Source organism: Streptomyces sp. NPDC102490 (assembly GCF_044765285.1).
GTDB lineage: Bacteria > Actinomycetota > Actinomycetes > Streptomycetales > Streptomycetaceae > Streptomyces.
In genome coordinates this window covers 57,093-170,387 of sequence record NZ_JBIWJU010000005.1, presented here as the reverse complement: position 1 = coordinate 170,387, position 113,295 = coordinate 57,093, and the positions used below count along the sequence as shown (strand labels likewise).

The window sequence follows — 113,295 nt, the reverse complement described above, 5'->3', positions numbered from 1 at the left end:
ACCCGGGCGGCCCGCATCGAGAAGTTCGTCGCCATGCTGGCCGAGGGCAAGAAGCTGTACTGAGCCCCGGGAACAGCCCGACCCACCCGCTGCAGAGGGCCTCACCGCTCACCAGCGAGGTCAGTCAGTTCCTGCCGTCACGCGGGCGCGGATGGCCTCGGTGATGGTCCGCACCGCACGGTCAACGTCTCGCACCGTGGTTTCCGGGGTGAGCTGTTCGGACTCGTAGAGGAACGCCGTGGAGCCGCGTCGGCTGCCGCAGTAGTCGACGATGCCGTGCTCGATCTGCGTACGCAGTGCGCTCTCGTACCCGTGGCGTTCGTACGCACCGGAGTCGGCGCCGGCGAGGAAGAGAAGATGGGTGGTGAGGCCCTGCAATTTCGGTTGCAGGCCCGAAGCGGGGGAGTGTTCGAAGGCCCAGCCGTTGACGAAGACACGGTCGATCCACCCCTTCAGCAGGGCGGGCATCGACCACCAGTACACGGGGAAGACCAGCACGAGATCGGTGGCGCGCTCAAGACGACGGTGCTCGGCCACCACGTCGGCCGGGTAGTCGCCGCCGCCGTGGTATGCCCGACGATCGGCTGGAGTGAACCGGGGGTCGAATCCCTCCGCGGCCAGGTCGGCGATCTCGACCGAACCGGGCTGAAGCGCTGCCTCAAGCCTTCCCAGCACGTAGTGCGTCAGGGACCGGGGGTCGGGGTTGGCGGCGACGAGCAGGGTATGCATCGATGGCTCCAGTGATGTGAACCTGGCCCCAGCCGGCGGGGCGGAACCAGTCGAACGGGGTCGGGCTGAAACGAGGACACGAGTGGTGTCGTCGTTCATGTCAGTGAGTCAACGGCATGCGTCCGGACGATTCCATGGGTGATGAGCCAGATCACCTGGGTGATCGTCTGGATCGTTTAGTCTTGACGCGTGGATGCTTTCGGTGACCTACTGCGCGGAGTGCGGGCTCAGGGCTCGTTGTTCGGCAGTTCGGCCCTGACCCCGCCTTGGTCGCTGCACTTCGTGGACGGCGCTCCGCTGACCTTGTGCACCGTCCTCCGCGGAGGCGGCTGGATCATGCCGGAGCACCGCCCTCCCGAGCGTCTGGGCGTCGGTGAGACGGTGATCGTGCGGGGTCCCGCACCGTTTCTCTTCGTCGACGAGGTGGGCACCCGGGCCGAACCCGTCGCGTGCGGCGCGTTCTGCTCGACTCCCGAGCAGGGCGGTACCCGGCACCGGCTCGGCTGGCACGACGCCGGTACCGGCGCGGAGGACACGACGACCCTGGTCGTCGGCGCCTATCCGGTGCGCGGCGAGATCAGTCGCAGGCTGCTGGACGCGCTGCCCGTCGTCCTGCGGGTGGGCTCCGGCGACGGACCCGACCCCGTGTGGGACCACCTCGCCGCCGAGGTCGCCGCCGATACGCCGGGCCAGCAGGTCGTCCTCGACCGGCTGCTGGACTGGATGCTGGTGTGCGCGCTGCGCGAGTACTTCGACCGGCCCGGCGGTACTGCGCCGGGCTGGTACTCCGCCGGGCGTGACCCGGTGGTGGGCGGCGCGCTGCGCCTGCTGCACGGGGAACCGGCGGCGCCGTGGACGGTGGCCTCGCTGGCCGGCCGGACCGGGGTGTCGCGGGCCACGCTGGCGAAGCGGTTCACCGAACTGGTCGGCGAACCGCCGCTGACCTACCTCACCCACTGGCGCATGACGCTCGCGGCGGACCTGCTGACCGAGCGCGAGACGATGACTGTCGCGGAGATCGCCCGCACGGTGGGCTACTCCGACGCGTTCGCGTTCAGCGCGGCGTTCAAACGGACCCGCGGCATCAGCCCCAGCGCGTATCGGCGCACCGCCACGACCCCACTCCCGCAGCCGGCCGGCATGGCCCGTGAAAGCCCCCAGGCTCCTCCCGTTGGACCGGCAAAGCGGCGACCGGAAAGGACACACGCCTGACCGGCTCCCCCGGTCCGCGCACGGCGCGGAGAGAGGCGGTCGCAGGCCCCCGAGCGATCATTCGTTGGCAGGCGGCCTGGATACCGGCCCTGTAGCCGGGTCCGACCGCCCTCACCGCTCACCCCTCACCGCTCCCCCGCGAGGTCGAGATCCCCCTTGCTCGTCCCGCCCACGCCCTCGGCGATCCGCGGACGCCGCCAGGGATGCGCGATCGGCGCCGACACCGCCCGCCACCACGGCTCGACCGGCAGCTTCCCGGCCGGCTCGAACGGCTCCCCCGGCCGCGGGAACGCCACCGCCTGGCCGGCCTCCTCGGCCGCGTCCCTCGTCCACTCCCCCGGCTCCGCCCACGCGTGCGGCGCCAGGTTGAAGGTCCCCCAGTGGATCGGCAGCAGGGTGCCGTGGGGCGTGCCGCCCTGGAGGTCGAGGTGGGCGCGGACGCCTTCCTCGGGGGTCATGTGGATGTCCGGCCAGAACTCCGCGTACGCCCCGAGCTGGATCATCGTGGCGTCGAACGGGCCGTGCGCGGCGCCGATGTCGCGGAAGCCGTCGAAGTAACCGGTGTCCCCGCTGTGGTAGACGCGGTGCTCGTCACCGGCGACGACCCAGGACGCCCACAGGGCGTGCTGGGTGTTGCGCAGCCCGCGTCCGCAGAAGTGCCGGGCCGGGGTGGCGGTGAGGGTGAGGCCGCCGACGCGCGTCGACTCGTGCCAGTCCAGCTCGCGCAGCCGGTCGGGGGAGACACCCCAGTGTTCGAGGTGGCCGCCGACGCCGAGCGGCACGGCGAACAGGGTGTCCGTGCCGGCCAGCGCCTTGATCGTCGGCATGTCCAGGTGGTCGTAGTGGTCGTGGGAGATGACGACGACGTCGACCGGGCCGAGGGCGGCGAGCGGCAGCGGCACCGGGTGCAGGCGCTTGGGGCCGGCGAAGGGGAACGGGGAGCAGCGCTCGCCCCACACCGGGTCGAAGAGCACGCGCTGCCCGTCGATCTCGGCGAGCACGCTGGAGTGGCCCATCCAGGTCAGCCGGAGTCCGGTGGCCGGGGGCCGGGCGAGGTCGGCCAGGGTGGTGGCGTGCACCGGAACCGGCCCCCGCGGGGACCGGCGCAGCCGCGCCTCCTTGTCGAAGTAGATCTTGGCGAATTCGGCGGCCGAGCCGGAGGGCCGGGTCCGGGCGGTGCCCCCGGGATTCTGGAAGACCCCGTCGCGGAAGTGCGGCGATCTGCGGATGCGCGCCATGCGCTCACCGCTCGGGTCCACGCCGAAGGCCGCGGGCCGCGGCACGCTGAGCCCGGGACTCGGGGAACGGAAAGCGGCCACGGTACCTCCAGGTGGAGTGGTTCAGGCTCTCATTATGGTCGTCTCGTCCTACGTCACCTCGAACGAGGGATGTCACATCCGTGTTCCCCCGGTCCGCCGCGACCGGGAAGGACGTCCCCGCACGTCCGGACGCCTGTATAGGGTGACGTGCGTGGGGAGAGTCCGGTTGAGCGTGGCGGAGCGGCGCGAGGAGCTGCTGGGCGCCGCCATCGAGCAGATATCGGCGCGGGGCGTGGCGGCGTTGCGGATCGCCGACGTGGCCGCGGCGCTCGGCGTCAGCAACGCCCTGGTGCTCTATCACTTCTCCACGAAGGAGCGCCTGGTCGCCGCCGCGTTCGCCCATGCCGCCGAGGACGATCTCGCCCATCTGCGGGGGCTGCTCGCGCGTCGTGCGTCGGCGCTGCGCCGCCTGCGGGCGGCCGTGCGGTGGTACGCGCCGACCGGTCCGGCCAAGGGCTGGCGGCTGTGGATCGAGGGCTGGGCGGCGGCGCCGCGCGAGCCCGCGCTGCGGGAGGTCACCCGCGAGCTGGACCGCCAGTGGAAGGCGGCGATCGCCGAGGTCATCGCCGAGGGCGTGGTCGCCGGTGAGTTCTCCTGCCCCGAGCCGGACGCCGCGGCCCTGCGGCTGACGGCGTTGCTGGACGGGCTGGCGGTGCAGCTCACGTCGTACACGGGCACGGTGTCGCGGGCCCGGGCGCAGGAGTGGGTGGACGAGGCGCTGGCCCGCGAACTGGGCCTGGAGCGCTCGGCCCTGGCACCCGCGCGGCGTTAGACGCCAGGGTGTCGCACGGGTGCCGGCCGCCGCCCGCCCCCGCCTCAGGCCACTGAGGCGATCCGCGTCTTGATGTCGTGCGGCGACAGGGTGCCCTTGGCCGTGACGTGGTCGCCCGACGACTCGCCGCGCAGCCGGCGCCCGATCCACGGCACCAGGTACTCGCGCGCCCAGTGCACGTCGTCGCGCCGCACGTCCAGCGTGCCGCGCGGCGGCAGGGGCGGCCAGGGCTGGTCCGGGTCGGCCGGGACGGGCAGGCCGAGGGCCTGCCCCGCGCGCAGCGCCACGCGGGTGTGGCCCTCCGGCGACAGGTGCAGCCGGTCGGCGTCCCACGCCCTGCGGTCCTGGACGCTCCTGAGCGACCACAGGTCGAGCACCGGGCAGCCGTAGCGGTCGGCGATGGCGCGGACGTGCCCGTTGTACGTGGCGATCTTGCCCCGCAGGTGCTTGAGGACGGGCACCCCCCGGGTGTCGAACCCGGTGGTCACCAGGACGGTGCCGGCCGCGGCGGTCAGCGCGGCCACCGCCAGTTCGAACCGCTCGGCGACCTCGTCGGGGTCGGTGCCGGGCCGGATGATGTCGTTGCCGCCGGCCGCGAACGAGACCAGGTCCGGGGCGAGCCGCACGACCCGCGGGACCTGTTCCGCCACGATCTGGTCGAGGAGCCTGCCGCGCACGGCGAGGTTCGTGTACGTGAAGTCGCCCTCGGGGCGCCGGTCCGCGAGCAGGACGGCGAGCCGGTCGGCCCAGCCGACGAACGCCCCGTCGGGGCCGGTGTCGCCGACGCCCTCGGTGAAGCTGTCCCCCACCGCCACGTACGACCCGATCACTGCTCTGCTGTCACTCTTCGAATCGTCTGCCACATCGGCCCATGATTCACCTTGGAATGTGACCTACGCGACCGTAGGAAGGGGTTGACGGTCGGTGAGAAAGGCCACGCCTAAAGTGTTCGTCAATTCCGGAATACGCCGAAGGCCGGACCCGGGGATCGGGGTCCGGCCTTCGGGGCGCGGGGGTTGCGCGGAACCGGTCGTCAGACGGAGACGCCGTGCGAGCGCAGGAACGCGATCGGGTCGATGTCCGAGCCGTAGTCCGGGGTGGTGCGGATCTCGAAGTGCAGGTGCGGGCCGGTCACGTTGCCGGTGGCACCCGAGAGGCCGACCTGCTGACCCGCCGTCACCGACTGACCGGCGGAGACGGAGAGCGAGGAGAGGTGGGCGTACTGGGCGTAGTGGCCGTCGGCGAGCTGGATGACGACCTGGTTGCCGTACGCGCCGCCCCAGCCGGCGGAGACGACGGTGCCGGCGCCGACGGCCTTCAGCGAGGTGCCGGTCGGGACGACGAAGTCGGTGCCGGTGTGGTAGCCGCTGGACCACATGCTGCCGGACTGGTGGTACGGGGTACCGACGGTGCCGCCCTCGACGGGGGAGGTGTAACCGCTGGTGGTGGCCGCGGACCGGGTGCCGGTGGTCGAGGAGTCCGAGGCGGAGGCCTTCTCGGCGTCCGTCGACTTCTGGGCCGGCTTCTCGGCGGCGGGCTTCTCGGCGGACTTCTGCGCCGGCTTCTGCGACGGCGCGGAGGACGGCGCCGCGGACTGGGCCGCCTTGCCGCCGATCGAGAGCTTCAGACCGGGGTGGATCAGCGACGGGTCGGAACCGACGGCCTCGCGGTTGTCCGCGTAGAGCTTCTTCCAGCCGCCGTCGACGTGCTGCTCGTCGGCGATCTTCGAAAGGTAGTCACCGCTCTTCACGGTGTACGTCCGGGAATCCGCGTTCTTCTCGGCGCCGCTCGCGGCGGCCTTCTTCGCGGACGTCGGAACGGACTGCACGGCCTGCTCGGAAACCGAGTGCGCGGGGGCGGCGTTGGCGGCGGCGGCACCCATCAGCGGGAGCGCGAGCGCGGCGCCACCGGTTCCGGCGACGGCGATGGTGCGGGTCAGGCGCATGGCCCTGGTACGGCGGTGCTTACCCTTCGCGGGCATGTCGAATTCCTCTCCGGCGCCTGCGAGGTGAGCTGTCGGGTGCGGGCTGGAGATGCCCGGCCGCGTCGGAACGCGGCTTTACCCCAAGCCGTTCCGGGAACCGGAACAGGCAGTTCTACCTGTGGGTCCCCCGCTCCTGCCGTGTACGGGTGGTCGATGAGTGCGGGCTCCGGTCGGCGGCAGGATTAGGCGTCCGTCCGGATCGGTGGTGAACGTAAGGGACCAAGACGCACAGGGACAAGCGAGGGTTTCCCGCGAACCGCGTTCCGATTGATCCTTTACGGGAATTACCGGTGACCCTGCGTCGATTTCCGTGGCATCGCTTTCCTTGAATACCCTTGAAACGCAGTCGAATTACGTGGACATGACGGGCCACGCACGGTCACGGATATGACGCTGCTCACGCGCCCCCGATTCACCCTCCGCCATTTCAGGCCCAGTTGTTATCAAGGGGCTAATTCGGACAGAAGGCTCTTATCCCCCCGCAATATCCCTCGGGGCACGATTTCGCGCACAGGGAATGCCGTATCGTCGGGTCGTGCCCGCCGGCGAGCAGCGGCGGCGGGGTGGAGTGGGAGGAGCCCCCGTGACACAGCAGGTCCCGTCGACCGAACCCGAGCTGACCGGTGTGCGCAACTTCCGGGACGTGGGCGGGCTGCCGACCGTGGACGGGCGGCGGGTGCGTCAGGGGGTGCTGTTCCGCAGCGGTCACCTGGCCCACGCCACCGGTGAGGACGCCGCGTTCCTGGCCTCGCTGGGCCTGCACACGATCTTCGACTTCCGCAACGCGGCCGACCAGAAGCTCGAGGGCCCGGACGTCGACCTGCCCGGCGTGCGCAATGTGAACCTGCCGCTGAGCGATCCGGCCGACGGCGCCGAGTTCTGGACCATGATCCGTGACGGAGACCTCGACCAGCTGCGCGAGATCCTCGCCGACGGCAAGGCCGCCGACCGGATGATCGGCTCCTACCGCTCGATCGTCACGGAGCGCACGGCGGAGCACTCCCGGGTCCTGCACGCGCTCGCCGAGGACAGCGTCCCCGCGCTGATGCACTGCGCGGCCGGAAAGGACCGTGCGGGTCTGTCCGTCGCGATCACCCTGCTCGCCCTGGGCGTCGAGCGCGAGGCCGTCGTCGAGGACTACCTGAAGTCGAACGCCGCGCACCGCCGCTACAAGGTGCGCCGCAGCGGCTCCTCGGCCTCGGCCTACTCCCCCGAGGTCATGGAGCTGCTCAGCCCCCTGTTCGACGCGCGCGCCGAGTACCTGGCGGCGGCCTTCGAGACCATCGAGGAGACGTGGGGCGGCGTCGACGCGTACCTGGAGAAGGGGCTGCGGCTCACGCCCGGGACCCGGGAGCGGCTGCGCGGGCGGATGCTGGACTGAGCCGGGGCGCCCGCTCGCGGACGGCGCTACTTGGCGCCCACCTCGAACAGCAGGTAGAGGAAGCCGCCGAAGACGTGCCCCAGGGCGATGTAGACGAGCAGGCGCACCCACAGGGCGCGCGGGAACTTCTCCTGCATGGTGCTCATGGCGTCTCTCCAGGGTTCGGGCCGAGGCACAGCGCGGCGGCCGGGCTCTGCAACAGGGTGTGGACGAAGAGCAGCTCGACCCCGTCGGGGTCCTGCGCGGCGATCCGGTGCGGGGTCATCGAGTCGAAGTGGGCGCTGTCCCCCACGGTGAGCCGGTGCTCGGTGTCCGCGAGGCGCAGCCGCAACCGGCCCCTGAGGACGTGGAGCCACTCCTCGCCCGGGTGCACGCGCACGACGTCGCCCTGGGAGCCGTACGGCACCTGGACGCGCAGGGCGTGCATGCCGCGGCCCGGCGCTCCGGCCCGGTAGTACGTCCAGCCGCCCGCGCTGGTGGGTTCCATGTCGGCGGCGCGCACGACGGCGTCCCGGTCGGCGGCCGTCTCCCCCAGCAGCTCGGCGACGGTCGTACCGTAGACGCGGGCGAGGGAGAGCAGCATCGGCAGCGAGGGCTGGCGCTGCCCGGTCTCCAGGCGGGACAGGTGGGCGGGCGAGAGGGCGGCGGCACGGGCCGCGGCCTCCAGGGTGAGGGCGGCCCGCCGCCGCAGCTCGCGCAGCCGGGGTGCGACGGCGGCGACCGACCCTTCGACGGGGCCGGTCTCGGAGGGACTCATCCCTCCATTCAGCCCGAGCCTTGCCCGCAAGGCAAATTTCTTGCCCGAGAGGCAAAAGACGCCCTCAGCGGTTGGCCACCGCCTGCTTGACCAGGGTCTTCCCGAAGTCCCACATCAGGCCACCGCCGTGGTGCGCGTCCTCCATCACCTCCGTGAAGGCGTCGACGAACCGGTCGGCGTCGGCGGTGTCGACGATCAGCGGCGGGATCAGCTTGATCACCTCCAGGTGGTCGCCGGACACCTGGGTCAGGATCCGGTGCCGCTGCAACAGCGGCACCACCACCATCTGCGCGAACAGTCCCTTCCGCGCGGCCTGGAGCATCGTCCAGCGGCTGCGCAGCTTCAGGGATGTGGGCCGGCCGAACTCGATGCCGATCATCAGTCCGCGGCCCCGGACGTCGGCGAGCAGTTCGTAGCGGTCCACCAGCTCCGCCAGCCGGGACTTCAGGTGCTCCCCCACCGCGGCGGCGTTGGCGACGATCTCCTCGTTCTCCATCACCGACAGCACCGCGAGCCCGGCGGCCATGGCCTGCGCGTTGGACCCGAAGCTCGCCGAGTGGACCTGCACGCGGTCCATCGAGGAGTACACCTTCTGGAAGATCCAGTCCTTGCCCAGGGTGGCCCCCACCGGCACGTATCCGCCGGACAGCGCCTTGGCGACGCAGACCAGGTCGGGTTCGACGCCGTCCTCGTGCTGGTAGGCGTAGAACGTGCCGGTCCGGCCGAGGCCCGTCTGCACCTCGTCGGCGATCAGCAGCGCCTTGTGCCGGTGCAGCATTTCCTGCGCGGCGAGCAGGTAGCCGGGCGGGGCCTCGTGCACGCCCTTGCCCTGGATCGGCTCCACGATCAGGGCGGCCACGTCGCCCTTCCGCAGTTCGCGCGCCAGGGCGTCCAGGTCGCCGAGCGGGACGGCGGTGTCGGGCAGCAGGGGTGCGAAGCCCTTGCGGAAGCCGTCCTCGCCGTTGACGGAGAGCGAGCCGGCGGTCAGTCCGTGGAAGGCGTGCGTGCAGTACAGGATGCGCTGCCTGCCGGTCGCGTAGCGGGCGAACTTCAGGGCGGTCTCGACGGCCTCGGTGCCGCTGTTGCCGAAGAAGACGCGGTCCAGGTGGGGGCTGTAGGAGAGCAGCTTCTCGGCCAGCAGTCCGGGCAGCGGCGGGCAGTCGAAGCGGGTCAGGTCGGCGAGCGAGGCGTCGAGGACGTCGTGCAGCGCCTTGCGGACGACGGGGTGGTGCCGGCCCAGGCCCATGACCGCGAACCCGGCGAGCATGTCCAGGTAGTCGTTGCCGTCCGCGTCCCAGAAGTGCGCGCCCTCGGCCCGCTCGTAGACCTTGTCGAAGCCGATGGTGTGCAGCATGCGCGGCAGCTGGTGGTTGAGGTGCCTGGCGTGCAGCTCGTACCGCTCGGCTCCGCGCTCGGCCAAGAGCGCGGCGAGGTCGAACTCCTTGGTCATTCAGTTCTCTCCTTGCGCTGGCATGACGATCCGTCCGTCGCCGGACTCTTCCACCGCCGGCCCGCCCGCCCCTTCGGCGAGGGCCAGACTCGCGGCGATCCGGCCGGCGACGTCGACCGGGGTGAGGCCGAGGTCCGCGAGCAGCTCGGCGCGCTTGGCGTGCGCGAGGAACTGCTCGGGGATGCCGAAGCGGCGCACGGGGACGTCGACTTCGGCGTCGCCGAGCGCCAGCGCCACCGCGGAACCGACCCCGGCGGCGCGGCTGTTGTCCTCGACGACGGCCACCAGCCGGTGCCGGGCCGCGAGCGGCGCGAGCGCCGGGTCGACGGGTTTGACCCAGCGCGGGTCGACGACGGTGCAGCCGATGCCGCGGGCCTCCAGGAGGTCGGCGGCCCCGAGGCAGACGGGCGCCATCACGCCCACGGCGACGAGCAGCACCTCGGGCCGGTCCGCGGCGTGCAGGACGTCCAGGCCGCCGATGCGGTCGACGGCGGGTACGGCGGGGCCGGCGGACTCCTTCGGGAAGCGCACCAGCGTCGGCGCGTCGTCCACGGCGACCGCCTCGCGCAGCTGGGCGCGCAGCTGGTCGGCGTCGCGCGGTGCGGCGATGCGCAGCCCGGGGACGACCTGGAGGACGGACATGTCCCACATGCCGTTGTGCGAGGCGCCGTCGACACCGGTGACGCCGGCCCGGTCCAGGACGAAGGTGACGCCGCACTTGTGCAGGGCCACGTCCATCAGGAGCTGGTCGAAGGCGCGGTTGAGGAAGGTCGCGTAGACGGCGACGACCGGGTGCAGTCCGCCGGTGGCGAGACCGGCGGCGGACACGGCGGCGTGCTGCTCGGCGATGCCGACGTCCCAGACCCGGTCGGGGAAGCGCGCGGCGAACGGCGCCAGGCCGACCGGGTGCAGCATGGCCGCGGTGATCGCGACCACGTCCTCGCGCTCCTCGCCGATCCGGACGATCTCCTCACCGAACACGGAGGTCCAGGAAGGACCGCCCGCCGGGCCGAGCGGCTCGCAGGTGAGCGGGTCCATCACGCCGACGGTGTGGAAGTGGTCCTCCTCGTCGCGCAGGGCGGGTTCGTAGCCGCGGCCCTTCTCGGTGAGGCAGTGCACCAGGACCGGGCCGTGGAAGCGTTTGGCGCGGCGCAGCGCCGACTCGACGGCGCCGATGTCGTGCCCGTCGATCGGGCCGAGGTACTTCAGCCCGAGGTCCTCGAAGAGGCCCTGCGGCGCGAAGGCGTCCTTGAAGCCCTTCTTGGCGCCGTGCAGGGCCTCGTAGACGGTGTTGCCGACCACGGGGGTGCGCTGGAGCACGTCCTTGCCCCAGGCCAGGGCCCGCTCGTAGCCGTCGGTGGTGCGCAGGGTCGCCAGGTGGTTGGCGAGGCCGCCGATGGTCGGCGCGTACGAGCGCTCGTTGTCGTTGACGACGATGATCAGCGGCCGGTCCCTGGCCGCCGCGATGTTGTTCAGCGCCTCCCAGGCCATGCCGCCGGTGAGCGCGCCGTCCCCGATCACGGCGACGACGTGGCTGCGCTCCCCCCGCACCTGGCGGGCCTTGGCGAGGCCGTCGGCCCAGCCGAGGACGGTGGAGGCGTGACTGTTCTCGATGACGTCGTGCTCGGACTCCTCGCGCGAGGGGTAGCCGGACAGGCCGCCCTTGCTCCGCAGCTTGGAGAAGTCCTGACGCCCGGTCAGGAGTTTGTGGACGTAGCTCTGGTGGCCGGTGTCCCACAGGATGCGGTCGTCCGGCGACTCGAAGACCCGGTGCAGGGCGACGGTGAGCTCCACCACGCCGAGGTTGGGTCCGAGGTGACCGCCGGTGCGGGCGACCGCGTGCACCAGGAAGTCACGTATCTCGCCGGACAGTTGACCGAGTTCCGCCTCGGACAGCGCCTTCAGGTCGCGTGGTCCCCGGATGTTCTCCAGAATCGTCACGCTCGGGCCCCCTTCGGTCCGCGTTTCAGCTCACGGTGACGGCCGGCTCCCCCGACGCGCCGTCCTTCTCCATCTGCTCGGCGATCCTCATCGCCTCCTCGATGAGGGTCTCCACGATCTTGGACTCGGGGACGGTCTTGACGACCTCGCCCTTGACGAAGATCTGGCCCTTGCCGTTGCCGGAGGCGACGCCGAGGTCGGCCTCCCGGGCCTCGCCGGGGCCGTTGACGACACAGCCCATGACGGCCACGCGCAGCGGCACCTCCATGCCCTCCAGACCGGCGGTGACCTCCTCGGCCAGCTTGTACACGTCGACCTGGGCCCGGCCGCAGGACGGGCAGGAGACGATCTCCAGCCGGCGTTCCCTCAGTCCGAGCGACTGGAGGATCTGGATGCCGACCTTGACCTCCTCGACCGGCGGGGCGCTCAGCGACACCCGGATGGTGTCCCCGATGCCCTGGGAGAGCAGCGCGCCGAAGGCGACCGCCGACTTGATGGTGCCCTGGAACGCGGGCCCCGCCTCCGTCACCCCCAGGTGGAGGGGGTAGTCGCACTGGGCGGCGAGTTGCCGGTACGCCTCGACCATCACGACCGGGTCGTTGTGCTTGACCGAGATCTTGAGGTCCCGGAAGTCGTGCTCCTCGAAGAGCGACGCCTCCCACAGCGCGGACTCCGCCAGCGCCTCGGGCGTCGCCCTGCCGTACTTCTGGAGCAGCCGCCGGTCCAGCGAGCCCGCGTTCACGCCGATGCGGATCGGCGTGCCGTGGTCGCGGGCCGCCTTGGCGATCTCCTTGACCTGGTCGTCGAACTTCTTGATGTTGCCCGGGTTCACCCGGACCGCCGCGCAGCCGGCCTCGATCGCGGCGAACACGTACTTGGGCTGGAAGTGGATGTCCGCGATGACCGGGATCTGCGACTTCCTCGCGATCACGGGCAGGGCGTCGGCGTCGTCCTGCGTGGGGCAGGCCACGCGCACGATCTGGCAGCCGGCGGCCGTCAGTTCGGCGATCTGCTGGAGCGTCGCCCCGATGTCGGACGTGCGGGTGGTCGTCATCGACTGCACCGACACCGGGGCGCCGCCCCCGACCGCCACCGGCCCGACCTGGATCCGCCGCGACACGCGCCGCTCGGCGATCGGCCGGACCGGTACCCCGGGGAGCCCCAAGGGGATGGCGGTCATGACGTCACTCCCGGTTCGAGGAGACGGTCTCGCGCATGGCGCGCAGGGACTCCTTGAGCGAGCCCATGGTGGCCAGGACGGCGGTCGGCTCGTACCCGCAGTGCGCCATGCAGTTGTCGCAGCGCGGGTCCTTGCCCCGGCCGTACTTGTCCCAGTCGGTGTCCTCAATCAGCTCCCGGTACGTCGGGACGTAGCCGTCGCTCATCAGGTAGCAGGGGCGCTGCCAGCCGAAGAGCGAGTAGTTCGGGATCGCCCAGGCGGTGCACGGGAAGTCGACCTTGCCCTCGAGGAAGTCGAGGAACAGCGGGGAGTGGTTGAGCCGCCAGCGGGCGCGGTTGCCGCCCGAGAACGCCTTCCGGAACAGCTCGCGGGTCTGCTCCACGCCCAGGAAGTGCTCCTGGTCGGGCGCCTTCTCGTAGGCGTAGGCGGGCGAGATCATCATCTCGTCGACCTTGAGGTCGTCGTTGAGGAAGTTGAGCACCTCGACGATGGTCTGCGGGGTGTCGGTGTTGAAGAAGGTCGAGTTGGTGGTCACCCGGAAGCCGCGCCGCTTGGCCTCCTTGATGGCCTCCACGGCCTCGTCGAACACGCCTTCCTTGGCCACGGACTCGTCGTGCCGCTCGCGCAGCCCGTCGATGTGCACGGCGAAGGCGAAGTACGGCGAGGGCGTGAACTTCTCCATCTTCTTGCGCATGAGCAGCGCGTTGGTGCAGAGGAAGACGTACTTCCGCTTGGCCACCAACTGCCGCACGATCTCGTCGATCTGGGGATGCATCAGGGGCTCGCCGCCGGCGATGGAGACCATCGGCGCACCCGATTCGAGCACCGCTCCCACGGCCTGCGCGACGGGCATGCGCTGCTTGAGCACCCCGGCCGGGTGCTGGATCTTCCCGCACCCCTCACACTTCAGGTTGCAGGCGAAGAGCGGCTCCAGCTCCACGATGAGCGGGAACTTGTCCCGTCGGCGAATCTTCTGTTCGGCCAGGTATGTAGCGACCTTGATGGACTGGCGCAGGGGCATGGCCATCTGGGCTCACCTCCGGGGGAGCAACAAAGAACGGTGCCATTCGAAAAATGCGGGAAGAACGGATCGGAGAACACGGAAAGCCGATATTCCACCGCGTACGGTGCCGATCCGGACGAGTTCGTGTTCTGGAGCGTCCACGACCACCCGGACGGCCGCAACCGGGCGTGGGCCCGTGCGGACGGCGCTCAGCAGCGTGGCCGCGGACTCCATGTCCACGGCGATCGCGCCGGTCGCGAGCAGGTCGGCGCGTTCGGGACCGCGGACGACGTGGTCCGAGCCGGTGAGCGGCCCGGTGTGGACGGTGCGTCCGGGGACGGCTCGCGCGAGTTCCTTGACGAGCCGGTCGGACGCGACGCAGGTGACGGTGGAGCGGGGGTCCCGGGTCTCCTCGGCGACGACCAGGTCGCCGGGGTGCATGCCGGGGGCCAGTCCCGCGCAGAAGCCGGTGGCCAGTACGGCGGCCGACTCGAGCGCCGGGTCGGTGAGGACCCGGGTGACCGAGCGTTCGGCCGCCTTGGGGCCCATGCCGGTGCGCAGGACGGTGACCGGCCCGCCGGCGCCGGCGCGGTCGCCGGTGCGCAGGGCGAGGTGTTCGATGCCGAGCGCGCAGGCGATCAGCAGCGGGGACGGGCCGGTCTGCGGGGTCATCAGCTGCCCTTCACCTCGGCCGTGGCGGGCTCGGTGGGTGCCTCGGCCGCGCGGGGCTTCTTGGCGAAGGGCTCCCCGTGGACGTACCGGCCCAGCGCGGTGAGCGGGAAGACCTGGCGGTAGAGGTGGTAGTTGATGGAGAAGTCCCACGGGAAGCCGGTGCCCGTGAAGTAGGGCTCGTCCCAGGAACCGTCCTCCCGCTGGGTGGCCGCCAGCCACTCGATGCCGCGCTCCACGGCCCTGGACTCCCGCTCCCCCGCCGCCAGCAGGGCCATCAGCGCCCAGCCGGTCTGCGAGGCGGTCGAGGCGCCCCGGCCGCTCCACTCCCGGACGTAGCGGTAGGAGCGCAGATCCTCGCCCCAGCCGCCGTCCTCGTTCTGGACGGACTCCAGCCAGCGCACCGCGCGCCGGATGGCCGGGTGCGAGGTGGGCAGCCCGGCGGCGGTCAGGGCGGGGATCACGGACCCGGTGCCGTAGACGTAGTTGACGCCCCAGCGGCCGAACCACGAGCCGTCCGCCTCCTGCGCGTCCAGGAGCCACTGGATGCCGCGGCGGGTGCGCGGGTCGTGGGCGAGGCCCTCGACGGCGAGCATCTCGACGACGTGCGCGGTGACGTCCGCGGACGGCGGGTCGATGACCTCGCCGAAGTCGCAGAAGGGGAGCCGGTTGGGGAAGGCGCTGGTGTTGTCGACGTCGAAGGCGCCCCAGGCGCCGTTCTTGGACTGCATGCCGAGGTTCCAGCGCACCCCGCGCCCGATGGCCTGCTCCACCCGCTCCGGGTCGTGGTGCTTGACCCGGCGCAGGGCGAGGACCACCTCGGCGGTGTCGTCGATGTCGGGGTAGTTGTCGTTGTGGAACTCGAACGCCCAGCCGCCGGGCGGGAGTCCGGGGCGCTTCACCGACCAGTCGCCGGGGCGCACGATCTGCTCGCCCAGCATCCAGTCGGCAGCCTTGACCAGCTGCGGGTGGTCCTCGGGCACGCCCGCGTCGGCCAGCGCGATGGTGGCCAGGCAGGTGTCCCAGACCGGCGACTGGCAGGCCTCGATCATCCGGGCCCCGTCCTCGCGCCACACGGCGAAACGGTCCAGCGACTCGAGTCCCGCGCGCATCACGGGGTGTTCGAGGTCGTAGCCGAGCAGGTAGAGCGCGATCACCGAGTAGACCGCCGGGGGCTGGATGCCGCCCCAGCAGCCGTCGTTCTCCTGCCGCTCGATGATCCACCGGGCGGCGCTGTTCATCGCGGCCCGGCGCAGGCGGCGCGGGGCGACCTTGCGGTAGGCGTGCAGGGCCTTGTCGATGCGCTGGAAGGCGCCGTCCCAGCTGGCCACCGGTGCCAGCGGGCGGGTGGGGTTGGGGCGGGCCGGGTCGGTGTGCAGTTCGTCCAGCGGGAAGGGCGCGGGACGCACCGGCCGCTTCGCGGAGACGATGGTGAGCGGCACGATGGTCTGCCGGGCCCAGCAGCCGAAGTCGTAGATGTTGAGCGGGACCCAGGTGGGGAAGTAGATGAGCTCCGGCGGGAGTTCGGGCAGGTCGTCCCACTTCCACCAGCCGAACAGGGCGAGCCAGATCCGGGTGAAGACGCGGGCGGAGGCGATGCCGCCGCGGGACCTGATCCACTCGGCGGCCCGCGCCATGTGGGGCGCGTCGGGCGCGTCGCCCGCCAGGCGGAGGGCGACGTAGGCCTCGACGGTGGTGGACAGTTCGCCGGGGCCGCCGTAGAAGGTGGCCCAGGTGCCGTCCTCGCGCTGCTCGCCGCGGATGAACAGGGCGGCGGCGCGGGTGGTCTCCTCGTCCTGGATGCCGAGGAACTGACGCAGGAGCAGGTCCTCGGCGTCCATCGTGACGTTCGTCTCGAGGTCGCCCTTCCACCAGCCCTGGGCGTCCTGCCGGGAGAGCAGGAAGTCGGCGGCTCGCCGGGTGGCGCGTGCGGCGGCTTCCGGTACCCCGGCCGCCGCGGCGGGGATCGTGATGTCGGTGTCGCTGGCCGAGGCTGCCAGGGGCCTCAGGGAGGCCCCGGTGCTTCCGTCGGTCGTCGCTGTCATGGCTTCCCCTTCGTGCAGTGTGCGTGGTGCGTCTGCTGGGTCCGCCGTCGGCCGGTGCTCGTGTCTCCACGGCACCGGCCGGCGACTACGCGAGGGCTATTCGACCGATAATGATCATCTCTTTCGTACGACGACGAAGTCCGCGAGTGCCGTGAACCGGTCCCGCACCCGGTCGGGCATGTCGACGGCGTCGAGGGCTTCGATGGCGATGGTGTGCTGGCGACGCGCCTCGTCGGCGGTCCACTCCCGCCCGCCCGCTTCCTCGATGAGGGCGGCACGGGCCGCGAACTCCTCCTCCGAGAAGTTCGCGAAGTCACTGGCCTTGGCGTCGGCGGCGAGGATCTCGCCGAGCCGCTCGGAGGCGGGCCCCCCGGCGGCGAGGGCGGCGACGACCGGCAGCGACTTCTTGCGCTGGCGCAGGTCGCTCCAGGTCTGCTTGCCGGTGGCGTCCGGGTCGCCCCAGATGCCCAGCAGGTCGTCGACGGCCTGGAAGGCGAGGCCGAGGTGGTAGCCGTACCTCTCGAGGGTGTCGGCGGTGCGCTCGTCGGCGCCGCCGAGCACCGCGCCGATGGAGCTGGCGGAGGCGAGCAGGGCGCCGGTCTTGTTGCCCTCCATCTCCAGGCACTCCTCGACGCTGACGCGGTCGCGGTGCTCGTAGGAGATGTCCTGGGCCTGACCGTCGATCAGGGCCCGGCTGGCACTGGTGAGGCGGCGGGTGGCGCGGCCGGCCTCGACGGTGCCCAGTTCCAGCAGCACCTCGTTGGCCAGCGCGAACAGGGCGTCGCCGACCAGGATGGCCTGGGCGGGGCCGTGCACCTTCCAGACGGTGTCGCGGTGGCGGCGCTGCTCGTCGCCGTCCATCAGGTCGTCGTGCAGGAGGGAGAAGTTGTGCACCAGTTCCACGGCCACCGCGCCGGGCACGCCGACCTCGGGCGCGGCGCCGGTCACCTCGGCGGAGAGCACGGCGAGCGCGGGGCGGACGGCCTTGCCGCCGTCACCGTGCGCGGGGTTGCCCTGGGCGTCGATCCAGCCGAAGTGGTAGGCGGCGACGGTGTCCATGGGAGGGGCCAGTCGGTCGACCGCCGCCCGCAGGACCGGCGTGGCCAGGGTCCGGCCGCGCTCCAGCAGCGCGGTCACGTCCACCGTGGTCCGTCGATCGGCCTTCGGGGCCGGGGGCACAGTGGGCACAGTCTTTCCTCCAGTTGCGGTGCCGGGAGTGCGGGAGTCGGTCCCGCGTGGATCGGCTCTCACGCCGCCTCCTCGAAGAAACCGGGGAGGAGGCCGCGGGACCGGCCCGGGGCGCCGAGCGCGGCGGCCGCCGCTCCGACACCGCTGCGAACCGCACTCTCCATGGTCGCGGGCCACCCGGTGGCGGTCCACGCGCCGGCCAGGTAGAGGCCGGGTGCCTTGGTGCGGGCGCCGGGCCTCAGGCGGCCGACGCCGGGGGCGGGGGCGAACGTCGCGGTGCGCTCCCTGGTCACGAAGAAGTCCTTCACCTCGGCACCCCGGGTGCGGGGCAGCAGCCGCTCCAGTTCCGGCAGGTACCGCTCGCGCAGCGCGGCCACGGGTTCGTCGATCTCGTGCTGCGCCGTCGACTGGGACAGCGCCAGGTACTGCCCCTCCTTCAGTCCGGAGGCCTCGGTACGGTCGAACACCCACTGCACCGGGGTGCCGAGGGCCGTGAGGAACGGTGCGGCGAGCACCTTGCGGTCGTAGACCACGTGGATGTTGAGGATCGGCGCGGTGCCGATCCGCAGAAGATTCTCCGGGGCGTCCAGCGCGCCGTCCGGCAGCAGGTCGTACGCCTCGCGCTGGGGTACGGCGAGGACGACGGCGTCCGCTTCGAGCGTCTCGTCGGGAACCTGAACGCTCCAGCCGCCGTTCTCGTTTACGGAGACGGAGGTGACGCGTGTACGGACCTCGGTACGGACGCCCGCGGAGTCGAGAGCCTTGCGGGCCAGCCGGTCGTGCAGTTCGCCCAGCGGGACGCGGGCCCATCCGATGTCGGCCGCTCCCGGGTCGGACAGCAGACCGGTCTTGAACACCATCGCGGCGAGCCCCAGCGAGGCGTCGCCCGCGACCGCGTTGAGGGTGGCGACCCCGACCAGGTCCCACAGGGCCTCGATGGCGCGCGCCGACTGACCGTGCGCGGTCAGCCAGCTGCCGAAGTCCTGGGTGTCCAGGGTCGGATCGGCGAGGTCGAGCCCCTTCAGCGCGAGCGCGGCGCGCCCCACCGAGGCGCGTTCGGCGAGGGAGAGGTGCGGGTAGGACGCCAGGCTGCGCCCCAGATGCAGGGGTACGGGCAGCGCGTCGCGCCGCAGTCTGCCGAGCCGGCTGCCCTCGGGCCGCGCCAGGTCGACCACGGGCACGTCGAGACGGTCCTGCACCGGTGCGAGCGCCGCTCCGCCGATCCGGTCGAGGAACCACCGGTAGGCGGTGCAGCAGCGCAGGTACACGTGCTGGCCGTTGTCGACCGTGAGGTCGCCGCGCTGGAAAGAGAAGGCGAGCCCGCCGAGGCGCGGGCGTCCTTCGAACAGGGTGACGCGCGCGCCGGCGTCGGCGAGTGCGAGCGCGGTGGTGACCCCCGCGAGTCCGCCGCCGACCACGACGGCGTGTCCGCCGGGGCCGAGGGCCGAGACGTCGGCGAGCACTCCGCCCTCGCGCGTGCCGTTGCCCTGCGTCATGGTGCGCCCTTCCCTGTCCGGTCGCCGTGGTGTTTGAACGGCGTACGGCCGACCGTCTCAGTCAGGGACGCCGACCGCCACCGGAGGGTTGCCCGCCGTTGTCCGCCGGTGGTTCCGTGCGGGTCCTGGGCGTCCAGTGTGCCCGGTGTGTCCATCAGGCGCGCCTCCTGACGGTCCGCCGGGTGACGTGCCGGGTGTCGAGGCCGGACAGACCGCGCACGGCGACGTACGCCTTCTCGCGTCCCGGCAGGGAGACCCGGCCGCGCAGCACGGCCTCGGGGTCGCGCTCGATGCGGTCCAGGAGGCGGCGGTAGATGCCGGCCATCGCGGCCACGCAGGCGCCGCTGCGCCGGTCGAGCATGGGCAGCAGCCGGTAGCCCTCGGCGAAAAGGGCGCGGGCCCGACGCACTTCGAAGTGCACGAGGCCCGCGAAGTCGGAGCCCTCCGGTGGTGTCGGCCCGTCGAAGCCGGCCGAGCAGCCGAACTTGGCGAGGTCGTCGGCGGGCAGGTAGGTGCGCCCGCCCTCGGCGTCCTCCCGGACGTCGCGCAGGATGTTGGTGAGCTGGAGCGCGAGACCGAGCGTGTCGGCGTACTCGGGCGCGCGCTCGGCGCCGCGCGCCCCCGGTTCGGTGCCGAAGACGCCGAGCGAGAGGCGTCCGATGGCGCCCGCCACGCAGCGGCAGTAGACCTTCAGGTCGTCCCAGGTCTCGTAGGTCTCGCCCCGCAGGTCCATCTGGACGCCGTCGATCAGCTCGTCGAGGCCGCCGAGCGGGATCGGGAACTGCCGGGCCGCGTGCGCGAGGGCGACGGCGACCGGGTCGGTGTCGTCCTCGTCGACCGCACCGTCCTGGATCCGGGCGAGCACGACCCGGGTCTCGTCCAGCCGGGCGACCTTGACGTCGTCCGCCAGCACCCCGTCGCCGATGTCGTCGACCCGGCGCGAGAACGCGTACAGCGCGGACATCGCCCGCCGCTTGGGCGTGGGCAGCAGCCGGATGCCGTAGGCGAAGTTGCGTGCCTGCCGGCCGGTGACGGCCTCGCAGTAGCTGTAGGCGGCGAGCACCGGTGCCGACGCGTTCGCTGACGACTCCACGGACCCGATCACCCCTCTCCTCGCAGGACCACGCCCGCCTCGCGCAGCAAGCGGACCTTGCCTGACGTGGGCGGGCCGGGAAGTACGTCGTGATCCGCCGCGGCGATCGCGCCGAGCGCCGCCCTTCCCCCCGCCACGAAGCCCGCCAGGAGCAGCCGCAGCCTGCCCTGGACGCTACCCACCAGGGGGGCTCCTTCATTCAGCAGGTCGCGGGCGCGCCCGGCCTCGTAGGCGATCAGGGCGCGCACGGACGCGTTGGCGGTGGGCGCGGCGAGGTCCGTCTCCTGGACGTGGAAACGTTTCATGTCCTCGGCCGGCAGGTAGATGCGGTCCCGGCCCAGGTCCTCGGCCACGTCCTGGAGGTGCTCGACGATCTGCAAGGCGGTGCAGATCTCGTCGGAGCGGCGGACCCGTTCGGGCGTCGAGGTGTCGGTGACGGCCAGGACGAGACGGCCGACCGGGTTGGCGGACAGCTCGCAGTAGGCGAGCAGGTCGTCGTAGGTCTCGTACCGTGCGACCAGCTGGTCCTGCCGGTTGGCGGCGATCAGGCCGAGGAAGGGCTCGGGGGTCAGCCCGCGGCGGCGCACGGTGGGCAGCAGTCGGCGCAGCAGCGGGTGCCGGGGCGGGCCGTCGGAGCCGCCGAAGACCCTGCGCAGGTCGGCCTCGAAGGCGTCCAGCATCAGCAGGCGGTCGTCGGCGCGGTCCTCGGGGACGCCGAGGAGGCGGGCGTCCGCTCCGCCCGGGGCGAGGTCGCCGTCGCCGATGTCGTCGACGAGGCGGGCGAAGCCGTAGACCGCCATCAGGTCGGTGCGCCAGGCGCGGGGCAGGAAGAAGGGGGCGACGGGGAAGTTCTCGTCGGCGGCCTTGGCGAGGGTGCCGCGCTCCGGGTCGACGGCGTGCGCCGTGTCGGTGGCCGTCATCGCGGGCTGCCCTGGGCGGGGACGGCGCACGCTTCGCGGAGCTGGGGAGTTTCCGTAGCCATTGCCGTCACATCTCCCGTTCTACACTGCCGACCCAATACACACTATTTCGGACACGCCGCCCTGCCACCCGCGCGGCAGGCCCGCTCGAGGGTGTCGGGCATTATCGCCCCATGTGCCGCGTTTCGGGACCGGTACAGCTTACGTTGTACAACTCACGGGCGTCCGTCGGGGTGCACGGCGCATCACAACAACACACCGATTGACTTCAAGATTCCTGAGAACCGCAGGAGTTGACGGTTCCTTTGCAGACGCGGGGCCTCGCCGGAACAGTTCCGGCGAGGCCCCGGCGTGCCGGACTACTTGCCCGTGAACTTCTCGTACTCCTTGAGCACCTCGTCGGTCGGGCCGTCCATGCGCAGCTCGCCGCGCTCCAGCCACAGGACCCGGTTGCAGGTGTCGCGGATGGACTTGTTGTTGTGGCTGACCAGGAAGACGGTGCCGGCCTCCTTCTTCAGTTCCCGGATGCGCTCCTCGGAACGGGTCTGGAACTTGCGGTCGCCGGTGGCGAGGGCCTCGTCGATCATCAGGACGTCGTGGTCCTTGGCGGCGGCGATGGAGAAGCGCAGCCGGGCGGCCATGCCGGAGGAGTAGGTGCGCATCGGCAGGGTGATGAAGTCGCCCTTCTCGTTGATGCCGGAGAAGTCGACGATGTCCTGGTAGCGCTCCTTGATCTCCTCACGGGTCATGCCCATGGCCAGTCCGCCGAGGATGACGTTCCGCTCGCCGGTCAGGTCGTTCATCAGGGCGGCGTTCACCCCGAGCAGGGAGGGCTGGCCGTCGGTGTAGACCTTGCCGCGCTCGGCGGGCAGCAGGCCGGCGATGGCCCGCAGCAGCGTCGACTTGCCGGAGCCGTTGGAGCCGATCAGGCCGATGGCCTCGCCCCGGTAGGCGGTGAAGGAGACACCGCGCACGGCGTGCACCTTGCGCACGCCCCGCTCCTCGCCCCGCTTGATCATGCGGCTCAGGGCGGCCGTCGCGCTGCCCTTGCCGGTCCTGGCGCCGTTGACGCGGTAGACGATGTGCAGCTCGTCCGCGATGACCGTCGGCACCCGCTGGTCCTGCTGCTGCTCAGCCACGGCCGTACCTCTCCTCCGCCTTCCAGAAGTACACGAAGCCGCCCACGGCGAGGACCACGGCCCAGCCGAGCGCGACCGCCCACACGTGCGGCGGCAGGTTCTCCGAGCCGTACCCGTCGATCAGCGCGAAGCGGATCAGGTCCATGTAGACGGCGGCCGGGTTCCACTGGAGCACGTCCGCGAGCCAGGCCGGCTTGTCCTCCAGCATGATCGGGATGGAGAACATGACGCCCGACGCGTACATCCAGGTCCGCATGATGAACGGCATCAGCTGGGCCAGGTCCGGCGTCTTGGCCCCCATGCGGGCCACGATGAGCGCCAGGCCCATGTTGAACAGGAACTGGAGGACGAGCGCCGGCACGACCAGCAGCCAGGACAGCGAGGGGTAGCTGCCGAAGCCGATGACCACCGCGAACAGCACGATCATCGAGGCCAGCAGCTGCTGGAGCTGCTGGAGCGCGAAGGAGATGGGCAGCGAGGCGCGCGGGAAGTGCAGCGCCCGCACCAGTCCGAGGTTGCCGGAGATGGCGCGCACGCCCGCCATCGCGGAGGACTGGGTGAAGGTGAAGACGAACACCCCCGTCACCAGGAACGGGATGTACACCTCCTTGGGCATGCCCTTGCCCGCGTTGAGGATCAGGCCGAAGATCGCGAAGTAGACGAACGCGTTCAGCAGCGGGGTGGCCACCTGCCACAGCTGGCCGAGCTTGGCCTGGCTGTACTGGGCGGTCAGCTTCGCCTGGGAGAAGGCGAGGATGAAGTGCCGCCGGCCCCAGAGCTGACGGACGTACTCCAGGAGGGAAGGTCGGGCGCCGCTCACGGACAGCCCGTACTTGGCGGCGAGCCGGGCCGGTGTGAGGCCCTCGTCGGGCGACACGGGCTTGGTCATGGCGACCGTGCCGTCGTGTGTTGTCTCACTCACTGGTGGAAACTCTCGTCTTCGAAAATGCTCGGCCGCGCGGGCCAGGCATGGACCTGGTGGCCCCGGTCGGGGCCGGAACGCTCTCGGTTACGAGCTTGTCAGATCACCGGGGGGCGGCCCAGCCGGGTCAGGCGCCACACCGTACGCCACCGCATGGGCCGGCGGGGACCGCACGGGGTGGCCCAGCCCTCGCGGAAGCCGCCGAACCACGCCTTCAGCGCAGGTCGCGACGGCCGCCGCAGCAGGGTGAGCAGCATCCAGACGCCGAGGTAGACCGGGACCAGGAGCGCGGGGAGGTTGCGGCGGGCGAGCCAGACCCGGTTGCGGGCGACCATGCGGTGGTAGACCGCGTGCCGGGACGGCGCGGTGGTGGGGTGGTTCAGCACCATGTCGGACCGGTAGTCGATCATCCAGCCCGCGTCGAGGGCCCGCCAGGCCAGGTCGGTCTCCTCGTGGGCGTAGAAGAACGCGTCCGGCAGCCCGCCGACCTGGGTGAGGACGCGGGTGCGCACCGCGTTGGCACCGCCGAGGAAGGTGGTGACCCGGGAGGAGCGCATGGGGTCGGCGGCGCGCAGCCGCGGGACGTGCCGGCGCTGGGTCTCGCCGGTCTCCGGGTCGGCGATGCGGAAGCTGATGATGCCCAGCTCGTCGTCGGCGGCGAACGCCCGGCGGCACAGCTCGGCGGTGTCGGTGCGGGCGAGCAGGCCGTCGTCGTCGAGGAAGAGCAGGATGTCGACGTCGCTGCCCCCCGGTCCGAAGGCCTCGATGCCGACGTTGCGGCCGCCGGGGATGCCCAGGTTCTCGGGCAGCTCGACGGTGCGCACGCCGTCGGGCACCTCCGGGACGGGCGAGCCGTTGCCGACCACGACCACCTCGACCGGGTCGCCGTCCTGCTTCGCGACCGAGTCGAGCAGGGCCCGCAGCTCCTCGGGGCGGTTGCCCATCGTGATGACGACGGCGCCGACCTTCATGGGCGCGCTCACTTCAGCCTGCTGGAGGCGAGGACGGACACCAGGTGCAGCAGGGTCTGCACCAGCGCGATGCCGGCGAGTACGGCGGTGCCGAGGCGGGTGAAGAACAGGTCGCCGCGCGCCTGGTCTACGACGGCGAGGACCAGGATCAGCAGGGACGCCTCGATGCCGAGGATCAGCCGGTGGAACTTGAGCGCCCCGGCGGCCCGGCGGGCCAGCGCCATGCCGGAGGAGCGGATCTCGGCGGCGGCCTCCTTGACCGGGGGCATCCCGTTCTGGTGCCGGGCGACGCCCACCAGGTCGGTCTCGGCCTTGATCAGGATCGCGCCGAGGGCGGCCAGGGTGCCCAGGAAGGCCCACAGCCAGTCGATGCGGCCGGTGCCGAAGAGGTCGGCGGCGCGCAGGCCGAGGCCGACCAGGACGGCGGCGTCGGTCAGGTAGGCGCCGACCCGGTCCAGGTAGACGCCGCCGAGCGAGTACTGCTTGCGCCAGCGGGCGATCTCGCCGTCGACGCAGTCCAGCAGCAGGTACAGCTGGACCGCGACCACGCCGAGCACGGCGCCCCAGATGCCCGGCACCAGCAGCGCCGGGGCCGCGAGCACGCCGCAGACGGTCATCAGGTACGTGAGCTGGTTGGGCGTGATCCTGGTGTTCACCAGGTAGCGGTCGATCCGCAGCGAGACCTCGCGCATGTAGAGGCGTCCCGCCCAGTGCTCACCGCTGCGCCGGTCCTTGACCCCCGCGGGATGGACGACCGGGCGTAGTTCAGCTACCGATGGCCTTGACATAGTCGGCGTACAGGTCCTTGATCTGGTCGGTTTTCAGGTCGAGGTGCTCGAGGATCGTGTAACGGCCGGGCCGCGTCTGGGGGGCGAACTCCACGGCCCGGAAGAACTCCTCGGGCGTGAACCCGATCTCCTCGGGCAGCACCGGCAGCCCGTGCCGCCGCAGGACCCCGGCCATGTGCGCGGACTCCTCGTGGGCCCCGCGCAGGTACATCGCGAAGGCCGCGCCCAGGCCGCACTGCTCGCCATGGGCGGCGGCGCGCTCGGGGAAGAGCAGGTCGAAGGCGTGGTTGATCTCGTGGCAGGCGCCCGAGGACGGCCGCGAGTCGCCGGAGACCGACATGGCGATGCCGCTGAGCACCAGCGCCTCGGCCAGCACCTGGAGGAACTCGTTGTCGCCGATGCCGCCGGGGTGCCGCAGCACGGCCTCGCCGGCCTGGCGGGCCATCGCGGCGGCCAGGCCGTCGATCCGCTCGCCCTTGATCCGGTTGGCCAGCTCCCAGTCCGCGATCGCGGAGACGTTGGAGACGGCGTCGCCGATGCCGGCGCGCACGAAGCGGGCCGGGGCCGCGCGGATGACGTCCAGGTCGATGACGACGGCGATGGGGTTGGGCACACCGTAGGAGCCGCGGCCCGCGTCGTTGTCGAGGGTGGCGACCGGGGAGCACAGGCCGTCGTGCGCGAGGTTGGTCGGCACGGCGACCAGCGGGAGGCCGACGCGCGCCGCCGCGAACTTGGCGCAGTCGATGATCTTGCCGCCGCCGAGGCCGACGACCGCGTCGTAGTGGCCGGCCTTCATGGCGCCGGCGAGCTTGATCGCGTCGTCCAGGGTGCCGCCGCCGACCTCGTACCAGTCGGCGCCGGGCAGGGACGGGGCGACGCGGTCGCGCAGCCGGGCGCCGGAACCGCCGCTGACGGCGACGGCGAGCTTGCCCGAGTGGGAGATGCGCTCGTCGGCGAGCACACCCCCCAGGTCGTCGAGGGCACCCGCGCGGATGTCCACGACGACCGGCGACGGGATGAGCCTCGTCAGTACTGGCACGCGATCTCCCTGCCCTTGGCGAGGTCGTCGTGGTTGTCGATCTCGACCCACTTGACGTCGCCGATCGGCGCCACGTCGACCTTGAAGCCGCGGTTGACCAGCTCCTGGTAGCCGTCCTCGTAGTACAGCTGCGGGTCGCGCTCGAAGGTGGCCTTCAGCGCGTCGGCCAGGTCGGCGGCGGCCTCGCCCTCGATGAGGGTGACGCCGATGTACTCGCCGGTCGCCTCGGCGGGATCCATCAGCTTGGTGATGCGCTGGACGCCCTTGTCGGGGTCGACGACGACCTTCATCTCCTCCTCGGCGAGGTTCTTCACCGTGTCGAGGGCGAGGATGATCTTCTTGCCGTCGCCGCGGGCGGCGAGCAGGGTCTTCTCGACGGAGACCGGGTGCACGGTGTCGCCGTTGGCGAGGATCACGCCGTCCTTGAGGGCGTCACGGCCGCACCACAGGGAGTAGGCGTTGTTCCACTCCTCGGCCTTGTCGTTGTCGATCAGGGTGAGCTTGACGCCGTACTTCCGCTCCAGCTCCTCCTTGCGGTCGTACACGGCCTCCTTGCGGTAGCCGACGATGATCCCGACCTCGGTCAGGCCGACCTCGGCGAAGTTCGCCAGGGTCAGGTCGAGCACCGTGATGCTGTCCTCCGCCCCCTCGGGGCCGACCGGCACCAGTGCCTTGGGCAGGGTGTCGGTGTAGGGACGCAGACGCCGGCCGGCGCCGGCCGCCAGCACGAGGCCGATCATGCGGGTTCTCCTTCGTCGTGTACGGCGGGTGCGCCGACCTTGTGGGCGGCGACCCAGAAGCGGATGCTCTCGACGAGCACCACGAGTGCCACGGCCACGGCGAGGACCGTGAGCGCGACCTTGAACTGTGTGGCGGTGAGCAGCACGGCAAGCACGCAGATCACCAGCGTGCGGCCCTCGTGCCCCCCGATCGTCCGCACCAGCCACTTCGGCGGCGCACCCGCGTCGCCGCGGATGCGGTAGACCGTGTCGTAGTGATGGTAGGCGACCGCGGCCACCAGCCCGAAAGCCGCCGGAAGGGCCCCGTTCACGTCCGCTTTCGCGGCCAGGACCAGGACGGTGAGGTACTCGGCGGCCCGGAAGAAGGGCGGGACCAGCCAGTCGAGGGCGCCCTTGAGGGGGCGGGCGACGGCGAGCGCCGAGGTCAGCACGTAGAGGATCGCGGCGACGAGCGGCCAGGGGCCGCCGAAGCCGGTGAGCGCGGCCGTCGCGACGACGGCGGCGCCGCCGAGGAGGGCGACGGCGGGGGCGGTGAAGCCGGGCAGCCGGCGGGCGGCGGTGCGCAGGCCCCTGGCGGCGGCCTCGGCGAGCGGTCCCGAGTCGGCGAGGTCGGCCAGTGCCGTCGCCGCCCGGTCGGTGCGCACGGCCTTGCGGGTCAGCGAGCGCAGGACGCGGCCGGCGGTGGTGTAGGTCGCGGAGAACGCGCAGCCGATCAGCAGCGCGTAGAAGGTGATCCGGGGCGTGGTGAGCGCGGTCAGCACGGCGATCATGGCCCAGCGTTCGCCGATCGGCAGCACGATCATGCGGCGCGCCCAGACCGTCCAGCCGACGCTGTCGAGCTTGTCGGAGAGGGCGGCGGTGGGGCTCGTGTTGGCCGAGGCGTCGTGATTGGCCTCGTTGAAGGAGAAGTCGACGACGTGGCGGCAGGTCTGGAGGACCATCGCGCCCAGCGCGAGGGCCCATACGTCGTCGCCGCCGCGGGCGGCTCCGAGGGCGAGGCCCGCGTAGTAGGCGTACTCCTTGGCCCGGTCGAAGGTGGCGTCGAGCCAGGCGCCGAGCGTGGAGTACTGGAGGGAGTAGCGGGCCAGCTGTCCGTCGGTGCAGTCGAGGACGAAGGAGGCGATGAGCAGCACACCGGCGGCGACGAAGCCGGCGCGGGTGCCGGTGGCGGCGCAGCCCGCCGCTATGAGCGCGGTGATCAGCGAAGCGGTGGTGACCTGGTTGGGCGTCAGCCCGCGCCGCGCGCACCAGCGGGCGATGTAGCGGGAGTACGGGCTGATGAGGAAGGTGGTGACGAAGCCGTCGCGGGCCTTGACCGCCGACTTCAGGCGTACGGCCTCGTCGTCGACGGCGGCGACGGCCTGCCGTGCCTCGTTGCGGGCCTGCGGATCGGCGGGGACGGCGGCGACGAGGCTGCCCAGCTCGGGGCGGTGCACGTCGGCGCCGTCGGCGTCGAGGGCGGCGGTGATCCGGTCGGCGAGGCTGCTCACGGCAAGCGCGGTGCCGCCGCCCGCGGAGTTCTCGCGGGCCATCGCGCGGGTCAGCGCCTGGCGGGCGGCCGGCTGGGCGGTCACGGCGCCCGGGATCGCGGCGAGCGGGAAGCGGGGGTCGGTCAGGCCGAGGCGCAGGGCGTGCGGGTGGCCCACGAAGCGGGCGTCGACCACGGCGACCCGTTCCTCGCCCGGAACCCGCGCCAGAAGGGTCTCGGTGTCGGCGGCACCCGAGGCGAGGCGCACGTCGAAGCCCAGGGACCGCAGCTCGCTCTCGATCGACGAACCGGGGACCGGCTGACCGGTGAGGATGGCGGTCGGCAACCGAACTCACTCCCTGGTGCCGGCGCCTGGACGCCGGGCCTGTGCATGGTGGAGCGCCCGTGCCTGGGGCACCCGGGCGGCATGTCGGCAGAGGTTATCGGATGCCGGGAACGCCGTGTTCACCGCCCGTTTCACGATCGGTCGACGCCGCGTGCTCCCGCCTTTGCCGCGATCATCATCGTGGATGCGGGGCCCGCCCCACAAACCGCGCTCCCAGACCGGGCATCGCGGACATCGCGCTGTGTCGACGCTCGTGCGCACAGGGTCAGGGCGGCCCTCTGCGGTCCTGTGCGCCACCTGGCGGAACCCACGCCTCCGGGCATCTCCCGGCGCCCTGACCTGCGGAACGTTTTCGCAGGTCAGAGCAGATGACAACGGTGTTCAGTGCCGCGTTGCCCGATACCCCCTACCCGTAGTTGACTGTCATCCGGGCACCGGGGCACCGGACGCCGGTACGCACAAGGAGGCGGCTTTCCCATGGGGGCTGGGCACGATCACGGGCACGCGCACGGCGGGCACGCCGGCGGGACGGCGACGGCCGCCTACCGGGGCAGGCTGCGGGTGGCGCTGGCGATCACCCTCACCGTCATGGTCGTCGAGATCGTCGGCGGGCTGCTCGCCGACTCGCTCGCGCTGATCGCCGACGCCGCGCACATGGCGACGGACGCCCTGGGGCTCGGCATGGCCCTGCTGGCCGTCCACTTCGCGAGCCGCCCGCCGAGCGACCGCCGCACCTTCGGCTACGCCCGCGCCGAGATCCTCGCCGCCCTGGCCAACTGCCTGCTGCTGCTCGGAGTCGGCGGTTACGTCCTGTACGAGGCGATCGACCGGTTCGTCACCCCGGCCGACACCGCGGGCGGACCGACCGTCGTCTTCGGCGCGATCGGCCTGGTGGCGAATCTGGTGTCGCTGTCGCTGCTGATGCGCGGCCAGAAGGAGAGCCTGAACGTACGGGGCGCCTTCCTGGAGGTGGCCGCGGACGCGCTGGGCTCCCTGGCGGTGATCGTCTCGGCGCTGGTGATCCTGGCCACCGGCTGGCAGCCGGCCGACCCGATCGCGTCGCTGCTCATCGGTCTGATGATCGTGCCGCGCACCTGGCGCCTGCTGCGCGAGACCCTGGACGTGCTCCTCGAGGCGGCCCCCAAGGGCGTGGACATCGCCGAGGTGCGCGCCCACATACTGGCTCTGGACGGGGTCGAGGACGTGCACGACCTGCACGCGTGGACCATCACCTCGGGCCTGCCCGTGCTCTCGGCGCACGTGGTGGTGGACGGCGACGCGCTGAACGCGATCGGCCACGAGAAGATGCTCCACGAGCTTCAGGGCTGCCTGGGCGACCACTTCGACGTGGAGCACTGCACCTTCCAGCTGGAGCCCAGCGGTCACGCGGAACACGAGGCCCGGCTCTGCCACTGAGCCGGGGCGACACGGCGGACGACGGGGGCGCACCCCTCGGCACGCGCCCCCGCTCGCTCCTACGGAAGGGTTCCGGGCGTGCGGCCCCGGGGAACGATCACTCATCGGGCCCCTGCTCGGTGTCCGGCCGGCCGCCCCCGGTGCCGACGCGGGCGCGCGGGACATGCGGGTGTGCCGGGAAGTGCCGAGAGTGCCGGATTCGTACGGCACACTTGGGGCGCGAGGACCGATGTGAAGGATGGGTATGCCGATCACTCCTGCCACCGCGACGCCCAGCTCGTCGAACGGCACCGCAGACGCGATTTTGCTGGAACTGGTCGACGAGAACGGCGTGACGATCGGCACCGCGGAGAAGCTCTCCGCGCACCAGCCGCCCGGGCGGCTGCACCGCGCCTTCTCCGTGTTCCTGTTCGACGAGCGGGGGCGGCTGCTGATCCAGCAGCGGGCCCTGGGCAAGTACCACTCCCCCGGCGTCTGGTCGAACACCTGCTGCGGCCACCCCTACCCCGGTGAGGCGCCGTTCGCCGCGGCGGCCCGGCGGACGTACGAGGAGCTGGGGGTGTCGCCCTCGCTGCTCGCCGAGGCGGGCACGGTGCGCTACAACCACCCGGACCCGGCCTCGGGGCTGGTCGAGCAGGAGTACAACCACCTCTTCGTCGGCCTGGTGCAGGCCGAGCCGCGCCCGGACCCGGAGGAAGTGGCGGACACGGTCTTCGTGTCCCCGGCGGAGCTGTCCGAGCGGCACGCGCGGGACACCTTCTCGGCGTGGTTCATGACGGTTCTCGACGCGGCCCGGCCGGCCGTCCGCGAGCTGACCGGCCCCTCCGCGGGCTGGTGACCTAACGCATGGCGTGCTTGAGCGGCAGGGCGGCCCAGATCACCTTGCCGCCGCTCGCCGTGTGGGCCACGTCGCAGGCCCCGCCCGCCTCCCGGGTGATCTCACGGACCAGGAGCAGGCCGCGCCCGCCGGTGCGGCCGTGGTCGGTCTCCAGGGCGGTCGGACGGTAGGGGTGGTCGTCCTCCACGGCCACCCGCACCCACTCCGGCCCGACGGCGACCTCCACCGCGAGCACCGGCGAGAGCACCGCCGCGTGCCGGACCGCGTTCGTGACCAGCTCCGAGACGATCAGCAGCAGGGCCTGGGTCACGTCGTCGGAGACGGGTACCCCCTGGCGGGTCAGCAGGTCGCGCACGGCATGCCGGGCCTGCGGCACCGAGGCGTCCACGGCGGGGGCGGTGAACCGCCAGACACCTTCGTACGGCAGCGGCCCGGTGGGCCCGGTCTCGTCCATGGTCCGGTCGCCACCCCTGGGCTCGATTGTCACCACACCCCTGAGTGTTGGTAACGCACCGCCCCGCCCCGGAGAACTGAACACAAGTCGGCGTGTATCGAGCGATTTCTGATCGTTGGCGCATGACACGGGACCGTTCCTGTCCCGCCTGCCCGGGCGCCGGGGGGACCGTGCCGGTGTATAGCATCCGGCCCATGGAGCCGCAGCTGCTGCACCGGGTCGCCGACTCGGTCGCCACCGTCGTCGTCCACCACCCGGCCAAGCGCAACGCCATGACGGCCGCGATGTGGCGGGCGCTGCCCCGCGTCCTCGACGGCCTGGCCGCCGATCCCCGGGTGCGGGCGCTGGTGCTGACCGGCGAGGGCGCGACCTTCTGCGCCGGTGCCGACATCTCGACCCTGCGCGAGTCGGCCGAGGAGGCACAGGGCTTGGCGGTGCGGGCCGAGGAGGCCCTCGCCGCGTTCCCCAAGCCGACGCTCGCCGCGATCCGGGGGCACTGCGTGGGCGGCGGGGCGCAGCTGGCGGCGGCGTGCGACCTGCGGTTCGCCGAGGAGACGGCGCTGTTCGGCGTGACCCCGGCCAAGCTGGGGGTGGTGTACCCGGCGTCCGCCACCCGGCGGCTGGTGGCGCTGACGGGGCCCGCCACCGCGAAGTACCTGCTGTTCAGCGGGGAGTTGATCGACGCCGCGCGGGCACTGCGCACCGGTCTGGTGGACGAGGTGCTGCCGGAGGGCGAACTGGGCGAGCGGGTGGCGGAGTTCACCCGGGTGCTGGCGTCCCGCTCGCTGCTGACGCAGGCCGCGGCGAAGGAGTTCGCGAACGGGCGCACAGACCGGGACGCCCACTGGGCCGCGCAGGCGCGCCGCAGCGGCGACACCGCGGAGGGGGTCGCCGCCTTCCTGGAGCGCAGGCAGCCGCGGTTCGGCTGGAGCGGGCCTACGTCAGGGTGAAGCGGCTGTGGCCGCGGAGTTCCGCGACGAGGTGCGCGGGCGCCTTGGCCGGGGACCCGGCGTCGTAGGGCGGCTGCGGGTCGTACTCGGTCAGCAGCTGCACCGCCCGGGCGTGCTCGTCGCCGGCGATCCGGCCGAGCAGGGTCAGCCCCATGTCGATGCCGGCGGAGACACCGGCCGCGGTGACGTACTTGCCGTCGGTGACGACCCGTTCCCCGGTCGGCTCGGCGCCGTACCGCTTCAGGAGGTCCAGCGCCAGCCAGTGCGAGGTGGCGCGGCGCCCCGCCAGCAGTCCGGCGGCGGCGAGCAGCAGGGAGCCCGTGCACACGGACGTGGTCCAGGTGCTGGTGGCGTCGGCGGCGCGCAGCCAGTCCAGCAGGGTCTCGTTCTCCATCTGCGGCGTCTGGCCGGGACCGCCGGGGACGACGACGATGTCGGGGGCGGGTACGTCGGCCAGCGTCCGGTCGGCGGTGAGGGCGAGGTTTCCGGTGTCGGTGCGCACGGGACCGGTGCGCTCGGCCACGAAGACGGTCTCCGCGTCGGGGAGACGGCCGAGGGTCTCGTACGGGCCCACGGCGTCGAGGGCGGTGAAGCGGTCGAAGAGGACGATGGCGATCTGCACGGGTTTCCTCCGGCGGTCGGTCGGTGGACGGTGGTGCGGGTACGGGGCTCAGTGGGCCGGGGCGGGCCTGAACCGGCGGCGGTACTCCGCCGGTGGGGTGCCGAGGGCCTTGACGAAGGCGCGGCGCATGGCCTCCGGCGTGCCGTAGCCGCTGGCGCGGGAGACCTCCTCGACGCCGTCGCCGGTGTCCTCCAGGAGCCGGCGCGCGTGTTCCAGGCGGACCCGGTCGACGTACCGTCCGGGCGTCATGCCGGTCTCGGCCTGGAAGGCGCGGGCGAAGTGGCGCGGCGAGAGGCTGGCGCGGGCGGCCAGGGACGCGACGCTCAGGTCGGCGCCGGGGTGCTCGGTGATCCAGTGCTGGAGCTCGCGCAGCGGTTCCCGGCGCGCGGTCTGGGCGGCGAGCTGGGCGCTGAACTGGGCCTGGTTCCCGGGCCTGCGCAGGAACACCACCAGGTGCCGGGCGACGGTCAGGGCGACGTCCCGGCCCAGGTCCTCCTCCACCAGCGCGAGTGCGAGGTCGATGCCGGAGGTGACGCCGGCGGACGTGGCCACGTTCCCGTCACGGATGTAGATGGGGTCGGGATCGACGTCCACGGCCGGATGGTCGCGGGCGAGCCGGCCGCTGTAGGCCCAGTGGGTGGTGGCACGGCGGCCGTCCAGCAGCCCCGCCCGGGCCAGCAGGATCGCCCCGGTGCAGACGGAGACCAGGCGTCGGGCGCCGGGTCCGTGCGCGCGCAGCCAGCCGATCAGGCGCGGGTCCGGGTTCCGCGAGCCCTGGCCGCCGGGCACCACCAGGGTGTCCGGTTCCGGCAGGTCACCGGTGAGCGCCTGGTCCGGTACGACGGTCAGACCGCTGGACGTGCGCACGGGAGCCCCGTCCAGCGACGCCGTGCGGATGCGGTACGTGCCCGGCGTGTGCGTCTCGGCGCCCGCGAAGACCTCCACGGGGCCGGTGACGTCGAGGCTCTGGACGCCGTCGAAGAGGAGGACCAGAACGGTTCGGCCGGCTCGGCCGGTTCGCTGTGCCATGCCGTCGATTCTTGGGCCCGCCGCCGTACGGCCGCAATGACGAGAACCCCTCCTTTCCTGCCCTCCGTCCTGCGGGCCCCGAGGACGTACTGAGCGGTTGGTAACGTGCGGGGCATGACAACTGCCGCCATCGACGCACGCGCGGGCCGCCGCTGCCACAACGCGCTCAACTCGCTGCACTCCACGCACTACTTCTCGCCCGACCTGGGCCGGGAGCTGGGCGCCCTCGGGGTCACCGACGCCCCGGCCGTCAACTTCGCGGTGCGCGCCGCCGCGCTGGGGCCGGTCGGCGCCGGTGCCGTGACGGCGGCGTTCTACAACTACCAGCACGATCTCGTCGCCCGGCACGTGCCCGCGGTGTGGGAGAAGGTCACCCCGGAGCAGGCGCTGGCGGCGCGCCTACGGGCCGTCGACGCGACGCTGCGCCGTCTGCTCGGCGAGGAGGCCGTGGCGTCGGCCGAGATGGCGGAGGCGGCCGAACTGGCCCTGCGCGCCGCCGAGGGCTGCACGCGCGGCGCCCGCCCGCTCTACTCGGCCCACGCGGACCTGCCCGTGCCCGACGCCCCGCACCTGGCGCTCTGGCACGCGGCGACGCTGCTGCGCGAGCACCGCGGCGACGGCCACCTCGCCGCGCTCCTGGCCGCGGACCTGGACGGCCTGGAGGCGCTGGTCACGCACACCGCGACCGGCAAGGGCCTGGCGCCGAAGTGGGTCTTCCGCACCCGGGGCTGGACCCAGGAGGAGTGGGACGCGGCCGTCGGCCGGCTGCGTGAGCGCGGGCTGGTCGACGCGGCCGGCCGGCTGACCGAGGAGGGCGCGGCCCTGCGCGAGGACATCGAGCGGGAGACGGACCGGCTGGACAGGGCCCCGTACGCGCACCTGGGCGCGGAGGGGGTGGCGCGCCTGACGGAACTCGGGTCGGCCTTCGCGCGTACGGCACTCGGTGCGGGCGCCTTCCCGGCGGACCTGCTCGCGGGGCGCTGACGACCCGCCCGGCTTCGGACGAAGTGTACGGACAGGCATGCGAAGCCGCGACCGAGGTACCCGTAAGTCTCCCGGCCGGGGCGGCCGGGAAACGAAAGGGGCTACCCGTGTTCCGTGCCATCGCAGACGTTCTGCGCCAGATCGGTGGAGCGATCGCCACCGTGGTGACGCTTCCCTTCCGGGCCCTGGCCCGGCTCTTCGGCGGGGCCTCGTCCTCCACCCGGAGCCGCAGGGTCTGATCCGGGCCCCTCCCCTCGGTCGCGACCGGCCCGGACGTCGCCCTGATCCCCGATTGTCGGTGTCACCTGCCACAATTGCCGCGCAACCTCAGTGAGAAGGCGGTACGGGATCGTGACGACACCCGACGTAGGGTCCATCGAAAGCAGGATCGCCGACGAGCTCGGCGTGCGGGAGCGGCAGGTGAAGGCCGCGGTGGAGCTGCTCGACGGCGGCTCGACGGTGCCCTTCATCGCCCGCTACCGCAAGGAAGCGACCGAGATGCTCGATGACGCGCAACTGCGCACGCTCGAGGAGCGGCTGCGCTACCTGCGGGAGCTGGAGGAGCGGCGCTCGGCGATCCTCGACTCGGTGCGCGAGCAGGGCAAGCTCACGGAGGAGTTGGAGGCGCGCATCCGCGCGGCGGAGACCAAGGCGCGCCTGGAGGACATCTACCTGCCGTTCAAGCCGAAGCGGCGGACGAAGGCGCAGATCGCGCGCGAGGCGGGTGTGGAGCCGCTGGCCGAGGGCCTGCTCGCCGACGCGTCGGTGGACCCGCTGACCGCGGCGGCCGCGTTCGTCGACGCCGGCAAGGGCGTGGCCGATCCGCAGGCCGCCCTGGACGGGGCGCGCTCGATCCTCACGGAGAAGTTCTCGGAGGACGCCGACCTGATCGGCGAGCTGCGCGAGCGGATGTGGACGCGCGGGCGGCTCGTCGCCAAGGTCAAGGAGGGCAAGGAGGAGGCCGGCGCCAAGTTCGCCGACTACTTCGACTTCGCCGAACCGTTCACCGAGCTGCCCTCGCACCGGGTCCTCGCGATGCTGCGCGGCGAGAAGGAGGACGTGCTCGACCTCGTCCTGGAGCCCGAGGAGCCCACCGAGGGCCCGTCGTCGTACGAGGCGATCGTCGCGAGCCGGTTCGGGATCGCCGACCGGGGCCGGCCGGCCGACAAGTGGCTGGTCGACACCGTCCGCTGGGCCTGGCGCACCCGCATCCTGGTGCACCTCGGCATCGACCTCAGGCTGCGCCTGCGCACCGCCGCGGAGGACGAGGCGGTCGACGTGTTCGCCGCCAACCTGCGCGACCTGCTGCTGGCCGCCCCGGCGGGCACCCGCGCCACGCTCGGCCTCGACCCCGGTTTCCGTACCGGCGTGAAGGTCGCCGTGGTCGACGCGACCGGCAAGGTCGTGGCCACGGACGTGATCCACCCGCACGTCCCCGCCAACCGGTGGGACCTGGCGATCGCCAAGCTCGCGCGGCTGGCGAAGGAGCACACGGTCGACCTGATCGCCATCGGCAACGGCACGGCCTCCCGCGAGACCGACAAGCTCGCCGGGGAACTCATCTCCAAACACCCGGAGTTGAAGCTCACCAAGGTGATGGTGTCCGAGGCGGGCGCGTCCGTGTACTCGGCCTCCGCCTTCGCCTCCCAGGAACTGCCGGACATGGACGTCTCGCTGCGCGGCGCGGTGTCGATCGCCCGGCGGTTGCAGGACCCGCTGGCCGAGCTGGTGAAGATCGACCCGAAGTCGATCGGCGTCGGCCAGTACCAGCACGACCTCTCCGAGGTGAAGCTGTCCCGTTCCCTGGACGCGGTGGTCGAGGACTGTGTGAACGGCGTGGGGGTGGACGTCAACACCGCCTCCGCTCCCCTGCTCGCCCGGGTCTCGGGCATCACGTCGGGGCTCGCCGAGAACATCGTGGCGCACCGTGACGCGAACGGGCCGTTCACCTCGCGGACCGCGCTGAAGAAGGTGCCGCGGCTCGGTCCCAAGGCGTACGAGCAGTGCGCGGGCTTCCTGCGGATCCGGGGCGGCGAGGACCCGCTGGACGCGTCCAGCGTGCACCCCGAGGCGTACCCCGTGGTGCGGCGGATGGTGAAGACCGCCGGGCAGGACGTGACCGGGCTGATCGGCAACACGTCGGTGCTGCGGTCGCTGAGGCCGGACCAGTTCGTGGACGAGACGTTCGGTCTGCCGACGGTCACGGACATCCTGCGGGAGCTGGAGAAGCCGGGGCGCGACCCGCGGCCCGCCTTCAAGACCGCCACCTTCAAGGAGGGCGTGGAGAAGATCTCCGACCTGTCCTCCGGGATGGTGCTGGAGGGGGTCGTCACGAACGTGGCCGCGTTCGGGGCGTTCGTGGACGTCGGTGTGCATCAGGACGGGCTCGTGCACGTGTCCGCGATGTCGAGGACGTTCGTGAAGGACCCGCGGGACGTGGTGAAGCCCGGGGACATCGTGAAGGTCAAGGTCATGGACGTCGACATCCCGCGGAAGCGGATCTCGTTGACGCTGCGGTTGGACGACGAGGCTGCTCCGCAGGGTTCGCCAGGGGAGCAGAAGCGGGAGCGGGGTGGGAAGCCGCCCCGGCAACGGCAGCAGCGGGGTGGCTCCGGGGGCGGTAAGGGGCGGCCTGCGTCGGCGCCTGCTCCGTCCAACGGGGCGATGGCGGAGGCGTTGCGGCGGGCCGGGTTGGCCTAAGCGCCCGGCGCTGGGGCGGGGCGGGGGTGGGTGCGCAGCCCGGCGGTGCGGGGTGCCGCTGCGCCCACCCGTGCCGCCTGGGGGTACCTCCCAGGCCGTTCAGGCACTGGGGGAGGCACGATTGCCCGCAGCTGCGGCGGATGCATGCAGTTACGGGGCGGTCTCCGTCACCTTGCCGTTCGTTACCTCCAGGCGGCGGGTCACTCGTACCGCGTTGAGCATGCGGCGGTCGTGGGTGATCAGGAGGAGCGTGCCCTCGTAGGCGTCCAGGGCCGACTCGAGTTGTTCGATGGCCGGCAGGTCGAGGTGGTTGGTCGGCTCGTCCAGGACCAGGAGGTTGACGCCCCGGCCCTGGAGGAGGGCGAGGGCGGCCCTGGTGCGTTCGCCCGGTGAGAGGGTCGACGCCGGGCGGACGACGTGGTCGGCCTTGAGGGCGAACTTGGCCAGGAGGGTGCGGATCTCCGCCGGGTCCATGTCCGGGACCGCCGCGCGGAAGGCGTCCAGCAGGATCTCCGGGCCGTGGAACAGCTTGCGGGCCTGGTCGACCTCACCGAGCAGGACGCCGGAGCCGAGCGCCGCGTGCCCGGCGTCGAGGGGGACGCGGCCGAGGAGGGCGCCGAGGAGCGTGGACTTGCCCGCGCCGTTGGCTCCGGTCACCGCCACCCGGTCCGCCCAGTCGATCTGGAGGGAGACCGGGCCGAGCACGAAGTCGCCGCGCCGGACCTCGGCGTCGCGCAGGGTGGCGACGACCGCGCCCGAGCGGGGCGCCGAGGCGATCTCCATGCGCAGGTCCCATTCCTTGCGCGGTTCCTCGACGACGTCCAGGCGTTCGATCATGCGCTGGGTCTGGCGGGCCTTGGCGGCCTGTTTCTCGCTGGCCTCGCTGCGGAACTTGCGGCCGATCTTGTCGTTGTCGTTGCCCGCCTTGCGCCGGGCGTTCTTGACGCCCTTGTCCATCCAGGCGCGCTGCGTCTGGGCCCGGTCCTGGAGGGAGGCCCGCTTGTCGGCGTACTCCTCGAACTCGTCGCGGGCGTGCCGGCGGGCCACCTCGCGTTCCTCCAGGTAGGCCTCGTAGCCGCCGCCGTAGAGGTTGATCTGCCGCTGGGCGAGGTCGAGTTCGAGGACCTTGGTGACGGTGCGGGTGAGGAACTCGCGGTCGTGGCTGACGACGACGGTGCCGGCGCGCAGACCGGTCACGAAGCGTTCGAGGCGCTCCAGGCCGTCCAGGTCGAGGTCGTTGGTCGGCTCGTCGAGGAGGAAGACGTCGTAGCGGGACAGGAGGAGGGAGGCGAGGCCGGCGCGTGCGGCCTGGCCGCCGGACAGCGAGGTCATCGGCTGGTCCAGGTCGACGGTCAGGCCCAGCGCGTCGGCGGTCTCCTCCGCCCGGTCGTCGAGGTCGGCGCCGCCCAGGGCCAGCCAGCGTTCCAGGGCGGTCGCGTAGGCGTCGTCCGCGCCGGGGGTGCCGTCGACCAGGGCCTGGGTGGCCTCGTCCATGGTGCGCTGGGCCTCGGTGACGCCGGTGCGGCGGGCCAGGAACGCCCGGACGCTCTCGCCGGGGCGGCGCTCCGGCTCCTGCGGGAGGTGGCCGACGGTGGCGGTGGGCGGGGACAGGCGCAGTTCCCCCTCCTCCGGCGCGACCAGCCCGGCGAGCATCCGCAGGAGGGTGGACTTGCCCGCGCCGTTGGCCCCGACGAGGCCGATGACGTCGCCGGGTGCGACGACGAGGTCGAGCCCGGTGAACAGGGAGCGGTCGCCGTGGCCGGCGGCGAGGTTCTTGGCGACGAGGGTGGCAGTCATCAGACCGTCGATCCTAGCGGCGCTCACTCGGTTCCATTACGCCGTCGAAGCCCACGTGGACGTGGGTGCGGTCGAGGCGGTACGCGGTGAGGCGTACCCGGCAGGGTGAGGTCACCTCGGCGAGTAGCCCCGCGGCGGGAGCGCTTGGAGCACCGCGCCGGGGGGTCGGTTAACGTCGCGGTGTGGAAACCGAACTGGATGGCGAGGTCGTCGTGGTCGGCGGCGGGGTGATCGGGCTGACGACGGCCGTCGTCCTCGCCGAGCGGGGCAGGCGGGTCCGGCTGTGGACCCGGGAGCCCGCGGAGCGGACCACCTCGGTGGTCGCGGGCGGGCTGTGGTGGCCGTACCGGATCGAGCCGGTGGCGCTGGCGCAGACCTGGGCGCTGCGGTCCCTGGACGTGTACGAGGAGCTGGCGGACCGGCCCGAGCGGACCGGCGTGCGCATGGTCGAAGGGGTGCTCGGCGAGACCGGCCTGGACGAGGTGGGCGGGTGGGCCGCGGCCCGGCTGCCGGGACTGCGGGCGGCGAGCGCCGCCGAGTACGCCGGTACGGGGTTGTGGGCGCGGCTGCCGCTCATCGACATGTCGACTCATCTGCCGTGGCTGCGGGAGCGGCTGGTGGCCGCGGGCGGCACGGTGGAGGACCGCGCGGTGACCGACCTGGCCGAGGCGGACGCGCCGGTCGTGGTCAACTGCACCGGGCTGGGCGCCCGGGACCTGGTGCCGGACCCCGCGGTGCGGCCGGTGCGCGGGCAACTGGTCGTCGTGGAGAACCCCGGCGTCCGCACCTGGCTGGTCTCGGCCGACGCGGCCTCCGGGGAGACGACGTACTTCCTTCCGCAGCCGGGGCGGCTGCTGCTGGGCGGGACGGCCGAGGAGGACGCCTGGTCGACCGAGCCGGACCCGGCGGTCGCGGAGGCCATCGTGCGGCGGTGCGCGGCCCTGCGTCCCGAGATCGCCGGGGCGCGGGTGCTCGCGCACCTGGTGGGGCTGCGGCCGGCCCGGGACGCGGTCCGGCTGGAGCGCGCCACGCTGCCGGACGGGCGGCGGCTGGTGCACAACTACGGCCACGGTGGCGCGGGCGTCACCGTGGCCTGGGGGTGCGCTCAGGAGGCGGCCCGGCTCGCCTCCTGACGCCGCTGCTCCGGTCGGCCGGGCCGTCGGGGGTCAGTCCTCGTGGTGCTTGCCGATCGGGTCGCCCTCCACCTCCGTGCCGGGGCCGGGGCCGATCCGGATCTCGAAGTCGCCCTCGTACTGCTTGTGGCCCTCGATGACGGCCAGTTCGACGGCTTCGTTGGCCATCTCGCCGCGCACGATGAGCGGGTCGCGGCGCAGGTCGCGCATGAGCGCGATGCACATGAAGATCATCACGATGACGAAGGGCGCCGCCGCGAGGATCGTGAGGTTCTGCAACCCGGTGAGCGCGTCCGCCTCACCGCTGCCGATCAGCAGCATGATGGCCGCGACGGCTCCGGTGACCACGCCCCAGACGACCACCACCCAGCGGCTGGGTTCGAGCGCGCCCTTCTGCGAGAGCGTGCCCATCACGATGGAGGCCGCGTCGGCGCCCGAGACGAAGAAGATGCCTACGAGGATCATCACCAGCAGGCTGGTGGCGGTGGCGATGGGGTACTCCTGGAGCACGCCGAAGAGCTGGCCCTCCGGGGTCGAGTCGTCGCCCAGCCGGTGCTGCTCCTGGAGCCGCATCGCCGAGCCGCCGAAGATCGCGAACCAGACCAGGCTGACCGTGCTGGGCACCAGGATGACGCCGCCGATGAACTGACGGATCGTCCGGCCCCGGCTGATGCGGGCGATGAACATGCCGACGAAGGGCGTCCAGGAGATCCACCACGCCCAGTAGAAGACGGTCCAGCTGCCCAGCCAGTCAGCGACCCCCTTGCCGCCGCTGATCTCGGTGCGGCCGGCCATCTGGGGCAGGTCGCCGAGGTAGGCGAAGACGGAGGTCGGCAGCAGGTCGAGGATGAGGATGGTCGGGCCCGCGATGAACACGAAGACGGCGAGCAGCAGGGCCAGCACCATGTTGGTGTTGGACAGCCACTGGATGCCCTTCTCGACGCCGGAGATCGCGGAGGCCACGAACGCCACCGTGAGCACCGCGATGATGCCGACGAGGAGTCCGGTGCTGACCTTGTCCATCCAGTCGAGCTTCTCCATGCCGGAGCCGATCTGGAGCGCGCCGAGGCCGAGCGAGGCCGCGGAGCCGAAGATCGTCGCGATGATGGCCAGGATGTCGATGACCCGGCCGCCGGCGCCGTTGGCGTGCTTCTCGCCGATGAGCGGGGTGAACACCGCGCTTATGGTCTGCCTGCGGCGCCTGCGGAAGGTGCTGTAGGCGATGCCGAGACCGACCACCGCGTAGATCGCCCACGGGTGCAGCGTCCAGTGGAACAGGGTGGTGGCCATGGCCGTGGCCATGCGGTCGCCGGAGTCGGCCGGATCGGTGCCGGGCGGGGGCGTGGTGTAGTGCGCCAGCGGCTCGCTCACGCCGTAGAACATCAGACCGATGCCCATGCCCGCGCTGAACATCATGGCGACCCAGGACACCGTCTTGAACTCGGGCTCCTCGCCCTCGGCCCCCAGGTGGATGCGGCCGTAGCGGCTGGCCGCCAGCCAGAGGGCGAAGACCACGAAACCGGAGGCGGCCAGCGTGAACGCCCAGCCGCCGTTGTGCAGCAGGCCACCGAGCATGCTGCTGGAGACGTCCTCCAGCGAGTCGGTGGCGGCGGCGCCCCAGACGACGAACGCCAGGGTCAGAACCGCCGTGACGCCGAAGACGACGCGGTCGGTCCGGGGCTTGTGCTCCTGCCCCGGCAGGCCCGCTTCCGAACCGGGAAGCGTGCCTCTTTCGTGCTCTTCCTTGTCGCTTGGTCGGTCCTGCGTCACAGGCGGCACCTTTCACGTCGATCAGGCCGAAAATACTCCTCCGCTACGCCCTTACCACGTAAGACGCGGAACTCACCTCCTCAGCAGAGGGTGTCCGGCTCGCCCACCGTCACGTGGTACGTCGCGCGCTCGTCCAGGAGCAGCGGCACCAGGGCACGCTGTGACTGGCGCAGCGGTACGTAGGCGCCCTTCTCCCCGGTCGGACGCACCTTTACACCGTGCAGGGCGAGTTCGTCCGCGACGTCCCGGTACTGGGCGGGGGTCAGCCGGTAGCCGCAGGGCGGGTCCTGGATCACCTCGGTGTCCTCGGCCGGGTCGTTGTCCGCGCCGCCCAGGTACACGGGTCCGGAATCGGCCAGTCCCGCGCGGCGCGCGGCGCCCGTGGCCGCCTCGACGCGTCCGCGCCGTACGTCCGCGAAGCGGAACAGGCCGTCCAGGGCGGCGAGCTGGGAGTCCACCCGGCGCCGGTGGTTCAGGGCCGGGTCGTCGCGCTCGGCATCGGTGAGGGCGTCGACGCGGCTCTCGATGAGCAGGCCGACCGCGTGCTTCACGCCGGACATGTTGCGCAGGATGCGTTCCTGGCCGTCGCCGGCGGTCTGCTTGACCGGGTCGCCGGTCTCGGGGTCGGTCCAGATGCCGTACGTGCCCGTCGAGTACCCGGCGTGCTCGGCGGCGGGGCGGACGTACGCGCCGGACAGGGTGCGGGCCTCGGCGTGGACCGGCGCGGCGGTGTTGAGGTTGCGGGGCCAGAGGTCGAAGAGGTCCTTGTCGTAGTACGGGGGTGTGGCGCCGTACTCGTGCAGGTCGTAGATGACGTCGGGGCGCTGGTCGCGGACGACGGCGGCCAGCGCGCGGGCCTCGGCCGTGGCCAGGGCCAGGTGGTCGCGGTTGACGTCGACGCCGTCGCCGTTGCCGCGGGTGTCGGCGGCCCGGCCGTCGGGGTTGGCGGTGGGCACCACCAGCACGGTGGTGCGGTCCAGGAAGCGCCGGGTCGCGCGGTCGGTGGCGTAGGCGAGGTCCCGCACGGTGGTCAGGCAGGCCTCGCGGCCGGAGGGTTCGTCGCCGTGCTGGCTGCACACGAGGAGCACCTTGTTCGCGGCGGAGGGCCTGCCGATGGTCACGAGCCGGAGCGGGCGGTTCTGCTTCGTGGTGCCGATGCGGTGGAGACCGACCCGGCCGTTCGCCCGGTCGGCGGCGGCCAGGAGGGCCTGTTCCTCCGGCTGGGTGGTCCAGCGGGCGCCGTTCGTCCGCTCGAACCCGGTGCGGGGCGGCTGGTGTGCGGCGCCGTCGGCGTGGGCGGGTGCGGTGAGGAGGGACGGGAGGAGGAGGGACACGGCGAGGGTCGCGGTGGTCGCGGTGAGGGTGCGCAGGCGGTTCATCGGCCTCCCGTCGGGACGCGGTGCGTGGGGTGCGGCGCGGTCACGCCGTGGCGCGGCGCGGATGCCGCAGCGGCGGTCCTCGGGCCGGCGGTGGCCCTGGTGAACGCGGCGGCGGTGCCGACGAACGGTACGCGGGCCGCCGTGCGGGAGAGGGCCAGGGCGCGGGTCGGCGTGTCGGTGGAGGGGCCGTCGCGGCCCTGGTCGCCGCGCGGGGCGGACGGGTGGGCCGGGGCCGCCGTCGCGAGCGGTCTCCGGAGGGTGAGGCGCATGCGTATCGGCATGCGCGGACGGTACATCGGCCGACTCCCGCGCATAAGAGGGCCGGGCGTGGCTCATGACGGCCGGATGGCGATCGTGTGACAGGAGTGGCCGTGGACATGACGTGCGCATCGGGGCTGAATAGGCTCCGAACGGATTCCGAACGGATCTCGTGTCCCTACGACTTGGAGCTTTCGTGCACCGCAGATTCATCGTGCCGGGCGCCCTGGGCGCCGCCTCCCTCATGCTGGCGATCCCGGCGTCGGCGGCGGCCCACTCCCCCGGCGCTCCGGGTATCGGCGACCCCTACTACCCGGCCTACGGCAACGGCGGATACGACGTCTCGCACTACGACCTGCGCCTGAAGTACCAGCCGGCCACGGACCGGCTGGAGGGGACGGCGACGATCCTGGCCCGCACCACCGCGGACCTGTCGCGGTTCAACCTGGACTTCCTGCTGGACGTCGGCGAGGTGCGGGTGAACGGCGTCAAGGCGTCGTTCACGACCTCGGGCGAGCACGAGCTGGAGATCACGCCGAAGCGCCCGCTGGACAAGGGCACGCCCGTCACCGTGGTCGTCCGCTACAGCGGTGTGCCGTCCTCGAAGCAGGCGTACGGCTTCACCAGCTGGCACCGCACCCCGGACGGCGGTGTCGCCGCGAACGAGCCCGAGGCCGCGGCCTGGTGGTTCCCCAGCAACGACCACCCGCTCGACAAGGCCACCTACGACGTGTCGGTGCAGGTGCCGGACGGCACCCAGGCGATCTCCAACGGCACCCTCCAGTCGACGAGTTCGCGCCTCGGCTGGACGCGCTGGAACTGGCGCTCGGACCAGCCGCAGGCCACGTACCTGGCCACACTGGCGGTCGGGAAGTTCGACCTCACCACCGGCACCACCGAGGGCGGCATCCCGGTCGTCAACGCCTACAGCAGGGACCTGGGCGCGAACGGCGGCGCGGCGCGGGCCAGCGTGGAGCGGACCGGGGAGGTCGCCGACTGGCTGAGCGACTACTTCGGGCCGTATCCGTTCCACGCGCTCGGCGGCTATGTGCCGAACACCGCTACCGGGTACGCCCTGGAGACGCAGACCCGGCCGTTCTACAGCCCGCGGCAGTTCGCGAACGGGTCGAACGTGTCCGTCGTCGTGCACGAGCTGGCCCACCAGTGGTACGGCGACCTGGTCTCGGTGCGCGGCTGGAAGGACATCTGGATCAACGAGGGCTTCGCGCGGTACGCCCAGTGGCTGTGGTCCGAGCACGAGGGCGAGGGCACGGCGCAGGAACTGGCCGACTACACGTACGCCTCGCACCCGGCCGACGACGCGTTCTGGACGGTGAAGCCCGGTGACCCGGGTCCGGAGAACCAGTTCGACGGCGCCGTCTACGACCGGGGCGCGCTGGCCCTCCAGGCGCTGCGGAACGAGATCGGGGACGAGGACTTCTTCGCGATCCTGAAGGGGTGGCCCGCGAAGTACGCCCACGGCAACGCGTCCGTCGCGGACTTCCAGCGGTACGCCGAGGAGGTCTCGGGCGAGCCGCTGGCCGCATTGTTCGACACCTGGCTGTTCCAGCCGTCGAAGCCGGACGCCCCGGCGGCCCGCGCCCAGTCGCTCACGACGGCCTCCGAGACGCCCGCACAGCCCCGCTCGTGGCGGAAGATCGCCGCGACGAACGACGTGCACGAGCACTGAGCCCGGCGCGTCCTAGGCGGTGTCCCCGTGGTCGTAGACGGTCACGGGGATGCCGCGCCGGACCAGGTGCTCGGATATGAGCGGCTCCACCCGGGACCACTTGCCGCCCGCCAGGCCGCAGCCTATGCGGGGCATGTGCACGGACGCGCCCAGCTCGGCCGCCTTGTCCGCGACGCGGCCGAGCGCGGTCCCGATGGCCTCGTAGCGCACGGGGACGCCCTTGCTGCCGGTCCGCATGCCGCGCTGGCCGATCATGTTGGCCACCCACACGTACGGCTCGACCCGGACGAACTGGACCGCGCCGAGGCCGAAGTCGTTGGACGCGCGGTCGCGGTGCCAGGCGCGGTACGCCGCCTCCGGCTCGGGCCAGCGGCGGGAGACGGCCAGGACGAAGCCCTTGCCCCAGCCGCCGAGGTCGTTGCAGACATGGGCGATCATCTTGACGCCCTTGACCGACGGCGCGGTGGCGTCACCCCGGACGTATCCGATCTCCGACATGACGCCACCCTAGGGGCTGCCACTGACAGTGGCCCCGGGCCGCTACGTCGTCTGCGTCGACGGGTCCTGTCCGGCCTGGTGCGCCACCCGGCGCCGGACGCCGAACCAGCCGGCCACCAGCATCACCGCGATCACGGGCACCAGCAGCACGGTCTTGCGGCCGACCCCCTCGTCGTTCCACATCAGGCCGATGACCGCCAGCAGGAAGGCGATCGTGACGATCTCCGTGACGGGGCTGCCGGGCAGCCGGAAGCCGGGTCGTTCGACCAGGCCCGCACGCGCCCGGCGGACGAACACCAGGTGGCAGATCATGATGATCACCCACGTGCTGATGATGCCCAGGGAGGCGACGTTCAGCACGATCTCGAAGGCCTTGCTCGGCACCAGGTAGTTCAGCCCGACACCGAGGACGCACACCGCGCAGGTCAGCAGGATGCCGCCGTAGGGAACCTGGCTGCGGCTCATCACGCCGGTGAACCTGGGCGCGGAGCCCGCCACCGCCATGGAGCGCAGGATGCGGCCGGTGGAGTACAGGCCGGAGTTCAGGGACGACATCGCGGCGGTGAGGACGACGAGGTTCATCACGTCACCGGCGGCCGGCACCCCGATCCCCGACAGCACCGTGACGAAGGGGCTCTCGTCGCCCGAGTAGAGCGAGCTGGGCAGCAGCAGGGCCAGGAGCACGACCGAGCCGACGTAGAACAGGGCGACCCGCCACATGATCGAGTTCACCGCGCGGGGAACGACCTTGTGCGGCTCGGCGGTCTCGCCGGCGGCGACGCCGACCAGTTCCAGGGCCGCGTAGGAGAAGATCACGCCCTGCATGACGAGGACCACCGGCATCACACCGTGCGGGACCATGCCGCCGTGGTCGGTGATCATGCCCACGCCCGGGGTCTGCCCGCTCACCTCGTGCTGGGTGGCGAGCAGGAAGATGCCGATCAGCATGAAGCCGACCAGGGTGGCGACCTTGACGATCGCGAACCAGAACTCCATCTCGCCGAAGATCTTCACCGAGATCAGGTTCACCGCCAGGACCACCGCGAGGGCGATCAGGGCGAGCACCCATTGGGGGATGCTCGTGAACATGCTCCAGTAGTGCGTGTACAGCGCGATCGCGGTGATGTCGGCGATACCGGTCGTCGACCAGTTCAGGAAGTACATCCAGCCGGCGACATAGGCGCCCTTCTCGCCGAGGAACTCGCGCGCGTACGACACGAAGGAACCGGAGGAGGGCCGGTAGAGCACCAGCTCCCCGAGTGCCTTGACGACGAAGAAGGCGAAGACACCGGCGACGAGGTAGGCGATCGCGAGCGCCGGTCCGGCGTCGCGCAGGCGCCCGCCGGCGCCGAGGAACAGGCCGGTGCCGATCGCGCCGCCGATGGCGATCATGTTGACGTGACGGGCCTTGAGGTCCTTGCTGTAGCCGGCGTCGCCCGCGTCCGCGGGTCGTTCGGCCGCCTGGGGGTGGGTGGCGGCCTGTGCCGTGGCGACGGCGTCCTTGCTCACGGGTGGTTCCACTCTCTGGTGCGCCCGGGCGGGATGTGCCCAGGTCGTCCGTACAGTGACAAGGCCCGCACCACCCTCGCGGCACAGACCAAGGCTGCACCTTCCCACGACGCTGCGTAGACATGCGGTGTCTCATGTCACACAGCGTGACTTCTCACATGATCCACCGACGGCCTCCACCCGGCGCACAAGACCGCTGCACAAGAGGTGTCACAGCATTGGTGGGACAGCGATACTGCTGCACATGACGACGAGCGACACCGAGGCGGCCGACGCCGGGGGGCAGACCCTCACGATCGACGAGCTGGCCGCACGGGCCGGCGTCACCGTGCGCACGGTCCGCTTCTACGGCACCAAGGGGCTGCTGCCGCCGCCGGTGATCGGCCCGCGCCGGGTGGGGCACTACGACGGGGAGCACCTGGCCCGGCTGGCGCTGATCGAGGAGTTGCAGCACCAGGGCATGACGCTGGCCGCGATCGAGCGCTACCTCGGGCAGCTGCCGTCGGACCTGAGCGCGCACGACCTGGCGCTGCACCGCGCGGTGGTGGCCTCCTGGGCGCCCCGGACGGTGGAGCGGGTCACCCGCGACGAGCTGGGCAGGCGGGCGGGGCGGCCGCTCACCGACGAGGAGGTGGACCGGCTGGGGGCGATGGACGTCGTGGTGCCCGACGGCGACGGCTACCGCGTCGACGCCGGGCTGCTCCGGCTCGGCGTCGAGCTGCTCGACGTGCCCTTCTCCCCGGAGACGGTCCTCGCCGCCCGTACCGCCCTCCTGGAGCACTCCCGCGCCGCCGCGCGGGACCTGTCGCGGCTGCTGCGCGACGCGGTCGCCGAACGCGACGCGCGGGACGTGCGGTCCCTGTCCGCCCACATGCACCCGCTGGTGGTGCAGGCGCTGCTCACCACGTTCCAGCGGTCGCTGCGCGAGGAGCTGCGGGAGTGGCTCGATCTGGAGGCCGGTGACTGATCCGGCTCAGCGGCCGTCCGTGAAGACCTCGCCCTTCTCCGCCTTGTCCACGAGCAGGGCGGGCGGGGTGAAGCGCTCGCCGTAGCGGTCGGCCAGCTCGCGCGCGCGGGCGACGAAGCCCGGCAGGCCGCCGTCGTAGCCGTTGATGTACTGGAGGACGCCGCCGGTCCAGCCGGGGAAGCCGATGCCGAAGATCGAGCCGATGTTGGCGTCGGCGACGGAGGTCAGGACGCCCTCCTCCAGGAGCTTGACGGTGTCCAGCGCCTCCGAGAAGAGCATGCGCTCCTGCATGTCGGCGAACGGGATCTCGTACCCCGGCTTCGTGAAGTGCTCGCGCAGCCCCGGCCACAGCCCGGCGCGCTTCCCGTCGTCGCCGTACTCGTAGAACCCGGCGCCGCCGGACCGCCCGGGGCGCTCGAACTCGTCGACCATGCGGTCGATGACCGCCTCGGCGGGATGTGCGGTCCAGGTGCCGCCCGCCTCCTCCACGGCCCGCTTCGTCTCGTTGCGGATCTTCCGCGGGAGGGTCAGGGTCAGCTCGTCCATCAGGGACAGCACCTTGGCCGGGTAGCCGGCCTGGGCCGCCGCCTGCTCGACGGAGGCGGGCTCGATGCCCTCCCCCACCATGGCGACGCCCTCGTTGATGAAGTGGCCGATGACCCGGGAGGTGAAGAAGCCGCGCGAGTCGTTGACCACGATCGGCGTCTTGCTGATCTGCCGGACCAGGTCGAACGCGCGGGCCAGCGCCTCGTCGCCGGTCCGCTCCCCCTTGATGATCTCCACCAGCGGCATCTTGTCCACCGGCGAGAAGAAGTGCAGCCCGATGAAGTCGGCCTGGCGCTCGACACCCTCGGCCAGCGCCGTGATCGGCAGCGTCGAGGTGTTGGAGCACAGGAGGGCGTCGGGGGCGACGACGTGCTCGATCTCCTGGAACACCTTGTGCTTGAGCGAGGTGTCCTCGAACACCGCCTCGATCACCGCGTCGCAGCCCGCCAGGTCGGCCGCCTCGGCGGTCGGCGTGATCCGCGCGAGCAGCGCGTCGGCCTTCTCCTGGCTCGTACGGCCCTTCGCGACGGCCTTGGCGCACAGCTTCTCCGAGTACGCCTTGCCCTTGAGCGCCGACTCCAGCGAGACGTCCTTCAGGACCACGTCGATGCCCGCGCGGGCACACGAGTAGGCGATGCCCGCGCCCATCATCCCCGCGCCCAGCACGGCGACCTTGGTGACCTTCCGGGACTCGACGCCCTTCGGGCGGTTCGCGCCCGAGTTGACCGCCTGGAGGTCGAAGAAGAACGCCTGGATCATGTTCTTCGAGGTCTGCCCGGCGGCCAGCTCGACGAAGTAGCGGGCCTCGATGACCTGGGCGGTCTCGAAGTCGACCTGGGAGCCCTCGACGGCGGCGGCCATGATGTTGCGCGGCGCCGGGTAGGGGGCGCCGTTCGTCTGCTTGCGCAGGTTGGCCGGGAAGGCGGGCAGGTTCGCCGCGAACTTCGGGTGGGCGGGGGTGCCGCCGGGGATGCGGTAGCCGGGCCGGTCCCAGGGCTGGGCGGACTCCGGATGCGCGTCGATGAAGGCGCGGGCCTTGGCGAGCATGTCCTCGCGGCTGTCGGCGACCTCGTCGACCAGGCCGTTCTCCCGGGCGCGGCGCGGGTTGTACTGGGTGCCCTGGAGGAGGACCTTCAGCAGGGCGTCGGTGATGCCGAGCATCCGGACGGTGCGGACGACGCCACCGCCCCCGGGAAGCAGGCCGAGGGTGACCTCGGGGCAGCCGATCTTGGAGCCGGGCGCGTCGAGGGCGACGCGGTGGTGGCAGGCCAGCGCGATCTCGTAGCCGCCGCCGAGGGCCGCGCCGTTCAGGGCGGCGACGACGGGCTTGCCGAGGGTCTCGATGCGGCGCAGGTTGCGCTTGATGGCCATGCCGCCGTCGAAGAGGTCCTGGGCGGTCTCCGGGGTGACCCGGATGAGGTCGCGCAGGTCGCCGCCCGCGAAGAAGGTCTTCTTGGCGGAGGTGACGATGACGCCGCGGATGGAGTCCTTCTCGGCCTCCAGGCGGTCGGTGACCGCTGCCAGGGAGTCGCGGAACGCCTGGTTCATGGTGTTCGCGGACTGGCGGGGGTCGTCGAGGACGAGGGTGACGACGCCGGTGTCGTCCTGTTCCCAGCGGATGGTGGTGGGCTCGGTGCTCATGAGGGTGTGCTCCAGGTGATCCGTCGTATCCGTGGGAGGGGGTCAGACGCGCTCGACGATGGTGGCGATGCCCATGCCGCCGCCCACGCACAGGGTGGCGAGGCCGTAGCGCTTGTCCTGGCGCTCCAGTTCGTCGACGAGGGTGCCGAGGATCATCGCGCCGGTGGCGCCGAGGGGGTGGCCGAGCGCGATCGCGCCGCCGTTGACGTTGACCTTGTCCAGGGACAGGCCCATGTCCTTGACAAAGCGCAGGACGACCGCCGCGAACGCCTCGTTGATCTCGACCAGGTCGATGTCGTCGATGGTCAGCCCGGCCTTGGCGAGCGCCTTGCGGGTGGCCGGGGCGGGCCCGGTGAGCATGATGGTGGGCTCGGAGCCGGAGACGGCGGCGGACACGATCCGGGCGCGCGGGGTGAGGCCCTGGCGGTCGCCGACCTCCTTGGAGCCGATGGCGACCAGCGAGGCGCCGTCGACGATGCCGGAGGAGTTGCCCGCGTGGTGGACGTGGTCGATCTTCTCCACCCAGTGGTACTTCTGCAGCGCCACGGCGTCGAATCCGCCCAGCTCGCCGATGTCGGCGAAGGACGGCTTGAGCCCCGCGAGAGAGTCGGCGGTGGTGCCGGGGCGCGGGTGCTCGTCGTGGTCGAGGACGGTGAGACCGGCGCGGTCCTTCACCGGCACGACGGACCGCTCGAAGCGGCCCTCCTTCCAGGCGGTGGCCGCGCGCTCCTGGGACAGGGCCGCGTACTCGTCGACGTCGCGGCGGGAGAAGCCCTCGATGGTGGCGATCAGGTCGGCGCCGATGCCCTGGGGGACGAAGTTGGTGGCGAGGTTGGTCATCGGGTCGTTGAACCAGGCGCCGCCGTCCGAGGCCATCGGCACGCGGGACATGGACTCGACGCCGCCCGCGAGGACCAGGTCCTCCCAGCCGGAGCGCACCTTCATGGCCGCCATGTTGACGGCTTCCAGGCCCGAGGCGCAGAAGCGGTTCTCCTGGACGCCCGCCACGGTGTCCGGCAGCCCGGCGGCGATGGCCGCGATGCGGGCGATGTCGGAGCCCTGGTCGCCGACCGGGCCGACGACGCCGAGCACGATGTCGTCCACGGCGGCCGGGTCGAGGCCGGGGAAGCGGGCGCGGATCTCGTGGATGAGGCCGACGACCAGGTCGACGGGCTTCGTGCCGTGCAGGGCGCCGTTCGCCTTGCCGCGTCCGCGCGGGGTGCGGATCGCGTCGTACACGTACGCTTCGGTGCTCACTGGCGGGCCTTTCACTGAGGGGTGTGCACTGCGGGATCGGGGAGGGAGGCAGGGGGCGGGGCCGCCCAGCCGGGGGCCAGCCCCCAGTCGCGGACCACGGCCTCGGTGTCGGCGCCGGGCAGGGCGGGCCTGGTGCGTACGGCGGTGGGGGTCGCGGAGAAGCGGGGCGCGGGGGCGGGCTGGGTGAGACCGTCGTGCTCGGTGAAGGTGGAGCGGGCGGCGAGGTGCGGGTGGTGCGGGGCCTCGCGCAGCGACAGCACGGGGGCCGTACAGGCGTCGGAGTCCGCGAAGACCGCCGCCCACTCGTCGCGGGTACGGGTCAGGAACCGGGCGGCGACGGCCGCGCGCAGCTCGGGCCAGCGGGCCATGTCGTCGCGGGCCGGTACCGGGTCGGGGATGCCCAGCAGCCGCGTGAACTCGGCGTAGAACCGCGGTTCGAGCGCACCGACCGCCATGTACCGGCCGTCGGCGGTCTCGTAGGTGCCGTAGAAGGGGCAGCCGCCGTCGAGGAGGTTGGCGCCGCGCCGGTCCTGCCAGCTTCCGGCGGCCAGCATGCCGTGGATCATCGCGGAGAGGTGGGCGGTGCCGTCGACGATCGCGGCGTCCACGACCTGCCCGGTGCCGTGCTCCCGCGCGTGGTGCAGGGCGGCGAGGATGCCGACGACCAGGTACAGGGAGCCGCCCGCGTAGTCGCCGAGGAGGTTGGCGGGGACGGGCGGCGGTGCGTCGGGGGCGCCGATCATGCCGAGGGCGCCGGTGAGCGCGATGTACCCGATGTCGTGTCCGGCGCGGGGGGCGAGCGGGCCGTCCTGGCCCCAGCCGGTCATGCGGCCGTAGACCAGGCGCGGGTTGCGGGCGTGGCAGTCCCCGGGGCCGACGCCGAGCCGTTCGGCGACGCCGGGGCGGTAGCCCTCGATCAGCACGTCGGCGCGGGCGGCGAGGTCGAGGACGCGGGCGGGGCCGTCCGCCGCTTTGAGGTCGACGACCACGGAGCGCTTGTTGCGGTTGGTGACGTCGTGGGCGGGGTCGATGCCGAGTCCGGGCCCGCCGGGGCGGTCGACGCGTACGACGTCGGCGCCCAGGTCGGCCAGGAGCATGGCGGCGAAGGGCCCGGGACCGATACCGGCCAGCTCGACCACGCGCACCCCGGCGAGCGGGCCCTCGGTGCCCGGCGTCCGCGTCGGCGTCTTCGCTTCCGACATCCAGCCCCCAGCTCTGTGACACAACCGATGTAACACCAGTGATGCTAAGAACGTGTTCCACCGGGCACAAGACCCGGGCGAGCAAGCGCTTAGCCAATTATGGTGCAGGCTCCTCTCCGGTTCGCGCGATCCTCACGCTAGCCTCAGCCACCGGCAACGGCGCGTGCTGCGGACCCAGGGGTTGCCGACGGGTGACGAAGGGGTGTCATGAGCAGGCTGAAAGCGGCCGACCGGCCGTACGACATCGTGCTGTTCGGGGCGACGGGGTTCGTCGGCGAACTGACCGCGCGGTACCTCGCCGCGCACGCACCGGACGGGCTGCGCTGGGCGATCGCGGGCCGCGGCGAGGAGAAGCTGCGCCGCCTGCGCGAGCGGCTGACCGGTGCGGCGGGCGCCGCGGCGGACGTCGGCGTGCTGCTCGCGGACGTGTCCGATCCGGCCTCGCTGCGCGAACTGGCCGGTCAGGCACGCGTGGTGGCCACCACGGTCGGTCCCTACGTCCGGTACGGCGACCCGCTGGTCGCCGCCTGCGCGGAGGCCGGCACGGACTACCTCGACCTCACCGGGGAGCCCGAGTTCGTGGACCGGACGTACGTGCGCCATGACACCCGCGCGCGGGAGACCGGGGCGCGTCTGGTGCACGCCTGCGGCTTCGACTCCGTCCCGCACGACCTCGGCGTGTACTTCACCGTGCGGCAGCTGCCGGAGGGCGTACCGCTGAGCGTGGACGGCTTCGTGCGGGTCGGCGCCACGTTCTCGGGCGGTACGTTCGCCTCCGCGCTGGGCCAGTTCGCGCGGGGCCGCGAGCTGCGGGCCGCCGCGCTGGAACGCCGACGGCACGAGCCCCGGCTGGTCGGCCGCCGGGTGGTGACGCCGGCCGGTGCGCCGCGGTTCGCCGGGGAGGTGGGGGCGTGGGCGCTGCCGCTGCCGACCGTGGACGCGCAGATCGTGCGCTGGTCCGCGAAGGCCCTGGACCGCTACGGTCCGGACTTCCGCTACCGCCACTACGCGGCCGTGCGGCGGCTGCCCGTCGCGGTGGGCGGGGTGGCGGCGGTGGGCGCGCTGCTGGCGGCGGCCCAGGTGCCGCCCGCACGGCGCTGGCTGTCCGGGCGGCTCGCGCCGGGCGAAGGGCCGAGCGCCGAGCGGCGGGCCAGGAGCTGGTTCTCGGTCCGTTTCGTGGGCGAGGGCGGCGGCCGGACGGTGTTCACCGAGGTCTCGGGCGGCGACCCCGGGTACGACGAGACGGCCAAGATGTTCGCCGAGGCGGCGCTCTGCCTCGCCCTCGACACCCTGCCGCCGACGTCCGGGCAGGTCACCACGGCGGTGGCGATGGGCGACGCGCTGACCGAGCGGCTGCGGGCGGCGGGCATCGGCTTCCGGGTGGCCGCGACCCGCTGACGGACCGTTCCCGGAGGCGTGCGGGGGTGCGGGGGTGCGGGGTCTAACCGGACCATCCGGCGATCGTGTAGATCATCCCGCCGATCCAGGCCAGCCCCGCGCCCACCGCCAGCACCAGCCCGGCGCCCACGGCCCGCTCGACGGGGCGGCCGGACTGGGCGGAGTACTCGGGTGCGCGGTGTGTCGTCATGCCGTCCACCCTGCCGGGCCGCGGGCGGCGGCACATCCGTACGGATACTCAGCCCTGTCTGGGCGCCCGGATCGGTCGATTTGAGACTTTCAGGGCTCCCCTCCCCACGTGACCGGGCATCGCGCGCGGCACAGTGCCAAAAAGGAGTTCAATGAAACCCTTGAAGGCATGAAGTTCCTTCTCGAAGTCACCATGGACGAGGGCGCGCTCGCCGAGGACCCCGCGGGCGAACTGCAGCGGATCCTGCGGTACTGGGGCGGCAACCTGAAGCACTACGCGCTGCGGCCCGGCGACGGTTCGGCGGTCTACGACTCGGCGTACCGGGAGGTGGGCCGCTGGAGCATCGCGGATCAGGCCGGGTAGGCGGCGTCCCGCAGGGCCGCGCGGCACAGGGCGTCGGCCCTGCGGGTGGTCTCCGGCAGCCGGTGGGCGGGCGTCAGGGCCAGGGTGTGGGCGCAGGCGTTGCCGAGGCCCACCCGGTGCCCGACGGAGACGAAGACCGGCTTCACCCCGTCGCGGGTGCGCACCGCACGCCCGACCTCCTCCCCCCCGGCCAGCAGCGGGGACGTACTGCCGCGCGGGGTGCCCGGGGCGTCGTACGTGAAGGTGAACGGGTTCTTGGCCACGCCGATCGTGGGCAGGCCGGTGAGCACGCCCAGGTGGCTCGCGAGGCCGAAGCGGCGCGGGTGGGCCAGGCCGTAGCCGTCGCACACGACCAGGCCGGGCGGGCAGGGCAGCGCCTCCAGGGCCGCGAGCACGGTCGGGATCTCCCGGAACGCCAGCAGACCGGGCACGTACGGGAAGGAGATCCGCCCGACGGCCGTGGCCTCGGCGACGACGGCGAGGGTCCCGGCGTCCAGTACGACGGCCGCCGCCGCGACGACGTCGCGTTCGTCGTCGTAGGCGACGTCCACGCCGGTGACCCGGCCGGTGCCGGGCGGGGGGCCGGGCTCGTCGAGCACCACGCGGGCGCGCAGTTCGTCCTGGACGGCGCGGGCCCGCTCCTCGGTCGCGGGCCAGCCTGAGGGGATCTGCGCGGTCACGGTCGTCATGGTGGCCGCAAGCCTAGGGGGTGCGGAGTAGGCTCGCGATCATGTTCGTACTGGAGCTGTCCTACACCGCCCCGCTCGAAGCCGTCGACGCCGTGCTGCCGGACCATGTGGTCTGGCTCGACGGGCTGTACGAGCAGGGCGTGTTCGTGGCGTCCGGGCGCAAGGAGCCCCGCGACGGCGGGGTGATCCTGGCCGTCGCGGGGGACCGTGCGCGGATCGAGGAGATCACCGCGGGCGACCCGTTCGTCAAGGCCGGCGTGTGCGAGTACCGCGTCACCGAGTTCATCGCCACGAAGACGGCGCCCGCGCTGGAGCGCTACCGGGAGACGCTCGGCTGAGGACCGCGGCTCGAACCGCGGCTCACTTGCCGAGCGCCTGGCGCAGCTCGCCCTTGTTCATGCTCGAACGGCCGTGGACGTTCCGGCGCTTGGCCTCCTCGTACAGCTGGTCGTAGGTGGGCCCCTGAGGTCCCTGCCGGTTCCCGGACCGCCGGCCGCCGCGCTTGCTCGGCGACATGTCCTGCGTGGAGGTGCGGCTGGCGGTCTTCGACTCGCCGGACTGGGCGCGCTCCTTGTTCACCGTGCGCGCCGCGATCTCCTTGGCGCGGCCGGTGCTCTCGCCGCGGTCCTCCGCGCTCTTCTTGATGTGCTCGTACTGCCGCTCCCGCTTGGAGCTGGAACCGCTCGGCATGTCCGCTCACTTCCTCTCGCGTTCAGCGAACGGTTACCCACGTTACGGACAAACACCCCGGCCCGCCCGGCGTCAGCGCTCCAGCCGGGCGACCCGGCCCTGCTCGCCCGCGGCCCAACAGCCCAGGTCCGGGGTGCAGTCCACGGTGTCGTAGGACCCGGTGTCGACCGTCCGCCAGGTGTGGCCGCCGTCCGTGGTGAGGTCGGTGCCGGTGGGGCCGACGGCGAGGGCCGCGGTGCGGCTGTGCGGCAGCCAGGCCACGCCGGAGCGGTAGGCGGGCGGCGGCCGGTCGGCGGGGCGCCAGGTGCGGCCGGCGTCGGCGGTCCGGGCGGCGGACCGCGGGGACGCCTGATCGGGCCGGTAGTCGCCGCCGACGGCGAGGCCGTGGGCGCGGTCGCGGAAGGCGAGGCCGAAGACGCCGCGGGCGGGGTCGCCGGCCGGGATCGGGGCGTCGGTGGCCGTCCAGGTGAGCCCGCGGTCGGCGGAGTGCAGCACGCGCGCGCGTGCGGCCCCGCCGGTGGCCAGCCACACGTCCCTCGGCCCGGCGGAGACCAGGCACTGGCCACTGGCCGCGAACCCGGCCTCCCCCGGCTGCGCGGCCGGCATCCCGGCGACGGGCAGCACCTTCCAGGAGCGGCCGCCGTCGCCGGTCGACAGGATGCGGAACGTCCCGTCCACCGGATCGCTCATGGCGAGGCCGTGGCGGCGGTCGAAGAAGGTCAGGCAGTCGTAGAAGGCCCGCGCGTCGGTGTTGCGGAAGGACTCGGTCCAGGTCGCCCCGCCGTCGTCGGTGCGGTAGATCCGGGACGCCTCGCCCTCGCCGATGGACAGGGCCACGGCCCGGCGGGCGTCGAACGCCTCGATGTCCCGGAACTCCAGTGCACCGGCGCCGGGCGGGGAGACGTCGCGCCAGGTCCCACCGCCGTCGGTGGTGCGCAGAACCGTGCCCTTCGTTCCGGCCACCCAGGCGGTGTGCCGGCTGACGGCGGCCAGCCCCCGGAACCGGACGTCGGCGACTCCGGTGTCCTGCACGTCCCACTGCGGCCGCTGGTGCGCCTGGGCGGGTACGGCGGTCAGCGCGGCCAGCGCCGCCGCGCAGACCGCCCCCGCGAGCGCCACCCGTCCCGTCCGCCTGCCGCCGGCTCGAACGGACCGTACCGTGCGTCGCGTGCTTCCCAAGCGCCTCATGGCGGGCGAAGCTAGCCCACGGCCCGCGCGCCGTCCAGAGGGCCGCGACCGCTCGCGCCCGTGGTGCGGGGGTGCCGCAAGTGCCCCGCGGGGCACGGGAGGAGAGGCGTGTCACTCCTGAGCGCTCCCAGGCATGAACGCGGTGACAGAGGTCACTCGCTCGTCGTGTGCACGGATGGGCTGATTCCGACGTCTCTTCAAGTACCCGGCCCGCACCATCCGCGAAGCCCGTCCAGCCGTCACGAGGGAGCAAGGCGTTGTCCACCGTCATCGATCAGCCCGTCGAGGCGCGTCTCGTCGCCGCCGCGCCGCGTATGCCGAACATTCCCGCCACCCTGCACTACGACCGCGCCGACCCGTTCGCCGTCCGCATGACCTTCCCGGCCCCGGCCACCCTGGAGGGCGTGGAGGTCTGCTGGACCTTCTCCCGCGAGCTGCTCATCGCGGGGATGCAGGAGCCGAACGGCCACGGCGACGTCCGGGTGCGCCCGTACGGCTACGACCGCACCGTCCTGGAGTTCCACGCGCCCGAGGGCACCGCCGTGATCCATGTCCGCTCGGGCGAGCTGCGCCGGTTCCTGCACGCCGCCGGCGAGCTGGTGCCGGTGGGTCTGGAGCACCTCCAGCTGGACCTGGACCACGAGCTGGCGGAGCTGATGCGCGGGAGCTGCTGACCCTCCCGGGGCTCCCGCGGTGACGGACGCCGCTCAGCCGCGCGCGGACGCCGGTGCCCGCGCGCCCTCGTCGCTCACCGCGTCCCACACCTCGCTCACGACCTTGCGCATACCGGGTGCCGCACTCGCGCACCGCCGGGCCAGCTCCGTGATCCGGTCCCGTCCGCGCACGCCGCCCCCCGCGCCCTCCGGCACGCCCAGTCCGGCGGCGGCCGCCAGCGCGGCCAGCGCCGCGTCCCGCTCGGAGACCTCCCCGGCCGGCACCGGCCCCTGGAGGACGGAGCGCGCCTCCTCGCGCAGCGCCCGCGCCACGGCGGACCGCGCGAGCACGTACTCCACGGACGGGAACACGCCGAGCACGCGCTTCTTCTCGGCCCGCAGGTACCCCTCGGCCACCAACTGCTCCCGCACGGCGTCGAAGGTGACCCGGGCGTGCAGCCGCACCCAGGTGCGCCACCCGTGCGGCAGCGACTCGCGGACGAGTTCCAGCAGCCCGTCGAGGACGGCGTCCCCGGTGCGGGAGTCCAGGTCGGCGGGGGTGGCGACGCCCTCGTCGTCGGTGAGCAGACCGCGCTGGGCCAGTTCGGTGAGCGCGCCGGCGCGCACCAGGTGATGGACCCGGGCGGTGTCGGCGGTGGGCCCCGCGGGGCCCCAGGCCAGCAGGCAGAGCCGGGCCGGCAGTGAGAGCGAGCCGTTGGGCACGGGGGCCTCCTCGGGGTCCGCGTAAATGCGTTGACAGGCCAACCGGGTCTTCTCTAGGTTCGACATCGCTTCTGTTGCCGCCGATCGGAGAAGGACGTTGCTCGTCTGAGGTCCTGAGACACCGCGTCACACGTGTCCCACGTGTGCACGCCGCGTGCGACCTCGGCGTTCGAGCCGTCCGAGCCTCCTGACGCAGCAGGGCTTCCTTCGTGCCCTCCCCTCGTCCGACGGCGGCCGCCCGCTTCCGGTGTCTCGATACGCGTTTGCCCCTGACCGCTTCGAGCAACCGCGGAGACCCGTATGTCACCTTCCCCCACTTCCCTCACGTGTACGTCCCTGTCCTTCGCCTGGCCCGACGGCACCACCGTCTTCGAGGGACTCGACGTCGCCTTCGGCCCCGGCAGGACCGGGCTCGTCGGCGTCAACGGGGCGGGAAAATCGACCCTGTTGAAACTGATCGCCGGGCGGCTCACCCCGGCCGACGGCACCGTCCGGGTGACCGGCGAGGTGGGCTACCTGCCGCAGAACGTCACGCTCGACACCGCGCTGCGGGTCGACGAGGCGCTCGGCATCGACGCGCGGCGGGCCGCGCTGCACGCCATCGAGGCGGGTGACGTGAGCGAGGAGCACTTCGAGACCGTCGGCGACGACTGGGACGTCGAGGAACGCGCCCTCGCCACGCTCGGCGAGCTGGGACTGGGCCACGTCGGCCTGGACCGCACCGTCGGCGAGGTCTCGGGCGGCGAGTCGGTGCTGCTGCGGCTGGCCGCGCTGCTGCTGCGCCGGCCCGACGTCCTGCTCCTGGACGAGCCCACCAACAACCTCGACGTGTACGCCCGCAGGCGGCTGTACGCGGCCGTCGAGTCCTGGCCGGGCGTGCTGGTCGTGGTCAGCCACGACCGCGAGCTGCTGGAACGGGTCGACCAGATCGCCGACCTGCGGTCCGGCTCGGTCACCTGGTACGGCGGCAACCTCACGGCGTACGAACAGGCGCTGGCGGTGGAGCAGGAGGCGGCCGAGCGCATGGTGCGGGTCGCCGAGTCGGACCTGCGCCGGCAGAAGCGCGAACTGGCCGACGCCCAGGTCGTCCTGGCCCGGCGCAGGCGCTACGGGCAGAAGATGTACGACACCAAGCGCGAGCCCCGGGCGGTGATGAAGCTGCGTGCCCGCACGGCCCAGCAGTCGGCCGGCAAGTACCGCGTCATGCACGAGGAGAAGCTCGCCGAGGCGAAGGAGCGGCTCGACGACGCGGTGGAGGCCGTGCGGGACGACGACGAGATCCGCGTCGACCTGCCGTACACGGCCGTGCCGCCGGGCCGGACGGTGCTCACCCTGCGGGAGCTGGAGCTGGCCCACGGCGCCCGCGTGCGGGGCGGCCTCGATCTGCACGGTCCCGAGCGGATCGCGCTGATCGGGCGCAACGGCGCGGGCAAGACCACGCTGCTGCGCACCGTCGCCGGGGAGCTGGCGCCGGTGGCGGGCGAGGCGACGGCGCACGTGCCGCTGCGGTTCCTGCCGCAGCGCCTCGACGTCCTCGACGACGAGCTGAGCGTCGCTCAGAACGTGGCCCGGTTCGCGCCGGGTGCCACCCACAACCGGATCCGGGCGCGGCTGGCGCGCTTCCTGTTCCGGGGCGCCCGCGCCGACCAGCAGGCGGCCACGCTGTCCGGCGGCGAGCGCTTCCGGGCGGCGCTGGCGGCCCTGATGCTGGCCGAGCCCGCGCCGCAGCTGCTGATGCTGGACGAGCCGACCAACAACCTGGACCTGGCGAGCGTGCGGCAGCTCACCGGCGCGCTGGAGGCGTACGAGGGGGCGCTGATCGTGGCCAGCCACGACCTGCCGTTCCTGGAGTCGCTCGGCATCACGCGCTGGCTGCTGTTCGAGGAGGGAGAACTGCGGGAAATCACGCCAGAAGCTGTCGGGTATCCCGCCTAGCGTCCCTCGCATGAGCGAGTTCATCAGCATCACCGGGGCCAGGGAGAACAACCTCCAGGACGTCACCCTCCGCATCCCGAAGGGCCGGCTGACCGTGTTCACCGGCGTTTCGGGGTCGGGGAAGTCGTCGGTCGTGTTCGACACGATCGCGGTGGAGTCGCAGCGCCAGCTGAACGAGACGTTCACCTGGTTCGTGCGCAACCGGCTGCCCAAGTACGAGCGGCCGCACGCGGACGCTCTGGAGGACCTGACCCCCGCGATCGTCGTCGACCAGCGGCCGGTGGGCGGCCACTCCCGCTCCACGGTCGGCACGATGACCGACATCCACTCGGTGCTGCGGGTGCTGTTCTCCCGGCACGGCACCCCCAGTGCCGGCGGGGCGACGGCGTACTCGTTCAACGACCCGTCGGGCATGTGCCCCGGCTGCGACGGCCTGGGCCGCAGGGTGCAGCCCGACTGGGACCGGATCCTGGACCCGGCCAGGTCGCTGGCCGACGGAGCGGTCCGCTTCCCGCCGTTCGCGGCCGGGACCTGGCAGGGGCAGACGTACACCAACACGGAGGAGCTGGACACCGGCAAGCCGGTCGGCGACTTCACCGAGGCCGAGCGCGCCTTCCTGATGCGCGGGCGGCCCGGCAGCAAGGTCACCGTCAGCGGCTCGGGCGGGACGTGGAACACCGACTACGAGGGGCTCGCCGACCGGTTCGAGCGGCTGTACCTCAAGCGGGACCTGTCCGGCATGAGCGAGCGCACCCGGGACCTCGTGCGCGGCTTCCTGGTCGAGGCCCGCTGCCCCGACTGCGGCGGGGCCCGGCTGAACGCGGCCGCGCTCGCGTCCCGGATCGGCGGGCACTCCATCGCCGACTGCTCGCGGATGCAGATCACCGACCTGATCGCCGTACTGAGGGAGATCGACGACCCGGTGGCCCGGCCCGTGGCCGCCGCGGCGGTGGCCGCGCTGGAGCGGGTGGAGGCGATCGGCCTCGGCTACCTCAGCCTCGACCGGGAGACCGCCACCCTGTCCGGCGGCGAGGGGCAGCGGCTGAAGACCGTGCGGCACCTCGGGTCCAGCCTGACCGGGATGACGTACATCTTCGACGAGCCCAGCGTCGGACTGCACCCGCGGGACGTCGGTCGCCTCGGCGACCTGCTGCTGCGGCTGCGCGACAAGGGCAACACCGTGCTGGTCGTCGAGCACGACCCGGACGTCATCGCGCTGGCCGACCACGTCGTCGACATGGGCCCGCGGGCCGGTGCCGACGGCGGCCGGGTGGTGTTCGAGGGGACGCCGGCCGAGCTGGCCGCGTCGGACACGCTCACCGGGCGGAGCCTGCGGCGGCGTACGGCGGTGAAGGAGAGCGTGCGGACGGCGACCGGTGAGCTGTGGGTCAAGGGCGCCGAACGGCACAACCTGCGGGAGGTGACGGTGGCGTTCGCGACCGGGGTGCTCACCGCGGTCACCGGGGTCGCCGGGTCGGGCAAGAGCACGCTGGTCGCCGAGCTGACCGCCGCCCACCCGGACGCCGTGGTCGTCGACCAGTCGGCCATCGGCATCTCGGCCCGCTCCACCCCGGCGACCTACCTCGGGATCATGGACACGGTGCGGAAGGTCTTCGCGCGGGAGACCGGTGCCGAGCCGGGGTTCTTCAGCTTCAACTCGGCGGGGGCCTGCGGCACCTGCGAGGGGCGCGGGATCATCCACACCGACCTCGCCTTCATGGACCCGGTGACGGCCACCTGCCACGACTGCGAGGGGCGGCGCTTCCGGGAGGAGGTGCTGCGGCTGACGGTCGACGGCCGGTCCGTCGCCGACGTGCTCGCGATGACCGCCGACCAGGCCCTCGGCTTCTTCTCCGACCCCGGCGTACGCCGCCGGCTGCGCGCCCTGCGCGACGTCGGCCTCACCTACCTCACTCTCGGGCAGCCGCTCTCCACGCTCTCCGGCGGGGAGCGGCAGCGCATCAAGCTGGCGACCCGGCTGCACCGCACCGGTGCCGTCTACGTGCTGGACGAGCCGACCACCGGACTGCACCTGTCGGACGTCGAGGGGCTGCTCGCCCTGCTGGACCGGCTGGTGGACACCGGCAACACGGTCGTGGTGGTCGAGCACCACCTGGACGTGGTGGCGCACGCCGACCGGGTGATCGACCTCGGCCCGGACGGCGGACGGGACGGCGGCCGGGTGATCTTCGAGGGCACCCCGCGCGAGCTGCTCGCGGCCCGCGGCTCCAGCACCGCGGAGCATCTCAGGAGGGCTACGAGGGGCTGACGGGGGTTCCGTCCGCACAGGTCCGCGCTGCATGATGGCCAACCGGCGCCCCGTCACGGGCGCCGCCCCTCCGGCGCCCGACCCGCGCCGGTCCGCGCCGATCCGAAAGGTCCCGCGTGCCCAGCAAGAAGGCCCTCGTCCGCCGCCCCGGCCCCCGGCTCGCCGAGGGGCTGGTGACGCACGTCGAGCGGGAGAAGGTCGACTACGACCTGGCCCTGGAGCAGTGGGACGCCTACGTCGCGGCACTCGTGGCGCACGGCTGGGAGACGCTGGAGGTGGACCCGGCGGACGACTGCCCGGACTCGGTCTTCGTCGAGGACGCGGTCGTCATGTACCGCAACGTCGCGCTGATCACGCGGCCCGGCGCCGAGTCGCGGCGCGCCGAGACGGCCGGCGTCGAGGAGGCCGTGGCCCGGCTCGGCTGCTCGGTCAACTGGATCTGGGAGCCGGGCACCCTGGACGGCGGCGACGTCCTGAAGATCGGCGACACGATCTACGTGGGACGCGGCGGGCGCACCAACGCCGCCGGTGTCCAGCAGCTGCGGGCGGCGTTCGAGCCACTGGGCGCCCGGGTGGTCGCGGTGCCCGTGAGCAAGGTGCTGCACCTGAAGTCGGCGGTCACCGCGCTGCCGGACGGCACCGTCCTCGGGCACATCCCGAGGACGGACGCGCCCTCGCTGTTCCCCCGCTTCCTGCCGGTGCCGGAGGAGTCGGGAGCGCACGTGGTGCTGCTCGGCGGGAGCAAGCTGCTGATGGCGGCGAGCGCGCCCAAGACGGCGGAGCTGCTCGCCGACCTAGGCCACGAGCCGGTGCTCGTCGACATCGGGGAGTTCGAGAAACTCGAGGGCTGTGTGACGTGCCTCTCGGTCCGGCTGCGGGGGCTGTACGCCTGAAAACGGCCCACCGGACGCCCGTACTGCCCCGGACCTGCGCGTCCCGAGGACTTGCCGGGTACCGCCGGACGGTGGCTGATCAGCGACCTTTACAGTGCCTTTAACCTACGGTCTCGTAACCTACGGTTTCGTAGCCTACGATCCCGTAAGTTCCCGGCACCGCTCGCCGGTCGCACCGCACTGTCGTACGTCCCCCTGGAGTTATTCGTGACGATCGTCTCCCCGCACCTCGGCACTTCCGCAGAATGGACCGACGCCCGGCTGCTGTACGCGCTGGAGGAAGTGGTCGAGAAGGAACTCAACCGGCATCTCCAGGTCGCCAAGGACTGGATGCCGCACGAGTACGTGCCGTGGAGCGACGGCCGGAACTTCCCGGGGATCTTCGAGGACGGCGAGGCCTGGGAGAAGGGCCAGTCCAAGGTCACCGACATCGGCCGGATCGCCCTCGTGGTGAACCTCCTGACGGAGGACAACCTCCCCAGCTACCACCACGAGATCGCCAGCCTCTTCGGCCGCGACGGCGCCTGGGGCACCTGGGTGCACCGCTGGACCGCCGAGGAGGGGCGGCACGGCATCGTGATGCGCGACTACCTGCTCGCCTCGCGCGCGGTCGACCCGGACCAGCTGGAGCAGTTCCGCATGGCCCACATGAGTGAGGGCTTCGAGTCGGACAACCGGCACTCGATGCTGCACTCGGTGGCCTACGTGGCCTTCCAGGAGCTGGCCACCCGCATCTCGCACCGCAACACGGGCCACCAGTCCGGCGACCCGGTCTGCGACCGCATGCTGGCCCGCATCGCGACCGACGAGAACCTGCACATGGTCTTCTACCGGAACCTGCTCAAGGCGGCCTTCGAGCTGGCACCCGACCTGACGATGCAGGCGGTCCGGGACGTGGTCGTCAACTTCCGGATGCCCGGTCACGGCATGCCGGGCTTCGAGCGGGCCGCCGCGCAGATGGCGATCGGCGAGGTCTACAACCTGCGCATCCACCACGACGACGTGATCCAGCCCGTGCTGCGCTTCCTGAAGATCATGGAGATCGACGGCCTCGGCCCCGACGGGCAGGCGGCCCAGGAGGAACTGGGGCTGTACATGGGCGGGCTGGACGCCGAGGCCGCCAAGTTCGACGAGAAGCTGGCAGCACGCAAGGCCCGCATGGCCGCCCGCGCGGCAGGCTGACCCCACCCGGCCACCACCCCCCCTTCCACACCCACCCCCGCGCGCCCCTTCCGCGCGGGGGCGGGTGTCATTCGTGAACCGCCGTCTCCTCCGAGGCCGCGTCACGCACGCACGGGTCGGGCTCAGGCGTATGTGCTCCGGCGTGCGGCTCAGGAGGTGGTGCGTCGTAGGGCCAGTCGCTCCTTCTCCGACAGGCCGCCCCAGACGCCGAAGCGCTCGTCGTTGCTCAGCGCGAACTCCAGGCAGGTCGAGCGGATCGGGCACAGGGCGCAGATCCGCTTCGCGTCCCGTACGGAGCTGCCGGGCTCGGGGAAGAAGAAGTCGCCCCCGGTCTGCGCGCACAACGCCTCCTCCTGCCAGCTGAGGTCGGGCGTCACGATGGTCTCGGTGTGCATGCGCAGCAGCGTGCCGGGCGGTGAAAAACGTTCGATCAACGCGGTATCAACGCCGCGTGTCCGCCACCCCCAGCCGACCAGATCGTCCTCCGCCGCGCACGACGGCGCACGGCGGCGCGCGGAAGCGGTTGTCAGTGGTCGGTGGAAGACTCGTCAGAGCAGGCAACGGGACCCTTCCGAGGAGGGCGATCATGCTCACCACCCGTTTCGTCACCGGCGCTCCGAACTGGCTGGACGTCGGCACCCCCGACCTCGACGGCGCCACGTCCTTCTACGGTGACCTCTTCGGCTGGCGGTTCCGGTCGGCGGGGCCGGACGCCGGGGGCTACGGCTTCTTCGAGCTGGACGGCCGGATCGTGGCCGGCGGCATGGGTACGACGCAGGAGCAGGGCCCGCCGTCGTGGACCGTGTACTTCCAGGTCCCGGACGCCCGGGCCGCCGCCAGGGCCTCCGAGCAGGCGCACGGCGGCGTCCTCGTGCAGCCGACGGAGGTCATGGAGCAGGGCACGATGGCGCTCCTCGCCGACCGGGCCGGGGTGCCGTTCGGCCTCTGGCAGCCGGGGCGGCGCGGCGGACTGGACGTGGCCGGCGAGACGGGCGCGCTGTGCTGGGTCGAGCTGCACACGGCGGACATCGCGGCCGCCGCCGCGTACTACCGCGCGGTGCTCGGCCTGGAGACCTCCGCCGTCTCCCTCCCTGGCGGCTCCTACACCTGCGTCAATCCGGCCGGTGAGGGCGAGGAGGCGATGTTCGGCGGCATGGTGCCGCTCGCCGAGGACCCGGCGGACACGGACGCCGGGTGGCTGCCGTACTTCGCGGTCGACGACGCGGACACCGCGGTCGCCCGGACCACGGAGCTGGGCGGCACGGTGCGGTCGCCCGCCACGGACATCGAGGGCGTCGGCCGCGTCGCCCACCTCGCGGACCCGTACGGCGCCCGGTTCGCGCTCCTCAGGCCGGCCCCGCGCCAGGGATAGGCCCACCCGGCGTCGTCCGGGGCAGGGCCGCTGCGCGAGCGTTCACGCCGTGGCGCGGTGGACCAGGGTGGTCGGCAGGATCACGCCGGACGGGGCGGGAGGCGGCGCCTCCGTGTCGTCGGGCGTCCCGCGGTCCAGGCCGCGCAGCAGCAGGCGGGCCATCAGCCGGCCCATCCCCTCGATGTCCTGGCGCACGGTGGTCAGCGGCGGGTCGGTCTCCTCGGCGACGGGCAGCATGTCGTCGAAGCCCACCACGGCCACGTCGTCCGGCACCCGCCGCCCCCGCTCGCGCAGCACCCGCAGGGCGCCCGCCGCGGTGAGGTCGTTGGCCGCGAACACGGCGTCCAGGCCGGGGCACCGGTCGAGCAGTTCCCGCATCGCCCGTTCCCCGCCGCCCGACGTGAAGTCCCCCCGCGCGATCAGCCCCGGGTCGGCATCGGCCCGGACGTCGCGGAAGCCCGCCAGCCGGTCCGCCGCGGAGGTCTGGTCGAGCGGGCCGGTGATGTGCGCGATACGGGTGCGGCCGAGCCCGGCCAGGTGGTGGACGGCCGAACGGGCGCCGCCGCGGTTGTCGCTGTCCACGTAGACCACGCCGTCCCGCCCGTCGTCCCAGTCGGGGCGCCCGCCGAAGACGGTCGGCACCCCGGCGCTGCGGACCAGGCCGGGCAGCGGATCGTGCAGGTGCAGGGAGAAGACGAGGGCGCCGTCGACGTGTCCGCCGGCCAGGTAGCGCCCGACCCGGGCGTGGTCCTCGCGGCCCTCGGTGAGCAGCAGCACGAGCTGGTTGTCGTGGGCCGTCAGTTCCTTGCTGATGCCGCGCAGTTGCTGGGCGAAGTACGGGTCGGCGAAGACCCGTGTCTCCGGTTCCGCGGCGACGACGGCGACGGCCTGGTGCCGCTTGGTCACCAGGGAGCGGGCGGCCTGGTTGGGCACGTAGCCGAGTTCCTCCACCGCGCGCCGGACCCGCTCGGCCAGCGCGTCCCGCACCCCGTGCGCACCGTTGACCACGCGGGACACGGTGGCCCGCGAGACCCCGGCGCGCTCGGCCACGGCCTCGAGCGTGGGGCGCGGCGCGGTCTCGGTCACGTGCGGCTCCTCCTCGGCGGCTGCCGCACAGGATAGCGGCAGGCCGCGGCGCGGGAGGGGGCGCTCCGGGGTCCGGAAACGTTCTTGTGCCCAGGCGGGTGCGGTCGTCAGCATGGGCGTATGTGCTGGAGAACGGTCCACGACGGCTGACCGCCGGCGCCGGTGGGGGCGCCGGCCGGCCTCGGCTCAGTGCTCGTGTTCGTGCGCGGGTGCCTCGCCGGACGCCGTCCCGCCGTGGTCGTGCGGTTCGTACCCGGGGATCGTGCCGTCCGGCTTCTTCACCAGGAACAGGCCCACCATCCCCATGTCGGAGTGGCTCTGCACGTGGCAGTGGTACATCCACGCCCCCGCGCCCACCCCCTCCCCCGCGATGACCTGGAAGCCGAAGGAGTCCGCCGGGCCGGTGATCTTGTTGTCGATGACCCGGCTCGGGTCGTCGGGGCCGGTGAGCAGGCCGGTGCGGTTGTCCGCCCAGCGGTGACCGTGCATGTGGAAGGTGTGGTAGTACTCGCCGTGCGTGATCATGACGATCTCGACGCGGTCGCCCACGGTGGCCTCGAAGTCGGGCCCGGTGTGCGGCTTGCGGTTGTTGATGGTCATGTCGTTGAAGACGATCGTGTGCGTGGCGTCCGGCAGCAGGTCCCCCTTGCGGCGCACGATCACGGCGCCGTACAGGCCGTTGCGGATGCCCCCGGTGCCGTGCTCGGTGCCGACCACGTGGTCGTGGTAGTGCCAGTAGCCCGCGCTGCCCGGCCGCCAGGTGCCGTCGTCGCGGCGTCCGGGCTTATGGGTGCGCCAGGTGTAGGTGCGGGTGCCGCCCGGCTCCACGTCGCTCTTGTTCATCGCGGTGCCGTCGCTGGAGATCTCGTAGTCCAGGCCGTGCACGTGCAGACTGGCCCGCACGTCCATGGTGTTGGTGAACTCGATGTGCACCGTGTCGCCCTCGTTGACCTCGATCAGCGGGCCCGGGACGGACGCCTTGCCCTTCTCGAAGCCGTAGCCCATCTGCCCGTCGGGCAGCTTCTCGGCGTACATCCTGAGGTGTCTCACCTCGCCCCCGGCCGGTGCCGTCCTCGCGGTGACCGCCTTGGCCGCCGGTGCCGCGCCCGCGACCTCGGGGGCGACCGACAACGATGTCGCGGCGGCCGCGCCACCCAGCAGTACCCGTCGGTTGAAGCCTCGCCTGTCCATGCCGAACTCCCCACGCCGATACGGAATGTGCGCAGACCCAGGACCTGATTGGCTGTGATGAGCCTGTGGGACCGTACCGGTTGCCGCCGTGTTTATCCACACTCAGGACAAAGTTCGTCCGATCCCGGTCATACCTATTGGCGTACCGCGCAAAGAGGTCTAGCTTCCTTGGCGCTGCTGCCGTGACCGAGGAGGTGCCCATGCCCTTGAGAGGGTTGAGCGCGAGAAGGAAAGGCTGGGCGGCGTGCGCCACCGCCGCTTTCGTCGCCGCGGGACTGCTGGCCGGCCCTGCCGCCAGCGCACGTCCGGCGCCGGACCCATCCCTGACAACGATGTCGATCAAGTCGCCGCCCGGCGGCGCCAATGTACGGGTGCTGATCTTCTACGGTTCCGCCGCGGCCGGGGAGGAGTCGCCGGTGGTGAACGCCGGTATCGCGGCCATCGAGCGGATCGGTCTCTCCGGCCCGGCCAAGGAGCAGTTCACGGTCGAGGCCACGGACAACGCCAACGTCTTCACCAACGAGAAGAGGCTCGGCCGCTTCAACGCGGTCGTGTTCCTGACCGGCGGCGGCGACGTCCTGACCCCTGCCCAGGAGGCGGGCCTGGAGACGTACATGGAGGCCGGCGGCGGGTTCGTCGGCGTCCACGACGCGGCCCGCGCGGAGCCGTACTCGGACTGGTTCACCGGTCTGGTCGGCGCCCGCCCGGCCGCCGGCTCTCCGACCAAGGTCCAGCGGGCCACGGTCGAGGTCGGCGACCGTCGGCATCCGGCCACCAAGGACCTGCCGTTGGAGTGGAAGCGCCCCGACGCGTGGCTGAACTGGCAGAAGAACCCGTCCGGTGACGTCCACACCGTGGCCCGGGTGCGCGAGTCGACGTACGCGCCCGGGACGAGCGCCAACGGGCCGGACCACCCGGTCAGCTGGTGCCGGGACTACGACGGCGGCCGGTCGTTCTACACCGGCATGGGCGGCACGGTGTCGTCGTACGACGAGACCGACTTCCGCACCCATCTGCGCGGCGCCCTGCTGTGGACGACCCGGCTCTCGCAGGCCGACTGCAAGGCGACCATCAACGCCAACTACAAGGCCGAGCGGCTCACCGAGCCCAACCAGCCCGGCCAGAACGACCAGATCGGCGAACCGCACGGCCTGGTCACCGCCCCCGACGGCCGCGTCTTCTACATCGGCCGCGGCGGCACGGACTCCTCCCACCCCGTGGTGACCGACTGGAACGACCCGAACGTCGGCAAGGGCACGGGCGAGATCCACGTCTGGGACCCGAAGACCGACAAGGTCACCCTCGCCGGTGCGCTGACCGTCTTCGGCAACAAGGGCGGCGGCGACGAGCTGACCAAGGTCGAGGAGGGCCTGCTCGGCATCGAGCTGGACCCGCGGTTCGAGGAGAACGGGTGGGTGTACCTGCACTACACCCCGCACGCGCAGATCAACCGGGACACCCACATGGCCGAGCGGCGGGTCTCCCGCTTCACTCTCGACAAGGCCACCAACAAGCTGGACCTGGGCAGCGAGAAGGTGCTGCTCAAGTGGCCGGTGCAGATCCACAGCTGCTGCCACGCGGGCGGCGGGATGGCCTGGGACTCCAAGGGGAACCTGTACATCGCCACCGGTGACAACAACTCCAGCGGCTTCAGCGACGGTTACTCCGGCAACAACCCGCAGCCCAACTTCAAGGGCGTGTCCTTCGCCGACGCGCGCCGCACCGCGGGCAACACCAACAACCTCAACGGCAAGATCCTGCGCATCCACCCGGAGCCGGACGGGACGTACACGCTCCCCGAGGGCAATCTCTTCACCGGCAAGGAGACCGCCGAGGGCGGTGGCAAGACGCGCGGCGAGATCTACGTGATGGGGGTGCGCAACCCGGCGCGCATCTCCGTCGACAAGAAGACCGACACCCTGTACGCGGGCTGGGTCGGCCCGGACGCCGGCGCCCCGTCGCCGACGTGGGGTCCGGCCAAGTACGACACGTTCGCCACCATCACCAAGGCGAGCAACCGCGGTTGGCCGTACTGCATGGGCAACAAGCAGCCGTACCGGGACCGGAACCTGCCGGACCCGTCGAAGCCGCTGGGCTGGTACGACTGCGACCACCCGAAGAACGAGTCGCCGAACAACGACGGCCTGGTGAACCTGCCGCCGGTGACCGGCAACAACATCTGGTACTCGCCGCAGGGCGGCGGCCCCGACTTCCCGCGCGACGAGAACGGCATCCCGTCGTACAAGCAGGACGAGGCCACCTACAAGCTGCCCTGGCTCAAGGGCGGCGGCCAGGCCGCGATGAACGGCCCGGTCTACCGCTACGACGCGGACAGCACCAGTGACACCAAGTGGCCCGCGTACTGGGACGGCAAGTGGTTCGTCGGTGACTTCTACGACGCCGACCAGCCGCGCAACGCGGTGCTGATGGACCCGAAGACGCAGGGCGACGGCGGTCTGCCGGTGCACTCGGAGTCCCTGAAGAAGATCGTGCCGGTCGGCAACGACGGCATCAAGAACCTGATGGGCTGGAAGTTCGGCCCGGACGGCGCGCTGTACGTCCTCGACTACGGCCGCGGCTTCTTCACCTCGGACTCCAAGTCGGCCCTGTGGCGGGTCACCTACAAGGGCGGCGGCCCGACGCCGGCCGCCGGACAGCTGGCGAGGGGGACCGAGTGATACGCCAACGAAGAATGTGGGCCGCGCTGCTGGCCGGCCTGCTGCTGGTGCTCGGACTACAGGCGACCTCCGCCTCCGGGCAACCCGCGGCGACGCCCACCGCGGCGGCCGCCGACCAGGTGCTGACCTGGACGGCGGGCGACGACATCACCAAGTACACGTCGGCGCCGGAGACGGCGGTGGCCGGACCGGCCACGATCGTCTTCGAGAACAGTGAGGCCACCGGCAACACCACCGGCATGCCGCACACGCTGACGTTCATGACCAGCGATCCCGCGTACAACCAGGACGTCCAGCTGAACATCCTGGCCAACCCGAACGACGCCCAGGGCGGCAAGCACACCGCCGAGGTCACCCTCACCCCCGGCAAGTACATGTACCACTGCACGATCCCGGGCCACGGCCAGATGACGGGCGTGCTCGTGGTCACCGAGGGCGGCGGCGGCGAGGACACCACGGCGCCGGCGACCTCGGCCGAGGTGGGCGGCACGCAGAACGCCGACGGCGCGTACGTCGGTTCCGCGACCGTGAGCATCGCCGCCACCGACGAGGGCGGCTCGGGCGTGGAGCGGATCGAGTACGCGCTCGGTGCCGACGGCGCCTGGCAGCCGTACACCACGCCGGTCGTCGTCGACCAGGTCGGTGAACACGTGGTGCGCTACCGGGCGTTCGACAAGGCGGGCAACGCCGCCGAGGAGAAGAGCGTCACCTTCGCGGTGGCCGCGCCGGACACCGACGACACGACCGCGCCGGAGACCTCGGCGACGGTCAGCGGCGAGAAGAACCCGGACGGTGCCTACATCGACATGGCGACGGTGACCGTCACCGCCTCCGACACCGGTTCCGGCGTCAACACCATCGAGTACGCGGTCGGCGACGGCGCCTGGACGGCGTACACGGCGCCGGTCATGGTGCACGAGGTCGGCGAGCACACCGTGCGCTACCGGGCCACCGACAAGGCGGGCAACGCCGCCGCGGAGAAGAGCGTCGCCTTCACCGTGGTCGCCGCTCCCCCGCAGGACACCACCCCGCCGGTCACCGGCGCGACCGTGGACGGCACCAAGAACTCCGACGGCGCCTACGTCGGCAGCGCGAAGGTGACCGTGAACGCCGCGGACGAGGGCGGTTCCGGTGTCGCCGGTGTGGAGTACTCGCTGGACGCCGGGCCCTACCTGGCGTACACCGGCCCGGTGGTCGTGGACCGCGTGGGCCGGCACACCGTGGCGTACCGGGCGAGCGACAAGGCGGGCAACACCTCCGAGCCGCTGACGGTGAGCTTCTCGGTGGTGGCCGGCGGGGTTCCGGCGCCGCCCTGCCCGGAGTACGACGAGCGCCTCACGGTGATCGTCGGCACGGTCGACACGGGTGTGCCGAACCGGGTGACCGACAACCGGTGCCGGATCAACGAGATGATCGAGGACGAGAAGGAGTGGACGTCCCAGGCGCTGTTCCTCAAGCACGTCCGTGAGGTCATGGACGGCCTCCTGGACCAGGGCGTCGTCGACAAGCGGGAGTACCGGGCGATCAACAAGGCCGCCAAGCAGTCGAAGATCGGGCTGCCCGGCCAGACCGAGGGCTACCGCACGATCCTTGACGGCACTCAGGAGTCGTTCGCCAAGTGGGAGCAGGTGGGCGGCGGTTCGTTCGGGCTGAACCCGGACGGGTCGATCACGTCCAGCACCAGCACGCCCGGCATGGGCATGCTGTGGTTCCCGGAGCGCACGTACGGCGACTTCTCGCTGAAGCTCCAGTGGCGTGACGACGCGGCGGGCACCGCGAACACCAACGGCGGTGTCTTCGTGCGCTTCCCGCAGGTGCACGACCACCCGGAGGAGTCGCGTCCGGAGTGGGTCGCCATCAAGTACGGGCACGAGATCCAGGCGTTCGACAGCCCGACCGGCGACATGTACAAGTCCGGTTCCGTCTACGGTTTCGACCGGGTCGGCCTGGCCGGCGCGGGCGTCACCGAGAAGGGCACCTGGAACGACTACGAGATCCGGGTGGTGGACCAGCACTACTCGGTCTACCGCAACGGTGTGCTGATCAACGAGTTCGACAACTTCGGCGGGCAGACCTTCTACCCCGAGCGCTCGGACGACCCGGGCACGGACGGGCGGCGGTACTCCTCCGGCTACGTCGGCCTCCAGGTGCACAGCACGTCGGACGTGATCTCGTACCGCGACGTCCGGATCAAGGACCTGTAGGCGCACGGCGGTTGGGGCTCAGTCCGGGCCGGGAGCCTTCTTCCTGGCCCGGCTGGGCTGCACCCGGCTCGGCTCGCCCGGCATCTTCGGATACTCGGGCGGGTAGGGCAGATCACCGAGCCCGTGGTCGTGCTCGTCCTTCGTCGCCAGCTCCAGCAGGGCGTCGAGGGAGTACCTCGTCCCGTCCATGCCCGCGTGCACGTCGCCGAGTTCGGCGAAGCGCGCGGGCATGGTCGTGATGTCGAAGTCCCGCGGGTGCGCGACACCCACCTCGTCCCAGGTCAGCGGCGCGGAGACCGGCGCGCCGGGGCGGGGCCGCACGGAGTAGGCGGAGGCGATGGTGCGGTCGCGGGCGGTCTGGTTGTAGTCGATGAAGATGCGCTCGCCGCGCTCCTCCTTCCACCACTTGATGGTGACCTGCTCGGGCATCCGCCGTTCCATCTCCCGGCCCACGGCGATGGCGGCGCGCCGGACCTGGGTGAAGGTCCAGCGCGGCTCGATCGGCACGAAGACGTGGATGCCGCGCCCGCCGGAGGTCTTGGGCCAGCCGCGCAGCCCGCCGAACTCCTCCAGCACCGCGCGCAGTTCGTGGGCGGCGCGGGCGGCGTCGTCGTAGTCGGTGCCGGGCTGCGGATCGAGGTCGATGCGCAGTTCGTCGGGGTGGTCGACGTCGTCGCGGCGCACCGGCCAGGGATGGAAGGTGAGGGTGCCGTACTGCGCCGCCCACAGCACGGCCGCCTCCTCGGTGGGGCACATCTCGTCGGCACTGCGTCCGCTGGGGAAGGTGATGTGCGCGGTGGGGATCCAGTCGGGCATGCCCTTGGGCGCGCGCTTCTGGTAGAACCACTCGCCGGTGATGCCGTCCGGGTAGCGCTGCAAGGTGGTGGGCCGGTTCCGCAGGGCGCGCAGGATGCCGGGGGCGACCGCCTGGTAGTAGCGCGCCACGTCCAGCTTGGTGTACCCGTCCTCCGGGAAGAACACCTTCCCCGGGCTGGACAGCCGCACGGCCCGCCCACCCGCCTCCAGCTCCACCGCTTCCGCCATGCGTGCCACGGTAGGCGCGACACGGCGGCTTCGCATATCAGGCGACGGCGGACGAGGGCGTACAGAATCGCACCATGGACCTCCCCGTCATGCCGCCCGTGAAGCCGATGCTCGCCAAGTCCGTGGCGAGGATTCCGCCGGGGATGCACTACGAGGCGAAGTGGGACGGCTTCCGGGTGATCGTGTTTCGTGACGGTGCCGAGGTGGAGCTGGGCAGCCGGACGGGCAAGCCGTTGACCAGGTACTTCCCGGAGCTGGTGGGGGCGGTGCGGGAGCGGTTGCCCGAGCGGTGTGTGGTGGACGGGGAGATCGTGATCGCGCGGGACGGGCACCTGGACTTCGACGCGCTGACCGAGCGGATCCATCCGGCGGACTCCCGGGTGCGGACGCTGGCGGAGCGCACGCCGGCCTCGCTGGTGGCCTTCGACCTGCTGGCCCTGGACGACGCGTCCCTGCTCGACGTGGGGCTGGCCGACCGGCGGGCGCTGCTGGTGCGGGCGCTGTCGGGGGTGACACCGCCGGTGCACGTGGCGCCTGCGACGGACGACATCGAGGTGGCCCGGCAGTGGTTCGAGCAGTACGAGGGGGCCGGTCTGGACGGGGTGGTCGCCAAGCCGCTCGATCTGCGGTACCGGCAGGACGAGCGGGCCATGTTCAAGATCAAGCACGAGCGGACGGCGGACGTGGTCGTGGCCGGGTACCGCTTGCACAAGAGCGGGCCCGTCGTCGGCTCGCTGCTGCTCGGGCTGTACGACGACCAAGGCGTCCTCCAGCACGTGGGGGTGAGCGCGGCCTTCACCATGAAGCGCCGGGCCGAGCTGGTGGAGGAGCTGGAGCCGCTGCGCATGGCCGACGCCGGCGGCCATCCGTGGGCCAGGTGGGCCGAGGAAGCCGCCCACGAGTCGGCGCGGCTGCCCGGGGCTCCCAGCCGGTGGTCCGGCAAGAAGGACCTGTCCTGGGTGCCGCTGCGTCCCGAGCGGGTCGTCGAGGTGGCGTACGACCACATGGAGAACGGGGCGCGTTTCCGGCACACGGCCCGCTTCCGCCGCTGGCGCCCGGACCGGACCCCGGAGAGCTGTACGTACGCGCAGCTGGAGGAGCCGGTCCGGTACGACCTGGCGGAGATCCTGGGCGGGCCCTGACGCGCCGGTCCCGCGTCGCCTACGGCTTCATCAGGACCTTGACCGCGCCGTCCTGCTTCTTCTGGAACATCTCGTACGCGTGCGGCGCGTCCGCCAGCGGCACCCGGTGGGTGGCGAAGCCGTCGACGCCGAGCAGGTCCTGGTCGGTCAGGTACGGCAGGATCTCGTCGCTCCAGCGGCGTACGTTGGCCTGGCCCATCCGCAGCTGGATCTGCTTGTCGAACAGGGTGAGCATCGGCATCGGGTCGGCCATGCCGCCGTACACGCCGGACAGCGAGATGGTGCCGCCGCGGCGCACCAGGTCGATCGCGGTGTAGAGGGCGGCGAGCCGGTCGACGCTGAACCGTTCCGCCAGGGGTCCGCCGATGGCCCGGGGCATCACCGCGGCGGTCTGCTGCACCAGCTTGGCCACGGCGCCGCCGTGCGCCTCGGTGCCGACCGCGTCGATCACGGCGTCGGGGCCGCGGCCGTCCGTCCGGTCCTGGATCGCGGCGACGAGTTCCTTCTCGTTGTCGAAGGACCGCAGGTCGTACGTCTCCACGCCCCGGGCGCGGGCCCGCTCCAGCCGCTCGGGCACGAGGTCCACGCCGAACACCTTCTCGATGCCCTGGAGCCGGGCGATCCGGCAGGCCATGTCGCCGATCGGGCCGAGGCCCAGGACGGCGAGGCTGCCGCCCTGCGGGACGCCGGCGTAGGCGACCGCCTGCCAGGCGGTGGGCAGGACGTCGGAGAGGTAGACGAAGCGGTCGTCGGCCGGGCCCTCGGGCACCTTGATCGGGCCGTACTGGGCCTGCGGCACGCGCAGGTACTCGGCCTGGCCGCCGGGCACCGCGCCGTACAGACGGGTGTAGCCGAAGAGCGGGGCGCCCATGCCCTCGCCGGTGACCTGGGTGGTCTCGCACTGGGTCGGCAGCCCGGTGTCGCACATGTAGCAGTGGCCGCACGCGATCTGGAACGGGACCACGACCCGGTCGCCGGGCCTCAGGTTGGTCACCTCCGCGCCGACCTCCTCCACGATGCCCATCGGCTCGTGGCCGAGGATGTCGCCCGGTGTCATGAACGGCGTGAGCACTTCGTAGAGGTGCAGGTCGGAGCCGCACAGTCCGGACGAGGTGACGCGGATGACCGCGTCGGTCGGTTCCTCGATCCTCGGGTCGGGCACCTCCTCGACCCGCACGTCCCGCTTGCCCTGCCATGTCACTGCCTTCATCGCCCCGCGCTCCCTCCGTCGCCGTGCGCGTCGGTTCTGCGTGGCGGCCGGGTACCCCGGGGCTCCCGTCGCCGAACCCGGCGATGTTTTCGGCCGAACAGCGGATTATCTGCCTCGTCCCGTGTGCCGTATCGGATTCAGTCAGGTATGGCACTAAATGCTTCAAGAAGCGCACAATCAATGACACGGAATGGGTGGACGGATGGTCGCGATGCGACGAGGGACGCGCAGAGGGCGGTATGCCGCTCTGCTGACGGCGGCGGTGGCGGTCTCGCTGGCCGCGGCGGGCTGCACGGCGGGGCCCGACGCGAAGCAGGACGGGCGGGCGCCGGAGAAGGAGCGCTCGCACAGCGCCGCCCCCGCCTCCGGCCCCGTGCTCGCCGTGAAGGTCGACAACGTGCGCGCGGCCCGCCCGCAGACGGGCCTGGAGGACGCGGACGTCGTCTACGCCGAGCCGGTGGAGGCCGGACTGAGCCGGCTGATGGCGATCTACGCCGGCGAGCTGCCCGCGTCGGTCGGGCCGGTGCGCAGCGCCCGCGAGTCCGACCTGGAGCTGCTCGGCCAGTTCGACCGGCCGGTGCTGGCGTTCTCCGGCGCGCAGAGCAAGCTGCTGCCGCTCATCGACCGGGCCCCGCTGCGCGCGGAGCCTCCGGGCGAGAACTCCGACGCCTACGTCCGCGCGGCGGACCGGCAGGCCCCGCACAACCTCTACCTGCGGCCCGGCGAGCTGCTCCCGGAGCCCTCGGGAAAGGCGGCCCTCACCACCGGATTCAGCTACGGCAAGGCGCCCGCGGGCGGCCGGGCGGAGTCCTCGCACACGGTGCGCTACCCCGCGGCGAGCTTCACCTTCACCTGGTCCGGGAGCCGCGACCGGTGGCTGGTCTCCCTGGACGGCGACCCGGCCCGCACGGCCGACGGCGGGCGGCTGGCCCCGGCCACGGTCGTCGTGCAGCACGTGAAGGTGCGCGCCTCGGAATTCCGCGACTTCCGCGGCAGCAACTCGCCCTACGTCGAGTCGGTGGGCTCCGGGCAGGCCGAGGTGCTGCGCGACGGGCGCGCGTACGAGGCGACCTGGAAGCGCGGGGCGGCCGCGGACGGCACCACCTTCACCACCGGGGACGGCAAGCCGCTGCACTTCGCCGAGGGCCAGGTGTGGGTGGTCTTCACCGGCGGCTCCTGAGCCGCCCGCGCCCGGCCGGCGCGGCGCCGGGTCAGCCCGGTGCCGCCGTCGGCTCCGCCGGGTTGCGGAGCCCTTCCGCGGCGTCCGCGACCCGGCGGATGAGGTCGAAGAACAGCGCCTGCTCGTCGGCGGCGAGCGGGGCGAGGAACACCTGGTTCATGCGGGCGATGCGCACGCCCAGCCTGCGGTGCACGCGCAGCCCCTCGTCGGTGAGCCGGAGCAGGGACCGGCGGCCGTCCTGCGGGTCACGGACCTTGTCGAGCAGCCCGCGGCGGCCGAGCCGGCTGACCACCTCCGCGATGGTGGACCGGTCCAGGCCCACCCTCTCCCCCACGGTGCGCTGGTCCAGGCCCGGCTCGGCGACCAGGGCGTTGAGGACGGCGTACTGCGGCGAGGTGGTCTCCTCCGAGACCATCGTGTTCCACAGCAGGTAGTGCGCCTGCTGCAGCCGCCTGGCCAGGTGGCCGGGGTGGGTGGTCAGATCGACCGCTGCCATGCGCGCACTCCCGTGGTCACTTTCGTCGGTGCACTGACGATACATGGCGCGGAGCGCGAGCACCCGGGAACGCGCCATACGATCTACCTCGCGCTTTGCGGGCCTTGACGCCCCGGCCGCCCGGTGGCAGCGTGTGGACCACCTCGCGTGAATACTCAGTGCCCTGACTATCTGCTCCCGGGGCGCGCGGAAGAGATGGGGCTTCTCGGATGGACAAGGTGGTGGCCACGGCCGGTGCGGCGGTGGCCGACGTGCCCGACGGCGCGTCGCTCGCGGTGGGCGGTTTCGGGCTGAGCGGTGTGCCGAACGTACTGATCCAGGCGCTGTACGAGCGCGGGACCGGCGGGCTGTCGGTGGTCTCCAACAACTGCGGGGCGATGGACTCCGGGCTGGCCGTCCTGCTGGCCGCCGGACGCATCGCCCGCGTGACCGGGTCCTACATCGGCGCGAACAAGGAGTTCGCACGCCAGTACCTCGGCGGGGAGCTGGAGGTGGAGATGATCCCGCAGGGCACCCTGGCCGAGCGGCTGCGGGCCGGCGGCGCGGGCATCCCCGCCTTCTACACCCCCGCCGGGGTCGGCACCCAGGTCGCCGACGGCGGACTGCCGTGGCGATACGACGGGTCGGGCGGGGTCGCGCTGGCCTCGCCGCCGAAGGAGGTCCGCGAGTTCGACGGGACCCCGTACGTGCTGGAGCGCGGTATCCGCACCGACTTCGCGCTGGTCCGCGCCGCCAAGGGCGACCGGCACGGGAACCTGGTCTTCGCGAAGTCGTCCCGGAACTTCAACCCGCTGGCCGCGATGGCCGGACGGGTGACGGTCGCCGAGGTGGAGGAGCTGGTCGAGCCGGGCGAGATCGACCCGGACGCGGTGCATCTGCCCGGGATCTTCGTCCAGCGGGTGGTGGCGCTGACGGCCGAGCAAGCCGCCGACAAGAAGATAGAGCGGCGTACGATTTCGGCGCCTCCGGCGCGAGGGACGGTGACCTCCTGATGGCCTGGACGCGTGAACAGATGGCCGCGCGGGCCGCGCTGGAGCTGCGGGACGGCCAGTACGTCAACCTCGGCATCGGCCTGCCCACCCTGATCCCGAACCACCTCCCCGAGGGCGTCGAGGTCACCCTGGAGTCGGAGAACGGCATCCTGGGCACCGGCCGGTACCCCACCGAGGCCGAGGTCGACCCGGACCTGATCAACGCGGGCAAGGAGACGGTCACGGTCCGGCCGGGCGCCGCCTTCTTCGACTCGGCGCTGTCCTTCGGCATGATCCGGGGCGGGCACATCGACGTGGCGGTGCTCGGCGCGATGCAGGTCTCCGCCTCCGGTGACCTCGCCAACTGGGCCGTCCCCGGAAAGATGATCACCGGGATCGGCGGCGCGATGGACCTCGTCCACGGCGCCCGCACCGTCATCGTGGTCATGACCCACACCGCCAAGGACGGCTCCCCCAAGATCCTCGAGCAGTGCGCCCTGCCGCTCACCGGCAAGGGCTGCGTCCATCGCGTCATCACCGACCTGGGCGTCCTCGACGTCACCGGCGACGGCCTGGTGCTGGTGGAGACCGCCCCGGGCGTGAGCGTCGACGAGGTCGTCGCCCGGACCGGCGCCGAACTCGTCGTGGCGGAGGGAGCGAAGTGAGGGACGTCTACATCGTCGACGCGGTGCGCACCCCGTTCGGCAAGTACAACGGGGGCCTGGCGGGCGTGCGCCCGGACGACCTGGCCGCGCACGCGATCCGTGAACTCCTGGGCCGTACGCCCGGCCTGGACCCGTCCCGGATCGACGACGTCTACTTCGGCAACGCGAACGGCGCCGGCGAGGAGAACCGCAACGTCGCCCGCATGGCCGCCCTCCTGGCCGGCCTGCCCACCACCGTCCCCGGCGTCACGGTGAACCGGCTGTGCGCCTCCGGCCTCGAAGCGGTGATCCAGGCCGCCCGTGCCGTCGCGGTCGGCGACGCGTCGGTCGCGCTCGCGGGCGGCGTGGAGTCGATGACCCGGGCGCCGTACGTGCTGCCCAAGCCGGACCGGCCCTTCCCCGCCGGGCACACCGAGATGTACTCCACCACCCTGGGCTGGCGCATGGTCAACCCGGCCATGGACCCGCAGTGGACCATCCCGCTCGGCGAGTCGGCGGAGCTGATCGCGGACAAACACGGGATCACCCGCGAGCAGCAGGACGAGTTCGCCCTCGCCTCGCACCGGAAGGCGGCCCGGGCTCAGGCCGACGGCCTGTTCGACGCCGAGATCACCGCCGTCCCGGTGCCGAGCCGCAGGGGCGACCCGGTGGACTTCGCCGCCGACGAGTGCGTACGCGCGGACGCGTCCCTGGAGGCGATGGCCAAGCTCAAGCCGTCGTTCCGCAAGACCGACGGCACGGTGACCGCCGGGAACGCCTCCCCGCTCAACGACGGCGCGGCGGCGCTGCTCCTGGTCGACGAGGAGGGCCTGAGGGCCACCGGGCGCGAGCCGCTCGCCCGGGTCTCGGCCACCGGGGTCGCGGCGACCGACCCGCAGTACTTCGGCCTCGCCCCCGTCGAAGCGGTGAACCGGGCGCTCGCCAGGGCCGGCCGGACCTTCGCCGACCTGGACGTGCTCGAACTCAACGAGGCCTTCGCCGCCCAGGTGCTGGGCTGCGTCGCCGAGTGGCCCGAGTTCGACCCCGCCGTCCTCAACCCGCGGGGCGGTGCCATCGCGCTGGGCCACCCGCTCGGCGCCTCGGGCGCCCGCCTCGCCGGCACCGTCGCCCACCAGCTCGCCCGCAAGGGGAGCGGCACCGGCATCGCCACCCTCTGCATCGGCGTCGGCCAGGGCCTCGCCCTGGTCCTCGACCGCTAGTCACCCACGGGACCCCTCCATGACTCTCACCCAGCACGACATCGACGCGGAGATCGCGGCCGAGCACGCCGCCTACGAGAAGCGGGTCGCCGACGGCGGGCCCGTCGAGCACCACCCGCGCCGCGACTACGCCCCGTACCGCTCCTCGGTGCTGCGCCACCCGAAGCAGCCGCCGATCGCCATCGACGTCAGCAAGGACCCGGAGCTGGTGGAGCTGTCCTCGCCCGCCTTCGGGGAGCGGGACGTCACCGAGACCGACAACGACCTGACCCGGCAGCACACCGGGGAGCCGGTCGGCGAGCGCATCACGGTCTCCGGCCGCCTCCTCGACCGGAACGGCAAGCCCGTGCGCGGGCAGCTCGTGGAGATCTGGCAGGCCAACTCGGCCGGCCGCTACGCCCATCAGCGCGAGCAGCACGACGCGCCGCTGGACCCCAACTTCACCGGCGTGGGCCGCACCCTCTCCGACGACGACGGCTTCTACCGCTTCACCACCGTGCAGCCCGGCCCCTACCCGTGGCGCAACCACGTCAACGCCTGGCGCCCGGCGCACATCCACTTCTCCGTGTTCGGCTCGGCGTTCACGCAGCGCCTGGTCACGCAGATGTACTTCCCGAACGACCCGCTGTTCCCGTACGACCCGATCCTCCAGTCGGTGACGGACGACGCCGCGCGGCGGCGGCTGATCGCGACGTACGACCACAGCCTGTCCGTGCCGGAGTTCTCCCTCGGCTACCACTGGGACATCGTGCTCGACGGCCCGAACGCCACCTGGATCGAAGAAGGACGCTGACCCGCCATGACGAAGATCGACACGAGCATCCCGGAGCAGGTGCTGCCGACCCCGTCGCACACGGTCGGGCCCTTCTACGGGTACGCCCTGCCCTTCCGCGGCGGCGAGGACATCGCACCCGCCGGGCACCCGGACACGGTCACCGTGCACGGGTACGTGTACGACGGCGCGGGCCACCCGCTGCCCGACGCCCTCGTGGAGCTGTGGGGCCCGGACACCGAGGGCAACGTCCCCACCGCCGACGGCTCGATGCGGCGCGATCCCGCCTCCGGGGGCTTCCTGGGCCGCAACGGCGTGGAGTTCACCGGCTTCGGGCGCATCCAGACCGACGCGAACGGCCACTGGTACGCGCGGACACTGCGGCCCGGGGCGCGCGGGCGGAGCGCGCCGTACGTGAGCGTGTGCGTGTTCGCGCGCGGGCTGCTGGTGCACCTGTTCACCCGGATCTACCTGCCGGGCGACGCGGCGGTGCTCGCCGCCGATCCGCTGCTGTCCCGGGTGCCGGCCGAGCGGCGCGACACGCTGATCGCGGCCGACGAGGGTCGGGGCACGTACCGTTTCGACATCCGCCTTCAGGGCGAGGGCGAGACGGTCTTCCTGGAGTTCCAGTGACATCACCTGCCGACCCCGCCGACACCGACGCCTCCGCCGACACGAGCCTGCTCGCCCCCGGGTGGGCGGGCTCGCCGGCCGCGTCCGCGGCCGGTGACCGGGCGTATCTGCGGGCCCTGCTCGACGCGGAGGCGGCGCTGACCCGTGCCCAGGCCGCGCTGGGGCTCGCCCCGGCCGAGGCGGCGGACGCGGTGAGCACGGCCGCCGCCGACCCGGACGCCTTCGACACGCGCTCGCTCGCCGAGCGGGCCCGGGGCGGCGGGAACCCGGTCATCCCCCTGGTGGCCGACCTGACCCGGGCGGTCGGCGAGCCGTACGGGCCGTATGTGCACCGGGGTGCGACCAGCCAGGACATCCTGGACACGGCGACGATGCTGGTCGCCGCGCGCACCCTGGACCTGCTGCTGCCCGACCTCGCCCGTACGGAACGGGCGCTGGCCGGGCTGGCCGCCGAGCACCGGGACACGCCGATGCCGGGACGGACCCTCACCCAGCACGCCGTGCCGACGGCCTTCGGGCTGAAGGCGGCCGGATGGCGCGCACTGGTGCTGGACGCACGAGACCGCCTCACGGCCGTGCGGGACGCGCTGCCCGCCCAACTCGGCGGCGCGGCCGGCACCCTGGCCGCCTTCGAGGCGTACGGCGCGACGGACGCGGTCGCGCTCCCGGCGGCGTACGCGCGGGAACTGGACCTGCGGGAACCGCTGTTGCCGTGGCACACCCTGCGCACGCCGGTCGCCGACCTGGCCGGTGCCCTCGCCTTCACCGCGGGGGCGCTCGGGAAGGTCGCCGTGGACGTGCTGACGCTGTCCCGCACCGAGGTCGGCGAGGTCGCCGAGGGCAGCGGAGGCGGTTCGTCGGCGATGCCGCACAAGGCCAACCCGGTGCGGTCCACGCTGATCGCGGCGGCCGCCCGGCGCGCGCCGCAGCTCGCGGCCACGCTGTACGGCTCGCTGGCCGCCGAGGACGAGCGTCCGGCCGGGGCCTGGCACGCGGAGTGGGAGCCGTTGCGGGACCTGCTGCGCCTGACCGGCGGCGCCGCCCGGGACGCCGCGGAGCTGGCCGAGGGGCTGCGGGTGCGCCCGGAGGTGATGCGGGCGCACCTCGGGCTCACCCACGGTCTGATCGTCTCGGAGCGGCTCTCGGCCGAATTGGCGCCGGTGCTGGGGCGGGCCCGTGCCAAGGAACTGCTCACCGAACTGGCGGCGCGCGCCTACGCCGAGGACCGGAGCCTGGGCGAACTGCTGGCTCAGGTGCCGGAGTTGCGGGAACTCGACCTGACCGCCGCGACCGACCCCGCCCGTTACACGGGTGCTGCCGCCGCCCTCACCGACCGTGCTCTGGAGCGACGTTGACGACCATCCTGAACCACCTGTCCGAAGGCCCCGAGTCCGCTCCCCCGCTGCTGCTCGGTCCCTCGCTGGGCACCTCGTACGCGCTGTGGGACGCGGTGGCGCCCGAACTGTCCGTCGGGCACCGGGTGATCCGCTGGGACCTGCCGGGGCACGGAGGTTCGCCGGCCGAGCTGATCGGACCCGGCGCCACCGTCGCGGACCTGGCCGAGCTGGTGCTCGCGCTCGCCGACTCGCTCGGCGTGGAGCGGTTCGCCTACGCCGGGGTGTCCCTGGGCGGCGCGGTGGGCCTGCACCTGGCCGTGCACCGTCCGGAGCGGGTGTCGTCCCTCGCGGTGATCTGCTCGTCGGCGCACTTCAACGGCGCGCGGCCGTGGGAGGAGCGGGCGGCGCGGGTGCGCGAGGAGGGGCTGGGACGGCTCGCGGAGAGCGCGGACGCGCGGTGGTTCACCCCCGGGTTCACCGTGCCGCGGCTGGTCCGGGACCACCGGGAGGCCGACCCGGGCGCGTACGCGGCCTGCTGCGACGCGCTGGCCGCCTTCGACCTGCGGGACCGGGTCGGGGAGATCTCCGCGCCGACGCTGCTGATCGCGGGGCGCGAGGACCCGGCCACGCCGCCCGCGCACCTGCGGGAGCTGGCCGACGCGGTGCCGGGCGCGACGCTGACGGAGATCCCGGGCGCCTCGCACCTGGCGCCGGCCGAGCGGCCCGAGGCGGTACTGACGGCGCTGCGGGCCCACTTCGACGGTGGGGCCCGGCGGGGCATGGCGGTACGGCGCGAGGTGCTGGGCGACGCGCACGTGGACCGGGCGCAGGGACGGCAGACCCCGTTCACCGCTCGCTTCCAGGACTTCATCTCGCGCTACGCGTGGGGCGAGATCTGGACCGACGAGACGCTCTCGCGCCGCGAGCGCAGCATGATCACGCTGACGGCACTGGTCGCGCACGGCCACTACGAGGAGCTGGCCATGCATGTGCGGGCGGCGCGGCGCAACGGGCTGACGCCGGACGAGATCGGCGCGGTACTGCTCCAGACGGCGGTGTACTGCGGGGTGTCGGCCGCCAACTCGGCGTTCACCACGGCCCAGCGGGTGCTGGCCGAGGAGGCGGACGACGCCGCGGAGTGACGCCCCTCGCCCCTTGGCACGTCCTGACGGCGCCGCGGGCGCACGTCGACCGCGACGGCCCGGCGGGCACCGGCCGAAGAGGCGGACGGCGCCGCGGGGTGACGCCCTCCCCCCTCGGCACGTCCTGACGGCGCCGCGGGCACATGTCGACCGCGACGGCCCAGCGGGTGCCCGGCCGAAGAGGTGGACGACGCCGCGGAGTGACGCCCCTCGCCCCTCGGCACGTCCTGACGGCGCCGCGGGCACACGTCGACCGCGACGGCCCAGCGGGCACCGGCCGAAGAGGCGGACGGCGCCGCGGAGTGGCGGCCCTCGGGGGGGGCCTGGCGGGGGCTCAGTCCGTGTGGTCCGCGGCCAGGGCCTGACGGGCGCGGGACGCGAGGCCGTCGGCGCCGCAGGAGTCGGCCAGCGCCAGGCCCCGTCTCAGCTCGGCCGCCGAGCGGGACGCGATGCCGTACTCGACGCGGGCGGCGGCGTGCTCGTACTGGCAGGGTGAGGCTTCCAGGTAGGTGACGGCCTGGGCGGCCAGCCGGACCGCGCGCTGGCCGGTCTCCAGCGCGGCGGCGCAGCGCAGGGCCTCTCCTATCGCCGTGTCCGTGCCGAAGCGCTCGGCCTGGCGGCGGGCGTCGGTGGCCAGCCGGGCGGCGCGGCCGGGGTCCTCGGTGGCCAGCGCCCGGGCCAGTTCGGTCGCCCAGGGGACGACCACCGGGTTGTGCCGGCCCCGCGCGGCGGCCGCCTTCTCGGCGGCCTCCAGCTCGTTGACGGCCTCCTCGGTGCGGCCGGTGGCGAGCAGCAGCCGAGCGCGCACCGGGCGGGGGTCGGGCAGCACGATCGTCGACGGGTAGGGCGGTGCGAAGCCGTACTGGTCGGCGAGGGACCGGGCCTCCTCGACGTGGCCGCGGGCGAGCAGGGTGTCGATCAGGTTGCAGATCGCCGACCAGTACAGCGGCAGTCCGCGGCCGACGCGTTCGGCGATCCGCAGTGACTCGCGCAGCGACTGCTCGGCCTCCTTGAGGCGGCCCCTCCTGCGGTGGCCGAGACCGACGTAGGCGTGCGCGAGGGAGAGGTGGCCGCCGCTCCAGCCGGCGCTCTCGTAGGCGCGCAGGGCTTCGGTGAACAGTGCCTCGGCGCGGTCGAGCCGGTCGGCGTAGGCGTAGGAACTGGCCAGCATCATCGGCAGTTCCAGGCCCCACTCGGTGTCGGTCCAGCCCAGTCCGGGGGCGAGCCGGCCGTTGACGAGGGCGCGGTCGCACAGTTCGACGACCTCTTCGGCGCTCTCGCCGTGGGTCATGGCGTCGAAGCCGCGCAGGATGAGCAGGGCGCGCTCGGCGTTGTCGCGGCCGGTGCAGGTGGCGGCCAGTTCGGCCAGGCGTGCGGAGCGGTGGGGCGAGGAGGTCTCGCCCGCGTGGATGCCCTCCCACATGTACTGGGCGGCCTGGAGGCGCAGCCGCGCCGAGGGGTCGGGGTTGCGGGCGGCCTCCGCCTCGACGGTGCGGACGGCCTCCTCCAGCTGGTCGTTGTGGAGCAGGGCCTGGGAGAGCCGGAAGACGGCGTCCACCCGCTGCTCGCCCTCCAGGCCGGGCATGGCGAGCGCGGTGCGCAGGTGGCCGATGGTGGTGGCGGGCGCGGTGAGGAGCGTGGCGCAGCCCAGCTCGAACAGCACGCGGGCGTGGGATTCCGGCAACGGCGGTTCCTGAAGCGCCCGTTCGAGGCAGCGCCGGGCGGCGTCGGGGGCTCCGACGGCGAGGTGTTCGCGGGCGGCCTCGCGCAGCTGGGCCACGACGTCCTGGTCGTCGTCGGGGTGCACCTTGAGCAGATGCCGGGAGGCGGCGGCCGCGCCGAGTCCGGAGTCGGCGACCAGCTGGGCCGCTATGCCGTGCATCGCGGTGCGCAGCGCGTCGGGGATGGAGTTGTAGACGGCGGTGGCGATCAGCGGGTGGACGAACTCCAGCTCGCCCGCTCCCGGCTGCCCGGCGGTGGCGTCGGGTACGGACAGGATCCGGGCGCCCCGCAGCAGTTCGGCGCAGCGGGCGGCGTCGGCGCGGTCCAGGGTGGCGAGCCGGGCCACCATGTCGACGGTGATGCCGCCGCCGAGGATGGCCGCGGCCCAGGCGAACCGGGTGGAGTCGACGCCGAGTTGTTCCAGGCGGGCGACCAGACCGCCGCCGCGGGCGGCGCGGTTCAGGGCGCGCAGTTCGGCGGCCTCCGCCTCGACGGGTTGCAGTTCGCTGTCCTGGACCTTGGCGAGGAGTTCGACGGTCTCGTAGGGGTTGCCGCCGGTGACGGCCCACACCTCGCGGCAGAAGGCGGCCTCGGCGTGGGCGCCCAGCGTGGCGCGGGTGAGTCCGGCCGTCGCCTCCGGTGTGAGGGCGTTCAGCGGGGCGAGGGGCCGGCCGACGGCGGTGGCCGCCTCCAGGTGGCGGGCGCTGTCCCCGCTGACGTCGCCGGGGCGGCGGGCGAGGACGACCAGGACGGAGGTCTCGTCGAACCGTTCGGTGAGCGCGGCGAGCCAGCGCAGGGTCTCCTGGTCGGCCCAGTGCGCGTCGTCGATCAGCAGCACCAGCGGCCACTCCCGGCGGGCGAGCCGGCGTACGGCGGCGACCAGGCCGTCGCACACGCCCTGCGGGTCGGCCTGCCGCTCGCCGGGGTCCGCTATGCCGAGGGCGGGCCCTGCGATGTCGTACCAGTCGCCGAGGTACTCGCGGGCCTCCTCGGGGAGCATGGACACCAGGGCGGGCTGGAGCAGTTGGCGCACCACGTTGAAGGGGACGGACCTGAGGGTCTCGCCGCCGCGCGCCGACCAGACGGTGCAGCCGCGGGCCTCGGCGATGCGGCGGGTCTCGGCGAGCAGCGCCGTCTTGCCGACCCCGGCCTCGCCGCGGGCCTCCAGCAGGGTGCCGGGGGACAAGCGGTCCGCGCACAGGGTGTCCACCGCGCGCGTGATGGTGGCGATTTCCTCGTCGCGCTCCCAGAGGGAGGCCGGGACGGCGCCCACCCGCCGCACCTGCGTCATCCCGCTACCTCCCCGAGTCGCCCGAATGACGTACAGAGCCTGAGCCTAGCCCTCCCTTCGCGCAAGTGGTGTGCGCTCCGGCGACCAGTTGCCGTGACGGGTGACATGCGGTAAAGCGCGGACGACGCACCGGGCCCGTCATCAGCGGCGGTGCGGTCGGGTACCCGTCAACCTCGCGCGGCGCGCGGCGCCGGACCGGCCCGCGCAGCGGATGCGAGCGGGCCTCTCATCCGGCTTTCACCGACGCCTCATACGGTGGGCGCATGACGCAGGCGACTCCTCCCGGGTGGTACCCGGACCCCGGACAGAAGAATGACGGTCCCGCCACCGAGCGCTGGTGGGACGGCACGGCGTGGACCGACCAGGTGCGCCCCGCGGGGGCGGACGCCGCGGGGGCACCGCCCGCGCAGCCGCCGACCGGGCCGCCGCTCCAGCCGCCGGCGCAGGGCACCGCGGCCGGGGCGTACCCCGTGCACCCGGGGTATCCGGGCCTTCCGGTCCAGCCGCCGTCCGCACGACGGCGCCGGCTGCGTACCGGAATAGCCGTCGCGGCGGCCGTGGCGGTGCTGGCCGGCATCGGGGTCGGCGTGTACGCGCTGACCGACGACGGCTCGGGCGGCAACGCCGCGCAGCAGGACCGGCGTGGCCCCGGCGACGGCGGCGACCCCTTCGGCGACTCTGGCGGCGGCAACGGCGGCGGCGAGGACGGCCGGTCGCCCGCGCCGGACTCCCCCGGCGAGTCGGAACCGCCCAAGGTCGACAGCGGCTCGGTGACCGACGCGTTCAGCGGGATCAGCCTGCCCATCCCGGACGGCTGGTCGGGGCAGGAGCTGCAGGTGGGCGCGCAGTTGACGTCGGACGACGCCTACAAGTGCCCCGGCGACACCTCCAAGTCCTGCACGAAGGGCGGCGCCTACTCGGCCCCCGCGGTGCTCCTGAAGACCAAGGGCGACACCGCCGAGGAGGTCGCGAAGGCCGACATCGAGGCGAACGCCGAGGAGTCCTACGGAGGGGAGTCCTACGGAGGGATCACCTCGCACGACGAGCTGGCCTCCAAGGTGGTCACGGTCGCCGGGCAGAAGGGCTACCTGGTCCGCTGGAAGGCGGTCACCGCCAAGGGCTCCGACGGCTTTGTCGAGTCGCTGGCCTTCCCCTCGCCCGCCGATTCCTCGCGCATCGTCGTCGTGCGCTTCGGTGTCGACACCGACCAGCAGCAGTCGGTCATCGACGAGATAACCAAGGGCATAAAGGTGGACACCACGGCCGGCGGCGGGGGTGGCGGCCAGGACGTCTGACGAGTCCGGCGGCGCCTTGCGAGGCACCGCCGGAAAACCGTCGGCCGGGTGGGGCGCCCTTCCGCTCAGAGGGTGCCCCACCCGGCCGGGGGTGCGCGCCGCCCCCGTCCCCACGGTGCGGCGCGGGCAGGCCACCGTCCAGTCATCCCGTGGACGGCGGCCTGAGTCTCAGGGGAGGCCGAGCGCCGGCAGCACGACGGCCTCCACGAACCGCACCAGGTACGCCGCGTCCGCCTGCTCGCCCTCCAGGACGGGCCGCATCCGCAGCATGCCGAAGAGCTGCGCGGGCACGTACTCCAGCGCCGGGTGCCCGGCCGGCACCTCGCCCCGTGCCACGCCGCGCGCGAGGATCGCCCGCAGTGCGGCGATCTCCGGCTCGACGAGCGCCTCGCGCAGCGCGCACTTGAGTTCCGGGTCCTCCATGACCGCGTGGCCGAGCGCCTGGAGCAGCCCGGTGTCCTTGTCCGCCCCCTCGCCCGCGGCCGCGGCCGCCCGGCGCAGGTCCTCGGCGAGCGACCCGGTGTCGATGTCGGTGAAGCGCATCCGGCGGCTGGAGCGCAGTGCGGCGGCCACGAACTGGGGCTTGGTCTTCCACTGCCGGTAGAGCGTGGACTTGCTGCACCGGGTGCTGGCGGCGATGCCCTCCATGGTGACGGCGTCGTAGCCGCAGGAGCGGAGCTGGTCGAGCACGGCGTCGAAGAACTCCTGCTCACGCTCCGGCGTGAGCTTGGAGCGGCGCGAGGTGCCGACCGTTTCCGGTCGCTCCGCGTCCTGCGACGTCATCGTCTGCGCTCCCTCTCGCTCGCCGACGGGCCTTCCCGTCCGGTCCTTCACCCAGTGTGTCCTATGTCTATCGATACGCCAGTGTACCGGTACACCACCGTATCGGTACACTGGCGTATCGGAACGAGGTCGTATCGATGAGAACCGTCACACGCCCCCGTACCCGACCAAGCCACACGCACCACCGTCAGTGAAGGGGCCGGGGGATGAATGCCCGCAGCGATCCTGCAGAAGCGGGGCCGGACGCGCCCGCGCGCCCACCGCTCGTCCGTGAGCTCCTGCTCGTGGCCGGGCTCTTCCTCGTGTACAAGTTCGGCCGTCAACTGGCGACGGGACACACCGCCGAGGCCTTCCGCAACGCCCACCACGTGTGGGACTGGGAGCGCGTGCTGCGGCTGCCCGACGAGGGCGCGGTCCAGTCGCTGCTGCTGCACGGCGACACGCTGGTGCACGTGGCGAACACGTACTACGCCGCCGTCCACTTCCCGGCCACCCTGGCCTTCCTGGTCTGGCTCTACCTGCGCCGGCCCGCGCACTACGTCTGGGCCCGCCGGGTCCTGGCCGCGGTGACCGGCGCCGCGCTGGTGCTGCACCTGCTCTTTCCGCTCGCCCCGCCGCGCATGCTGGGGGCCACCGGGCTGATCGACACGGCCCGGCGCTTCGGCCCCTCGGTGTACGGGCCGCCGCGCACCGACGCGTTGTCGAACCAGTTCGCGGCGATGCCCTCGCTGCACTTCGGCTGGGCCCTGATGTTGGCGATCGGTCTGGTCGTCGCGACGCGGACCCGGTGGCGCTGGCTGTGGCTGCTGCATCCGCTGATGACACTGCTGGTCGTCGTGGGCACCGCGAACCACTACTGGCTCGACGTGATCGTGGCCACGGCGCTGCTCGGCCTCGCGCTGGCGGTGCTGCCGCTGCCTCGCCCGCGGCAGCGGCAGCGGCAGCGATACGGCCTGCCCCACCGGCGGGCCGAGGTGCGGCGCCGGACGCCGGCCGAGCGGCCCGAGCTGGTCGGAGCGGGCCGTTGAACGCCGCGCTCGTCGCCGTACTGCTGTCCCTCGTCTCGGCCTGCGCCTACGCCGCCGCGGCCGTCGCCCAGGAGCGGCTGGCCTCGCGCGCCTCCGGCGCCGGTGCGCTGCGGACGCTGGCCTCCGGCGCCTGGTGGTGGGCGGTCGCGCTCAACGCGTCGGCTGCGCTGCTGCACGTGGTGGCGCTCAAGTACGGTCCCCTCACCGTGGTCCAGCCGCTCGGCGCGCTCACCCTGGTCGCGGCGGTGCCCCTGGGGGCGCGGCTGGCGGGCCGCAGGGTGAGCGCGATCGAGTGGCGGGGCACCGGGCTGACGCTGCTGGGCCTCGGAGCACTGCTGCTCACCGCGTCGGGGCCCGCGCCGGAGGACGTGCTGAGCGTGCCGGAGGCGCTGGGTGTGGCCGGTACGACGGCCGCGCTGATCGGCGCGCTGTCGTGGCCCGGGACCCGGCCCGGGCTGCGGCACGCGACGGCGTCCGGCATCGCGTCCGGCGTCGCCTCGGCGCTCACCCAGACCGTCACGGTCGCCGTCACCGACCGCTCGGGACCGCTGCTGAGCGTCCAGGTGATCGGCGTCGCCGTGCTGGTGGCCGCTTTCGCGGCGGGCGGACTGCTGCTGTCCCAGACGGCGTACCGGGGCGGTCTAGGCGCCCCGCTGGCGGTGGTGACCCTGGCCAATCCGGTGGCCGCCGCGGTGATCGGGCTCTCCCTGCTCGGAGAGCGGCTCAGGGGCGGCGCGGGCGGCGTGCTCCTCGCCCTGACCGGCGCGGCACTGGCCGCCTGGGGAGTACTCCACCTGAGCCGGGCGACCCCGGTACGGCCGGAGCCCGCGGGCTCGGTGGCCGAGGGTCCCGTGACCGCGGGTCCGGTGGCCGCGAGTCCGGCCGGTCCTCTGCCGCCCGGTCCACTGCCCGAGACGGTGCCCGAGGGCCCGGGGCAAAGGGGGCCCGGGCTGGTGCCCCGGCAGCCGGGGCCAGGGCACCTCACGCCGCTCTAGATCCGGGCCCGGGCGGGCGACCCCGGTGCGGCCGGAGCCCGCAGGCCCCGAGCCCGCGAGCCCCGTGGCCGCAGGCCCGTCCGGTCGCTGCCCGAGCCGGTGCCGGAGGGTCCAGGACAGAGGGGAGCCGGGCTGGTGCCCCGGCAGCCGGGGCCGGGGCACCTTACGCCGCTCTAGTTGCGGGACCGGACGGGCGACCCCGAGGGGGCCGAGCCCGGGGGCCCGGTGGCCGCGAGCCCCGTGACCGCGCGTCCGGCCGGTCCGCTGCCGGATGATCCGCTGCCCGAGCCGGTGCCGGAGGGCTCGGAGCAGAGGGGGCCCGGGCTGGTCCCCCGGCAGCCGGGGCCAGGGCACCTCACGCCGCTCTAGATCCGGGTCCGGGCGGGCGACCCCGGGACGGCCCGAGCCGCAGGCCCGGTGGCCGCGAGCCCCGTGACCGCGGGCCCGCCCGGTCCGCCCGGTCCGCCCGGTCCGCTGCCCGTGCCGGTGTCGGAGGGTCCGGGGCAGAGGAGGGCCGGGCTGGTGCCCCGGCGGCCGGGGCCGGGGCGTCTTACGCCGCTCTAGATCCGGGGCCGGGGCCGTCTCAGTCCGTGATGATGGCCGGGTCGCTGGTGCCCGGGCGGCCGTTCTCCACGTGGCCGGCGAAGCGTCGCAGGAAGGCCGGGTCGGTGGCGGAGGTGACCGTCACGTCGTACCAGCGGCGGGTGCGCGCGAGGGCGACGGTGTGGTGCACGGTGGCGCCGGGGCGCACGGTGAGGGTGCGGGTGCGGCCGTCGTAGGCGTTGGCGATCCGCAGCCGGGCCGTGCCGGTCCCGGTGTGGGTGACGGTCAGCCGGAGGTCGTCGCCGTCGTGCCGCGCGGTGACCTCGGGTCCGGCGGGTCCCGCGACCCTGTTGGCGCCCCGGAAGACCCGCAGGAAGCCGGCCGGGCCGTGCACGGTCAGGTCGTAGGAGCCGGCGGAGTAGGCCGAGTTCCAGGTGTCCGCGAGGGTCTTGCCGGCCTCGGTGGTGTACGTCCAGGGGCCGTCGGTGCGGTTGCCGGAGGTGACGAGGAAGGCGGCGCCGGCCCGGGCGCCGGAGGCGAAGGCCAGGGTGAACTTCCCGGCCGCCGGGTCCACGGCACCGTCCACGTACGGGGCGTAGCGCAGCGGGCGGGTGGGGCGCGTCCCGCGTTCCTGCCGGGGCATGCCGGGGTCCGCGGGCGGCGTCGGACGGTAGTCGGGGTGGCGTTCGCGGTCCGGCGGCTCGTAGGCGTCGGTGTCCGGCAGCCGGGCCGGGCGGCTGTCCGTGCGGGAGAAGTCGAAGGCGGAGGTCAGGTCGCCGCAGACGGCGCGCCGCCAGGGTGAGATGTTCGGTTCGCGGACGCCGAAGCGGCGCTCCATGAAGCGGATGACCGAGGTGTGGTCGAAGGTCTCGGAGCAGACGAAGCCGCCCTTGCTCCACGGCGAGACGACCAGCATGGGCACGCGCGGGCCCAGCCCGTAGAAGCCCTCGCGGTGGGTGGCGCTGCCCTTGAAGACGTCCAGGGAGACGTCGACGGTGGACCGGCCCTGCGCGGCGGACTTCGGCGGCAGCGGCGGCACCACGTGGTCGAAGAAGCCGTCGTTCTCGTCGTACGTGATGAACAGGGCGGTCTTCGCCCACACCTCCGGATTGGAGGTGAGCGCGTCCAGGACCTGGGAGATGTACCAGGCGCCGTAGTTCGAGGGCCAGTTGGAGTGCTCGGAGAACGCCTCCGGGGCGGCTATCCAGGAGATCTTCGGCAGCCTGCCCGCCTTGACGTCGGCGCGCAGCCGGTCGAAGTAGCCCTCGCCGCTCCTGGCGTCGGTGCCGGTGCGGGCCTTGTCGTAGAGGGGGTCGCCGGGCTGGGCGCTGCGGTACTTGTTGAAGTACAGCAGGGAGTTGTCGCCGTAGTTGCCGCGGTAGGCGTCGTCGATCCAGCCCCAGTGGCCGGCGGCGTCGAGGCCGTCGCCGATGTCCTGGTAGATCTTCCAGGAGATCCCGGCCTTCTCCAGCCGCTCGGGGTACGTGGTCCAGTCGTAGCCGAGTTCGTCGTTGCCGAGGACCGGGCCGCCGCCCACGCCGTCGTTGCCGGTGTGCCCCGACCACAGGTAGTAGCGGTTGGGGTCGGTGGAGCCGATGAAGGAGCAGTGGTAGGCGTCGCAGACGGTGAAGGTGTCGGCGAGCGCGTAGTGGAAGGGGATGTCCTCGCGGGTCAGATACGCCATGGTGGTGGTGCCCTTGGCGGGCAGCCAGCGGTCGTACTTGGCGTTGTGGTAGGCGTCCTGTCCGTCAGACCAGCCGTGCGGGAGCCCTTCGAGGAACTGCATGCCGAGGTCGTCGGCCTCCGGGTGGAACGGCAGCACCTCCGTCCCGTCGCTCTTGCGCTGGTGCCACACCGACCTGCCGTCGTCCAGCCGCACCGGGTGCGGGTCGCCGAAGCCGCGGACTCCGCGCAGCCTGCCGAAGTAGTGGTCGAAAGAACGGTTCTCCTGCATCAGGACAACGATGTGCTCGACGTCCTCGATCGACCCCGAGCGGTGGTTCGCCGGCAGCGCGGCGGCCCGGTCGATGCTCGCGGACAGGGCGCTGAACGCCGTCGTGGCGCCCGCGAGTTGGAGGAATCGGCGCCGGTTCACTTCGGCCATGGGGTGAGGGACCTCTCGCCTTGGGGGGTGGTTCAACCGGCCGGACGGTGCCGGGTGATGACGGAATGCGCGCGAATGGAGTGTTCCAGGAGCAGCAAACGTCAGGGAAGGGTCCGGTGGCGCTGGTGTGAAAGTCACCGGTACGCGAGGTGTGCCGGGCCCGCCGTCCGGGGATGGTCGCGATCATGACAGGCATGGACACGGACGCACCGGCACCTTTGACCCGACGGCCCGTACGCCAGCTCCTCGCCGCCTCGGTGGGCAACGCCGTGGAGTGGTACGACTGGTACGCGTACACCTTCCTGGCCACCTACATCGCGGACCAGGTCTTCCCCGAGAGCGCGGACAACTCGCTGGTGCCGCTGCTGTCGACGTTCGCCGTGTTCGCGGTGGGCTTCTTCATGCGGCCGGTCGGCGGGCTGCTGATGGGCGCGATCGCGGATCGGCGCGGGCGGCGCGCCGCGCTGACCGTCACCATCCTGCTGATGGGCGGCAGCAGTCTGCTGGTCGGGCTCACCCCGACGTACACGGCGGCCGGTGTGCTGGCCCCGGTGGTCCTCGTGGTCGCGCGGCTGCTCCAGGGTCTTTCGGTGGGCGGCGAGTTCGCGGCCTCGACGACCTTCCTGGTGGAGTCCGCGGGGCCGGGCCGGCGCGGGCTCTTCTCCAGTTTCCAGTACGTCTCGACCACAGCGGGGCAGTTGCTGGCCTCCGGGATCGCGACGCTGCTGGTGGACACGCTGAGCGAGGACCGGATGAACGGCTGGGGATGGCGGGTGCCCTTCGTGTTCGGCGCCGTCCTCAGCCTGGTCGGTTTCTGGATCCGGCAGGGCGCGCAGGAGACCCGCAGCGGCGAGCAGCAACGGGCGCCGCGCCCGGCCCTGTTCGAGGCCCTGCGCCGCCATCCGCGCGAGTCCCTGCTGATCTGCGGCATCACGGCGGGCGGCACCATCGCCTACTACACCTGGACGTCGTACCTGCCGACGTACGCCGAACTGAACGCGGGCGTCGCCAAGTCGGACGCGCTGCTGGCGGGGACGATCTCGCTGGCCTTCTTCGGGCTGCTCCAGCCGCTCGGCGGCCTGCTCTCCGACCGGTTCGGGCGCCGTCCCCTCCTGCTCTTCTTCGGCGTGGGGTTCGCGCTGCTGAGCGTGCCGCTGCTGCACTCGCTGCGCGACTCCTTCGCCGTGCTGCTGCTCGTGCAGTGCGCCGGGATGGTCCTGCTGACCGGCTTCACCTCCATCAGCGCCGCCGTGAACGCCGAAATCTTTCCGCCCCGGGTGCGGGCGGCCGGGATCGGCTTCCCCTACTCGCTCACGGTGGCGCTGTTCGGCGGCACGGCGCCGTACGTGGGAACGCTCTTCAAGGACCTGGGCCATTCCGGGCTGTTCCCCTGGTACGTCGCCGTGCTGTGCCTGCTGTCCTCGCTGGTGTACCTGAGGCTGCCGGAGACGGCGCACAAGCACCTGGAGCGCTGAACCGTCAGCCGTCAGCCTCAGCCGGCAGCCGGTAACCGTCAGCGGCGGCGCTTGCGCGGTCGCGGCACCTCCAGTTCCTCCAGCCGCGGCCCGTCCCCGTCCTGGACGCGTCGCCACGCCTCCCGGTACAGCGCGGCGACGGGCCGGGTGGGCACGAGGACGCCGAGGACGGGTGACTCGCCGTCGCGCAGGCCGTACAGCGGCAGTTTCCACCGCTCCAGCGGCAGGTGCGGATTGCCGGGCTGGAACCAGCCGCCGGGCAGGAACAGCGAGCGTCCGGCCTTGGGGCGGCTGCCCTCGACCACGAGGTCGGTGGCGGCGAGTTCGGCCCGGGCGGCGCGCAGCCGGGCGGTGCCGCCGCGCTGCCCGCCCCAGCCGGTCCACCGTGCGGTGGCGCGGTCGGTGGGGTCCGGCATGGCGAGCAGCATCAGGTAGAGGACGGCCGCGTCCTCGCCGATGCCGTACCGCACGACCGCCTCGGCGACCAGGTCGGGCACCGAGCGGGCCGGGTCCTGGGGCCACCACAGGCCGTCCGCGTCGCGCTCGCCCGCCATCGGGTTGCCCGGGTCGGCGAGCAGCTCGGCGAACGACCGGTCGTGGACCAGGCGCAGCGCTGTCTCCTGGGCGTTGGGCCGCTCGCCAGTGGACAGCGCCGCCAGGTGAGGGTCGTGACCGGCGGCGTCCAGCAGCGCCGGCCGGATCGCGGGGAGCGGTTCCGTCCGCTCGGTGCCCAGGACGACCGCGCCGTGACGCTCGAAGGCATCGCCGGTCTCCGTCGGTTCTCCGGCGGCCCGCCGGAACGCCTCCCAGTCGACGCCCCGCCGGTCGAGGGCGAGCAGCAGATCTGGGTGGGCCAGCCGCTCGCGCAGTGCGGTCAGGACGCCGGGCAGGGCGGCCCGCAGCGGGTCGCCGGACGGCAGCCGGTGGGCGAGCCAGGCGGCCAGGGCCACCGACCCCTTGAGCACCGAGCCGTCGAAGCCGGGTGTCTTCTCGGCGTTCTCCACGTAGTAGCGGCCGAGGCTCCAGGTCAGGTCCTTCGTCAGCCGGGGCTCGGTGGCCAGGTCCACGAAGCCCCGCAGGGCGTCGGCGGGCGCCCACCCCACGGGCTCGACGGTCCGGACGGCGTCGTGGAGCACCTCCTCGGGCAGCGGGGTGCGTCTGCCCAGCCGCTCGTTCCAGACCTCGGCCGCGCGGGCGATGTCGGGGCCGTGGGTCCAGAGCCGGGACGGTTCGGTGGGCAGCAGTGCCGCCACGACGGCCCGCAGGGCGCCGCTGTCGAGAGATCTCAGCTCGTCCTTGGCCACGCCGGCGTCGGCCGCCTTCACGCCTATGACCTTCAGGGTCGCGGAGGGCACGGCCACGCGTTTGTCGTCGATCTGCGGCATTCCGGCGAGCACCAGCCGGGCCGTGGTCGGGGTGACGCCGGTAAGCCGGGCGAACTCCTCGGCGGCCTCGGGGCGCCAGGGCGCGGGGCCGCGCTCGGCCAGTTCGGCGCGGAAGGCGGCGACCCAGCCGGGTGCCCGCGTCGGCTCCGGCACGAACGGCTCCTCGGACACCGGCGTGTAGGGGGCCGGCGCCGCGAAACGGCCGGACGGGTCGTGGTGGAGCGCGCCGTAGTGCTTGCCCTTGATCTCGTAGGGTCCCCACTCGCGGACGAACCGGTACCAGTCGTCGGGGAAGACGAGGAACTCCCCGCCCTCCAAGTCGAGTACGGTCCCTCGCGTGTACCCGTACGGGGCGCCCGGACCGTCGAACGTGTCGGGGTCGAAGGCCAGGTGGACCCGGCGCCAGTGGCCGGGGTCCAGCTCCGTCAGCCCCCGCGCGTCCAGTTCGCCGAGGAAGGCGTCCTGGGCCTGCCGGTGCTCCTCCACGGTGGCCTCGGAGGCCGCCCTGAGCGCCAGTACGGCGGGCAGCTCGGGCAGGGCCACCGCGTTCAGGTGCTCCAGCGGCCCCCGCTTGTCGAGCGACAGGTGCAGGATGCCCGCGGGGGCCGGTTCGGCCAGGCCCTTCATCGAACGGGCGAGGAGTCCCGGAAGGTCGAACAGGTCGTGCCGGAAGTCGTAGTACCCGCGTTTGTCGCGTTCGGTGAGGCCGACGCCGTTCAGCGCGGCGGCGAGCAGGCGGTCGCCCAGCGCGGGCCGGGGTTCCTCCGGGGCGACGCCCCGGACCGCCGAGTCCAGCCGGGCGAGCAGCTCGTCCAGGACGCGCTGCTGCTCGGCGGCGTAGCGGGCCACTCCGGTGATGCCCCGGAGCAGCGCCTCGTGGCCGACCTGCGGGAACAGGGTGCGGACGGGTGCGAGCACCGCTTCCCGGTCCGCCGCCCCGGCCTCCGCCGCCTCGTCCCCGGTCGTCTCGGCCAGGGCCGCCGCCAGCAGCGTCGCCGCGACGTCGTCGCCGGCCCGGCGGAGCGCCGCGGAGCCCTGCGGGTCGCGGGGCCGCAGCCGGTGCCAGTAGCGCAAGGGCGGCAGCAGCGGGGTGCCCGCGGAGAAGGGGCCCGCTGCCTGGTCCCCGTGGACGTGGGCGAGCACCGCGCACTCGGCGTCCCGCAGCTGGATGTCGCTGGACCAGCGCATCACGGTGACGATCCGGTCGGTGCCGGGGAAGACCAGCGCGTGCTCCGGGCTGCCGCCCACGCGCCGCGGTACGACGACCGAGCGGCCGGTCAGGTCCTCTCCCCGCCGCGAGCCGTCGGGCAGGGTGATCACCCGCCAGCCGAGCCGCCCGTCCACCGGGGCGCACACCGGCCCGGGCTCGGCGGCGAAGGCGGGCAGCAGCCAGGAGGTGTCGAGGGCGCTGCCCTCCGGCGCGGCGCGCAGCCCCTCGGTGAACCAGTCCGGCCCGCCCCGCTCCCCCACCGTGTCGTCGGCCGGGTCGTAGGCGTGCCAGGCGCTGTTCCGCTCGGCGGACCAGTCCTCGACCCACACCCAGTACGACGTGCCGTCGCTGATCACCTGGCGCCGCCACGGGACGTGGGTGTCCCCCGGCCGCAGCACGCCGCGGCCGGTGGTCCTGCCGCCCCCGGGGAGCGGGAGGGAGGCGGGCGGCATGCCGTTCGTCCCGCCGCTCCCGTTGACGTGGCAGGCGTAGGAGGAGCGGACGTCGCCGTCGAGTTCCGTCGGTGCCGAAACGCCCGTGTCGCTCCCGGGGTGGTACCAGTAGCCGTACGAGGTGGACTGGGCGGGCGCGTACCAGGAGACGAGGAGCCGGCCGTCCACGTACCGGACGTCGGGGCGCTCCGCGTCGTCCGGGAGGCGCAGTTCGTGACTGAGGACCGTGCCCCGCGCGTCGATCACCCGGGCGTGGGTGCCGTCGAGGACGACGAGGTGCGGCCAGGCTTCGGCCACGCGGATCGCGCGGGCCCGCTCCGCAGGCGTGGCCGCGCCGATCGCCTCGTCCCAGGCGGGCCAGCCCAGTTCGTCGAGCAGCCCGTTCCGCAGTGCGCGGGCGAGCACGGGCGCCATGCCGGTGCTCAGCGCGTCCCGCACCTCCCGCTCGGCGGTCGCCAGGATCTCGCCCGGCAGCCACTTCAACGTCTGGAACGGGCCGCTGTAGAGGGCGAACTCGCCCAGTGCGCTGGTGAGGTATCCGCGGCTGATGCCGGCCACCCATGCGGCGAGCATCGGACGGCCGCCCGGCGACTCGGCCAGCCGGGTCACGGTGCGCTTGTCGATGCCGTCGCGCTCGTAGGTGGGGCAGCCCCTGCGGAAGGCCGCGTGGAAGCGGGGGTCGGCCGCCAGGGCGACGAGGTCGCGCCGCGTCGGAAGGGCCGCCCAGTCCTGGAGGTTGAGTCCCGAGCGGTCCTCGGGGGCCCCGACCGGGATACGCAGGGCGAGGAGCTGGTCGAGGAGGTTGACGTCGCCGACGGGGGGCCGCACCGTACCGTTCCCGGCGTCCAGTTCGGCGCGGAGGGTGTCGGCCATGCGGTCGAGAAGCGGGTACAGCTCGGGCGGTGCGATGCGCCGCTCGTCGGTGCGGCAGAGGGCGAGGAACCTGCGGGTCCAGCCGGCGGTGCCGTCGGGGGACCGCGCCTCGGCGGGCAGCGTGGCGTCGCACAGTCCGTCAGTGGCGCCGGTCTTGTCCAGCAGGTCGAGCCACTGTCCCAGTTCCTCGTGCTCCCACTCCGAGGGAAGCAGTCCGAGCAGGGTGCCGCGGACGGCGGGTTCGCGCCGGGCCAGTTCCACCAGGGCGGCCCGGTGGGCCTTCCACCAGCCGGGCGGCGCCTTGAGGGTGCCGGGCAGCGGCAGCACCTCGCGCAGGTAGGCCATCTCCTCGGCGAGCGCGTTCCTGCCCGCGGCGGCCTTCGCCAGCCTGCGCAGATCGCCCGCGCCGGGGCTGGACGGGGCCACGCCGTGCGCGGCGAGCCGGACGAACAGCCCGCGCAGGTGCCGGAAGGCGGTGGCGGCCGGCACCCGGGAGGAGAGTCCCTTGGCGTAGCTGGAGAGCACCTTGGTCGGCATGGCGTCGGCGAGGGCGAACTCCAGGAACACCGCGTCCATGCGGGCCTCGTCGAACGGCAGGGCGTGGGCCGTCTCGGCCTTGCGCGCGTTGACGAACATCTGGGAGGCGTACGCCTGCTCGCCGGCGGCCAGGAAGACCCGGCCGGCCTCCTCGTAGAAGGTGGGCAGGAAGTGCGGCACGGAGCCCGCGAGGCGCGCGCCGATCGACTCGTAGGTGGCTCGGGCCCTCTTCGCCCGGGAGCGCACCGTCCGCGCGACCTTGTTCATCTCCTCGACCAGGGACATCGCGAGATGGCCGTCGGAGGGGTGGCGGACCAGCACCCATTCGGGGAAGCCCATGGCCCGGTGCTGTCCGACGCCGACCTCGACCGGCTCGCCCACGGGCACCAGTCCGAGGAATCCGCCGTCGTCCCCGCCCGCCGGGTCTCCCGCGGCGGGCTCCGCGCCGGACGGGTGGGCGGGCGTCAGGCGTACGACGATCCGGTCGTCCAGGGCCGGATGCCGGTAGGCCCGGGTGAACACGGGCACGGCCCGGTCGCCTCCCCCGGTGGTGCCCGGCGGCAGTACCGCACCGGCGCGCAGCAGTTCCTCCACGTCCGCCGCCGCCCCGTCCCGTGTCGTACCGTCGCTCATGCTCGCGTGCCTTTCGTGGGTGTGCGTACCGCTGTGGTGTTCACCGGGCGTCGTCCGTGGGCACGGTGCGGCCGGCGTGCAGGGCCGCGGCCATGCGCATGCCCTCGGACCAGGCGACGGGGCCGACCTCGCGCAGCGGAAGGCGCCGGTGGGCGTCCCCGAGGCTCCAGGACAGGCCGCCGGTCCAGGCCTTCTCCTCGGTGTAGGGGTCACTCATGCCGACGGCGGCGGTGTAGACGCGTCCGGCGTCCCGGACCCGGCCGACGATGCGGCTCCCGGAGACCTGGTAGCCGAGAGAGGTGGCACGGGCGGACAGGTGGAACCACGAGCGGTACTCGGCGCCCGCGAACTCGGTGACCACGTCGGTGCCGCCCCCGTCGGTCTCCCCGGGCGCCGGCCAGATGGCCCGGTGGATCTGCTCCACACCCTGGACGACGCCCAACTCATCGGCGAGGGCGCGCAGTTCCTCCAGCTGGGGAAGGAGGACCGGGTGGGGCATGGTCACCGTGCGGGCGGTCAGGCGGACGGTCCCGCCGTCCGGGGTCACCACCCGCAGCCCGTCCGACTCGTCCGCGTCGCGCAGGAAGCCGATCTCGTCGGGGCCTTCGCCGACCACGACGATGTCGCGCAGCGCCGCCCGCCATGCCTCGTCGGGCCACACCCGCGCGAGCAGCCCGGTGGGCACCGGCAGCGAGGACACCATCCAGTGGTCGACCTGTGCCACGCACTCGGCGGCGTGCCGGTCCAGCCACTCGGCCAAGCGCTGGAGTTCGACCACCTCGGGGCGGTCCTGCAGCTCCGCGGGCAGTGTTCGCTCCCGCTTCCACTCCCCCGCCGGTGTCGCCGACGCGGAACGCGCCACCACCCGGCCCTCCACCAGCGCGACTTCGTACGTGTCGCCCGCTGCCAGCCAACCCATCAGGTCTTCGCCTCTCCCGCTGCTAGGAACACACGGCACAGCGCACGCGTCGCCCCTGAACAGACACGCTCTGCTGTGGTGTTGGCCAAAGACTAGGGGCACCCACTGACAGGGACGGGAGGCGACCGGCGCGGTGCTTTCACGCCAGATTGGCCAGCGGCGGTTTTCGGCCGGGCCCGCCGCCCGTCGGGTGGCGGTCGGATCGGGCCGGGCCGTGGCGGGGCGGCCGGTCCCGGGCCGCGGGCCCCGCCCTGGCCAGGACACCAGGGCCTAGGCCGCAGGGACGGTGGCCCCTCGCCGGTGGCCGCCCGGTCCGTGACCGCCCGCGGATTGGTGTGTTATCCGCCCTTCTTCGCTCGATCACCTGTCACGTCCGTCCCTCGACGGAGCTTCCGCCACGGCGGATTGTTTCCACTGCGGTTCGCACGTGCGTACGCGTCGTGTTCCACCGTCCCGAATAGGGGCACATGGCCGGTGGCGTGGGGGCACGCGCAGTCGGCGGTCCGAACGGGACCGCCGCCGACATGAGGTGGGGGAGATGGTCCGTGTTGTGGTGGTGCACGCCGAGACGCTGTTGCGCTCGGCGTTGGTGCAACTCCTGAGATCCGAGGACAGGTTGGAGGTGTCCTCGCAGTGCCCGGACGCCGACGGGGCGGAGAGTGCGGCGTTACCCGCCGACGTCTGTGTCGTGGACGGCGAGTGCCTGTCGGGTCCGGACGGACGCGGGGCGGGGGTGCGGGCCCGGTACGGTGACCGGCTCGTCGTCATGACGACCGCCAAGCGGCCGGGTGTGCTGCGCCGCGCGTTCGACGGGGGCGCCCTCGGGCTGGTCGACAAGAACGCCCCGGCCCATCGGCTGATCGCGGCGGTGCACACGGTCGCCAAGGGCGAGCGGTACCTGGACGAGACGCTCACCGTGGCCCTGCTGAAGGGCGCGGAGATGCCGCTGACCACCAGGGAACTGGGGGTACTGACCCTGGCCTCCCAGGGGGCACCGATAGCGGAGATAGCGGCACGCCTGCATCTGTCCCGGGGCACGGTCCGCAACTACATGGCCACGGCGATCCGGAAGGTGGGCGCCCGCAACCGCATCGACGCGATCCGCATAGTCCAGAGCGCCGGCTGGACGTGACCCCGACCCGACCCGGTCCGGTCCGGTCCGGTCCGGTCCGGTCCGCGGCACCGGACGGCGGGCCGCGGTTCACGGCCGTGGAAGGGGCCCCGTGTGCCAGTGGCCCGTCAGGTCCCGGTAGAGCGGCGAGCGGCTCAGCAGTTCGTCGTGCGTGCCGCACTCCGCCCGCACGCCGTCCAGCACCAGGGTCCGGTCGGCACGGACCGCCGAGGACAGGCGGTGCGCCACCACGAGCAGCGTTCCGGGCCGCCTCGCGAGGTGCTCCTCCGCGCGGGCCTCGGACGCGGGGTCCAGATGGCAGGTGGCCTCGTCGAGCAGCAGCAGGGGGGCGGGCGACAGGTACGCGCGGACCAGCGCGACCAGCTGCCGCTCCCCCGGTGAGAGTTCGGCGGGGCGCACCGTGCCGTCCAGCCCGCCCAGGCGCTCGACCAGGGACCGCAGACCGAACGCCCTGACCGCCGCGTCGAGTTCGGCCCGGCCCGCGTCCGGCCTCAGATACGCGAGGTTGTCGCCGACGGTGCCGGAGAACACGTAGGCGTCCTGCGGGACCAGCACCCGCAGTGCGGCCAGCTCGGCGGCGGGGCGCCCCGTCACCACGCGGCCCGCCACGCGTACCTCGCCGCGGCTCGGCCCGAGCGTCCCCGCGACGAGGCGGGTGAGGGTCGACTTGCCGATGCCGCTCGGTCCGACGACGGCGAGGTGCTCGCCCGGGGCGACGCGCAGATCGAGCGAGTCGAGCACGGGCTCGGCGCGGACGCCGTAGGACAGCGTGACGGCACGCAGGTCCACCGCCGGGACCGCGGCGGTGTCCGCTGCGAAAGCCGCCGCCCTCGGTGGCCCCAAGGTGCTCGGCACCGGCTCCGGCTCCGGGCCGAGGATCCGGTCCAGGACGACCAGCAGCCGAGACCCGGCCGCGCCGAGCGCGGTCATCAGGGTGTGCAGGGCGGGCAGCAGGGACTGGACGAGGTAGGTGAACGCGCCGAGCAGCGCGCCCGCGCTCACCCCTCGGCCGCGCAGCCACTCCACCGCCAACAGCAGTGCGAGCACGGGCAGGTGGCCCGCGACGCCGAGCGACGCGGTGCGCACCGCCGCCCATCCGGCCAGCGTCCGGGCGGCCGCGGCGGCTTCGGCGACCAGGTCCGCGCCCTTTCGCTCCGCTTCGGGCCCGGTCCCGCAGGCGGTGAGGTCCCGCAGGGCGGTCCGGGCGTGCGCCGCGTGGTCGCCCAGCGCCTCGTCGGCCGCCAGGGCGCGGCGCTGGGCGGCCGCCATGGGCCGCAGCGTGACCAGGAACAGCGCGAGTCCGGCCGCCAGCGGGGGCAGCACCACCACGAGGAGGGCGGGGTGCAGGGACAGCAGGCCGAGCAGGGCGCCGGCGGCCGTGAAGACGAAGGACCGCAGGGTGAGGACGAGGCCCGCGAAGCTGTCCCGGGCGATCTCGACCTGGTTCGTCAGCCGCGAGACGGCCGCCCGGTCCGTCCCGCCGGGCCCGCCCCGCGCCGCCCGCGCCATGGACCGGTCGACCGCGCGCCGCACCAGGCCGTCGCGCAGCGGCTCGGTCAACCCGGCGAGCTGGGCGAACACACCCCGCACGACCGGGGCGCCGGTCAGTACGCCGGCCAGGGCCGCCCCGAGCCACAGCAGCCCGCGGCCCGGGTCACCGGCGAGGAACCCCTCGTCGACGGCGCGGGCGACTCCGTACCCCACCAGGAAAGCCTGCCCGGACTCGGCCAGCGACCAGAGTGCCAGCCGTACCAGCACGCCCTTGCGGTGGGCGAGGAAGCGACGCGCCGGGGGCGCGAGGCGGCGCAGCGCCCCGGTATCGCGGGGCGGGGCGTCGTCCGGTGCCCGCGCGGGGCGGTGCCCGGCGGACGTCACGGGCGCACCTCTTCGGGCTCGGGGCCGCGTACGGCCTCCGCACCACGGCCGCCGGCCCCGGCGTCGGCACCGATGTCCGCACCGAAGACCGCCCGGTATCCCGCGGTGTGCCACAGGTCGCGGTGGGTCCCGACGGCGCGCACCGTCCCCTCCTCCAGCCAGAGCACCAGGTCGGCTTGGTCCGCGACCGACGGCCGGTGTGCGACCACGAGCCTGGTCCCCGGCCGTACCGAGCGGCACAGCGCCAGGTTCACCTCGTGCTCCGTGGCGGTGTCCAGACTGGACGTGGCGTCGTCCATGACCAGCAGCCGCCCGGCGTGCGCGAAGGCCCGCGCCAGTCCGAGCCGCTGGTGTTCCCCGCCCGACAGGGGCGCCTCGGGCAGCGGGGTGTCGTAGCCGTGCGGCAACCGGCGTACGAAGCCGTCGGCGCCGGCCGCGCGGGCCGCCTGCCGCACCTGTTCCCGCGACGGCCGCCGGGCCCCGCCGGCGATCGCCCGCGCGACCGTGCCCTCGCCCAGGACGGGGCGTTCGAAGGCGTGGGCCACCTCGGTGCGCAGCGCCTCGCGTGTCAAGTGGTCGAGCCGGACGCCGTCCAGCAGTACGTGTCCCTCGTCCGGGTCGATCAGCCGTCCCGCCACCGCCGCCAGGACGGACTTGCCCGCGCCGCTGCGGCCGACCACCGCGACCGTGCTGCCGCCCGGCACCCGGACGCGGTCGACGCGCAGCACCTCCCTGCCGCCGCGCAGCACGCGCACCCCGAGCAGTCGCAGCTCTCCCGGCCCGTCCGGAGGCAGCCGCCGGGTGCCGTACGCCAGCGCGGGCAGCCGTTCCAGTTCCTGGGTCCTGTGCCGTGCCTCGCGGGCCCGTACGATCGCCCCGAGCAGGGATGCCGCCGCGCCGACACCGGCGGTGAGCTGGGCGTACCGGCCGACGGCGAGCAGGTCGCCCACGCTCAGTTCGCCGGCCGACAGGCGCAGCCCGCCGACGGCGGTGGCGACCAGCACGAGGAGCGGGACCAGGACGCCGCTCCTGCCGAGCGCCCGTCCGTGCAGGGCCCACATGTGCCGCCCCTGGGCGGCGAGTTCGGTCAGCGGTGCCAGGATGCGGGCGCGCTCCCGTTGGCCGGTTCCCGCGGCGCCGATCGTGTCCGCGCCGTCCAGGGCTTCGAGCAGCCGGGAGGCGATCAGGGACTGTGTGCGCTGGTAGGCGGCGACCGTGGTGCCCGTGTCGCGGGCGAAGGACCGCAGCAGCAGGGCCAGGGCGGGCAGACCGGTCAGCACGCAGAGCGCCACCCACACGTCGACGAGGGCCAGCGCCACGAGGGCGCCCAGCGGGGTGATCAGTGAGGCCGCCAGTGCCGCCCGGGCCGCCGGGGCGCCGCCCGCGTCGGCGGCGTTGAGGGTCAGGCGGGTCCCGACGTCGCCCGGCGGATGGGGCCGCGCGCTCTCGGGTGCGGCGCACAGCAGTCCTCGCAGGGCACGGGTGCGGACGGACGCCGTCCAGGTGGCGTTGCAGCGGCCGGTGAACAGGGAGGTCGCGCTGTCCAGCAGCAGTTCGCCCAGGAGCAGCCCGGCGCTCAGCGCGAGCCACCGGCCCGCGTCGCCGTCGCGCAGCAGCAGATCCAGGGTGCGGCCGAGGACCAGGGGCTGGGCCACCGCCGCCGCGGCCGCGGCGACCGAGCACAGCAGCACCAGGGCTTCCAGCGCGCGCCCGGGCGCCGCGCCGTCGGTCGCGTTCCGCCTGCCGGGCGCCTTCCGCGCCGTGGGCCTGCTCGTTCGCACCGGCGAAATCCTCCGTAAGGTCCCGGGCGGGAAGGCGTCGGCGCCCCGGGACGGAGCCCGGGGCGCCGAGCCCGGCGACATGGCTCTCACCATGTCGCCGCGGCCGTGAACTCCCGCGTCAGTTACAGGTGGTGATGCTCAGGCTGCTGTCGCCGCAGAGCAGGAGGCTCGCGCGGCTACCGGTCTCGACGTCCCCCATGGCCTCTTCCTTCGGGGTCTCCATCGACTGCAGGTCGAACAGGTTCATGACTTTTCCCTTCGTACGGCAACGGGTGTGCTCTTCTCACGACCCCTGGTGGGGCCGGGTCTGGGGGCCGCGCTCGGGCGCGGCGGCGGCAGGAACGGCAGTGCGGCGGGCGTGTCGCCGAGGACGGAGGCGACGGCCAGCAGGCACCCGGCCGTTCCGGTCGAGAGGTCCATGGACAGGCGCATCATCTGCTCGCCGGGGAAGGCGAGCCGGTCGCGGTAGGACATGGCGTGCCAGGACAGGGCGTCGAGTTGGCGCCGTACGGCCTCCGGGCCCGCGCCGGGCGCCGTGGCCGAGGTGCGGCCCAGGTACAGGACCATTCCGGCCACGCCCCGGTAGAGGCCAGGCTGGGCGTAGAACATCGCCTGGGCCGCGGCCACGATCTCGTTCCTGGCCCGCGCGAACTCCTCGTCCGCCCGGTGTGCCAGGTAGTCGTCCAGCACCATGCCGATGCCGACGCTGCCGGCGCCCAGGTAGGGCATGGTGCGCCAGCCCTCGTCGACCTGGAGCGCGCCGCCCGCGCCGCGGACGCAGCGGGCGAGGTCCTGGCGCAGCGCGTCGCGGGCGAGGTCGAGCAGGGCGGAGTCCCGGGTGCGTTCGAACAGGCGCAGGAAGAACAGCGCCCGCCCGGCGCCGCCGTACAGCAGCCCGGCCCGGGCCCGGCCGCGGCTCACGCGGTCGGCCGGTGCGCGGTCGGCGGGCGCGCCGTCGGCGGTCAGTTCGGCGCAGCGCAGCGCCGCCGAGTGGAGCGCGTCCTGGCCGGTGGTGGCGGCCAGCGAGTCCAGGGCCAGGCCGAGGCCCGCGGTGCCGCCGTGCAGGTCGGTGCCCAGGTGGTCGAAGGGCTGGTCGAGGAGGAGTTCGGTGAGGTCGAGGGCGCGGTCGCGATGGCCCAGACGCTCCAGGGTCCAGGCGATGCCGGCGAGCCCGTCGTGGAAGCCGAGCGGCATGCCCGAGGGCGGCTGCTTGGTCCGCTCCAGCAGCCACTGCTCGCCTTCCTCGTCCCGTCCGGCCCCGCTCTCGGTCAGGGCGTACAGGACCCCCGCCGCGCCGTGGCCGAAGGCCAGCCCGCCGCCCGCCGTGGCGAACTGGGCGATGTCGCCGGGGAAGAGGCGGTCCGTGCGGGACGGCGTCGCGCTGGCGCGGATCGCCGCGGCCATGGAGTCCCGGCTGCGCGGCCAGTCGTCCGGCCGGACCGGTGCCACCGGCCCGGCGGGCCGCCCTGCCGCCGGGCCCGCGGACCGTCGGGTCTCCGGGGCTCCGTCGACGCGCGTGATCTCGTCGACCGCCTCGTCCAGGAAGGCCCGGTCCACCGGGAAGTGCTCGGCCACCACGTCCGCGAGGTGCGCGGCCTTGCGCCGGTCGACGGCCAGCAGACTGGTGAGCGGGAGGAACAGCGCGAGCCGCAGACACGCCAGCGCGTACCGGTCCACCGCCACGCCGCGCCGGTCGGAAGGCGCCACGAACCCCGGGTTGGCCACGGTCTGCCGGCCGGGTCCGTCGACGTCGTGGGCGGCCTCGAAGTCCAGCAGGGCGACGCTGCCGTCGTCCCGGATCATGATGTTGAACAGGTGCAGGTCGTTGAAGACCACGCCCCGGGCGTGGACCTGCTCGACGGCGCGCTCCACCCGGGCGTGGACGTCGAGGGCCCAGTCGGTGTACTCGGCCAGTCGCCGCTCCCCCGGGTCCGCTTCGATGAGCGGGTGGCGGCGGGCGAAGAACGTGTTGAGCGGCTTGCCGTCGAGGTACTCCAGGACGAGGAAGTGGTGCTCCCCGACCGTGAGGTGGTCCAGCACCTCGGGCGTGCAGTCGAGGCCCGACAGCCGCTCCAGGGCCCGGCGTTCGCGGTGCAGCCGGGTCACGGCGTCGGCGCCGTCGGCCGCGAGACCGGCGTACGGACGGGCCTCCTTGAGGACGACCCGCTCGCCGGTGCGGGTGTCCCGGGCGAGGTAGACGCCCCCGCCGTTGGAGAAGTGCAGCGCCGACTCGACGGTGCAGGGCAGGCCGGTCATCGTCACCGCGGCGCGGGCGTCGAGGTGCGGGCGCAGGAAGGCGGGCGGCTCGATCCAGTCCGGGACGCGGAAGACCGGGCCGCGCAGGTCGGGCACCAGCACGCCGTCGGGGCCGGTCACGGCGGGTCTCAGCTGTCCGTCCGCGTCGTAGCAGTCGCGGCGGGTGAAGCCGCCGTAGCGGACGTGCACGGGGCCGTCGCCGATGCGCAGGTCGCTCAGGATGTGCGGTCCGGGCTCGCCGGCCAGCAGCTCGGACAGTTCCCCCGCGAGCCGTTCGCACTCCGTCTCGTCCGCCGGGTACACGGTGATGAACTTGCCGCTGCCGGCCCGGTCCGCGTACTTGGCGTTGCGCTGGTGCAGCAGGTAGCGGCTGGGCACGAACTTGAAGGCCGTACCGCCGGCGACGCAGTGCCGCCACACCCGGTCGAGCACGGACTCGGCGTTGTCGAGGCAGGCGGAGACATGGATCTTCCACCCCTGTGCGGGCAGGTCGGCGTCGACCGGGCGCAGCGCGAGCCAGTCCCCGCTCTCGTGGCGCTGCCACCCCTCGGGTACGGGTGAGGAGGCCGCGGCGTACCGGGAGCGCGAGGACCCGGTCCGGGGAGCCGTGCGGTGCGGAGCGTCGTAGAAGTACGGGTCCGCGTCGCAGTACACGGCATAGCCCTTGTTCACGCCGTCTCCCTCCCACCGGTCGCTGACGGGGACGACGCTGTCACGCGGCGTACGGCCCCGCACAGTTGCCGCTGTCATCACTCCGACGTGCGGAACGCACAGGTAACTTCGCGGCAGTGCCTACCGGAGCGGGGCAATTCCGCCGGGCGGAAGTGCTGTTGCCGGGGCCGGGCGGCGTGGCGAGGGTGTGTCCACACGATGTCGACGCCGACGGGAGCCGCGCATGCCGCACATGACCGCCTTCGCCAGGAACCAGTGGTACGTCGCCGCCTACCGTCACGAGGTGGGGCGCGAGTTGCTGGGCCGCACGGTCCTCGGTGAGCCGCTCGTGCTCTACCGCACCGAGGAGGACGGGAGCCCGGTCGTCCTGCACGACCGCTGTGTGCACCGCCGCTATCCGCTGTCCGAGGCGCCGACGCGGCTGGACGGCGACCGGATCGTGTGCGGGTACCACGGGTTCACCTACGACACGACCGGCACCTGCGTGTACGTGCCGGGACAGAAGCGGGTCCCGCGCACCGCCCGTGTCGCCTCCTACCCGGTGGCCGAACGGGACTCCCTGGTGTGGGTGTGGATCGGCGACCCGGCGCTGGCCGACCCGGAGGCCGTGCCGCGGGCCCGGCACCTGGACGCGCCGGGCTGGGTCACGGTCCGGGGCATGGAGCCGATCGACGCGGACTACGGGCTGCTGGTCGACAACCTCCTCGACCTGTCCCACGAGACGTATCTGCACGGCGGTTACATCGGCACGCCGGAGGTCGCCGAGACGCCGATCACCACCGAGGTCGACGAGGGCGCCGGGATCGTCCGGGTGAGCCGGCACATGGACGACGCCGAGTGCCCGCCGTTCTACGCCAGGTCGACGGGCATCAGCGGGCGCATCGACCGCTGGCAGGACATCGAGTACCACGCCCCCTGCCTGTACGTGCTGCACAGCCGGGTCGCCCCGGCCGGCGCGGTGCCCGCGCCCGACGGCGGCGATCCGGACGGTTTCCACACCGAGATCACGTACGCCATCACGCCGTCCGGCGACGGAAAGGTGTACGACTTCTGGGCGGTCTCCCGGGACTGGGCGACGGACGACGCCGAGGTCACCGAGTTCCTGGCCAAGAACAACCGCACGGTCGTGATGCAGGACGTCGACGCGCTGAACCTGCTCCAGCGCACGCTCGGCGGTGAGCGCACCGGCTACCAGGAGCTGAGCATCAACCTCGACACCGGGGGCCTGGCCGCCCGCCGCATCCTGGCCCGGCTGGTCGAGGAGGGCGCCGGGACCGGGCCGCGGGTGACCCGGTGAGCGGGCGTACCGGCGAGGTCTACCGCATCGACTGGCTGCCCGGCACCGACGTGCTCCACGGCACCTGCCACTGCGGTGCCCGGCACAGCGCCGAGGACCCCGTCGCGATGTGGGACTGGATGCTCGCCCACCCGCGCGGACACGAGCTGCCCGGGGACGGTTCATGACCCGCTACGAAGCCGAACTCGTCGTCGACCGCCGGGAGACCGCGGCCGACGGCGTGCTCCTCCTCACCCTGCGCCACCCGCTGGGCGAGCCACTGCCCGCCTGGGAGCCCGGCGCCCACGTCGACGTCGCCCTCGGCCCCGGTCTGGAGCGTCAGTACTCGCTGTGCGGCGACCCGGCCGACCGGGCGCGGTGGCGGATCGCGGTACTGCGCGAGAAGGACGGCCGGGGCGGCTCGGCCTACGTCCACGGGCGGTTGCGGGCCGGGGACGAGGTCCGGGTGCGCGGCCCGCGCAACACCTTCCGGCTGGAGCGCGCGCCCCGCTACCGTTTCGTGGCGGGCGGCATCGGCATCACCCCGATCCTGCCGATGCTGGCCGCCGCCGAGGAGGCGGGCGCCGAGTGGACCCTGCTGTACGGCGGGCGGACCCGGGCCGGGATGGCGTTCACGGAGGAGTTGGCGCGGTACGGCGGCCGGGTGACCATCGCCCCGGAGGACGAGTCGGGGCTGCTCGACCTCGCGTCCGTGCTCGACGACGTGCCCCCGGGCACCCTGGTCTACTGCTGCGGACCGGGTCCGCTGCTGGACGCCGTCGAGGAGCGCTGCCCGGCCGGGAGCCTGCGCGTGGAGCGGTTCCGCCCGAAGGAGGCCGGCGCTCGGGCCACGGCCGGGGCGGGGTTCGAGGTCGTCCTCGCGCGCAGCGGCCGCACGGTCGCCGTCCCGCCCGGCGTCTCCGTCCTGGACGCGGTCCGCGAAGCGGGCGTCGAGGTGCTCTACTCCTGCGCGGAGGGCACCTGCGGGACCTGTGAGACCGAGGTCGTCGAGGGTGAACCGGACCACCGGGACTCGGTGCTCACCGAGGAGGAGCGGGCCGCCGGGGAGACGATGCTCATCTGTGTGTCGCGGTGCCGCGGCCGGCGGCTCGTGCTGGACCTGTGACCCGGCGGCGGCGCACACGCGGTCGAGACCTCCACGGCCCAAGCGCGGGGCGGCGGGCGCCCCGTCCCGCGCCGGCCACCGGTCACTCGGCGGCGGGGACGACCCTCAGGTGGGAGGGGGCGCGGCGGGCGCGCGGGGACCGGTGCGCGGTGCGGGGCGGCTCCCGCAGGACCAGCGTCAGCCGGGTGTAACCCAGCTCCTGGAGCGCCCCGGACGTCTCGACCACGACCCGGCACTCGGTGGTG

At 73.0% G+C, this 113,295-nt stretch carries 98 protein-coding genes, 1 pseudogene and 1 riboswitch (2 of these 100 running past the window's edge); of the genes and pseudogenes, 41 read left to right on the top strand and 58 right to left on the bottom strand.

What is annotated here, in order from left to right; genetic code table 11:
* Positions 1-63 carry the 3' portion of a YdeI family protein gene (locus ACIRGB_RS12625; protein ID WP_403862515.1) on the top strand. 534 nt of this gene lie to the left of the window's left edge, so the window shows 63 of its 597 coding nt (coding positions 535-597); the start codon falls outside the window, past its left edge; the stop codon is at positions 61-63.
* 57 nt (positions 64-120) lie between these two features.
* Here ACIRGB_RS12625 and ACIRGB_RS12620 read toward each other — a convergent pair whose 3' ends face one another.
* A complete protein-coding gene (locus tag ACIRGB_RS12620; RefSeq protein ID WP_403863457.1) occupies positions 121-729 on the bottom strand; it encodes an NAD(P)H-dependent oxidoreductase in 609 nt (202 codons plus the stop codon).
* A 189-nt stretch (positions 730-918) separates the two neighbouring features.
* Between ACIRGB_RS12620 and ACIRGB_RS12615 the strand changes: the two genes are divergently transcribed.
* Entirely contained in the window at positions 919-1,941 is a 1,023-nt protein-coding gene (locus tag ACIRGB_RS12615) for an AraC family transcriptional regulator (protein WP_403862512.1), read from the top strand.
* Positions 1,942-2,066: 125 nt separating this feature from the next.
* Here ACIRGB_RS12615 and ACIRGB_RS12610 read toward each other — a convergent pair whose 3' ends face one another.
* Positions 2,067-3,260 (bottom strand): MBL fold metallo-hydrolase, encoded by a 1,194-nt coding sequence (locus ACIRGB_RS12610; RefSeq protein ID WP_403862509.1) that lies wholly within the window; start codon positions 3,258-3,260, stop codon positions 2,067-2,069.
* 151 nt (positions 3,261-3,411) lie between these two features.
* Here ACIRGB_RS12610 and ACIRGB_RS12605 point away from each other — a divergent pair, with 151 nt between their 5' ends.
* Positions 3,412-4,032, top strand: coding sequence for a TetR/AcrR family transcriptional regulator (locus ACIRGB_RS12605; RefSeq protein WP_403862506.1), 621 nt, complete (start codon positions 3,412-3,414; stop codon positions 4,030-4,032).
* Between the two features lie 44 nt (positions 4,033-4,076).
* Here the strand turns inward: ACIRGB_RS12605 and ACIRGB_RS12600 are convergent, their stop codons facing one another.
* Positions 4,077-4,862 carry an SGNH/GDSL hydrolase family protein gene (locus ACIRGB_RS12600; protein ID WP_403863454.1) on the bottom strand — a complete coding sequence of 262 codons (786 nt, stop codon included), beginning with the start codon at positions 4,860-4,862 and terminating at the stop codon, positions 4,077-4,079.
* A 203-nt stretch (positions 4,863-5,065) separates the two neighbouring features.
* Positions 5,066-6,013, bottom strand: coding sequence for a peptidoglycan DD-metalloendopeptidase family protein (locus ACIRGB_RS12595; protein WP_403862503.1), 948 nt, complete (start codon positions 6,011-6,013; stop codon positions 5,066-5,068).
* A 4-nt stretch (positions 6,014-6,017) separates the two neighbouring features.
* A riboswitch (cyclic di-AMP (ydaO/yuaA leader) is annotated at positions 6,018-6,175 on the bottom strand.
* A gap of 424 nt (positions 6,176-6,599) precedes the next feature.
* Here ACIRGB_RS12595 and ACIRGB_RS12590 point away from each other — a divergent pair.
* Positions 6,600-7,397 (top strand): tyrosine-protein phosphatase, encoded by a 798-nt coding sequence (locus tag ACIRGB_RS12590; protein ID WP_403862500.1) that lies wholly within the window; start codon positions 6,600-6,602, stop codon positions 7,395-7,397.
* A 26-nt stretch (positions 7,398-7,423) separates the two neighbouring features.
* Here the strand turns inward: ACIRGB_RS12590 and ACIRGB_RS12585 are convergent, their stop codons facing one another.
* The 20 genes from ACIRGB_RS12585 to ACIRGB_RS12490 form a co-directional block, all read right to left on the bottom strand.
* Positions 7,424-7,543 carry a DUF6126 family protein gene (locus ACIRGB_RS12585; protein WP_104635973.1) on the bottom strand — a complete coding sequence of 40 codons (120 nt, stop codon included), beginning with the start codon at positions 7,541-7,543 and terminating at the stop codon, positions 7,424-7,426.
* Positions 7,540-8,154 carry a helix-turn-helix domain-containing protein gene (locus tag ACIRGB_RS12580; protein WP_403862497.1) on the bottom strand — a complete coding sequence of 205 codons (615 nt, stop codon included), beginning with the start codon at positions 8,152-8,154 and terminating at the stop codon, positions 7,540-7,542. Before ACIRGB_RS12580 ends, ACIRGB_RS12585 begins: the two co-directional genes overlap by 4 nt.
* 64 nt (positions 8,155-8,218) lie before the next feature.
* Positions 8,219-9,604, bottom strand: a complete 1,386-nt coding sequence (locus tag ACIRGB_RS12575) for an aspartate aminotransferase family protein (protein ID WP_403862494.1) — start codon at positions 9,602-9,604, stop codon at positions 8,219-8,221.
* Positions 9,605-11,545, bottom strand: a complete 1,941-nt coding sequence (gene dxs, locus ACIRGB_RS12570; RefSeq protein WP_403862491.1) for a 1-deoxy-D-xylulose-5-phosphate synthase — start codon at positions 11,543-11,545, stop codon at positions 9,605-9,607.
* Between the two features lie 25 nt (positions 11,546-11,570).
* The gene (gene ispG, locus ACIRGB_RS12565; RefSeq protein WP_403862488.1) at positions 11,571-12,725 is read right to left on the bottom strand and encodes a flavodoxin-dependent (E)-4-hydroxy-3-methylbut-2-enyl-diphosphate synthase; all 1,155 of its coding nucleotides are present in this window, start codon (positions 12,723-12,725) and stop codon (positions 11,571-11,573) included.
* 4 nt (positions 12,726-12,729) lie between these two features.
* A complete protein-coding gene (gene hpnH, locus ACIRGB_RS12560; protein ID WP_403862485.1) occupies positions 12,730-13,752 on the bottom strand; it encodes an adenosyl-hopene transferase HpnH in 1,023 nt (340 codons plus the stop codon).
* A 6-nt stretch (positions 13,753-13,758) separates the two neighbouring features.
* Positions 13,759-14,400 carry a 1-hydroxy-2-methyl-2-butenyl 4-diphosphate reductase gene (locus tag ACIRGB_RS12555; RefSeq protein ID WP_403862482.1) on the bottom strand — a complete coding sequence of 214 codons (642 nt, stop codon included), beginning with the start codon at positions 14,398-14,400 and terminating at the stop codon, positions 13,759-13,761.
* Positions 14,400-16,442, bottom strand: a complete 2,043-nt coding sequence (shc, locus tag ACIRGB_RS12550) for a squalene--hopene cyclase (RefSeq protein WP_403862479.1) — start codon at positions 16,440-16,442, stop codon at positions 14,400-14,402. The genes ACIRGB_RS12555 and shc overlap by 1 nt, the downstream gene beginning before the upstream one ends.
* 114 nt (positions 16,443-16,556) lie before the next feature.
* Positions 16,557-17,621 carry a polyprenyl synthetase family protein gene (locus ACIRGB_RS12545; protein WP_403863451.1) on the bottom strand — a complete coding sequence of 355 codons (1,065 nt, stop codon included), beginning with the start codon at positions 17,619-17,621 and terminating at the stop codon, positions 16,557-16,559.
* A 68-nt stretch (positions 17,622-17,689) separates the two neighbouring features.
* The gene (gene hpnE / locus ACIRGB_RS12540) at positions 17,690-19,126 is read right to left on the bottom strand and encodes a hydroxysqualene dehydroxylase HpnE (RefSeq protein WP_403862476.1); all 1,437 of its coding nucleotides are present in this window, start codon (positions 19,124-19,126) and stop codon (positions 17,690-17,692) included.
* On the bottom strand, positions 19,123-19,281 hold the full coding sequence (locus ACIRGB_RS12535) for a DUF6380 family protein (RefSeq protein ID WP_398917799.1): 159 nt from the start codon (positions 19,279-19,281) through the stop codon (positions 19,123-19,125). The genes hpnE and ACIRGB_RS12535 overlap by 4 nt, the downstream gene beginning before the upstream one ends.
* Entirely contained in the window at positions 19,281-20,231 is a 951-nt protein-coding gene (hpnD, locus tag ACIRGB_RS12530) for a presqualene diphosphate synthase HpnD (RefSeq protein WP_403862471.1), read from the bottom strand. The genes ACIRGB_RS12535 and hpnD overlap by 1 nt, the downstream gene beginning before the upstream one ends.
* Entirely contained in the window at positions 20,228-21,139 is a 912-nt protein-coding gene (gene hpnC / locus ACIRGB_RS12525) for a squalene synthase HpnC (RefSeq protein ID WP_403862468.1), read from the bottom strand. Before hpnC ends, hpnD begins: the two co-directional genes overlap by 4 nt.
* Positions 21,140-21,498: 359 nt before the next feature.
* Entirely contained in the window at positions 21,499-22,278 is a 780-nt protein-coding gene (locus ACIRGB_RS12520) for an ABC transporter ATP-binding protein (protein ID WP_403862465.1), read from the bottom strand.
* The gene (locus ACIRGB_RS12515) at positions 22,271-23,200 is read right to left on the bottom strand and encodes an ABC transporter permease (protein ID WP_403862462.1); all 930 of its coding nucleotides are present in this window, start codon (positions 23,198-23,200) and stop codon (positions 22,271-22,273) included. The genes ACIRGB_RS12520 and ACIRGB_RS12515 overlap by 8 nt, the downstream gene beginning before the upstream one ends.
* A 98-nt stretch (positions 23,201-23,298) precedes the next feature.
* Positions 23,299-24,171: a glycosyltransferase family 2 protein gene (locus ACIRGB_RS12510; RefSeq protein ID WP_403863448.1), complete on the bottom strand. Its 873-nt coding sequence runs from the start codon at positions 24,169-24,171 to the stop codon at positions 23,299-23,301.
* A gap of 8 nt (positions 24,172-24,179) precedes the next feature.
* Complete coding sequence (locus tag ACIRGB_RS12505) at positions 24,180-24,959, bottom strand: CDP-alcohol phosphatidyltransferase family protein (RefSeq protein WP_403862459.1); 780 nt, start codon at positions 24,957-24,959, stop codon at positions 24,180-24,182.
* Positions 24,937-25,998 carry an iron-containing alcohol dehydrogenase family protein gene (locus ACIRGB_RS12500; protein WP_403862456.1) on the bottom strand — a complete coding sequence of 354 codons (1,062 nt, stop codon included), beginning with the start codon at positions 25,996-25,998 and terminating at the stop codon, positions 24,937-24,939. The genes ACIRGB_RS12505 and ACIRGB_RS12500 overlap by 23 nt, the downstream gene beginning before the upstream one ends.
* On the bottom strand, positions 25,986-26,738 hold the full coding sequence (locus ACIRGB_RS12495; protein ID WP_030191093.1) for a sugar phosphate nucleotidyltransferase: 753 nt from the start codon (positions 26,736-26,738) through the stop codon (positions 25,986-25,988). The genes ACIRGB_RS12500 and ACIRGB_RS12495 overlap by 13 nt, the downstream gene beginning before the upstream one ends.
* A complete protein-coding gene (locus ACIRGB_RS12490; protein WP_403862452.1) occupies positions 26,735-28,552 on the bottom strand; it encodes a DUF5941 domain-containing protein in 1,818 nt (605 codons plus the stop codon). The genes ACIRGB_RS12495 and ACIRGB_RS12490 overlap by 4 nt, the downstream gene beginning before the upstream one ends.
* A gap of 477 nt (positions 28,553-29,029) precedes the next feature.
* On the opposite strand from ACIRGB_RS12490, the gene ACIRGB_RS12485 reads away from it, so the two are divergent.
* Both ACIRGB_RS12485 and idi read left to right on the top strand, forming a co-directional pair.
* Positions 29,030-29,968, top strand: a complete 939-nt coding sequence (locus tag ACIRGB_RS12485) for a cation diffusion facilitator family transporter (RefSeq protein ID WP_403862449.1) — start codon at positions 29,030-29,032, stop codon at positions 29,966-29,968.
* 244 nt (positions 29,969-30,212) lie between these two features.
* Entirely contained in the window at positions 30,213-30,806 is a 594-nt protein-coding gene (gene idi / locus ACIRGB_RS12480) for an isopentenyl-diphosphate Delta-isomerase (protein WP_403862447.1), read from the top strand.
* A 1-nt stretch (position 30,807) separates the two neighbouring features.
* On the opposite strand, the gene ACIRGB_RS12475 is transcribed toward idi, so the two are convergent.
* On the bottom strand, positions 30,808-31,260 hold the full coding sequence (locus ACIRGB_RS12475; RefSeq protein ID WP_403862444.1) for an ATP-binding protein: 453 nt from the start codon (positions 31,258-31,260) through the stop codon (positions 30,808-30,810).
* A 194-nt stretch (positions 31,261-31,454) separates the two neighbouring features.
* On the opposite strand from ACIRGB_RS12475, the gene ACIRGB_RS12470 reads away from it, so the two are divergent.
* On the top strand, positions 31,455-32,210 hold the full coding sequence (locus ACIRGB_RS12470) for an enoyl-CoA hydratase/isomerase family protein (RefSeq protein WP_403862441.1): 756 nt from the start codon (positions 31,455-31,457) through the stop codon (positions 32,208-32,210).
* Here ACIRGB_RS12470 and ACIRGB_RS12465 read toward each other — a convergent pair.
* Complete coding sequence (locus tag ACIRGB_RS12465; protein WP_403862438.1) at positions 32,197-32,832, bottom strand: DJ-1/PfpI family protein; 636 nt, start codon at positions 32,830-32,832, stop codon at positions 32,197-32,199. The genes ACIRGB_RS12470 and ACIRGB_RS12465 overlap by 14 nt on opposite strands.
* Before the next feature lie 48 nt (positions 32,833-32,880).
* Positions 32,881-33,861, bottom strand: a complete 981-nt coding sequence (locus tag ACIRGB_RS12460) for a GlxA family transcriptional regulator (RefSeq protein ID WP_403862436.1) — start codon at positions 33,859-33,861, stop codon at positions 32,881-32,883.
* Positions 33,862-33,975: 114 nt separating this feature from the next.
* On the opposite strand from ACIRGB_RS12460, the gene ACIRGB_RS12455 reads away from it, so the two are divergent.
* From ACIRGB_RS12455 to ACIRGB_RS12445, 3 genes are all read left to right on the top strand, one after another.
* Complete coding sequence (locus ACIRGB_RS12455) at positions 33,976-34,845, top strand: hypothetical protein (protein ID WP_403862433.1); 870 nt, start codon at positions 33,976-33,978, stop codon at positions 34,843-34,845.
* 107 nt (positions 34,846-34,952) lie between these two features.
* Positions 34,953-35,084, top strand: coding sequence for an LPFR motif small protein (locus ACIRGB_RS12450; RefSeq protein ID WP_010042827.1), 132 nt, complete (start codon positions 34,953-34,955; stop codon positions 35,082-35,084).
* A gap of 112 nt (positions 35,085-35,196) precedes the next feature.
* A complete protein-coding gene (locus ACIRGB_RS12445; RefSeq protein WP_403862430.1) occupies positions 35,197-37,545 on the top strand; it encodes a Tex family protein in 2,349 nt (782 codons plus the stop codon).
* Between the two features lie 150 nt (positions 37,546-37,695).
* On the opposite strand, the gene ACIRGB_RS12440 is transcribed toward ACIRGB_RS12445, so the two are convergent.
* Together ACIRGB_RS12440 and ACIRGB_RS12435 are read right to left on the bottom strand one after the other, a co-directional pair.
* Positions 37,696-39,342 carry an ABC-F family ATP-binding cassette domain-containing protein gene (locus ACIRGB_RS12440; RefSeq protein WP_403862427.1) on the bottom strand — a complete coding sequence of 549 codons (1,647 nt, stop codon included), beginning with the start codon at positions 39,340-39,342 and terminating at the stop codon, positions 37,696-37,698.
* A 16-nt stretch (positions 39,343-39,358) separates the two neighbouring features.
* Positions 39,359-39,460 (bottom strand): annotated as a pseudogene (locus tag ACIRGB_RS12435) (oxidoreductase); the annotation flags it as partial.
* A gap of 64 nt (positions 39,461-39,524) precedes the next feature.
* Here ACIRGB_RS12435 and ACIRGB_RS12430 point away from each other — a divergent pair.
* On the top strand, positions 39,525-40,475 hold the full coding sequence (locus tag ACIRGB_RS12430; protein WP_403862424.1) for an FAD-dependent oxidoreductase: 951 nt from the start codon (positions 39,525-39,527) through the stop codon (positions 40,473-40,475).
* Between the two features lie 33 nt (positions 40,476-40,508).
* On the opposite strand, the gene ACIRGB_RS12425 is transcribed toward ACIRGB_RS12430, so the two are convergent.
* The 3 genes from ACIRGB_RS12425 to ACIRGB_RS12415 form a co-directional block, all read right to left on the bottom strand.
* Positions 40,509-42,245: a BCCT family transporter gene (locus tag ACIRGB_RS12425; protein ID WP_403862421.1), complete on the bottom strand. Its 1,737-nt coding sequence runs from the start codon at positions 42,243-42,245 to the stop codon at positions 40,509-40,511.
* 80 nt (positions 42,246-42,325) lie between these two features.
* A complete protein-coding gene (locus ACIRGB_RS12420; protein WP_403862418.1) occupies positions 42,326-43,624 on the bottom strand; it encodes a M14 family metallocarboxypeptidase in 1,299 nt (432 codons plus the stop codon).
* Positions 43,621-43,905 carry a hypothetical protein gene (locus tag ACIRGB_RS12415; RefSeq protein WP_403862415.1) on the bottom strand — a complete coding sequence of 95 codons (285 nt, stop codon included), beginning with the start codon at positions 43,903-43,905 and terminating at the stop codon, positions 43,621-43,623. The genes ACIRGB_RS12420 and ACIRGB_RS12415 overlap by 4 nt, the downstream gene beginning before the upstream one ends.
* Before the next feature lie 173 nt (positions 43,906-44,078).
* Here ACIRGB_RS12415 and ACIRGB_RS12410 point away from each other — a divergent pair, with 173 nt between their 5' ends.
* Positions 44,079-45,572 carry a M1 family metallopeptidase gene (locus ACIRGB_RS12410; RefSeq protein ID WP_403862412.1) on the top strand — a complete coding sequence of 498 codons (1,494 nt, stop codon included), beginning with the start codon at positions 44,079-44,081 and terminating at the stop codon, positions 45,570-45,572.
* Between the two features lie 12 nt (positions 45,573-45,584).
* Here ACIRGB_RS12410 and ACIRGB_RS12405 read toward each other — a convergent pair whose 3' ends face one another.
* Together ACIRGB_RS12405 and ACIRGB_RS12400 are read right to left on the bottom strand one after the other, a co-directional pair.
* Entirely contained in the window at positions 45,585-46,070 is a 486-nt protein-coding gene (locus ACIRGB_RS12405) for a macro domain-containing protein (RefSeq protein WP_403862409.1), read from the bottom strand.
* A gap of 42 nt (positions 46,071-46,112) precedes the next feature.
* Entirely contained in the window at positions 46,113-47,579 is a 1,467-nt protein-coding gene (locus ACIRGB_RS12400; protein WP_403862406.1) for an amino acid permease, read from the bottom strand.
* A 244-nt stretch (positions 47,580-47,823) separates the two neighbouring features.
* Between ACIRGB_RS12400 and ACIRGB_RS12395 the strand changes: the two genes are divergently transcribed.
* Positions 47,824-48,546 carry a MerR family transcriptional regulator gene (locus ACIRGB_RS12395; RefSeq protein WP_403862403.1) on the top strand — a complete coding sequence of 241 codons (723 nt, stop codon included), beginning with the start codon at positions 47,824-47,826 and terminating at the stop codon, positions 48,544-48,546.
* A 6-nt stretch (positions 48,547-48,552) separates the two neighbouring features.
* On the opposite strand, the gene ACIRGB_RS12390 is transcribed toward ACIRGB_RS12395, so the two are convergent.
* From ACIRGB_RS12390 to ACIRGB_RS12380, 3 genes are read right to left on the bottom strand one after another with little or no spacing between them, the layout of a single operon-like run.
* Positions 48,553-50,733 (bottom strand): 3-hydroxyacyl-CoA dehydrogenase NAD-binding domain-containing protein, encoded by a 2,181-nt coding sequence (locus ACIRGB_RS12390; protein WP_403862400.1) that lies wholly within the window; start codon positions 50,731-50,733, stop codon positions 48,553-48,555.
* 42 nt (positions 50,734-50,775) lie between these two features.
* Positions 50,776-51,990, bottom strand: a complete 1,215-nt coding sequence (locus ACIRGB_RS12385; RefSeq protein WP_403862397.1) for an acetyl-CoA C-acetyltransferase — start codon at positions 51,988-51,990, stop codon at positions 50,776-50,778.
* An 11-nt stretch (positions 51,991-52,001) separates the two neighbouring features.
* Complete coding sequence (locus ACIRGB_RS12380; RefSeq protein ID WP_403862394.1) at positions 52,002-53,192, bottom strand: CaiB/BaiF CoA transferase family protein; 1,191 nt, start codon at positions 53,190-53,192, stop codon at positions 52,002-52,004.
* A gap of 207 nt (positions 53,193-53,399) precedes the next feature.
* On the opposite strand from ACIRGB_RS12380, the gene ACIRGB_RS12375 reads away from it, so the two are divergent.
* Positions 53,400-54,590: a saccharopine dehydrogenase family protein gene (locus tag ACIRGB_RS12375; RefSeq protein WP_403862391.1), complete on the top strand. Its 1,191-nt coding sequence runs from the start codon at positions 53,400-53,402 to the stop codon at positions 54,588-54,590.
* A gap of 43 nt (positions 54,591-54,633) precedes the next feature.
* Here the strand turns inward: ACIRGB_RS12375 and mmpA are convergent, their stop codons facing one another.
* Positions 54,634-54,780, bottom strand: a complete 147-nt coding sequence (gene mmpA / locus ACIRGB_RS12370) for a morphogenic membrane protein MmpA (protein ID WP_403862388.1) — start codon at positions 54,778-54,780, stop codon at positions 54,634-54,636.
* A gap of 168 nt (positions 54,781-54,948) precedes the next feature.
* On the opposite strand from mmpA, the gene ACIRGB_RS12365 reads away from it, so the two are divergent.
* Positions 54,949-55,143 carry a hypothetical protein gene (locus ACIRGB_RS12365; protein ID WP_104636724.1) on the top strand — a complete coding sequence of 65 codons (195 nt, stop codon included), beginning with the start codon at positions 54,949-54,951 and terminating at the stop codon, positions 55,141-55,143.
* Here the strand turns inward: ACIRGB_RS12365 and ACIRGB_RS12360 are convergent.
* Positions 55,131-55,832 (bottom strand): endonuclease V, encoded by a 702-nt coding sequence (locus tag ACIRGB_RS12360; protein ID WP_403862384.1) that lies wholly within the window; start codon positions 55,830-55,832, stop codon positions 55,131-55,133. The two genes, ACIRGB_RS12365 and ACIRGB_RS12360, sit on opposite strands and share 13 nt — an antisense overlap.
* Positions 55,833-55,873: 41 nt before the next feature.
* Between ACIRGB_RS12360 and ACIRGB_RS12355 the strand changes: the two genes are divergently transcribed.
* Positions 55,874-56,170: a YciI family protein gene (locus tag ACIRGB_RS12355; protein ID WP_403862381.1), complete on the top strand. Its 297-nt coding sequence runs from the start codon at positions 55,874-55,876 to the stop codon at positions 56,168-56,170.
* Between the two features lie 22 nt (positions 56,171-56,192).
* On the opposite strand, the gene ACIRGB_RS12350 is transcribed toward ACIRGB_RS12355, so the two are convergent.
* Both ACIRGB_RS12350 and ACIRGB_RS12345 read right to left on the bottom strand, forming a co-directional pair.
* Complete coding sequence (locus ACIRGB_RS12350; protein WP_403862378.1) at positions 56,193-56,522, bottom strand: plasmid stabilization protein; 330 nt, start codon at positions 56,520-56,522, stop codon at positions 56,193-56,195.
* A 72-nt stretch (positions 56,523-56,594) separates the two neighbouring features.
* A complete protein-coding gene (locus ACIRGB_RS12345; protein WP_403862375.1) occupies positions 56,595-57,641 on the bottom strand; it encodes a WD40/YVTN/BNR-like repeat-containing protein in 1,047 nt (348 codons plus the stop codon).
* A 326-nt stretch (positions 57,642-57,967) separates the two neighbouring features.
* On the opposite strand from ACIRGB_RS12345, the gene ACIRGB_RS12340 reads away from it, so the two are divergent.
* Entirely contained in the window at positions 57,968-58,384 is a 417-nt protein-coding gene (locus ACIRGB_RS12340; protein WP_333751089.1) for an SsgA family sporulation/cell division regulator, read from the top strand.
* A gap of 33 nt (positions 58,385-58,417) precedes the next feature.
* On the opposite strand, the gene ACIRGB_RS12335 is transcribed toward ACIRGB_RS12340, so the two are convergent.
* On the bottom strand, positions 58,418-59,086 hold the full coding sequence (locus ACIRGB_RS12335) for a GPP34 family phosphoprotein (RefSeq protein ID WP_403862372.1): 669 nt from the start codon (positions 59,084-59,086) through the stop codon (positions 58,418-58,420).
* A 300-nt stretch (positions 59,087-59,386) separates the two neighbouring features.
* Here ACIRGB_RS12335 and ACIRGB_RS12330 point away from each other — a divergent pair, with 300 nt between their 5' ends.
* From ACIRGB_RS12330 to ACIRGB_RS12315, 4 genes are all read left to right on the top strand, one after another.
* Positions 59,387-61,021 (top strand): ABC-F family ATP-binding cassette domain-containing protein, encoded by a 1,635-nt coding sequence (locus ACIRGB_RS12330; RefSeq protein WP_403862369.1) that lies wholly within the window; start codon positions 59,387-59,389, stop codon positions 61,019-61,021.
* A 10-nt stretch (positions 61,022-61,031) separates the two neighbouring features.
* Positions 61,032-63,290 (top strand): ATP-binding cassette domain-containing protein, encoded by a 2,259-nt coding sequence (locus ACIRGB_RS12325; protein ID WP_403862366.1) that lies wholly within the window; start codon positions 61,032-61,034, stop codon positions 63,288-63,290.
* 116 nt (positions 63,291-63,406) lie between these two features.
* Positions 63,407-64,183 carry a dimethylargininase gene (gene ddaH, locus ACIRGB_RS12320; RefSeq protein ID WP_403862363.1) on the top strand — a complete coding sequence of 259 codons (777 nt, stop codon included), beginning with the start codon at positions 63,407-63,409 and terminating at the stop codon, positions 64,181-64,183.
* A gap of 207 nt (positions 64,184-64,390) precedes the next feature.
* A complete protein-coding gene (locus tag ACIRGB_RS12315; protein WP_356371684.1) occupies positions 64,391-65,365 on the top strand; it encodes an acyl-ACP desaturase in 975 nt (324 codons plus the stop codon).
* A 149-nt stretch (positions 65,366-65,514) separates the two neighbouring features.
* Here ACIRGB_RS12315 and ACIRGB_RS12310 read toward each other — a convergent pair whose 3' ends face one another.
* Entirely contained in the window at positions 65,515-65,760 is a 246-nt protein-coding gene (locus ACIRGB_RS12310) for a WhiB family transcriptional regulator (RefSeq protein ID WP_403862360.1), read from the bottom strand.
* A 191-nt stretch (positions 65,761-65,951) separates the two neighbouring features.
* Between ACIRGB_RS12310 and ACIRGB_RS12305 the strand changes: the two genes are divergently transcribed.
* Positions 65,952-66,737, top strand: a complete 786-nt coding sequence (locus tag ACIRGB_RS12305) for a VOC family protein (protein ID WP_403862357.1) — start codon at positions 65,952-65,954, stop codon at positions 66,735-66,737.
* A 42-nt stretch (positions 66,738-66,779) separates the two neighbouring features.
* On the opposite strand, the gene ACIRGB_RS12300 is transcribed toward ACIRGB_RS12305, so the two are convergent.
* Both ACIRGB_RS12300 and ACIRGB_RS12295 read right to left on the bottom strand, forming a co-directional pair.
* On the bottom strand, positions 66,780-67,823 hold the full coding sequence (locus ACIRGB_RS12300; RefSeq protein WP_403862354.1) for a LacI family DNA-binding transcriptional regulator: 1,044 nt from the start codon (positions 67,821-67,823) through the stop codon (positions 66,780-66,782).
* Positions 67,824-68,009: 186 nt separating this feature from the next.
* Positions 68,010-69,014, bottom strand: a complete 1,005-nt coding sequence (locus ACIRGB_RS12295) for a multicopper oxidase domain-containing protein (RefSeq protein WP_403862351.1) — start codon at positions 69,012-69,014, stop codon at positions 68,010-68,012.
* Positions 69,015-69,214: 200 nt separating this feature from the next.
* Between ACIRGB_RS12295 and ACIRGB_RS12290 the strand changes: the two genes are divergently transcribed.
* Together ACIRGB_RS12290 and ACIRGB_RS12285 are read left to right on the top strand one after the other, a co-directional pair.
* Entirely contained in the window at positions 69,215-71,692 is a 2,478-nt protein-coding gene (locus ACIRGB_RS12290) for a ThuA domain-containing protein (RefSeq protein ID WP_403862348.1), read from the top strand.
* A 14-nt stretch (positions 71,693-71,706) separates the two neighbouring features.
* Complete coding sequence (locus tag ACIRGB_RS12285) at positions 71,707-73,896, top strand: OmpL47-type beta-barrel domain-containing protein (RefSeq protein ID WP_403862345.1); 2,190 nt, start codon at positions 71,707-71,709, stop codon at positions 73,894-73,896.
* 18 nt (positions 73,897-73,914) lie between these two features.
* Here the strand turns inward: ACIRGB_RS12285 and ligD are convergent, their stop codons facing one another.
* Positions 73,915-74,940 (bottom strand): non-homologous end-joining DNA ligase, encoded by a 1,026-nt coding sequence (gene ligD, locus ACIRGB_RS12280; protein ID WP_403862342.1) that lies wholly within the window; start codon positions 74,938-74,940, stop codon positions 73,915-73,917.
* A gap of 74 nt (positions 74,941-75,014) precedes the next feature.
* Between ligD and ACIRGB_RS12275 the strand changes: the two genes are divergently transcribed.
* Entirely contained in the window at positions 75,015-76,082 is a 1,068-nt protein-coding gene (locus ACIRGB_RS12275) for an ATP-dependent DNA ligase (protein WP_403862339.1), read from the top strand.
* A 19-nt stretch (positions 76,083-76,101) separates the two neighbouring features.
* Here the strand turns inward: ACIRGB_RS12275 and ACIRGB_RS12270 are convergent, their stop codons facing one another.
* Positions 76,102-77,292, bottom strand: a complete 1,191-nt coding sequence (locus ACIRGB_RS12270; RefSeq protein WP_403862336.1) for a zinc-dependent alcohol dehydrogenase — start codon at positions 77,290-77,292, stop codon at positions 76,102-76,104.
* A 211-nt stretch (positions 77,293-77,503) separates the two neighbouring features.
* Between ACIRGB_RS12270 and ACIRGB_RS12265 the strand changes: the two genes are divergently transcribed.
* Complete coding sequence (locus ACIRGB_RS12265; RefSeq protein WP_403862333.1) at positions 77,504-78,472, top strand: DUF3048 domain-containing protein; 969 nt, start codon at positions 77,504-77,506, stop codon at positions 78,470-78,472.
* 31 nt (positions 78,473-78,503) lie between these two features.
* Here ACIRGB_RS12265 and ACIRGB_RS12260 read toward each other — a convergent pair whose 3' ends face one another.
* Positions 78,504-78,968, bottom strand: coding sequence for a MarR family winged helix-turn-helix transcriptional regulator (locus tag ACIRGB_RS12260; protein ID WP_403862330.1), 465 nt, complete (start codon positions 78,966-78,968; stop codon positions 78,504-78,506).
* 209 nt (positions 78,969-79,177) lie between these two features.
* On the opposite strand from ACIRGB_RS12260, the gene ACIRGB_RS12255 reads away from it, so the two are divergent.
* Genes ACIRGB_RS12255 through pcaD form a run of 7 tightly spaced genes read left to right on the top strand, consistent with a single transcriptional unit; the run spans position 79,178 to position 85,687 of the window.
* Complete coding sequence (locus ACIRGB_RS12255) at positions 79,178-79,960, top strand: CoA transferase subunit A (RefSeq protein WP_403862327.1); 783 nt, start codon at positions 79,178-79,180, stop codon at positions 79,958-79,960.
* Positions 79,960-80,604, top strand: a complete 645-nt coding sequence (locus ACIRGB_RS12250; RefSeq protein WP_403862324.1) for a CoA transferase subunit B — start codon at positions 79,960-79,962, stop codon at positions 80,602-80,604. Before ACIRGB_RS12255 ends, ACIRGB_RS12250 begins: the two co-directional genes overlap by 1 nt.
* Complete coding sequence (locus ACIRGB_RS12245) at positions 80,601-81,803, top strand: thiolase family protein (protein ID WP_403862321.1); 1,203 nt, start codon at positions 80,601-80,603, stop codon at positions 81,801-81,803. The genes ACIRGB_RS12250 and ACIRGB_RS12245 overlap by 4 nt, the downstream gene beginning before the upstream one ends.
* A gap of 19 nt (positions 81,804-81,822) precedes the next feature.
* Positions 81,823-82,596, top strand: a complete 774-nt coding sequence (gene pcaH, locus ACIRGB_RS12240; protein ID WP_403862318.1) for a protocatechuate 3,4-dioxygenase subunit beta — start codon at positions 81,823-81,825, stop codon at positions 82,594-82,596.
* Positions 82,597-82,602: 6 nt separating this feature from the next.
* A complete protein-coding gene (gene pcaG, locus ACIRGB_RS12235) occupies positions 82,603-83,208 on the top strand; it encodes a protocatechuate 3,4-dioxygenase subunit alpha (protein WP_403862315.1) in 606 nt (201 codons plus the stop codon).
* Positions 83,205-84,563, top strand: coding sequence for a 3-carboxy-cis,cis-muconate cycloisomerase (gene pcaB, locus ACIRGB_RS12230; protein ID WP_403862312.1), 1,359 nt, complete (start codon positions 83,205-83,207; stop codon positions 84,561-84,563). Before pcaG ends, pcaB begins: the two co-directional genes overlap by 4 nt.
* Complete coding sequence (gene pcaD / locus ACIRGB_RS12225; protein ID WP_403862309.1) at positions 84,560-85,687, top strand: 3-oxoadipate enol-lactonase; 1,128 nt, start codon at positions 84,560-84,562, stop codon at positions 85,685-85,687. Before pcaB ends, pcaD begins: the two co-directional genes overlap by 4 nt.
* Before the next feature lie 334 nt (positions 85,688-86,021).
* On the opposite strand, the gene ACIRGB_RS12220 is transcribed toward pcaD, so the two are convergent.
* Positions 86,022-88,700 (bottom strand): ATP-binding protein, encoded by a 2,679-nt coding sequence (locus ACIRGB_RS12220; RefSeq protein ID WP_403862306.1) that lies wholly within the window; start codon positions 88,698-88,700, stop codon positions 86,022-86,024.
* A 263-nt stretch (positions 88,701-88,963) separates the two neighbouring features.
* Here ACIRGB_RS12220 and ACIRGB_RS12215 point away from each other — a divergent pair, with 263 nt between their 5' ends.
* On the top strand, positions 88,964-89,995 hold the full coding sequence (locus ACIRGB_RS12215) for a DUF2510 domain-containing protein (RefSeq protein ID WP_403862303.1): 1,032 nt from the start codon (positions 88,964-88,966) through the stop codon (positions 89,993-89,995).
* A gap of 168 nt (positions 89,996-90,163) precedes the next feature.
* On the opposite strand, the gene ACIRGB_RS12210 is transcribed toward ACIRGB_RS12215, so the two are convergent.
* On the bottom strand, positions 90,164-90,778 hold the full coding sequence (locus tag ACIRGB_RS12210; RefSeq protein ID WP_403862300.1) for a TetR/AcrR family transcriptional regulator: 615 nt from the start codon (positions 90,776-90,778) through the stop codon (positions 90,164-90,166).
* Between the two features lie 206 nt (positions 90,779-90,984).
* On the opposite strand from ACIRGB_RS12210, the gene ACIRGB_RS12205 reads away from it, so the two are divergent.
* Positions 90,985-91,806 carry a phosphatase PAP2 family protein gene (locus ACIRGB_RS12205; RefSeq protein WP_403862297.1) on the top strand — a complete coding sequence of 274 codons (822 nt, stop codon included), beginning with the start codon at positions 90,985-90,987 and terminating at the stop codon, positions 91,804-91,806.
* On the top strand, positions 91,803-92,801 hold the full coding sequence (locus ACIRGB_RS12200) for a hypothetical protein (RefSeq protein ID WP_403862294.1): 999 nt from the start codon (positions 91,803-91,805) through the stop codon (positions 92,799-92,801). The genes ACIRGB_RS12205 and ACIRGB_RS12200 overlap by 4 nt, the downstream gene beginning before the upstream one ends.
* Before the next feature lie 583 nt (positions 92,802-93,384).
* Here ACIRGB_RS12200 and ACIRGB_RS12195 read toward each other — a convergent pair.
* Positions 93,385-95,448, bottom strand: coding sequence for a phosphocholine-specific phospholipase C (locus tag ACIRGB_RS12195; RefSeq protein ID WP_403862291.1), 2,064 nt, complete (start codon positions 95,446-95,448; stop codon positions 93,385-93,387).
* Positions 95,449-95,621: 173 nt separating this feature from the next.
* Here ACIRGB_RS12195 and ACIRGB_RS12190 point away from each other — a divergent pair, with 173 nt between their 5' ends.
* Complete coding sequence (locus tag ACIRGB_RS12190) at positions 95,622-96,923, top strand: MFS transporter (RefSeq protein WP_403862289.1); 1,302 nt, start codon at positions 95,622-95,624, stop codon at positions 96,921-96,923.
* Positions 96,924-96,961: 38 nt separating this feature from the next.
* Here ACIRGB_RS12190 and ACIRGB_RS12185 read toward each other — a convergent pair whose 3' ends face one another.
* Both ACIRGB_RS12185 and ACIRGB_RS12180 read right to left on the bottom strand, forming a co-directional pair.
* Positions 96,962-102,013 (bottom strand): DNA-binding protein, encoded by a 5,052-nt coding sequence (locus ACIRGB_RS12185; RefSeq protein WP_403862286.1) that lies wholly within the window; start codon positions 102,011-102,013, stop codon positions 96,962-96,964.
* Between the two features lie 40 nt (positions 102,014-102,053).
* Positions 102,054-102,932, bottom strand: coding sequence for a DUF4132 domain-containing protein (locus ACIRGB_RS12180; RefSeq protein WP_403862283.1), 879 nt, complete (start codon positions 102,930-102,932; stop codon positions 102,054-102,056).
* A gap of 529 nt (positions 102,933-103,461) precedes the next feature.
* On the opposite strand from ACIRGB_RS12180, the gene ACIRGB_RS12175 reads away from it, so the two are divergent.
* Positions 103,462-104,064, top strand: coding sequence for a LuxR C-terminal-related transcriptional regulator (locus tag ACIRGB_RS12175; protein ID WP_403862281.1), 603 nt, complete (start codon positions 103,462-103,464; stop codon positions 104,062-104,064).
* Between the two features lie 69 nt (positions 104,065-104,133).
* Here ACIRGB_RS12175 and ACIRGB_RS12170 read toward each other — a convergent pair whose 3' ends face one another.
* The 4 genes from ACIRGB_RS12170 to lanKC form a co-directional block, all read right to left on the bottom strand.
* A complete protein-coding gene (locus ACIRGB_RS12170) occupies positions 104,134-105,939 on the bottom strand; it encodes an ATP-binding cassette domain-containing protein (RefSeq protein WP_403862278.1) in 1,806 nt (601 codons plus the stop codon).
* Entirely contained in the window at positions 105,936-107,720 is a 1,785-nt protein-coding gene (locus ACIRGB_RS12165) for an ABC transporter transmembrane domain-containing protein (protein WP_403862276.1), read from the bottom strand. The genes ACIRGB_RS12170 and ACIRGB_RS12165 overlap by 4 nt, the downstream gene beginning before the upstream one ends.
* A 118-nt stretch (positions 107,721-107,838) precedes the next feature.
* The gene (locus ACIRGB_RS12160) at positions 107,839-107,967 is read right to left on the bottom strand and encodes a SapB/AmfS family lanthipeptide (RefSeq protein ID WP_003972313.1); all 129 of its coding nucleotides are present in this window, start codon (positions 107,965-107,967) and stop codon (positions 107,839-107,841) included.
* Positions 107,964-110,648 carry a class III lanthionine synthetase LanKC gene (gene lanKC, locus ACIRGB_RS12155; RefSeq protein WP_403862272.1) on the bottom strand — a complete coding sequence of 895 codons (2,685 nt, stop codon included), beginning with the start codon at positions 110,646-110,648 and terminating at the stop codon, positions 107,964-107,966. The genes ACIRGB_RS12160 and lanKC overlap by 4 nt, the downstream gene beginning before the upstream one ends.
* A gap of 223 nt (positions 110,649-110,871) precedes the next feature.
* Between lanKC and ACIRGB_RS12150 the strand changes: the two genes are divergently transcribed.
* The 3 genes from ACIRGB_RS12150 to ACIRGB_RS12140 are packed head-to-tail and all read left to right on the top strand — an operon-like array spanning position 110,872 to position 113,050.
* A complete protein-coding gene (locus ACIRGB_RS12150; RefSeq protein WP_403862269.1) occupies positions 110,872-111,945 on the top strand; it encodes a Rieske 2Fe-2S domain-containing protein in 1,074 nt (357 codons plus the stop codon).
* Positions 111,942-112,112 (top strand): hypothetical protein, encoded by a 171-nt coding sequence (locus ACIRGB_RS12145; protein WP_403862266.1) that lies wholly within the window; start codon positions 111,942-111,944, stop codon positions 112,110-112,112. The genes ACIRGB_RS12150 and ACIRGB_RS12145 overlap by 4 nt, the downstream gene beginning before the upstream one ends.
* Complete coding sequence (locus ACIRGB_RS12140) at positions 112,109-113,050, top strand: PDR/VanB family oxidoreductase (RefSeq protein ID WP_403862263.1); 942 nt, start codon at positions 112,109-112,111, stop codon at positions 113,048-113,050. Before ACIRGB_RS12145 ends, ACIRGB_RS12140 begins: the two co-directional genes overlap by 4 nt.
* Positions 113,051-113,132: 82 nt before the next feature.
* On the opposite strand, the gene ACIRGB_RS12135 is transcribed toward ACIRGB_RS12140, so the two are convergent.
* On the bottom strand, positions 113,133-113,295 hold the 3' end of the coding sequence (locus tag ACIRGB_RS12135) for a hypothetical protein (RefSeq protein ID WP_403862260.1). The gene runs 497 nt beyond the window's last position; the window shows 163 of its 660 coding nt (coding positions 498-660); its start codon lies beyond the right edge, outside the window — the gene reads right to left on this strand; it ends in the stop codon at positions 113,133-113,135.

Coding starts and splice junctions, on each gene's coding strand:
- ACIRGB_RS12620 (WP_403863457.1), bottom strand. CDS start 729: ATGCATACCCTGCTCGTCGCCGCCAACCCCGACCCCCGGTCCCTGACG.
- ACIRGB_RS12595 (WP_403862503.1), bottom strand. CDS start 6,013: ATGCCCGCGAAGGGTAAGCACCGCCGTACCAGGGCCATGCGCCTGACC.
- ACIRGB_RS12585 (WP_104635973.1), bottom strand. CDS start 7,543: ATGAGCACCATGCAGGAGAAGTTCCCGCGCGCCCTGTGGGTGCGCCTG.
- ACIRGB_RS12580 (WP_403862497.1), bottom strand. CDS start 8,154: ATGAGTCCCTCCGAGACCGGCCCCGTCGAAGGGTCGGTCGCCGCCGTC.
- ACIRGB_RS12575 (WP_403862494.1), bottom strand. CDS start 9,604: ATGACCAAGGAGTTCGACCTCGCCGCGCTCTTGGCCGAGCGCGGAGCC.
- ispG (WP_403862488.1), bottom strand. CDS start 12,725: ATGACCGCCATCCCCTTGGGGCTCCCCGGGGTACCGGTCCGGCCGATC.
- hpnH (WP_403862485.1), bottom strand. CDS start 13,752: ATGGCCATGCCCCTGCGCCAGTCCATCAAGGTCGCTACATACCTGGCC.
- ACIRGB_RS12555 (WP_403862482.1), bottom strand. CDS start 14,400: ATGACCCCGCAGACCGGCCCGTCCCCGCTGCTGATCGCCTGCGCGCTC.
- shc (WP_403862479.1), bottom strand. CDS start 16,442: ATGACAGCGACGACCGACGGAAGCACCGGGGCCTCCCTGAGGCCCCTG.
- hpnE (WP_403862476.1), bottom strand. CDS start 19,126: ATGACGCAGGGCAACGGCACGCGCGAGGGCGGAGTGCTCGCCGACGTC.
- ACIRGB_RS12535 (WP_398917799.1), bottom strand. CDS start 19,281: ATGGACACACCGGGCACACTGGACGCCCAGGACCCGCACGGAACCACC.
- hpnC (WP_403862468.1), bottom strand. CDS start 21,139: ATGACGGCCACCGACACGGCGCACGCCGTCGACCCGGAGCGCGGCACC.
- ACIRGB_RS12510 (WP_403863448.1), bottom strand. CDS start 24,171: ATGAAGGTCGGCGCCGTCGTCATCACGATGGGCAACCGCCCCGAGGAG.
- ACIRGB_RS12505 (WP_403862459.1), bottom strand. CDS start 24,959: ATGTCAAGGCCATCGGTAGCTGAACTACGCCCGGTCGTCCATCCCGCG.
- ACIRGB_RS12495 (WP_030191093.1), bottom strand. CDS start 26,738: ATGATCGGCCTCGTGCTGGCGGCCGGCGCCGGCCGGCGTCTGCGTCCC.
- ACIRGB_RS12485 (WP_403862449.1), top strand. CDS start 29,030: ATGGGGGCTGGGCACGATCACGGGCACGCGCACGGCGGGCACGCCGGC.
- idi (WP_403862447.1), top strand. CDS start 30,213: ATGCCGATCACTCCTGCCACCGCGACGCCCAGCTCGTCGAACGGCACC.
- ACIRGB_RS12475 (WP_403862444.1), bottom strand. CDS start 31,260: ATGGACGAGACCGGGCCCACCGGGCCGCTGCCGTACGAAGGTGTCTGG.
- ACIRGB_RS12470 (WP_403862441.1), top strand. CDS start 31,455: ATGGAGCCGCAGCTGCTGCACCGGGTCGCCGACTCGGTCGCCACCGTC.
- ACIRGB_RS12460 (WP_403862436.1), bottom strand. CDS start 33,861: ATGGCACAGCGAACCGGCCGAGCCGGCCGAACCGTTCTGGTCCTCCTC.
- ACIRGB_RS12455 (WP_403862433.1), top strand. CDS start 33,976: ATGACAACTGCCGCCATCGACGCACGCGCGGGCCGCCGCTGCCACAAC.
- ACIRGB_RS12440 (WP_403862427.1), bottom strand. CDS start 39,342: ATGACTGCCACCCTCGTCGCCAAGAACCTCGCCGCCGGCCACGGCGAC.
- ACIRGB_RS12420 (WP_403862418.1), bottom strand. CDS start 43,624: ATGAACCGCCTGCGCACCCTCACCGCGACCACCGCGACCCTCGCCGTG.
- ACIRGB_RS12415 (WP_403862415.1), bottom strand. CDS start 43,905: ATGCCGATACGCATGCGCCTCACCCTCCGGAGACCGCTCGCGACGGCG.
- ACIRGB_RS12405 (WP_403862409.1), bottom strand. CDS start 46,070: ATGTCGGAGATCGGATACGTCCGGGGTGACGCCACCGCGCCGTCGGTC.
- ACIRGB_RS12395 (WP_403862403.1), top strand. CDS start 47,824: ATGACGACGAGCGACACCGAGGCGGCCGACGCCGGGGGGCAGACCCTC.
- ACIRGB_RS12390 (WP_403862400.1), bottom strand. CDS start 50,733: ATGAGCACCGAGCCCACCACCATCCGCTGGGAACAGGACGACACCGGC.
- ACIRGB_RS12380 (WP_403862394.1), bottom strand. CDS start 53,192: ATGTCGGAAGCGAAGACGCCGACGCGGACGCCGGGCACCGAGGGCCCG.
- ACIRGB_RS12375 (WP_403862391.1), top strand. CDS start 53,400: ATGAGCAGGCTGAAAGCGGCCGACCGGCCGTACGACATCGTGCTGTTC.
- mmpA (WP_403862388.1), bottom strand. CDS start 54,780: ATGACGACACACCGCGCACCCGAGTACTCCGCCCAGTCCGGCCGCCCC.
- ACIRGB_RS12365 (WP_104636724.1), top strand. CDS start 54,949: ATGAAGTTCCTTCTCGAAGTCACCATGGACGAGGGCGCGCTCGCCGAG.
- ACIRGB_RS12360 (WP_403862384.1), bottom strand. CDS start 55,832: ATGACGACCGTGACCGCGCAGATCCCCTCAGGCTGGCCCGCGACCGAG.
- ACIRGB_RS12355 (WP_403862381.1), top strand. CDS start 55,874: ATGTTCGTACTGGAGCTGTCCTACACCGCCCCGCTCGAAGCCGTCGAC.
- ACIRGB_RS12350 (WP_403862378.1), bottom strand. CDS start 56,522: ATGCCGAGCGGTTCCAGCTCCAAGCGGGAGCGGCAGTACGAGCACATC.
- ACIRGB_RS12330 (WP_403862369.1), top strand. CDS start 59,387: ATGTCACCTTCCCCCACTTCCCTCACGTGTACGTCCCTGTCCTTCGCC.
- ACIRGB_RS12325 (WP_403862366.1), top strand. CDS start 61,032: ATGAGCGAGTTCATCAGCATCACCGGGGCCAGGGAGAACAACCTCCAG.
- ACIRGB_RS12310 (WP_403862360.1), bottom strand. CDS start 65,760: ATGCACACCGAGACCATCGTGACGCCCGACCTCAGCTGGCAGGAGGAG.
- ACIRGB_RS12305 (WP_403862357.1), top strand. CDS start 65,952: ATGCTCACCACCCGTTTCGTCACCGGCGCTCCGAACTGGCTGGACGTC.
- ACIRGB_RS12295 (WP_403862351.1), bottom strand. CDS start 69,014: ATGGACAGGCGAGGCTTCAACCGACGGGTACTGCTGGGTGGCGCGGCC.
- ACIRGB_RS12290 (WP_403862348.1), top strand. CDS start 69,215: ATGCCCTTGAGAGGGTTGAGCGCGAGAAGGAAAGGCTGGGCGGCGTGC.
- ACIRGB_RS12285 (WP_403862345.1), top strand. CDS start 71,707: ATGTGGGCCGCGCTGCTGGCCGGCCTGCTGCTGGTGCTCGGACTACAG.
- ligD (WP_403862342.1), bottom strand. CDS start 74,940: ATGGCGGAAGCGGTGGAGCTGGAGGCGGGTGGGCGGGCCGTGCGGCTG.
- ACIRGB_RS12275 (WP_403862339.1), top strand. CDS start 75,015: ATGGACCTCCCCGTCATGCCGCCCGTGAAGCCGATGCTCGCCAAGTCC.
- ACIRGB_RS12270 (WP_403862336.1), bottom strand. CDS start 77,292: ATGAAGGCAGTGACATGGCAGGGCAAGCGGGACGTGCGGGTCGAGGAG.
- ACIRGB_RS12265 (WP_403862333.1), top strand. CDS start 77,504: ATGCGACGAGGGACGCGCAGAGGGCGGTATGCCGCTCTGCTGACGGCG.
- ACIRGB_RS12260 (WP_403862330.1), bottom strand. CDS start 78,968: ATGGCAGCGGTCGATCTGACCACCCACCCCGGCCACCTGGCCAGGCGG.
- ACIRGB_RS12255 (WP_403862327.1), top strand. CDS start 79,178: ATGGACAAGGTGGTGGCCACGGCCGGTGCGGCGGTGGCCGACGTGCCC.
- ACIRGB_RS12250 (WP_403862324.1), top strand. CDS start 79,960: ATGGCCTGGACGCGTGAACAGATGGCCGCGCGGGCCGCGCTGGAGCTG.
- pcaH (WP_403862318.1), top strand. CDS start 81,823: ATGACTCTCACCCAGCACGACATCGACGCGGAGATCGCGGCCGAGCAC.
- pcaG (WP_403862315.1), top strand. CDS start 82,603: ATGACGAAGATCGACACGAGCATCCCGGAGCAGGTGCTGCCGACCCCG.
- ACIRGB_RS12220 (WP_403862306.1), bottom strand. CDS start 88,700: ATGACGCAGGTGCGGCGGGTGGGCGCCGTCCCGGCCTCCCTCTGGGAG.
- ACIRGB_RS12215 (WP_403862303.1), top strand. CDS start 88,964: ATGACGCAGGCGACTCCTCCCGGGTGGTACCCGGACCCCGGACAGAAG.
- ACIRGB_RS12210 (WP_403862300.1), bottom strand. CDS start 90,778: ATGACGTCGCAGGACGCGGAGCGACCGGAAACGGTCGGCACCTCGCGC.
- ACIRGB_RS12205 (WP_403862297.1), top strand. CDS start 90,985: ATGAATGCCCGCAGCGATCCTGCAGAAGCGGGGCCGGACGCGCCCGCG.
- ACIRGB_RS12195 (WP_403862291.1), bottom strand. CDS start 95,448: ATGGCCGAAGTGAACCGGCGCCGATTCCTCCAACTCGCGGGCGCCACG.
- ACIRGB_RS12190 (WP_403862289.1), top strand. CDS start 95,622: ATGGTCGCGATCATGACAGGCATGGACACGGACGCACCGGCACCTTTG.
- ACIRGB_RS12185 (WP_403862286.1), bottom strand. CDS start 102,013: ATGAGCGACGGTACGACACGGGACGGGGCGGCGGCGGACGTGGAGGAA.
- ACIRGB_RS12180 (WP_403862283.1), bottom strand. CDS start 102,932: ATGGGTTGGCTGGCAGCGGGCGACACGTACGAAGTCGCGCTGGTGGAG.
- ACIRGB_RS12160 (WP_003972313.1), bottom strand. CDS start 107,967: ATGAACCTGTTCGACCTGCAGTCGATGGAGACCCCGAAGGAAGAGGCC.
- ACIRGB_RS12150 (WP_403862269.1), top strand. CDS start 110,872: ATGCCGCACATGACCGCCTTCGCCAGGAACCAGTGGTACGTCGCCGCC.
- ACIRGB_RS12140 (WP_403862263.1), top strand. CDS start 112,109: ATGACCCGCTACGAAGCCGAACTCGTCGTCGACCGCCGGGAGACCGCG.